At 55.8% G+C, this 113,464-nt stretch carries 104 protein-coding genes and 1 pseudogene (1 of these 105 running past the window's edge); 48 read left to right on the top strand and 57 right to left on the bottom strand.

Features of this window, described 5'->3' with window-relative positions:
• Window positions 1–220: 220 nt before the first annotated feature.
• From AAH446_RS11645 to glpE, 3 genes are all read right to left on the bottom strand, one after another.
• A complete protein-coding gene (locus AAH446_RS11645) occupies window positions 221–979 on the bottom strand; it encodes a DeoR/GlpR family transcriptional regulator (protein ID WP_342906856.1) in 759 nt (252 codons plus the stop codon).
• A gap of 37 nt (window positions 980–1,016) precedes the next feature.
• The gene (glpG, locus tag AAH446_RS11650; RefSeq protein ID WP_342907119.1) at window positions 1,017–1,838 is read right to left on the bottom strand and encodes a rhomboid family intramembrane serine protease GlpG; all 822 of its coding nucleotides are present in this window, start codon (window positions 1,836–1,838) and stop codon (window positions 1,017–1,019) included.
• A 72-nt stretch (window positions 1,839–1,910) separates the two neighbouring features.
• On the bottom strand, window positions 1,911–2,237 hold the full coding sequence (gene glpE / locus AAH446_RS11655; RefSeq protein ID WP_342906857.1) for a thiosulfate sulfurtransferase GlpE: 327 nt from the start codon (window positions 2,235–2,237) through the stop codon (window positions 1,911–1,913).
• A 220-nt stretch (window positions 2,238–2,457) separates the two neighbouring features.
• On the opposite strand from glpE, the gene glpD reads away from it, so the two are divergent.
• A complete protein-coding gene (gene glpD / locus AAH446_RS11660) occupies window positions 2,458–3,966 on the top strand; it encodes a glycerol-3-phosphate dehydrogenase (RefSeq protein WP_342906858.1) in 1,509 nt (502 codons plus the stop codon).
• Window positions 3,967–4,207: 241 nt separating this feature from the next.
• Here the strand turns inward: glpD and glgP are convergent, their stop codons facing one another.
• The 6 genes from glgP to asd form a co-directional block, all read right to left on the bottom strand.
• Complete coding sequence (gene glgP, locus AAH446_RS11665; RefSeq protein ID WP_342906859.1) at window positions 4,208–6,655, bottom strand: glycogen phosphorylase; 2,448 nt, start codon at window positions 6,653–6,655, stop codon at window positions 4,208–4,210.
• Between the two features lie 21 nt (window positions 6,656–6,676).
• The gene (gene glgA, locus AAH446_RS11670) at window positions 6,677–8,110 is read right to left on the bottom strand and encodes a glycogen synthase GlgA (RefSeq protein WP_342906860.1); all 1,434 of its coding nucleotides are present in this window, start codon (window positions 8,108–8,110) and stop codon (window positions 6,677–6,679) included.
• Between the two features lie 87 nt (window positions 8,111–8,197).
• Complete coding sequence (gene glgC / locus AAH446_RS11675; RefSeq protein WP_342906861.1) at window positions 8,198–9,487, bottom strand: glucose-1-phosphate adenylyltransferase; 1,290 nt, start codon at window positions 9,485–9,487, stop codon at window positions 8,198–8,200.
• 12 nt (window positions 9,488–9,499) lie between these two features.
• On the bottom strand, window positions 9,500–11,485 hold the full coding sequence (glgX, locus tag AAH446_RS11680; protein WP_342906862.1) for a glycogen debranching protein GlgX: 1,986 nt from the start codon (window positions 11,483–11,485) through the stop codon (window positions 9,500–9,502).
• Window positions 11,482–13,668, bottom strand: a complete 2,187-nt coding sequence (gene glgB / locus AAH446_RS11685) for a 1,4-alpha-glucan branching enzyme (protein WP_342906863.1) — start codon at window positions 13,666–13,668, stop codon at window positions 11,482–11,484. The genes glgX and glgB overlap by 4 nt, the downstream gene beginning before the upstream one ends.
• Before the next feature lie 495 nt (window positions 13,669–14,163).
• Entirely contained in the window at window positions 14,164–15,273 is a 1,110-nt protein-coding gene (gene asd / locus AAH446_RS11690; RefSeq protein WP_342906864.1) for an aspartate-semialdehyde dehydrogenase, read from the bottom strand.
• 280 nt (window positions 15,274–15,553) lie between these two features.
• On the opposite strand from asd, the gene AAH446_RS11695 reads away from it, so the two are divergent.
• Window positions 15,554–16,147, top strand: coding sequence for a YhgN family NAAT transporter (locus AAH446_RS11695; RefSeq protein WP_342906865.1), 594 nt, complete (start codon window positions 15,554–15,556; stop codon window positions 16,145–16,147).
• Window positions 16,148–16,223: 76 nt separating this feature from the next.
• On the opposite strand, the gene gntK is transcribed toward AAH446_RS11695, so the two are convergent.
• The 3 genes from gntK to AAH446_RS11710 all read right to left on the bottom strand — a co-directional run bounded on the left by gntK (window position 16,224) and on the right by AAH446_RS11710 (window position 18,727).
• Window positions 16,224–16,754, bottom strand: coding sequence for a gluconokinase (gene gntK / locus AAH446_RS11700; protein WP_342906866.1), 531 nt, complete (start codon window positions 16,752–16,754; stop codon window positions 16,224–16,226).
• 187 nt (window positions 16,755–16,941) lie between these two features.
• A complete protein-coding gene (gene gntR, locus AAH446_RS11705; RefSeq protein WP_342906867.1) occupies window positions 16,942–17,937 on the bottom strand; it encodes a gluconate operon transcriptional repressor GntR in 996 nt (331 codons plus the stop codon).
• Window positions 17,938–18,031: 94 nt separating this feature from the next.
• Window positions 18,032–18,727, bottom strand: a complete 696-nt coding sequence (locus tag AAH446_RS11710; RefSeq protein WP_342906868.1) for a pirin family protein — start codon at window positions 18,725–18,727, stop codon at window positions 18,032–18,034.
• A 339-nt stretch (window positions 18,728–19,066) separates the two neighbouring features.
• Here AAH446_RS11710 and AAH446_RS11715 point away from each other — a divergent pair, with 339 nt between their 5' ends.
• The gene (locus AAH446_RS11715; RefSeq protein ID WP_342906869.1) at window positions 19,067–19,582 is read left to right on the top strand and encodes a GNAT family N-acetyltransferase; all 516 of its coding nucleotides are present in this window, start codon (window positions 19,067–19,069) and stop codon (window positions 19,580–19,582) included.
• Between the two features lie 68 nt (window positions 19,583–19,650).
• Here the strand turns inward: AAH446_RS11715 and ggt are convergent, their stop codons facing one another.
• Entirely contained in the window at window positions 19,651–21,396 is a 1,746-nt protein-coding gene (gene ggt, locus AAH446_RS11720; RefSeq protein ID WP_342906870.1) for a gamma-glutamyltransferase, read from the bottom strand.
• A 156-nt stretch (window positions 21,397–21,552) separates the two neighbouring features.
• On the opposite strand from ggt, the gene AAH446_RS11725 reads away from it, so the two are divergent.
• Window positions 21,553–21,861, top strand: coding sequence for a DUF2756 domain-containing protein (locus tag AAH446_RS11725; RefSeq protein WP_342906871.1), 309 nt, complete (start codon window positions 21,553–21,555; stop codon window positions 21,859–21,861).
• 141 nt (window positions 21,862–22,002) lie between these two features.
• Here the strand turns inward: AAH446_RS11725 and ugpQ are convergent, their stop codons facing one another.
• From ugpQ to AAH446_RS11775, 10 genes are all read right to left on the bottom strand, one after another.
• On the bottom strand, window positions 22,003–22,746 hold the full coding sequence (gene ugpQ / locus AAH446_RS11730) for a glycerophosphodiester phosphodiesterase (protein ID WP_342906872.1): 744 nt from the start codon (window positions 22,744–22,746) through the stop codon (window positions 22,003–22,005).
• Complete coding sequence (locus tag AAH446_RS11735; protein WP_342906873.1) at window positions 22,743–23,816, bottom strand: sn-glycerol-3-phosphate import ATP-binding protein UgpC; 1,074 nt, start codon at window positions 23,814–23,816, stop codon at window positions 22,743–22,745. The genes ugpQ and AAH446_RS11735 overlap by 4 nt, the downstream gene beginning before the upstream one ends.
• A gap of 1 nt (window position 23,817) precedes the next feature.
• Window positions 23,818–24,663 carry a sn-glycerol-3-phosphate ABC transporter permease UgpE gene (ugpE, locus tag AAH446_RS11740; RefSeq protein WP_342906874.1) on the bottom strand — a complete coding sequence of 282 codons (846 nt, stop codon included), beginning with the start codon at window positions 24,661–24,663 and terminating at the stop codon, window positions 23,818–23,820.
• Window positions 24,660–25,547, bottom strand: coding sequence for a sn-glycerol-3-phosphate ABC transporter permease UgpA (ugpA, locus tag AAH446_RS11745; RefSeq protein WP_342906875.1), 888 nt, complete (start codon window positions 25,545–25,547; stop codon window positions 24,660–24,662). The genes ugpE and ugpA overlap by 4 nt, the downstream gene beginning before the upstream one ends.
• Window positions 25,548–25,728: 181 nt before the next feature.
• Window positions 25,729–27,051 carry a sn-glycerol-3-phosphate ABC transporter substrate-binding protein UgpB gene (gene ugpB / locus AAH446_RS11750; protein WP_342906876.1) on the bottom strand — a complete coding sequence of 441 codons (1,323 nt, stop codon included), beginning with the start codon at window positions 27,049–27,051 and terminating at the stop codon, window positions 25,729–25,731.
• Between the two features lie 263 nt (window positions 27,052–27,314).
• A complete protein-coding gene (gene livF / locus AAH446_RS11755; protein WP_342906877.1) occupies window positions 27,315–28,025 on the bottom strand; it encodes a high-affinity branched-chain amino acid ABC transporter ATP-binding protein LivF in 711 nt (236 codons plus the stop codon).
• 1 nt (window position 28,026) lies between these two features.
• Window positions 28,027–28,791 (bottom strand): high-affinity branched-chain amino acid ABC transporter ATP-binding protein LivG, encoded by a 765-nt coding sequence (gene livG, locus AAH446_RS11760; RefSeq protein WP_463322805.1) that lies wholly within the window; start codon window positions 28,789–28,791, stop codon window positions 28,027–28,029.
• Window positions 28,788–30,059 carry a high-affinity branched-chain amino acid ABC transporter permease LivM gene (locus tag AAH446_RS11765; RefSeq protein ID WP_342906878.1) on the bottom strand — a complete coding sequence of 424 codons (1,272 nt, stop codon included), beginning with the start codon at window positions 30,057–30,059 and terminating at the stop codon, window positions 28,788–28,790. The genes livG and AAH446_RS11765 overlap by 4 nt, the downstream gene beginning before the upstream one ends.
• Window positions 30,056–30,982 carry a high-affinity branched-chain amino acid ABC transporter permease LivH gene (livH, locus tag AAH446_RS11770; protein ID WP_024966481.1) on the bottom strand — a complete coding sequence of 309 codons (927 nt, stop codon included), beginning with the start codon at window positions 30,980–30,982 and terminating at the stop codon, window positions 30,056–30,058. Before livH ends, AAH446_RS11765 begins: the two co-directional genes overlap by 4 nt.
• 140 nt (window positions 30,983–31,122) lie before the next feature.
• Window positions 31,123–32,238: a branched-chain amino acid ABC transporter substrate-binding protein gene (locus AAH446_RS11775; protein WP_342906879.1), complete on the bottom strand. Its 1,116-nt coding sequence runs from the start codon at window positions 32,236–32,238 to the stop codon at window positions 31,123–31,125.
• A 386-nt stretch (window positions 32,239–32,624) separates the two neighbouring features.
• Between AAH446_RS11775 and panM the strand changes: the two genes are divergently transcribed.
• Complete coding sequence (panM, locus tag AAH446_RS11780; protein ID WP_342906880.1) at window positions 32,625–33,020, top strand: aspartate 1-decarboxylase autocleavage activator PanM; 396 nt, start codon at window positions 32,625–32,627, stop codon at window positions 33,018–33,020.
• Between the two features lie 75 nt (window positions 33,021–33,095).
• Here panM and rpoH read toward each other — a convergent pair whose 3' ends face one another.
• From rpoH to ftsY, 4 genes are all read right to left on the bottom strand, one after another.
• Window positions 33,096–33,950: an RNA polymerase sigma factor RpoH gene (rpoH, locus tag AAH446_RS11785; protein ID WP_342906881.1), complete on the bottom strand. Its 855-nt coding sequence runs from the start codon at window positions 33,948–33,950 to the stop codon at window positions 33,096–33,098.
• A gap of 264 nt (window positions 33,951–34,214) precedes the next feature.
• Window positions 34,215–35,204 carry a permease-like cell division protein FtsX gene (gene ftsX / locus AAH446_RS11790; RefSeq protein ID WP_342906882.1) on the bottom strand — a complete coding sequence of 330 codons (990 nt, stop codon included), beginning with the start codon at window positions 35,202–35,204 and terminating at the stop codon, window positions 34,215–34,217.
• A complete protein-coding gene (ftsE, locus tag AAH446_RS11795; protein WP_342906883.1) occupies window positions 35,194–35,862 on the bottom strand; it encodes a cell division ATP-binding protein FtsE in 669 nt (222 codons plus the stop codon). The genes ftsX and ftsE overlap by 11 nt, the downstream gene beginning before the upstream one ends.
• Before the next feature lie 5 nt (window positions 35,863–35,867).
• Complete coding sequence (gene ftsY, locus AAH446_RS11800; protein WP_342906884.1) at window positions 35,868–37,289, bottom strand: signal recognition particle-docking protein FtsY; 1,422 nt, start codon at window positions 37,287–37,289, stop codon at window positions 35,868–35,870.
• Window positions 37,290–37,454: 165 nt separating this feature from the next.
• Between ftsY and rsmD the strand changes: the two genes are divergently transcribed.
• Together rsmD and AAH446_RS11810 are read left to right on the top strand one after the other, a co-directional pair.
• Window positions 37,455–38,060, top strand: coding sequence for a 16S rRNA (guanine(966)-N(2))-methyltransferase (gene rsmD, locus AAH446_RS11805; RefSeq protein WP_342906885.1), 606 nt, complete (start codon window positions 37,455–37,457; stop codon window positions 38,058–38,060).
• Window positions 38,050–38,319, top strand: a complete 270-nt coding sequence (locus tag AAH446_RS11810) for a DUF1145 family protein (protein WP_342906886.1) — start codon at window positions 38,050–38,052, stop codon at window positions 38,317–38,319. Before rsmD ends, AAH446_RS11810 begins: the two co-directional genes overlap by 11 nt.
• Before the next feature lie 41 nt (window positions 38,320–38,360).
• Here AAH446_RS11810 and AAH446_RS11815 read toward each other — a convergent pair whose 3' ends face one another.
• Window positions 38,361–38,726: a DUF2500 domain-containing protein gene (locus AAH446_RS11815; protein WP_342906887.1), complete on the bottom strand. Its 366-nt coding sequence runs from the start codon at window positions 38,724–38,726 to the stop codon at window positions 38,361–38,363.
• Between the two features lie 152 nt (window positions 38,727–38,878).
• Here AAH446_RS11815 and AAH446_RS11820 point away from each other — a divergent pair, with 152 nt between their 5' ends.
• From AAH446_RS11820 to AAH446_RS11830, 3 genes are all read left to right on the top strand, one after another.
• Window positions 38,879–39,505, top strand: a complete 627-nt coding sequence (locus AAH446_RS11820; protein WP_342906888.1) for a lysoplasmalogenase — start codon at window positions 38,879–38,881, stop codon at window positions 39,503–39,505.
• Window positions 39,506–39,597: 92 nt separating this feature from the next.
• Window positions 39,598–41,868 (top strand): zinc/cadmium/mercury/lead-transporting ATPase, encoded by a 2,271-nt coding sequence (locus tag AAH446_RS11825; protein WP_342906889.1) that lies wholly within the window; start codon window positions 39,598–39,600, stop codon window positions 41,866–41,868.
• Window positions 41,869–41,876: 8 nt separating this feature from the next.
• A complete protein-coding gene (locus AAH446_RS11830) occupies window positions 41,877–42,014 on the top strand; it encodes a hypothetical protein (RefSeq protein ID WP_342906890.1) in 138 nt (45 codons plus the stop codon).
• Here the strand turns inward: AAH446_RS11830 and tusA are convergent.
• Window positions 42,011–42,256: a sulfurtransferase TusA gene (tusA, locus tag AAH446_RS11835; RefSeq protein ID WP_342906891.1), complete on the bottom strand. Its 246-nt coding sequence runs from the start codon at window positions 42,254–42,256 to the stop codon at window positions 42,011–42,013. The two genes, AAH446_RS11830 and tusA, sit on opposite strands and share 4 nt — an antisense overlap.
• 198 nt (window positions 42,257–42,454) lie before the next feature.
• On the opposite strand from tusA, the gene AAH446_RS11840 reads away from it, so the two are divergent.
• Window positions 42,455–43,120, top strand: coding sequence for a 7-cyano-7-deazaguanine/7-aminomethyl-7-deazaguanine transporter (locus AAH446_RS11840; protein WP_342907121.1), 666 nt, complete (start codon window positions 42,455–42,457; stop codon window positions 43,118–43,120).
• A 97-nt stretch (window positions 43,121–43,217) separates the two neighbouring features.
• On the top strand, window positions 43,218–43,775 hold the full coding sequence (locus AAH446_RS11845; RefSeq protein ID WP_342907122.1) for a DcrB family lipoprotein: 558 nt from the start codon (window positions 43,218–43,220) through the stop codon (window positions 43,773–43,775).
• A gap of 110 nt (window positions 43,776–43,885) precedes the next feature.
• Here AAH446_RS11845 and iolE read toward each other — a convergent pair whose 3' ends face one another.
• From iolE to iolD, 4 genes are all read right to left on the bottom strand, one after another.
• Complete coding sequence (gene iolE / locus AAH446_RS11850) at window positions 43,886–44,782, bottom strand: myo-inosose-2 dehydratase (RefSeq protein ID WP_342906892.1); 897 nt, start codon at window positions 44,780–44,782, stop codon at window positions 43,886–43,888.
• Between the two features lie 44 nt (window positions 44,783–44,826).
• Entirely contained in the window at window positions 44,827–45,711 is an 885-nt protein-coding gene (locus tag AAH446_RS11855) for a sugar phosphate isomerase/epimerase family protein (protein WP_342906893.1), read from the bottom strand.
• Between the two features lie 66 nt (window positions 45,712–45,777).
• Window positions 45,778–46,791: a bifunctional inositol 2-dehydrogenase/D-chiro-inositol 1-dehydrogenase gene (gene iolG, locus AAH446_RS11860; protein WP_342906894.1), complete on the bottom strand. Its 1,014-nt coding sequence runs from the start codon at window positions 46,789–46,791 to the stop codon at window positions 45,778–45,780.
• 82 nt (window positions 46,792–46,873) lie between these two features.
• Entirely contained in the window at window positions 46,874–48,814 is a 1,941-nt protein-coding gene (gene iolD, locus AAH446_RS11865; protein WP_342906895.1) for a 3D-(3,5/4)-trihydroxycyclohexane-1,2-dione acylhydrolase (decyclizing), read from the bottom strand.
• 548 nt (window positions 48,815–49,362) lie between these two features.
• Here iolD and AAH446_RS11870 point away from each other — a divergent pair.
• Window positions 49,363–51,282 carry a bifunctional 5-dehydro-2-deoxygluconokinase/5-dehydro-2-deoxyphosphogluconate aldolase gene (locus AAH446_RS11870; protein ID WP_342906896.1) on the top strand — a complete coding sequence of 640 codons (1,920 nt, stop codon included), beginning with the start codon at window positions 49,363–49,365 and terminating at the stop codon, window positions 51,280–51,282.
• Window positions 51,283–51,563: 281 nt separating this feature from the next.
• Window positions 51,564–52,403 carry a MurR/RpiR family transcriptional regulator gene (locus AAH446_RS11875; RefSeq protein ID WP_342906897.1) on the top strand — a complete coding sequence of 280 codons (840 nt, stop codon included), beginning with the start codon at window positions 51,564–51,566 and terminating at the stop codon, window positions 52,401–52,403.
• A 316-nt stretch (window positions 52,404–52,719) separates the two neighbouring features.
• On the opposite strand, the gene iolB is transcribed toward AAH446_RS11875, so the two are convergent.
• Window positions 52,720–53,538: a 5-deoxy-glucuronate isomerase gene (iolB, locus tag AAH446_RS11880; RefSeq protein WP_342906898.1), complete on the bottom strand. Its 819-nt coding sequence runs from the start codon at window positions 53,536–53,538 to the stop codon at window positions 52,720–52,722.
• Window positions 53,539–53,555: 17 nt separating this feature from the next.
• Window positions 53,556–55,061: a CoA-acylating methylmalonate-semialdehyde dehydrogenase gene (locus AAH446_RS11885; protein WP_342906899.1), complete on the bottom strand. Its 1,506-nt coding sequence runs from the start codon at window positions 55,059–55,061 to the stop codon at window positions 53,556–53,558.
• A gap of 489 nt (window positions 55,062–55,550) precedes the next feature.
• Here AAH446_RS11885 and AAH446_RS11890 point away from each other — a divergent pair, with 489 nt between their 5' ends.
• Window positions 55,551–56,366 carry a TIM barrel protein gene (locus AAH446_RS11890; RefSeq protein ID WP_342906900.1) on the top strand — a complete coding sequence of 272 codons (816 nt, stop codon included), beginning with the start codon at window positions 55,551–55,553 and terminating at the stop codon, window positions 56,364–56,366.
• A gap of 137 nt (window positions 56,367–56,503) precedes the next feature.
• Here AAH446_RS11890 and AAH446_RS11895 read toward each other — a convergent pair whose 3' ends face one another.
• A complete protein-coding gene (locus AAH446_RS11895; protein ID WP_342906901.1) occupies window positions 56,504–57,721 on the bottom strand; it encodes an MFS transporter in 1,218 nt (405 codons plus the stop codon).
• A gap of 247 nt (window positions 57,722–57,968) precedes the next feature.
• On the opposite strand from AAH446_RS11895, the gene AAH446_RS11900 reads away from it, so the two are divergent.
• The 4 genes from AAH446_RS11900 (at window position 57,969) to AAH446_RS11915 (ending at window position 62,479) form a co-directional block, all read left to right on the top strand.
• Entirely contained in the window at window positions 57,969–58,673 is a 705-nt protein-coding gene (locus AAH446_RS11900; protein WP_342906902.1) for an ABC transporter ATP-binding protein, read from the top strand.
• Window positions 58,670–59,644: an ABC transporter substrate-binding protein gene (locus AAH446_RS11905; protein ID WP_342906903.1), complete on the top strand. Its 975-nt coding sequence runs from the start codon at window positions 58,670–58,672 to the stop codon at window positions 59,642–59,644. The genes AAH446_RS11900 and AAH446_RS11905 overlap by 4 nt, the downstream gene beginning before the upstream one ends.
• 54 nt (window positions 59,645–59,698) lie before the next feature.
• Window positions 59,699–61,351 carry an ABC transporter permease gene (locus AAH446_RS11910; RefSeq protein ID WP_342907123.1) on the top strand — a complete coding sequence of 551 codons (1,653 nt, stop codon included), beginning with the start codon at window positions 59,699–59,701 and terminating at the stop codon, window positions 61,349–61,351.
• 63 nt (window positions 61,352–61,414) lie between these two features.
• Entirely contained in the window at window positions 61,415–62,479 is a 1,065-nt protein-coding gene (locus tag AAH446_RS11915; RefSeq protein WP_342906904.1) for an AI-2E family transporter, read from the top strand.
• Here AAH446_RS11915 and AAH446_RS11920 read toward each other — a convergent pair.
• A complete protein-coding gene (locus AAH446_RS11920; RefSeq protein WP_342907124.1) occupies window positions 62,469–63,155 on the bottom strand; it encodes a FadR/GntR family transcriptional regulator in 687 nt (228 codons plus the stop codon). The genes AAH446_RS11915 and AAH446_RS11920 overlap by 11 nt on opposite strands.
• Before the next feature lie 181 nt (window positions 63,156–63,336).
• Between AAH446_RS11920 and uxuA the strand changes: the two genes are divergently transcribed.
• The 6 genes from uxuA (at window position 63,337) to AAH446_RS11950 (ending at window position 71,713) form a co-directional block, all read left to right on the top strand.
• A complete protein-coding gene (gene uxuA / locus AAH446_RS11925; RefSeq protein WP_342906905.1) occupies window positions 63,337–64,521 on the top strand; it encodes a mannonate dehydratase in 1,185 nt (394 codons plus the stop codon).
• A gap of 223 nt (window positions 64,522–64,744) precedes the next feature.
• Window positions 64,745–66,319 (top strand): EAL domain-containing protein, encoded by a 1,575-nt coding sequence (locus tag AAH446_RS11930; RefSeq protein ID WP_342906906.1) that lies wholly within the window; start codon window positions 64,745–64,747, stop codon window positions 66,317–66,319.
• A gap of 719 nt (window positions 66,320–67,038) precedes the next feature.
• Window positions 67,039–68,544 (top strand): glycine betaine/L-proline transporter ProP, encoded by a 1,506-nt coding sequence (gene proP / locus AAH446_RS11935; protein ID WP_342906907.1) that lies wholly within the window; start codon window positions 67,039–67,041, stop codon window positions 68,542–68,544.
• A gap of 671 nt (window positions 68,545–69,215) precedes the next feature.
• Window positions 69,216–69,896 (top strand): type 1 glutamine amidotransferase domain-containing protein, encoded by a 681-nt coding sequence (locus tag AAH446_RS11940; protein WP_342906908.1) that lies wholly within the window; start codon window positions 69,216–69,218, stop codon window positions 69,894–69,896.
• Window positions 69,897–70,031: 135 nt separating this feature from the next.
• Window positions 70,032–70,787: an alpha/beta fold hydrolase gene (locus tag AAH446_RS11945; RefSeq protein WP_342906909.1), complete on the top strand. Its 756-nt coding sequence runs from the start codon at window positions 70,032–70,034 to the stop codon at window positions 70,785–70,787.
• Between the two features lie 320 nt (window positions 70,788–71,107).
• On the top strand, window positions 71,108–71,713 hold the full coding sequence (locus AAH446_RS11950) for a TetR/AcrR family transcriptional regulator (protein ID WP_342906910.1): 606 nt from the start codon (window positions 71,108–71,110) through the stop codon (window positions 71,711–71,713).
• An 88-nt stretch (window positions 71,714–71,801) separates the two neighbouring features.
• On the opposite strand, the gene AAH446_RS11955 is transcribed toward AAH446_RS11950, so the two are convergent.
• Window positions 71,802–72,767: an alpha/beta fold hydrolase gene (locus tag AAH446_RS11955; RefSeq protein ID WP_463322810.1), complete on the bottom strand. Its 966-nt coding sequence runs from the start codon at window positions 72,765–72,767 to the stop codon at window positions 71,802–71,804.
• A gap of 85 nt (window positions 72,768–72,852) precedes the next feature.
• Window positions 72,853–73,470 carry a TetR/AcrR family transcriptional regulator gene (locus AAH446_RS11960; RefSeq protein WP_342906911.1) on the bottom strand — a complete coding sequence of 206 codons (618 nt, stop codon included), beginning with the start codon at window positions 73,468–73,470 and terminating at the stop codon, window positions 72,853–72,855.
• 239 nt (window positions 73,471–73,709) lie between these two features.
• Here AAH446_RS11960 and AAH446_RS11965 point away from each other — a divergent pair, with 239 nt between their 5' ends.
• Window positions 73,710–74,915: a sugar transporter gene (locus AAH446_RS11965; RefSeq protein WP_342906912.1), complete on the top strand. Its 1,206-nt coding sequence runs from the start codon at window positions 73,710–73,712 to the stop codon at window positions 74,913–74,915.
• A gap of 169 nt (window positions 74,916–75,084) precedes the next feature.
• Here the strand turns inward: AAH446_RS11965 and AAH446_RS11970 are convergent, their stop codons facing one another.
• Window positions 75,085–76,272 (bottom strand): BaiN/RdsA family NAD(P)/FAD-dependent oxidoreductase, encoded by a 1,188-nt coding sequence (locus AAH446_RS11970; RefSeq protein WP_342906913.1) that lies wholly within the window; start codon window positions 76,270–76,272, stop codon window positions 75,085–75,087.
• A 239-nt stretch (window positions 76,273–76,511) separates the two neighbouring features.
• On the opposite strand from AAH446_RS11970, the gene pitA reads away from it, so the two are divergent.
• Window positions 76,512–78,014 (top strand): inorganic phosphate transporter PitA, encoded by a 1,503-nt coding sequence (pitA, locus tag AAH446_RS11975; protein WP_342906914.1) that lies wholly within the window; start codon window positions 76,512–76,514, stop codon window positions 78,012–78,014.
• 64 nt (window positions 78,015–78,078) lie between these two features.
• On the opposite strand, the gene uspB is transcribed toward pitA, so the two are convergent.
• Window positions 78,079–78,414, bottom strand: coding sequence for a universal stress protein UspB (gene uspB, locus AAH446_RS11980; RefSeq protein ID WP_024966454.1), 336 nt, complete (start codon window positions 78,412–78,414; stop codon window positions 78,079–78,081).
• A 450-nt stretch (window positions 78,415–78,864) separates the two neighbouring features.
• Between uspB and uspA the strand changes: the two genes are divergently transcribed.
• Together uspA and AAH446_RS11990 are read left to right on the top strand one after the other, a co-directional pair.
• Window positions 78,865–79,302, top strand: a complete 438-nt coding sequence (uspA, locus tag AAH446_RS11985) for a universal stress protein UspA (protein WP_024966453.1) — start codon at window positions 78,865–78,867, stop codon at window positions 79,300–79,302.
• A gap of 436 nt (window positions 79,303–79,738) precedes the next feature.
• The gene (locus tag AAH446_RS11990; protein WP_342906915.1) at window positions 79,739–79,981 is read left to right on the top strand and encodes a hypothetical protein; all 243 of its coding nucleotides are present in this window, start codon (window positions 79,739–79,741) and stop codon (window positions 79,979–79,981) included.
• Between the two features lie 323 nt (window positions 79,982–80,304).
• Here AAH446_RS11990 and rsmJ read toward each other — a convergent pair whose 3' ends face one another.
• Window positions 80,305–81,057: a 16S rRNA (guanine(1516)-N(2))-methyltransferase RsmJ gene (gene rsmJ / locus AAH446_RS11995; protein WP_342906916.1), complete on the bottom strand. Its 753-nt coding sequence runs from the start codon at window positions 81,055–81,057 to the stop codon at window positions 80,305–80,307.
• A gap of 3 nt (window positions 81,058–81,060) precedes the next feature.
• Entirely contained in the window at window positions 81,061–83,100 is a 2,040-nt protein-coding gene (gene prlC / locus AAH446_RS12000; RefSeq protein ID WP_342906917.1) for an oligopeptidase A, read from the bottom strand.
• A gap of 214 nt (window positions 83,101–83,314) precedes the next feature.
• Here prlC and AAH446_RS12005 point away from each other — a divergent pair, with 214 nt between their 5' ends.
• Entirely contained in the window at window positions 83,315–84,139 is an 825-nt protein-coding gene (locus AAH446_RS12005; RefSeq protein WP_342906918.1) for a CPBP family intramembrane glutamic endopeptidase, read from the top strand.
• Between the two features lie 306 nt (window positions 84,140–84,445).
• Window positions 84,446–85,288, top strand: coding sequence for a 23S rRNA (adenine(2030)-N(6))-methyltransferase RlmJ (locus AAH446_RS12010; RefSeq protein WP_342906919.1), 843 nt, complete (start codon window positions 84,446–84,448; stop codon window positions 85,286–85,288).
• Between the two features lie 50 nt (window positions 85,289–85,338).
• Here AAH446_RS12010 and rnz read toward each other — a convergent pair whose 3' ends face one another.
• Window positions 85,339–86,253 (bottom strand): ribonuclease Z, encoded by a 915-nt coding sequence (gene rnz, locus AAH446_RS12015; RefSeq protein WP_342906920.1) that lies wholly within the window; start codon window positions 86,251–86,253, stop codon window positions 85,339–85,341.
• Between the two features lie 177 nt (window positions 86,254–86,430).
• On the opposite strand from rnz, the gene gorA reads away from it, so the two are divergent.
• Window positions 86,431–87,783: a glutathione-disulfide reductase gene (gene gorA, locus AAH446_RS12020; protein WP_342906921.1), complete on the top strand. Its 1,353-nt coding sequence runs from the start codon at window positions 86,431–86,433 to the stop codon at window positions 87,781–87,783.
• 94 nt (window positions 87,784–87,877) lie between these two features.
• Here the strand turns inward: gorA and AAH446_RS12025 are convergent, their stop codons facing one another.
• The gene (locus AAH446_RS12025) at window positions 87,878–88,285 is read right to left on the bottom strand and encodes a winged helix-turn-helix transcriptional regulator (RefSeq protein ID WP_342906922.1); all 408 of its coding nucleotides are present in this window, start codon (window positions 88,283–88,285) and stop codon (window positions 87,878–87,880) included.
• 103 nt (window positions 88,286–88,388) lie between these two features.
• Between AAH446_RS12025 and gstA the strand changes: the two genes are divergently transcribed.
• Entirely contained in the window at window positions 88,389–88,988 is a 600-nt protein-coding gene (gene gstA / locus AAH446_RS12030) for a glutathione transferase GstA (protein ID WP_342906923.1), read from the top strand.
• On the opposite strand, the pseudogene AAH446_RS12035 reads toward gstA, so the two are convergent.
• Window positions 88,981–89,316, bottom strand: a pseudogene (locus AAH446_RS12035) (PIN domain-containing protein); the annotation flags it as partial. The gene gstA and the pseudogene AAH446_RS12035 sit on opposite strands and share 8 nt — an antisense overlap.
• A gap of 239 nt (window positions 89,317–89,555) precedes the next feature.
• On the opposite strand from AAH446_RS12035, the gene AAH446_RS12040 reads away from it, so the two are divergent.
• The 4 genes from AAH446_RS12040 (at window position 89,556) to AAH446_RS12055 (ending at window position 93,161) form a co-directional block, all read left to right on the top strand.
• A complete protein-coding gene (locus AAH446_RS12040; RefSeq protein WP_463322811.1) occupies window positions 89,556–90,443 on the top strand; it encodes a siderophore ABC transporter substrate-binding protein in 888 nt (295 codons plus the stop codon).
• 9 nt (window positions 90,444–90,452) lie between these two features.
• A complete protein-coding gene (locus tag AAH446_RS12045; RefSeq protein ID WP_342906925.1) occupies window positions 90,453–91,397 on the top strand; it encodes an ABC transporter permease in 945 nt (314 codons plus the stop codon).
• Between the two features lie 82 nt (window positions 91,398–91,479).
• A complete protein-coding gene (locus tag AAH446_RS12050; protein ID WP_342907126.1) occupies window positions 91,480–92,406 on the top strand; it encodes an iron chelate uptake ABC transporter family permease subunit in 927 nt (308 codons plus the stop codon).
• The gene (locus tag AAH446_RS12055; protein ID WP_342906926.1) at window positions 92,403–93,161 is read left to right on the top strand and encodes an iron ABC transporter ATP-binding protein; all 759 of its coding nucleotides are present in this window, start codon (window positions 92,403–92,405) and stop codon (window positions 93,159–93,161) included. Before AAH446_RS12050 ends, AAH446_RS12055 begins: the two co-directional genes overlap by 4 nt.
• A 242-nt stretch (window positions 93,162–93,403) precedes the next feature.
• On the opposite strand, the gene AAH446_RS12060 is transcribed toward AAH446_RS12055, so the two are convergent.
• Window positions 93,404–93,805, bottom strand: coding sequence for a RidA family protein (locus tag AAH446_RS12060; RefSeq protein WP_342906927.1), 402 nt, complete (start codon window positions 93,803–93,805; stop codon window positions 93,404–93,406).
• 145 nt (window positions 93,806–93,950) lie between these two features.
• Between AAH446_RS12060 and AAH446_RS12065 the strand changes: the two genes are divergently transcribed.
• Window positions 93,951–94,538 (top strand): TetR/AcrR family transcriptional regulator, encoded by a 588-nt coding sequence (locus AAH446_RS12065; protein ID WP_342906928.1) that lies wholly within the window; start codon window positions 93,951–93,953, stop codon window positions 94,536–94,538.
• A gap of 153 nt (window positions 94,539–94,691) precedes the next feature.
• On the opposite strand, the gene AAH446_RS12070 is transcribed toward AAH446_RS12065, so the two are convergent.
• The gene (locus AAH446_RS12070; RefSeq protein WP_342906929.1) at window positions 94,692–95,576 is read right to left on the bottom strand and encodes a DMT family transporter; all 885 of its coding nucleotides are present in this window, start codon (window positions 95,574–95,576) and stop codon (window positions 94,692–94,694) included.
• Window positions 95,577–96,406: 830 nt separating this feature from the next.
• Between AAH446_RS12070 and AAH446_RS12075 the strand changes: the two genes are divergently transcribed.
• Both AAH446_RS12075 and AAH446_RS12080 read left to right on the top strand, forming a co-directional pair.
• Complete coding sequence (locus tag AAH446_RS12075) at window positions 96,407–97,093, top strand: helix-turn-helix transcriptional regulator (RefSeq protein WP_342906930.1); 687 nt, start codon at window positions 96,407–96,409, stop codon at window positions 97,091–97,093.
• Window positions 97,094–97,099: 6 nt separating this feature from the next.
• Complete coding sequence (locus AAH446_RS12080; RefSeq protein WP_342906931.1) at window positions 97,100–97,744, top strand: helix-turn-helix transcriptional regulator; 645 nt, start codon at window positions 97,100–97,102, stop codon at window positions 97,742–97,744.
• Here the strand turns inward: AAH446_RS12080 and AAH446_RS12085 are convergent.
• The 3 genes from AAH446_RS12085 to AAH446_RS12095 form a co-directional block, all read right to left on the bottom strand.
• Complete coding sequence (locus tag AAH446_RS12085) at window positions 97,741–98,721, bottom strand: GlxA family transcriptional regulator (protein ID WP_342906932.1); 981 nt, start codon at window positions 98,719–98,721, stop codon at window positions 97,741–97,743. The two genes, AAH446_RS12080 and AAH446_RS12085, sit on opposite strands and share 4 nt — an antisense overlap.
• Before the next feature lie 28 nt (window positions 98,722–98,749).
• Complete coding sequence (locus AAH446_RS12090; protein WP_342906933.1) at window positions 98,750–99,526, bottom strand: MBL fold metallo-hydrolase; 777 nt, start codon at window positions 99,524–99,526, stop codon at window positions 98,750–98,752.
• A 114-nt stretch (window positions 99,527–99,640) separates the two neighbouring features.
• Window positions 99,641–99,979: a helix-turn-helix domain-containing protein gene (locus tag AAH446_RS12095; RefSeq protein ID WP_342906934.1), complete on the bottom strand. Its 339-nt coding sequence runs from the start codon at window positions 99,977–99,979 to the stop codon at window positions 99,641–99,643.
• 224 nt (window positions 99,980–100,203) lie between these two features.
• On the opposite strand from AAH446_RS12095, the gene AAH446_RS12100 reads away from it, so the two are divergent.
• Together AAH446_RS12100 and AAH446_RS12105 are read left to right on the top strand one after the other, a co-directional pair.
• Window positions 100,204–101,103, top strand: coding sequence for a LysR family transcriptional regulator (locus AAH446_RS12100; protein WP_342906935.1), 900 nt, complete (start codon window positions 100,204–100,206; stop codon window positions 101,101–101,103).
• 191 nt (window positions 101,104–101,294) lie between these two features.
• Window positions 101,295–102,428, top strand: coding sequence for a GNAT family N-acetyltransferase (locus AAH446_RS12105; protein WP_342906936.1), 1,134 nt, complete (start codon window positions 101,295–101,297; stop codon window positions 102,426–102,428).
• Between the two features lie 150 nt (window positions 102,429–102,578).
• Here the strand turns inward: AAH446_RS12105 and AAH446_RS12110 are convergent, their stop codons facing one another.
• From AAH446_RS12110 to adhP, 3 genes are all read right to left on the bottom strand, one after another.
• A complete protein-coding gene (locus AAH446_RS12110) occupies window positions 102,579–102,974 on the bottom strand; it encodes a polyketide cyclase (protein ID WP_342906937.1) in 396 nt (131 codons plus the stop codon).
• A gap of 465 nt (window positions 102,975–103,439) precedes the next feature.
• The gene (locus AAH446_RS12115) at window positions 103,440–104,423 is read right to left on the bottom strand and encodes an alpha/beta fold hydrolase (RefSeq protein ID WP_342907127.1); all 984 of its coding nucleotides are present in this window, start codon (window positions 104,421–104,423) and stop codon (window positions 103,440–103,442) included.
• A 434-nt stretch (window positions 104,424–104,857) separates the two neighbouring features.
• Window positions 104,858–105,871 carry an alcohol dehydrogenase AdhP gene (gene adhP / locus AAH446_RS12120; RefSeq protein WP_342906938.1) on the bottom strand — a complete coding sequence of 338 codons (1,014 nt, stop codon included), beginning with the start codon at window positions 105,869–105,871 and terminating at the stop codon, window positions 104,858–104,860.
• 304 nt (window positions 105,872–106,175) lie between these two features.
• Between adhP and AAH446_RS12125 the strand changes: the two genes are divergently transcribed.
• The 5 genes from AAH446_RS12125 to AAH446_RS12145 all read left to right on the top strand — a co-directional run bounded on the left by AAH446_RS12125 (window position 106,176) and on the right by AAH446_RS12145 (window position 111,013).
• Window positions 106,176–107,777 (top strand): MFS transporter, encoded by a 1,602-nt coding sequence (locus AAH446_RS12125; RefSeq protein WP_342906939.1) that lies wholly within the window; start codon window positions 106,176–106,178, stop codon window positions 107,775–107,777.
• A 23-nt stretch (window positions 107,778–107,800) separates the two neighbouring features.
• The gene (gene bglB / locus AAH446_RS12130; protein WP_342906940.1) at window positions 107,801–108,940 is read left to right on the top strand and encodes a beta-galactosidase BglB; all 1,140 of its coding nucleotides are present in this window, start codon (window positions 107,801–107,803) and stop codon (window positions 108,938–108,940) included.
• A 15-nt stretch (window positions 108,941–108,955) separates the two neighbouring features.
• Entirely contained in the window at window positions 108,956–109,717 is a 762-nt protein-coding gene (kduD, locus tag AAH446_RS12135; protein WP_342906941.1) for a 2-dehydro-3-deoxy-D-gluconate 5-dehydrogenase KduD, read from the top strand.
• A 38-nt stretch (window positions 109,718–109,755) separates the two neighbouring features.
• The gene (locus AAH446_RS12140) at window positions 109,756–110,397 is read left to right on the top strand and encodes an RpiB/LacA/LacB family sugar-phosphate isomerase (RefSeq protein ID WP_342906942.1); all 642 of its coding nucleotides are present in this window, start codon (window positions 109,756–109,758) and stop codon (window positions 110,395–110,397) included.
• A gap of 271 nt (window positions 110,398–110,668) precedes the next feature.
• Entirely contained in the window at window positions 110,669–111,013 is a 345-nt protein-coding gene (locus tag AAH446_RS12145; protein ID WP_342906943.1) for a hypothetical protein, read from the top strand.
• 258 nt (window positions 111,014–111,271) lie between these two features.
• Here the strand turns inward: AAH446_RS12145 and azuC are convergent, their stop codons facing one another.
• The gene (gene azuC / locus AAH446_RS19770; protein ID WP_428946396.1) at window positions 111,272–111,349 is read right to left on the bottom strand and encodes a stress response protein AzuC; all 78 of its coding nucleotides are present in this window, start codon (window positions 111,347–111,349) and stop codon (window positions 111,272–111,274) included.
• A gap of 168 nt (window positions 111,350–111,517) precedes the next feature.
• Window positions 111,518–112,090, bottom strand: coding sequence for a manganese efflux pump MntP (gene mntP, locus AAH446_RS12150; RefSeq protein WP_342906944.1), 573 nt, complete (start codon window positions 112,088–112,090; stop codon window positions 111,518–111,520).
• A 421-nt stretch (window positions 112,091–112,511) separates the two neighbouring features.
• On the opposite strand from mntP, the gene AAH446_RS12155 reads away from it, so the two are divergent.
• Window positions 112,512–112,754 carry a DUF1158 family protein gene (locus tag AAH446_RS12155; RefSeq protein ID WP_342906945.1) on the top strand — a complete coding sequence of 81 codons (243 nt, stop codon included), beginning with the start codon at window positions 112,512–112,514 and terminating at the stop codon, window positions 112,752–112,754.
• 203 nt (window positions 112,755–112,957) lie between these two features.
• On the opposite strand, the gene mgtA is transcribed toward AAH446_RS12155, so the two are convergent.
• Window positions 112,958–113,464, bottom strand: the 3' portion of a protein-coding gene (gene mgtA / locus AAH446_RS12160) for a magnesium-translocating P-type ATPase (RefSeq protein WP_342906946.1). Its footprint extends 2,178 nt past the window's final position; 507 of the gene's 2,685 nt are visible here — the last part of the coding sequence; its start codon lies beyond the right edge, outside the window — the gene reads right to left on this strand; it ends in the stop codon at window positions 112,958–112,960.

A 113,464-nucleotide genomic window follows, 5' to 3' on the forward strand; every position in this document is an offset into this window, starting at 1 on the left:
GCATGTAAGCGTCGCGCCGGAGCACGCCGGATGAAATATCTGTTGCGACATACCGCTTCCTTCTCAAATGATGGTCGAAAGACGAAAAGTAAAAACAGGACTGACGCTTACAGTTAAGACCGGAACAGAAAAAAATGCTCACCCGACAGGTGAGAAAATGTGAGGGCGTTAAGGAAGAGATTTGGCAGCGTCCCTGCTGCCGTCAGGCTGACGCCAGCGCTCAGCACAGTTCCAGATGAACTTCGTGCTGCTCAATCATTTGCAGTACGCTGGCGGGAGGATTCTCATCGGTAAACAGATAATCGATCAGGCTCATGCTGCCCAGGTTTACCATCGCGTTACGGCCAAATTTCGAGTGGTCCGCCACCAGCATAACGCAGCGGGAATTTTCAATAATCGCCCGCTTGGTACGCACTTCATGATAGTCAAAGTCGAGCAGTGAGCCATCCATATCAATGCCGCTGATGCCCAAAATGCCGTAATCAAGGCGAAACTGTGAGATATAATCCAGCGTCGCTTCGCCCATGATGCCGCCATCGCGGGTACGGACTTCACCGCCCGCCACAATCAGACTGAAGTCCGGTTTTGACATCATCAGCATGGCCACATTGAGGTTGTTGGTGACCACGCGCAGATTGCTGTGGTTCATCAGCGCGTGCGCGACCGCCTCGGGCGTGGTGCCGATATCAATAAATAAGGAGGCTCCGTCAGGGATCTGGCTGGCGACGCGCTGCGCAATGCGCGCCTTTTCCGCCGACCACATCATCTTACGATCCTGCCAGGCGGTGTTTTCCGAGCTGGAGGGCAGCGCCGCGCCGCCGTGATGACGCTGGATTTTGTTCTGCTCCGCCAGATCGTTCAGATCGCGCCGGATGGTTTGCGGACTGACGGTAAAATGTTCCACCAGCTCTTCCGTACTGACGTAGCCCTGGCGACGCACCAACTCGATAATGGCGTCATGACGTTGGGTCTGCTTCACAAAACTCTCCTGTTGACCGCATCCCTGCGACTGAATATTAGGATCTTTTCACCTGGTGACTATCGGCAAAGGCCATTACCAGGCCGACCAGCAAACCGGTAATGTGCGCGGCGTTAGCAATCGACGGACCAAACCAGTCCATGTACTCCATCACCAGCCAGACCACGGCAAAAGCCATCAAACCACGCCCGAGGAAGATCCCGCTTTCAGGGTCCCGCTCACCTCTTAGCCACACATAGCCCATCAGAGCATAAACCGCCCCCGACAGGCCGCCAAACATCACGCCGCTATATTTTGACTGCATCCAGCCGCTGAGCAGTGCGGAAATCAGCATAATGACAAACAGCTTACCGGAACCCAGCCGCTTTTCTACCGCGCCGCCGAGATACCACCACCAGAGCAGATTGAAAACGATATGCAGAAGGGAAAAATGCAAAAACGCATGCGTAAACCAGCGCCAGAGCTGATAGTGCTGATCTTCAGCCGGCCAGGCCAGCCAGCTCATAACTACGCCATCGCCCAGGATCTGCATCAGAATAAATATCGCAATACAGACAGCCATCACCGACAGCGTTAGCGGGCCTGCCCGCTGGCGAATGTTCGCCATCAGCGATGAACGCTGATAGCGAATACCGCTTTCAGTGTTGCCGGCCTGCCAGCTCGCTGCCAGATAGCGGGGATGGTTAGGATCGCGGATAAACTGGTTAAGTTCGTTTTCGACCAGATTAACTTTCGAATCATCATCCAGCCAGAGAATATAGCCCTCATCATGCTCGATTCTGAGCAGGATGCCGTGCGTGGCCATATAGTCTACAAAAGCCTGTGCCATGCGGGGATTGGAGAAATCAGTAATGCGCATCATCGCCGTCGGAACTCCCTGTTTACGCTATCAGAAGGGCTGCCTGTCTCACTGCCGGAATGAGGCTGCTGGCTACGCCAGTGATTCTACCTGCTGCGGGAAGGCCGACCGCCAGGCTTCAAACCCGCCGTCCACGCTACAGACCCGATCAAAACCCTGCGTCAGCAGGTACTGAGCCGCACTTTTACTGCTGATGCCGTGATAGCACATCACCAGAACCGGGGTATCCGGAGTGGATCGCCCGATAAAGTCTTTCAGTGAATCATTCGTCAGATGAAATGCGCCACTGGCATGGGCGGCCGCATAGCTCTGCGGATCGCGTATATCGACCAGCAGTGCGCCGTTTTGCGCCAGTTCGTCCTGGGCCTGCTGCACGCTGATGCACTCAAATTGTTCCATAACCGCTCTCCGGGTAAATAAAATCTATTGTAACGCGTTAGCGGGCCACAATAACCAGAGAATCAGCAGGGTTAACCCGCTTTTATCCCCATAATAATGTTACCTATATCACGCATAAATGTTTTTATTCCGTTAACGCTGGCATCAATGTTGGTTTACGATTATTATTATGCTCGAAAACGAACATTAAAGAACTATTCCGAACATCGGAGGAGAAAACGTGGAAACCAAAGACTTGATCGTGATCGGCGGCGGCATTAACGGCGCCGGGATTGCGGCAGATGCCGCGGGACGCGGGCTGTCTGTGCTGATGCTGGAAGCGCAAGATTTGGCCTGCGCGACCTCTTCTGCCAGTTCAAAACTGATTCATGGTGGCCTGCGCTACCTTGAGCATTACGAATTCCGCCTGGTGAGTGAAGCCCTGGCGGAGCGGGAAGTGCTGCTGAAAATGGCGCCCCATATCGCTTTCCCGATGCGCTTTCGCCTGCCGCATCGTCCCCACCTGCGTCCGGCATGGATGATTCGTATCGGTCTGTTTATGTACGATCACCTGGGCAAACGTACCAGCCTGCCGGGCAGTAAAGGGGTTAATTTTGGCGCGGATTCGGTGCTGAAGCCTGAAATTACGCGCGGTTTCGAATACTCCGACTGCTGGGTGGATGATGCCCGCCTGGTGGTGCTCAATGCCCAGGAAGTGGAAAAACGCGGCGGCGAAGTGCGTACCCGCACCCGCGTGACCCGCGCCTGGCGTGAAGATAACTTGTGGACGGTAGAAGCAGAAGACGTCGATACCGGGAAAACCTATACCTGGCGTGCGAAAGGTCTGGTCAACGCTGCCGGTCCATGGGTTAAACAGCTGTTTGATGAAGGCCTTGAGCTGAAATCGCCGTACGGCATCCGTTTGATCAAAGGCAGCCATATCGTGGTGCCTCGCGTTCATACGGAGAAGCAGGCTTATATCCTGCAAAACGAAGATAACCGCATCGTTTTCGTCATTCCGTGGATGGATGAGTTCTCTATTATCGGCACCACCGACGTGGAGTACAAAGGCGATCCTAAAAACGTCCAGATTGATGACAATGAGACGGAATACCTACTGAAAGTCTTCAACGCGCACTTCAGGAAAACGTTGAGTAAGGAAGATATCGTCTGGACTTACTCTGGCGTACGTCCGCTGTGTGACGACGAGTCAGATTCCCCGCAGGCGATTACCCGCGACTATACGCTGGATGTGCGGGATGATAATGGACAGGCTCCTCTGCTGTCGGTATTTGGCGGCAAGCTCACCACCTACCGCAAGCTGGCGGAACACGCGATGGAAAAAATGTCGACGTATTACAACAATATCGGCCCGGCATGGACCAAATCCTGTGTGCTGCCGGGCGGTGATATTGCCGGTACGCGTGAAGATTACGCTGCCAGCCTGCGTCGCCGCTATCCGTTTATTACCGAAGCGATGGCGCGTCACTATGCCCGCACCTACGGCAGCAACACGGAGCTGTTGCTGAACGAGGCTAACAGCCTTGACGATTTGGGCGAGCTGTTCGGCCACCATTTCTATGAGGCGGAGCTGCGCTATCTGGTCGCTCATGAGTGGGTGCGTCAGCAGGATGATGCGCTGTGGCGCCGGACGAAAATGGGCATGTTCCTGAACGACGAGCAGCGCGCGCGCGTTGGAGAGTGGCTGGCTCAGCATGCGAAAAAACCGGCGCTGTCGCTGGCCTCCTGAGCCGTTCACCGGACAGTAGAAAGGGCGGAATAATATCTGCCCTTTCAGAATGCTGATAGACGTAAAGCGAGGGGAACAGGGACTGGGAGTAAAGCGTCCCGCGCCATGGACGGCGCGGGCCGAGCTATCAGGGACGATGCTTTTTGCGTCTTTACGAGCAGGCCCTGTTCCCGGAGCCAGCACTTAGTCATCAGCCTGAAGGGCGGAATATTTTCCGCCCTTTTTTATGGCCGGACCACGATTACAGCCGGACGGGTTTGATTCCCCAGATCTCATCCGCGTACTCCTGAATGGTACGATCGGAGGAGAAATAGCCCATATTGGCAATATTCAACAGCGCCTTGCGCGTCCACTCCTCAGGACGGCGATAAAGCTCATCGACCCTATCCTGCGTATCCACATAGCTGCGATAGTCAGCCAGCAGCTGATAGTGATCGCCCAGATGCACCAGCGAATCGAAGATATTACGGTAGCGGCCCGGCTCCTCCGGACTGAACGTGCCGGTGGCGATCTGGGTCAGCGCCTGATGGAGATCGGTATCCTGCTGGTAAATAGTATGAGGACTGTAGCCACTGGTGCGCAACGCCTCAACTTCCGGAGTGGTATTGCCGAAGATAAAGATATTCTCCTTACCCACATGCTCCAGCATTTCCACATTGGCGCCGTCAAGCGTACCGATGGTCAGCGCGCCGTTAAGCGCAAATTTCATATTGCTGGTGCCCGACGCTTCCGTACCCGCCAGCGAAATCTGCTCGGACAGATCGGCTGCTGGAATGATGATCTGCGCCAGGCTGACGCCGTAGTTGGGGATAAACACCACTTTCAGCTTATTTTTCACCTGCGGATCGTTATTAATGATCTTCGCTACATCGTTGATAAGGTGAATAATATGCTTCGCCATGTAGTAGGCCGAGGCCGCCTTACCGGCAAAAATATTCACCCTTGGCACCCAGTCTGCGTCAGGATCGGCCTTGATGCGGTTATAACGGGTAATGATGTGCAGCACGTTCAGCAGCTGGCGTTTGTACTCATGAATACGTTTGATCTGCACGTCGAATAACGCGTTGGGATCGATAACAAGATCCATATTTTTTGCAATATAGTCGGCCAGACGCTTTTTATTATGCAGCTTGGCATCGCTGATTTTCGCCAGAAAGCTGGGGTAATCAATATGCTGCTTCAGCTCATCAAGCTGGCTCAGTTCAGTACGCCAGTTGCGGCCAATCGCCTCATCCAGCACGCCGGAGAGAGAAGGATTAGCCAGCGCCAGCCAGCGTCGCGGCGTGACGCCGTTGGTTTTATTACAGAAACGCCCAGGGAATAAGGCGGCGAAATCGGCAAACAGCGACTGCACCATCAGATTGGAGTGCAGTTCAGAAACGCCATTCACTTTGTGGCTCACCACCACGGCCAGCCAGGCCATACGGATCCGGCGGCCGTTAGCTTCATCAATAATCGAAATGCGCGACTGAAGATCCCAGTCATCCGGGTAGTAATCCTGGATGGTTTTCAGGAAGTAATCATTGATATCAAAAATGATCTGTAGATGACGGGGCAGGATTTTACCGATCATATCCACAGGCCAGGTTTCCAGCGCTTCCTGCATCAGCGTATGGTTGGTGTAGGAAAAGACCTGGCAGGTCACTTCAAAAGCGTCGTCCCAGGTGAACTTATGCTCGTCGATCAACAGACGCATCAGTTCCGGGATAGCCAGCACCGGGTGGGTATCGTTCAGGTGGATGGCAATTTTATCCGCCAGGTTGTCGTAGGTCTGGTGCATGGCCCAGTGACGATGAAGAATATCCTGCACGGTTGCCGAGACGAGGAAATACTCCTGACGCAGTCTCAGCTCACGTCCCGAGTGCGTGGAGTCATCGGGATAAAGCACGCGGGAGACGTTTTCAGAGTGGTTTTTATCTTCAACAGCCGCGAAATAGTCGCCCTGGTTAAATTTCCCCAGGTTAATCTCGTTACTGGCCTGTGCGCCCCACAGCCGCAGGGTATTGGTCGCATCCGTGTCATATCCCGGAATGATCTGGTCATAGGCCATCGCCAGGATTTCTTCCGTTTCCACCCAGCGGGCGTAGCTGCCCTCAAGCTGGATGCGGCCGCCGAAGCGGACTTTATAGCGCGTATTGTGGCGCTGAAATTCCCACGGGTTGCCGTACTCAAGCCAGTAATCGGGGGATTCCGCCTGGCGGCCATCCACGATGTTCTGCTTGAACATGCCGTAATCGTAGCGGATGCCGTACCCGCGCCCCGGCAGGCCCAGCGTCGCCAGCGAATCCAGGAAGCAGGCGGCCAGACGCCCCAGGCCGCCGTTCCCCAGCCCCGGATCGTTCTCTTCTCCAATCAGATCTTCCAGATCGAAACCCATCTCTTCCAGCGCCGCTTGCGCATCGTCGTAAATGCCCATTGCCAGCAGCGCGTTTGAGAGTGTACGCCCCACCAGAAACTCCATGGAGAGGTAGTAAACCTGACGGACGTCCTGGGAAAGCTGGGCGCGGCTGGAACGTAGCCAGCGTTCGACCATGCGATCGCGCACCGCCAGCAGCGTTGCGTTCAGCCACTCATGCTTATTGGCAATGGAGGGATCCTTACCAATCGTAAACATCAGCTTGTAGGCAATGGAATGCTTTAACGCCTCGACGCTCAGCTTCGGGGCGGTATAAGTAAAAGGCGCTTTCATAATGAGTTTCCCATTTCCTGATTACAACAGACGTTGATAGAGATCGCGGTAGGCGACAGCGGCCACCTTCCAGCTAAAATCCATCCCCATCGCCTGACGCTGTACGTAGCGCCACAGTGAAGGCCGGGACCAGAGCACAAATGTCCGCCGTATCGCACGAAGCAGCGACCAGGCGTTACTGTCTTCAAAAACAAAACCGCTGGCGATGCCGTCGGCGAGATTTTCCAGCGAGCTGTCGTTAACCGTATCAGCCAGCCCGCCCGTTCGCCGCACCAGCGGCAGGGTTCCATATTTCAGGCCGTAAAGCTGCGTCAGGCCGCAAGGCTCAAAGCGGCTTGGCACCATAATCACATCGGCGCCGCCCATGATGCGGTGGGAAAACGCTTCGTGATAACCGATCTGTACGCCCACCTGCCCTGGATATTCCGCCGCGGCGGCCAGAAAGCCCTGCTGCAACACGGCATCGCCCGCACCGAGCAGCACCAGCTGTCCTCCCTGCTCCAGCAGGCCCGGCAGCGCTTCCAGCACCAGATCCAGCCCTTTCTGCTTCGTCAGACGGCTGACAACGGCAAATACCGGGACCTTGTCATCAATTTTCAGCCCCATGGCAATCTGTAGCTGCCGCTTGTTTTCTAACTTGGCATCCAGCACGTCACGGTTGTAGCGCGCCGTCAGCAGCAGATCGTGGGCCGGGTCCCAGATAGCGGGATCGACCCCGTTGAGGATGCCGGTCAGCCGTCCCTCTAACTGGCGCTGCTTGAGCAAATCCTCCATGCCGTTGCCATATTCCGGCTGGGTGATCTCCCGTGCATACGTTGGGCTGACCGCCGTAATGTGGTCGGCAAAGAACAGCCCCGCCTTGAGATAGGAGATCTGGTTGTAAAACTCCAGACCGTGCATATCGAAGAACGACCAGGGAAGCTCAATCTCATCAAGATGATGCGCATAGAACAGCCCCTGATAGGCCAGATTGTGCACGGTGAAGACCGATTTTGCCGGTCGGCCCCGCGCGGCCAGGTAGGCGCAGGCCAGTCCGGCATGCCAGTCGTGCGCATGCACGATTTCCGCCCGCCACAGGGGATCGGCCCCGCAGGCCATTTCACATCCCATCCACCCAAGCAGCGCAAACCGCAGATAGTTATCCGTGTAAGCGTACTGCGATTCATCGTGATAAGGACTTCCCGGCCTGTCATAAAGCTCCGGTGCATCAATCAGATAAATCCCCACCCCGTCATACTCACCGTAGAGCAGCTCAACTGGACCAGCGAACGTTTGCAGCTTAGCCACAACCCGGGTATGGGGAATGCCTTTTTTCAGGTCAGGGAAACCCGGGAGCAGGACACGGGTATCAATGCCTTCTGCAATCTGCGCGGCCGGTAATGCTCCAACTACATCAGCAAGCCCACCCGTTTTTAGCAGTGGGAAAATTTCTGAACAGACATGTAAAACCTGCATTATCGGCTCCTTTTACTGTGTTCTGACGCGTTCCTCCGCATCAAATACCTTTGCCTTTTCTTGCCAGAATTTTTAAATAGATCGTGTTTAGCTACGCCAGCCCAGCTTTGCCAGCATGGATCGCGTCACCAGCACAATGCCTTCCTCAGAACGATGAAACCGGCGTGCGTCATCATCCGGATTCTCTCCGATGACCGTCCCCTCCGGCAGCTCGCAGGCTCGGTCAATCACGCAGCGGCGCAGGCGACAGGAGCGCCCCACCACCACATCCGGCGAGAGGACGGAGGATTCGATATTGCAGAAAGAGTTAATCCGCACGCGTGAAAAGAGCACTGAATTAACCACGACAGAACCGGAAATAATGCAGCCGCCCGACACCAGCGAGTTCATGGTCATACCGTGGCTGCCCGAACGGTCCTGGACAAACTTCGCGGGGGGAAGCGGCTCCATATGGGTGCGTATCGGCCATTCACGATCGTACATGTCCAGCTCAGGCGTCACTGAGGCGAGATCCAGGTTCGCTTTCCAGTAGGCTTCCAGCGTGCCGACATCGCGCCAGTAGGGCGGTGCCGTTTCATCACTCTGCACGCAGGAGTCGCTGAATGAGTGCGCGAGCGCTTCACGGGAGGCGACAATCTGGGGCAGAATATCTTTGCCGAAATCGTGGTTTGACTCGGGATTTTTCAAATCATCTTCCAGCAGCTGGTAGAGATACTCCGCATCGAAAGCGTAGATGCCCATGCTCGCCAGCGCCAGGGATTCATCGCCCGGCATATGAGGCGGTTCCGCCGGTTTTTCCAGAAAATCGACCACTTTATTTTCGTCGTTCACCGCCATTACGCCAAAGGCAGTGGCTTCGCCGACCGGAACAGGCAGACAGGCGATGGTACATTTCGCCCCGTTTTCCACATGGTCCAGCAGCATCCGGGAGTAATCCATTTTGTAGATATGATCCCCGGCGAGGATGACGACATACTTCGCCTGATACCGGCGGATGATATCGAGGTTCTGCGTCACGGCATCAGCGGTCCCCCGATACCAGTGCTCCGTGGAGAGCCGCTGCTGAGCGGGCAGAAGATCGACAAATTCGTTCATCTCCTCATTCAGGAAGGACCAGCCTCGCTGAATATGCTGCACCAGCGTGTGGGACTGATACTGCGTGATCACCGCGATCCGGCGGATCCCGGAATTGAGACAGTTCGACAGGGCAAAATCGATAATGCGAAATTTTCCGCCGAAGTGAACCGCAGGCTTGGCGCGTTTGGCCGTCAGATCTTTTAACCGCGTACCGCGCCCCCCTGCCAGGATCAGGGCTACCGTTTGTGAAGGCAATTGTCTTGCCAGCATCAGGGGGTCGTTCTTATCTAATTTGACCATGACTGACTCCTGTTATGATTGTTCCTGGAACACGCACACACCGTGGGCGGGTCCATGCCAGACAGCTAACAGAATCGGGTTGTTATCCCCGGCGAAGGGCGGGATGGCATGCCATTCCCCCTGAGGCAACACAAAATCGCGCACTTCTTCGGTGGCGTTAAGGGTAAGGAGCCAGTGGCGGGACAACCGGATTTGCAGACAGTGCGCACCCTGTCGCCACGCTTCCTCATCCAGCGGCTCGCCGTTCTGACCGAGCCACTCTACGTTCCCATCGCCCTCCTGCCACCAGCGGTCCGACTGTAGCGCCGGGATACACTTTCGCAGGTGGATAAGCGCGGATGTAAAAGCGAAAAGCCCGCTGTCGCCGTGCGCCCAGTCAAGCCAGGTCAGCGCATTATCCTGACAGTAAGCGTTATTATTGCCGTGCTGGCTGTGCCCGTGCTCATCGCCAGCCAGCAGCATCGGCGTGCCCTGCGCCAGTAGCAGCGTGGTCAGCAGGGCATGCATGCTGCGACGGCGCAGTTCCGTGACCAACAGCGGCGCGTTCAGCCCCTCCACGCCGTGGTTATGGCTGAAGTTGCTGTTGCTGCCGTCCCGGTTATCTTCGCCGTTCGCTTCGTTATGCTTATGGCTGAAGCTGACCACGTCGCGCAGGGTGAAACCATCATGGGCAGTGATCAGATTGATGGTGCTGGAAGGCAGCCGGCCCGAGGCCTGGAACAGATCGCTGGAGGCGGCGAAGCGACGGGCGAACTCCCCGTTGGAGAGATCACCGTAGAGCCAGTAGCGTCGGGAAATATCGCGGAAATGATCGTTCCATTCCGCGAACGGCGCCGGAAAATTGCCGACCTGATAGCCGCCGGGACCGATATCCCAGGGTTCTGCGATCATTTTGCACTGCGACAAAACGGGATCGGCGCTAATGGCCTGAAACAGCGCGGCGTCACGCCGGTAGTCAGGTGTGCGGCCCAGCACCGTTGCCAGATCGAAGCGAAAACCGTCAACGTGGCATACCTCAACCCAGTAGCGCAGACACTCCAGCGTCCAGTTCATTACCCAGGGATCGCTGATGTTCAGCGTGTTACCGCAGCCGGTCCAGTTGTGATAATCGCCCTGCTCCGTCAGCCAGTAATAGCTTTTGTTATCCACGCCCCGCTGACAAAAAACAGGCCCGCTCTCTTCCAGTTCCGCCGTATGGTTAAACACCACATCCAGAATCACTTCAATGCCCGCGGCATGCAGCGCTTTGACCGCCTGTTGAAATTCATCGCGAGGACGGCTGCCGTCAGCGCCAGACGCATAGCGGGCATTAAGCGCGTAAGGTGCCAGCGGGTTATAGCCCCAGTAGTTCACCAGGCCCAACCGTTGCAGGCGGGGTTCGTGAGCAGAATAAGCCACCGGCAGCAGCTCAAGGCTGGTAATGCCGAGTTGTTTAAAATAGGCGATCATCACCGGATGACCCAGCGCGGCGTAAGTGCCTCTTATCGCCTCAGGGATCTCCGGATGGCACAAAGTCAGCCCTCGTACGTGCGCCTCATAAATCACCGTCGATGCCCAGGGCACGCGCGGCGGCTCATCCTCTTCCCAGTCGAAATCATCAGCCAGCACAACGCTTTTAGGGGCTACGGGCGCGCTGTCTTCGGTATTCATTTCCGTTTCACCGCACTGGAAGCGGGGATCGTCGGCTACCTCGCCTTCAACAGCCTGCGCGCAGGGATCGAGCAGCAGCTTATGGGGATTAAAGCGATGCCCCTTTTCCGGCTGCCATGGGCCGTGTACACGGTAGCCATAGCGCTGTCCGGGCTTCGCTGCCCGCAGGTAGCCGTGCCAGACGTCACCGCTGCGCGCCGGAAGATCGACCCGGGTTTCGTACCCGTGCCGATCGAACAGGCAGAGCTCTACCCGTTCCGCATGTCGGGAAAACAGAGAAAAATTGATGCCTTTTCCGTCATAGGACGCACCGAAGGGTGTCGGTTTTCCCGGCTGTATGGGACTCATGATGCTTCCCTGAGCAACCAGACCGTCGCAAGCGGCGGCAGAGTCATACTGAGTGAGTGTTCGCGGTTATGGCTGGGTATGGCTTCGCTGTAAAGCACGCCCTGATTGCCGGCATTGCTGCCGTGGTAATGACAGGAATCCGTGTTAAGTACCTCGCGCCAGCGCCCGCCTTGCGGCACGCCGAAGCGATAACTTTGATGCGTCACCGGCGTAAAGTTGCTGGCGACGATCAGCTCATTCCCTTCCCGATCCCGGCGCACGAAGACGAAGATGGAGTTATCGAAATCGTCCACTACCAGCCACTCAAAGCCCATAGGATCAAAGTCGAGCTGGTAGAGAGGCGGCGTTGCCTGATAGGTGTGGTTAAGATCTTTCACCAGACGCTGCACGCCGTTGTGCCAGTTGTCTTCGCCTTCCAGCAGGTGCCAGTCCAGGCTGGAGTCGTGATCCCACTCCCTGCCCTGGGCAAACTCATTGCCCATAAACAGCAGTTTTTTGCCGGGGAAACCAAACATCCAGCCGTAGTAGGCGCGCAGATTGGCAAATTTTTGCCAGGCGTCACCGGGCATTCTGTCGAGGATCGATCGTTTGCCGTGTACCACCTCATCATGCGACAGCGGCAGGACAAAATTCTCGGTGTTGTTGTAGATCATCCCGAAAGTCATATTGCTGTGATGATGCTTACGGTAGATCGGGTCCTGCTTCATATAATCCAGCGTGTCGTGCATCCAGCCCAGGTTCCATTTGTACCAGAACCCTAACCCTCCCATTTCCGGTGGCCGGGATACGCCAGGGAAATCGGTCGATTCTTCTGCAATGGTGACGGAGCCCGGCGCGGCGACGCCGAGCGTGCGGTTGGTATAGCGCAGGAAAGCGATCGCCTCGAGGTTTTCACGGCCGCCAAGGTGGTTTGGCACCCATTCGCCCTCTGCCCGGCTGTAGTCACGGTAGATCATCGACGCCACTGCATCCACGCGCAGGCCGTCAATACCGAAGCGCTCCAGCCAGTAGAGCGCGTTGCCCGCCAGAAAATTACTGACTTCGCGACGGCCAAAGTTATAAATCAGCGTGTTCCAGTCCTGATGGTAGCCTTCCCGGGGATCGCCATGCTCATAAAGCTCGGTGCCGTCAAAATTTGCCAGCGCAAAGTCATCGGAAGGGAAATGGCCGGGTACCCAGTCGAGCAGCACGTTAAGCCCGGCTTCGTGCGCCACCGCGACAAAATTGCGGAATTCGTCGCGCGTACCGAAACGCCGGGTTGGCGCATACATGCCGGTGGGCTGGTAGCCCCAGCTGCCATCGAAAGGATGCTCATGAATTGGCATCAGCTCAAGGTGGGTGAATCCCATCTCTTTCGCATAGGGCACCAGCTGTTCCGCCAGCTCTTTGTAGCTGAGCCAGTAATTATTGTCCGTATGCCGCCGCCAGGAGCCAAGATGCACCTCATAAATGGAGATAGGCGCATCGAAATCGTTAGCGCGCTGGCGCGCTTCGGTCATCTGCGTTTTGGGAGGAATGCCGCAGATCACAGAGGCGTTGGCTGGTCGCATTTGCCCTTCATAAGCGTAAGGGTCCGCTTTCAGCCGCAGCTGACCGTGCGCATCGATAATTTCAAACTTATAAAGGTGCCCCTGGACCGCGCCGGGGATAAACAGCTCCCATACGCCAATTTCCTGACGGAAACGCATCGGGTGGCGCCTGCCGTCCCAGAAGTTGAAATCACCGACGACCGAAACGCGACGGGCGTTTGGTGCCCAGACCGAGAAGCGGGTGCCGATCACCCCATCGATCACATCCGCATGCGCGCCCATCGTCTCGTAAGGGCGCAGATGGGTTCCTTCAGCGAGCAGCCAGCTATCCATCTCCGCCAGCAAAGGGCCGAACCGGTAAGCATCGTCAATCAGGTTCTGTTCCCCGTGCCAGGTAACGGCCAGCTGGTAACGAAAAAGGTTTTTACGACGCGGGATAACGCCATTGAAAAAGCCGCGTGAATCAAGGCATTCCAGCCGGGCAACTTTTCGTCCGGTGTTAGTTTCAATGACCCATACTTCAGTGGCATCCGGCAGGAGCGCACTGACTTCCAGACCTTTTGCCGTCTGGTGCATACCGAGTAGCGAAAAAGGGTCAGCATAGTGACCTGAAAGTAAATCGTTAATAAGCCGACGATCCGTAAGCTCGGACATGACTGTCTTCCCGTGATGTATGGCAGACGATCCCCGGTCAGGATGGAGGATGTACTGCTCTTCATTGAGCCAAAAGCACGCTGATAGGGAGAAAGCCTTCCGTTGCAAAAAACCGCCGCAGCGTGCGACAACTTCAGTTGGAGACAAAACGCTTCTGGCCAGGGCAGCGGGTGATCCCGCCCGTGCTGGACTCAGCGATATTGGTAAGCATAGCTAAGCCACCACTAAAGCCAGCACCAAACGCGAAAAAATTTGGCTTTCAGATCAAACTTTCAGAGATTAATGAAGTAAAAGAGGGAGAGGAGAAAATAGCGTCAGCATGAAATCGCCTTTATGGCGAAGTAACAGGCAGATCGGTTCGGGGGCAATAGTATTCTTTTGCCCCCGACAGTTTATTGATGGCTTATTACCAGCCACCCGCAGGCTAAACGCAGCGGCTTAGCCTGTGGTCAGATCGCCCGCCGCCCCTGTTCAGCGCGGCAGGCGGAATGGAGGTTAACCGACCAGCAGACGCAGCATACGCCGCAGCGGCTCAGCGGCGCCCCAGAGCAGCTGATCGCCTACGGTAAAGGCGGAGAGGTACTCTGGTCCCATATTCAGCTTACGCAGTCGCCCAACCGGCGTTTTCAGCGTTCCGGTAACCGCCGCCGGCGTCAGCTCACGCATCGTCAGCTCACGATCGTTCGGCACCACGTTTACCCAGTCGTTGTGGGAAGCCAGCAGCTGCTCCACTTCACTCAGCGGCACGTCTTTTTTCAGCTTCAGCGTAAAGGCCTGGCTGTGGCAGCGCAGCGCGCCAACCCGCACGCAAAGTCCGTCGACGGGGATGAGGCTGTCCGGTTGCAGAATCTTGTTGGTTTCCGCCTGTCCTTTCCACTCCTCCCGGCTCTGTCCGTTTTCCAGCTGCTTATCGATCCAGGGGATCAGGCTGCCCGCCAGCGGGACGCCAAAATTATCCGTTGGCAGGGTGCCGCTGCGGCTCATCTCCGTCACTTTACGCTCGATATCAAGAATGGCGGAGGCCGGGTTATGCAACTCTTTCGCCACATGGTCATGCAGCATCCCCATCTGGGTCAGCAATTCGCGCATATGCCTTGCACCACCGCCTGACGCCGCCTGATAGGTGGCCACAGAGGCCCACTCCACCAGATTATTCGCGAACAGCCCGCCCAGCGACATCAGCATCAGGCTGACGGTACAGTTACCGCCGGCAAAGGTTTTAATGCCTTTATCCAGCCCCTGACGGATAACGTTGTGGTTAACGGGATCGAGAATAATCAGCGCGTCGTCTTTCATGCGCAGCGTGGAGGCCGCATCGATCCAGTAGCCCTGCCAGCCGGCGGCCCGCAGCTTTGGATAGATTTCCGTCGTATAATCGCCGCCCTGGCAGGTGATAATAATATCCAGCGCCTTTAGCGCTTCGATGTCAAAAGCGTCCTGCAACACGCCGCTGGACTGACCGCCCACCTCAGGGGCTGGCTGCCCGTATTGTGACGTGGAGAAAAACACCGGACGAATGACGTCAAAGTCACGCTCTTCGCGCATACGCTGCATCAGCACGGAGCCCACCATGCCGCGCCAACCTACCAAACCAACTGTTTTCATGTTGCACCTGCTGAGGCGACCCGATCTGCTCATTTGTTTTCCGGCAGCGTCCGGCCCGACTACGCAGTGAAGCTACGCGGCGGTCCGGCATGCGGGAGAAAAGCAAACTGACTACGAGAGTAACGCCTGACCTGTTAGAGTAAATGAAGAAGAAAACGATCTACCGTTTACCTTACAAAATGTTGAAAAAGTGGCAAGTGAATTAAATCGATTGCAGGCAATTTTTTAGCAGTGCTGCTTATAATCCGCAGCAAAATGCGCTGATAAGAGAACAATAACGATGACAGAGATGATCTCCGCAACAATATTATTGTTGCTCATTATGGATCCGCTGGGCAATTTGCCCATTTTCATGTCGGTTTTGAAGCATCTGGAGCCAAAACGACGCCGGATAGTGCTTATCCGTGAAATGCTGATCGCGCTGGCCATCATGCTGCTGTTTTTATTTGCGGGGGAAAAAATTCTCGCGTTCCTTAACCTGCGGACTGAGACCGTTTCCATTTCCGGCGGCATTATCCTGTTTCTTATCGCCATCAAGATGATTTTCCCTTCACAGGAGAGCAGCGGCAGCGGACTTTCCGCCGGTGAAGAACCTTTTCTGGTGCCGCTGGCGATCCCGCTGGTGGCTGGCCCGTCGCTGCTGGCTACCCTGATGCTGCTTTCACATCAGTATCCCCATCAGATGACGCATCTGGCCGGCGCGCTGCTGATTGCCTGGGGCGCGACGGTGGTGATCCTGCTGCTGTCGGGACTGTTCCTGAAACTGCTCGGGGAGAAAGGCGTTAATGCTTTAGAAAGGCTGATGGGGCTGATTCTGATTATGCTGGCGACGCAGATGTTCCTGGACGGCATCCGGGCCTATCTGAAGATCTGAAAAAGGGTAGCCCCTTTTCCGGTTTGCTGAACAGGCCTGACTGACGCACACCACGGCCTGTCCCGCATTTACGCCGTTATTTTATCGCCGCTTCGATAGTGGCAACCGTGTCTGCAACAACGTTATCCAGCGCCTGGCTGATATCGACAACCAGCACATCGCGCTCATCGCTGTTGGGTTCTTCCAGCGTTTCAAACTGGGTAACGAGCATCTGCGGCTTGAAAAAGTGCGCTTTACGCGCGCGCAGGCGTGCTTCAATGGTGGCAAAGTCACCCCGGAGGTAAATAAACGAAAGGTTATCGTTACCTTCGCGCAGGATTTCCCGGTAACGCTTTTTCAGCGCCGAGCAGACGATCAGCGAGACAGGATTGGTGCGCTGCATGGCGAATGCCGCATCGTTAATGGCTTTAAGCCAGGGCTGGCGATCCTCATCGTTCAGCGGATGGCCCTCGGCCATTTTCTCAATATTTGCACGGGGATGCAGAAAATCCCCATCCAGAAATGCCGTCTTCAGGTGATAGGCAACCGCGTTGGCAACGACGGATTTGCCGCTTCCCGATACGCCCATCAGGACAAATACATGGTTAGACGAGGCAGGTGTGTTCATTTGATTCGCTCCGGCAGAGTAGTCCGGCGCATGGCCGTGACGGTGATAGCCCCAAAAATGTTATCGGTAACATTGTCTGGATGGCAGCGCCCTTAGGCAACAGCTACGACGAAAAAAGCTGGTAAGTGTGAAGCAGCTCAAAGAAATGGCCGCTTCCGCGCCGTGAAGCGTCGAAGATCCTGCCGTTTCAGATGCTGCCGCCTTCCGAGATGGTAAAGCCCACGTCGATCTGTTCCACGCCGGTCTGCTCGCCGCGAATGCGGGCCAGCAGCAGCGCGGCGGACTCACGCCCCATCTGCTCGCGTGGCGTCATCACCGTCGCCAGTACGGGGGTGACCACCTGAGTAATATCATGACCGTGGAAGCCGGCAATCGCCATATCCTGCGGCACCCGCAGCCCCTGACGCTGGCATTCAAACATGGCGCCTACCGCCAGATCGTCATTGGTACAGAACAGGCTGTCGGTGTCGGGATAGCGTTTTTTCGCCTCAATCAGCAGCATGCCGCCCATCGAAAACGACGACGCCTCCTCCATCATCACGCTGCGCGGCGTCAGTCCCGCTTCCCGCATCGCCTGTTCATAGCCCTGCTGCTTCAACAGCGTTCGCTCATCCAGCCGCGCGCCGAGATAAACAGTATGCCGGTAGCCTTTATTCAGGATCGCCTGGGTCATCTCACGGGCTGCCGCCACGTTATCGAACCCCACCGCCATATCCAGACAGGGCGAGACGCAGTCCATCATTTCAAGGACCGGAATGCCTGCCGTTTCGATCATCCTCAGGCTGGCGGGCGTATGGTGGCGCTCGGTGAGAATCAACCCGTCAATGTTCCATCCCAGCAGCGACCGCATCTGAAACTCTTCTTTCTCCGCGCTGTAGCCAAAATGGCCCAGCATGGTCTGATAACCTGCCGCATCGGTTACCGCTTCAATCCCCCGCAGCACGTCGGCAAAAACCTGATTAGTCAGCGATGGCAACAGTACGCCGATCGCGCGGCTGGTGGCGTTGGAAAGAATATCGGGCGCCCGGTTGGGGATATAGCCCAGTTCATCCAGCGCTTCGGCGATACGACTTTGCAGGGCCACGGAAACCCGATCCGGATTGCGCAAATAGCGGCTAACGGTCATTTTAGTGATGCCCACGCGATCGGCAACATCCTGTAGAACCGGTCTTTTTTTCTTCATTGTCGTTAAAGCCAGGAGGGGAGATAGTTCGAGTGTAACAAAAAGGAAGGGAGACGGTGAAGGGTGCGATTTAACGCACCCCGTGCAGAAAGGATCAAACGGCTGGCAGGTCGAACAGCAAGATTTCAGCATCGCCTGACGCGGTAACGGTCAGCGCTGCTTCATCCCAGATGGCGAAGCCATCGCTGGTTGAGGCTGCGGTGCCGTTGACGGCAACCTCGCCCTTCACTACCTGGATCCAGACTTTGCGCCCTGCTGCCACTTCTACCACGCCCTCTTCATCCTGTTTCAGCGCCCAGCGGGAAAGGGTCATATCCTGGAACACTTTCAGCGAGCCGTCACGGGCATCCGGCGACAGTACAAGCTGTGGGCCTTTTACATCATCAAAGCGACGCTGGGCATAGCGCGGCTCGATACCGTTTTTATCCGGGATGATCCAGATCTGGTAGAGGTGCAGCGGCTCATCCTGGCTGGCGTTATATTCAGAATGGCGCACGCCGGTACCCGCGCTCATAATCTGGAAATCCCCTGTCGGGATCTGCTCTTTATTGCCCATGCTGTCTTCATGCTCCACCGTGCCGGAGAGCACATAGGTCAGAATTTCCATATCTTTATGGGGATGCTTACCAAATCCCTGGCCGCCATCGATCACGTCTTCGTTAATCACCCGCAGGGCGGAAAAGCCCATAAAGTTGGCGTCGTAGTAGTTGGCGAAAGAGAAAGTGTGCCAGCTGTCCAGCCAGCCGTGATTAGCATGACCGCGTTCTTGTGCTTTGCGTAAGTAAATCATATTCAATTCTCCTCAATGTTTAGACATAGTCTGGACAAGTTACGTTGAGGAAGAAAGCGGAGAAAACTGTCTTCTCTGTTCAAAATATTCGATGGAGGGAAGCGGGATCGTTCAGCGTGTCAGAGGAAGGGGCAAAAAAAAGCCAGCACCCGGCTGGCTAAGTCATTCTGGAAGCAATGTGAGCAATGTCGTGCTTTCCAGGCCGGTCCGTGAAGCCCTCCCTGAAAACGCATGACAATAATAATCATTATCATTCGCACCTGTAAAGCATTTTTTTACTTGTATTGTTGATTAAAACCCCTGATGTTTAAGGGGAAAACAGCTAATCAGGAGGATGAAATGAGCAGGATCGTTATTCGACATGCGGAAATCAGCGATGCGGCCGCCCTGCACCGCATTTTGAGTCAGCCGGAAACCTACGCCGATATCCTGCAACTTCCTCATCCTTTTCTTCAGCATGTGCAGGATCGCCTGGCGGAGTGCCCGCCGGGAACGCAGCGCCTCGTTGCCTGTCTCGACGACGAGGTGGCTGGCAGCCTGATGCTGGAAGTGAACGGCCGCGCCCGCAGAAGGCATACAGCCTCATTTGGGCTTTCGGTCGATGCCAGCCACCGTGGGAAAGGCGTAGCCAGCATGCTGATGCATGAAATGATCAACCTGTGCGATAACTGGCTGGGCGTGGAACGTATTGAGCTGACCGTATTTGTGGATAACCAGGCCGCTATAGCGCTTTACCAGAAGTACGGGTTTGTCACCGAAGGCGTGGCAAGGCGATTTGCGGTGCGCAATGGGCAGCAGGTTGATGCGCTGCATATGGCGCGGCTCAGGCCATATCCTGACGGGCAAAGGGCGTAACGACAATCAGCAGGCATAATCCCGTATCAGGGGAGTATGCCTGCGTAGCGACCGGTCAGTTTAAAATGTTAATAACCTGCCGTTAAGTCATCCACCGTACGCGGATCGGAAGCGCCATAAAGCGCGCCATCCGGCCCCAGCATAATGCTCTGGGTGCTGCCCATCGCGGGCTGGACCTTAACGTGCTGTCCTTTCGCTGCCAGCAGCTTGAGGGTGTCCGGGCTGAAGCCTTTTTCCACGCGCAGCTCATCGGGCAGCCACTGATGGTGAAAGCGCGGCGCACTGGTGGCTTCTGCCACATTCATCCCGAAATCAATGCTGTTCACCACCATTTGCAGCACGGTGGTGATAATACGGCTTCCGCCCGGGCTGCCCGTCACCAGCCAGGTTTTACCCTCTTTCGCCACGATAGTGGGTGACATAGAAGAGAGGGGGCGCTTGTAAGGTGCCACAGCATTCGCTTCTCCGCCGATCAGACCATAGACGTTGGGCGTGCCGGGTTTAGCGGAGAAGTCATCCATCTCGTTATTCATCAGAATACCGCTGTTGCCCGCTACAATACCGCTGCCGAAATTGGTATTCAGCGTATAGGTTACTGCCACCGCGTTACCCTGCTTATCAACGACCGAATAGTGGGTTGTCTGATTGCTTTCATAGGGCGCAAGCTCACCTGGCTTAATCTCCGTAGAAGGGCGGGCTTTATTGAGGTCGATATTCTGCGCCAGCGTTTTCGCATAGGCTTTGCTGGTCAGCGCCTGCCACGGCACTCTGACAAAATCAGGATCGCCCAGATATTCCGACCGGTCGGCGTAGGCATACTTTTCCGCTTCCGCCATGGTCTGGATGGCATCCGCGCTGCCAAAGCCCATTTTCGCCAGGTCGAAGTTCTCCAGAATATTCAGGATCTGCACAATATGAATGCCGCCTGAAGAAGGAGGCGGCATTGAGAAGACTTCATACCCGCGATAGGTGCCGGAAACAGGTTTGCGCTCTACCGCCTTGTAGTTTGCCAGATCCGCTTTACGGATCAGCCCGCCATGCGCGGCCATCTCTTTATCAATTTCGTCAGCAATTTCCCCTTTATAAAACGCATCCGGCCCCTGGCTTGCGATCAGCGTCAGGCTGTGGGCGAGATTTCGCTGCACCAGCTTTTCACCCTTCTGATAGGGGGTGCCATCCTGCTTAAAGAAAATCGTTTTACTGTTCGGGTGCGTTAACAGCACCTCTTTACCGTAAACATTGAGGTCGTCCGCCAGCGCCTGATTAACCTCTATGCCGTCTGAGGCGAGCTTAATGGCAGGCTCGATCAAACGGCTGAGCGGCAGCGTGCCGTATTGTCTGTTGGCCATTGCCAGCCCCGCAACGGTGCCCGGCACGCCGGTAGCCAGATGTGAAGTAAGCGATTTTTTGCTGTCCGCATTCCCCTGCGCATCGAGGAACATATCGCGGCTGGCTTTCATCGGGGCCATCTCACGAAAGTCGATCGCCGTTGTCCGGCCAGAAGCGGTGCGGATCATCATAAAGCCGCCGCCGCCCAGGTTTCCCGCCTGAGGATGAGTGACCGCCAGCGCATAGCCGACGGCGACCGCCGCATCGACCGCATTGCCGCCCTGTTTGAGAATATCCACGCCCACGCGCGTCGCCAGCGCATCCACTGAGGCGACCATGCCGTGCTGCTCTTTAACCGGATGAAACGTATCCGCCTCGACGCCGTAGGAGACCGGCGGCGCAGCGCTGACCATCCCGACGCCCTGCCAGAGAAACAGCCCAATGAGTAACGAGCCCGCCAACCGCCCTCTTATCTGTCCGCCCATGCTTACCTCTTGTTAGTATTATTTACGTTTATTTACCGCTTCTAAGTGTGTACGAAATAAGAAAAAAGGCGAAGTTTTCTGCATAGTTGTCAGATGCGGCGCACGGCCCTGGCCGCGCTGGCGTACACTTTAAGAAGGTAACGAGGAGACGAATTTATGAAATGGTTACTCATTTGCGCCGCATTGCTGCCGTTCAGCGGCATGGCGAACACGCTGAATAACACCAACCAGCCGGGGCAGCAGGGCTATAATCCCAGCACGCAACGGATGCAGACACAGATGCAGAATCAGCAGTCACGGCAGAAATATAAGCTCCAGCAGGATCAGCAGCGTCAGAGTCAGGATTTGCAGCAAAAAATGCAGGAACAGCGCAACAGCGCTACCCAGCGTTTGCAGCAGTCCCAGCCAGGTACGCAGCCGCAACAGCCGCAGATCCAGCAGAACAATAATTCAACCACCCCCTGACCGTAGACACAGCAGCCAGGCCGATCGCTATTCTTCATTGACGATCGGCCCCGCCCGGACAGCCCAACTCCTTTCACCCTCGCAGCGAACGGGAAGCCTTACGGGAACTCACTGGCAATCAGGCTGACAGCGGGTACGTAGTCAGCCGAATTCTGGCCCCAGAAGGTCAATGCGGTCAGTACAGATTGCATCAACCCCCCAGCTTAGCAGCGTCCGGGCGCGCTCCGGGCGATTCACCGTATAGGCCAGCAGGCGAAAGCCCGCCGCTTTAAGCTGGGCAACCCGCGCTTCGGTCAGGAGTTGATGATTCAGATGGAGGGAGACGCACTCCAGCGCCTCCGCCATCTGCCGCCAGTCATCATGCCACTCATGCAGTAAAAGCCCCCGCGGCAGTTCAGGCACCGCCTGCTTAGCCGCCTCCAGCGCCTCAAAAGAGAAGGAAGAGAGCAGTGGCGCCGTCTGGGTATGCCAGAGATCCCTCGCCGCCAGCGCGACCGCACGGCCGGTTTCTTTTTCCAGGCCGGTGGTCGGTTTTATTTCGATATTCGCCATCATCTGCCAGTGCGCACAGCGCGCCGCCACTTCAGAGAGTAGCGGCAGCCTTTCACCGGCGAAATCTTTGCCGTACCAGCCTCCCGCATCAAGCTGCACCAGCTTTTCCCACGGCAGCTGCCCCGCCACGCCCCAGCCATTGCTTGTCCTGTCCAGCGTGTCATCGTGGAGCAGAAAGATTTCGCCATCCTGCGAGAGCTTGGCATCAAACTCGATCATCTTGTGACCCAGCTTCCCGCCAACGTCAATGGCGGCTAAGGTATTTTCGGGGGCCAGCTTGCCGCCGCCGCGATGGGCGACGATCGCTGGATAGGGCCAGGGTTTCGTTGTCATTCAAGCCGTTGTCCGTTTTGGGTATCAAAGAAATGGAGCGATTCCGGCGGCAGATGCAGCCAGAGCGTGCTGCCGGTGGCCGGGCGCTCAACGTGCAGCAGCCGCACCACCATACCGCATCCCCCCAGCCGTCCGTGCGCCAGGTTATCAGCACCGAGCATTTCCAGCGTTTCAACCACCAGCGGCACGCCGCCCGCCTGCTGTGAGGAGAGCTTAATATGTTCCGGACGAATACCCAAGGTCAGCGCGTGCCCTGCTAATTCCGGTCTGGCGACGGGCAAAGGAAGCGTGAATCCTTCCGCCAGTTTCAGCCTGGCGCCGTCTTCGCTCACTTCGCCATCCAGAAGATTCATGGAAGGCGCGCCGATAAAGCTGGCGACGAAGCGCGTCGCCGGACGTTCGTACACCTCCACGGGCGTGCCTAACTGCTCCAGGATGCCTTTGTTCATCACCATCACCCGCTGCGCCAGCGTCATCGCTTCCACCTGATCGTGGGTGACGTAGAGGCTGGTCGTTTTCAGACGACGGTGAAGCTGCTGAAGCTCAAGCCGCATCTGCACGCGCAGGCGGGCATCCAGGTTGGATAACGGCTCATCGAACAGGAAAACCGAGGGTTCACGTACAATAGCTCTCCCCATCGCCACGCGCTGCCGCTGGCCGCCGGAGAGCTCGCGAGGGCGGCGATGCAGCAGGGCCTCCAGCTCCAGGCTGCGGGCCGCTTCCAGTACGCGCTGGCGTATATGCTCCTTACCCATACCGCGAATTTTCAGGCCGTAGGCCATATTCTGCTCAACGCTCATATGGGGATAGAGCGCGTAGTTCTGAAATACCATCGCAATACCGCGATCTTTCGGCTCCAGCTGCGTCACCCGCCGGCGGTCGATATAGATATCGCCGCTGGTGACCTGCTCCAGTCCGGCCACCATTCTCAGCAGCGTCGATTTCCCACAGCCTGAAGGGCCGACCATCACCATAAACTCGCCGTCGTGAATATCGACATCCATTGGCGCGATAATCTGATTTTTGCCGTCATACGATTTGCTGACGGCCTGAAATTTAACGCCTGCCATATTATTTCTCGCTCTCAACCAGCCCGCGAACGAAAGCGCGCTGCATCACTAAAACGACGGCTACCGGAGGAAGCATGGTCAGCAACATTGCCGCCATCACCAGGTTCCACTGCGTGGAGCCATCCCCGCTGGAAATCATGCTGCGAATCCCCGCCACGGCGGTGCCAAGCTGAACATCAGTGATAATCAGCAGCGGCCACAGGTACTGGTTCCAGCCGTAGATAAAAATAATTACAAACAGCGCCGCCAGATTGGTTTTAGACAGCGGCAGGACGATATCCCAGAAAAAGCGCATCGGGCCGGCACCGTCAATTCTGGCCGCCTCAACCAGCTCGTCGGGAAGGGTCATAAAAAACTGGCGGAACAGGAAGGTGGCCGTCGCCGAGGCCATCAGCGGCAGCGTCAACCCGCTGTAGCTGTCGATCATGTTCAGATGCGATATCACTTCAACCGTCGGGAAGATACGCACTTCCACCGGCAGCATGAGCGTAATGAAGATCATCCAGAAGCAGAGGCCGCGTAGCGGGAAGCGGAACCAGACCAGCGCGAAGGCGGAAATGACCGAGACGGTGATTTTCCCCACGGTAATACTCAGCGCCATGATGGCGCTATTCATCAGCATCACGCCGAAGGGCGCGCTGTTCTGCGCCACGCCGTTGTGCCAAATCTCCGCAATATTATCCAGAAGGTGCGTGCCTGGAATGAGGGTCATTGGCACCTGGAAAACCTCCTCATTGCTCAGCGTGGCGGCAACAAAGGCGACATAGAGCGGAAACAGTACCGTCAGAATGCCCAGGCCCAGCATGATATGGCTGAAAATATCCAGCCCGCGTCGGTTTTCAATCATTGGTAGCGCACCTTCTTCTCGACGTAGCGGAACTGAATTACCGTCAGAATAATCACCAGCACCATCAGCACCACCGACTGGGCGGAAGAAGATGAGAGATCCAGACCCGCGAAGCCTTCGCGGTAGATTTTATAGATCAGCGTGGTGGTGGACTGTACTGGCCCGCCGCCCGTCGCGGCATCGATCACCGGGAAGGTATCGAAGAAGGCGTAGACCAGATTGACCACCATCAGGAAGAAGCCCACCGGGGTAATCAGCGGCAGGGAAAGCTGGAAAAAACGGCGTACCGGGCCTGCGCCGTCAATCGCGGCGGCCTCGGTCAGCGATTTTGGAATGGACTGTAACGCCGCGAAGAAGAACAAAAAGTTATAGCTCATCTGCTGCCAGACGGAAGCCAGCACCACCAGGAACATGGCCTGACCGCTGTGCTGCGCATGATTCCAGCTGTAGCCGATCTGCCCCAGAAAATGGGTAATTAACCCCAGCCCCGGACTGAACAGAAACATCCACAGCACCGCCGCGACGGCGGGCGCTACGGCATAGGGCAGCAGAAAAAGCGTCTGGTAAAAGCGCTTCATGCGCATGACATGATCGACCAGTGCGGCGAAAAACAGGGAAACCGTCAGCCCGATGACCGTCACCAGCCCGCTGAAAATTAGCGTGGTCCAGAAGGAGGCCAGATAGTATCGATCGTCCAGCAGGCGGCTGAAGTTCTCAAGGCCGACAAAAGTGCTGGAAAAGCCGAAAGGATCGACGTTCTGTACTGAATACCAGAGCGCTTCGCCCGCGGGCCAGATAAAGAAGATCACGGTGATCGCCAGCTGCGGCATCAGCAGCACATAGGGCAGCCATCGTGAGCGGAAAACGGGACGGGAAGATGACATACGGTTGCTCTGAAAGAAGGAAATTAGCGGTTAACAGCGAAGTGTGTGACCTGAAAGGAGGAAGACGCCCCTTCCCGGCCGCGTTTGCCGCTTCCGTGCGGCAGGTCTCCTCCCTGACTTTGTCACTGCTATCTTTGCTTAATTTATGCCAGCCAGTGTGGCGATGCTGGCGTAAAAGGGATTACTTGCTGGTTGACTGTTCAAATCGACGCAGAAGCTGATTACCGCGTTTTACTGCGCTATCCAGCGCGGCCTGCGGGGTGGCTGAACCGGTCCAGACGCCTTCCAGCTCTTCGTCAATGATGGTGCGGATTTGCGGCATATTGCCCAGGCGCATCCCTTTGGTGAACGGCAACGGTGGCTTGTTCAGCATCTGGCGCGTGGCGATATCAGCACCGGGGTTCTTCTCATAGAAGCCCTGCTTGCGCGTCAGCTCGTAGGCCGCCGTGGTGATCGGCAGGTAGCCCGTTTTCTGGTGCCACTCGGCGGCGATTTCCGGCTGCGCCAGGAATTTCATAAACTCAGCAACGCCTTTGTAGGTGTCAGCGTCTTTACCCTTCATCACCCACAGGCTCGCGCCGCCGATCATGGCGTTCTGTGGCGCATCCGGTACGGTTTCGTCGTAAGGCATCATGCCAACGCCATAGTTAAATTTGGCATAGTGACGGATATCAGCCAGCGAGCCTGAAGAGGCTGTGGTGATGCCGCAGTCGCCGTTATAGAACTTGGCTGTAGACTCATCCTTGCGGCCAAAGTAGGTGAAGTCACCTTTTTTGTTCATATCCTGAAGCATCTGAATATGGCGCACCTGAACCGGTTTATTGAAAACGAATTCCGCATCGGTGCCATCGAAGCCGTTATTTTTGGTGGCCACCGGCAGGCCGTGCCAGGCGCTGAAATTCTCAATCTGGATCCAGCCCTGCCAGCCGCTGGCGTAGCCGCATTTCATGCCCGCTTTACGCAGTGCGGCGGCGTCCTGCTCCAGCTCCTGCCAGGTTTTCGGCGGCTTCTCCGGGTCAAGACCCGCTTTTTTGAAGGCGTCTTTATTGTAATAGAGGACCGGCGTGGAGCTGTTAAACGGCTGAGAGATCAGATGGCCGGTTTTGGCATCGCTGTAGTAACCCGAAACGGTTGGCACGAACTGCTTTTCGTCAATGCTGACGCCCGCGTCCTGGAAGACCTGATAGACCGGGACGATCGCCTTTGAGGCCATCATCGTGGCCGTTCCCACTTCGTATACCTGGAGGATGGCGGGTGCTTTTCCTGAACGCACGGCGGCGATGCCGGCGGCCAGGTTCTGTTCGTAGTTACCTTTGTAAGTCGGCACGACTTTATAATCGGGATGCGCTTCATTGAAGCGTTTAGCCAGCGAGTCAACTTCGACGCCCAGCTCGCCTTCCATAGAGTGCCAGAACGGGATCTCGGTGGCGGCCAGCGCATGTCCGCTGAAGGTCAGCCCCAGTACGATGCTAAGTGCAGTATGACGAAATGAGAACAATGACATATCAGTTTCCTGTACCCGGTATAATACGCGCGAATTCGCGCCTTTCTCTGTCCGGGAAGTAACATGACATGCCAAAATGACGGTAAGATAACGCTTCTGTGATGTAAAAATGACAGCCTGTTGACGCTAAACCGTCTGAAATATGACAGGTTTTAGGGATGCCGCAGGAAAAGTAACGCGGTAATGAAGCGGGGTAAGCGGCGGCAGGAAAGCGGGCTATTAACACTAAAGGGACGGCTTTTGCCGTCCCTGTAAAGGTGTCTCTAACCGCCAAGATAGGCGCTGCGCACCGCCTCATTCGCCAGCAGCGCTTCGCCCGTATCCTCCAGCACCACGTGGCCATTTTCCAGCACGTAGCCGCGATCGGCGAGCTTCAGCGCCTGATTAGCATTCTGTTCCACCAGGAATATCGTCATCCCCTCCTGGCGCAGCTGCTCGATGGTGTCGAAGATCTGCTGAATGATAATCGGCGCCAGCCCCAGCGAGGGTTCATCCAGCAGCAGCAGGCGCGGCTGGCTCATCAACGCACGGCCAATCGCCAGCATCTGCTGCTCGCCGCCGGACATGGTGCCTGCACGCTGTACGCGGCGCTCATACAGGCGCGGAAACAGCTCGTATACGCGCGCAATCAGCGTCTGATACTGCTGGCGGGCAGCAAAGAAGCCGCCCATCGCCAGGTTCTCCTCAACCGTCATGCGCGAGAAGACGCGGCGGCCCTCCGGCACGATAGCAATGGCTTCCCGCATAATCCGCGCGGTCTGCCATTCGGTGATCGCCTTACCATCGAAGATAATATTTCCCTCAGTGGCGCGCGGCTCACCGCAGAGCGTGCCGAGAATGGTGGTTTTGCCTGCGCCATTCGCCCCAATCAGCGTCACAATTTCGCCCTGATTGATATAAAGGCTGACGTTATGTAACGCCTGGATTTTACCGTAGTGGGCGCTGACGTTTTCCAGAGAAAGCATCGGATTCATATTATGCCTCTCCTAAATAGGCGCGGATTACATCCGGATTATTGCGGATCTCTTCCGGCGTGCCGTTGGCCAGCGGCGTTCCCTGATTGACCACATAGATGCGGTCTGAAATCCCCATGACCAGTTTCATATCATGCTCAATAAGCAGTACCGAGACGTTATGCTCCCTTCTCAGCTCAGCAATCAGCTCATCCAGTTCAATCGTCTCTCTCGGATTCAGGCCGGCCGCCGGTTCATCCAGCATCAGAATATCCGGACGGGTTACCATACAGCGGGCAATCTCCAGACGCCGTTGCTGGCCGTAGGCCAGATTGCCGGCCTGACGGTTTGCCATCTCCAGCAGGCCAACGCGCTCCAGCCAGGTTGCGGCCCGATCCAGCGCCTCGCTCTCCGCCTTGCGAAAGGCCGGCGTTTTCAGCAGACCGGCAAAGACGCCGCTTTTCAGATGCTGATGCTGCGCGACCAGCAGGTTTTCGATCACCGTCATCTCCCGGAACAGGCGAACGTGCTGAAAGGTACGTACCACGCCCATCCGGGCGATTTTCTGGCCCGGAAGGCCGGCAAGTTCACGATCGCGCAGCTGAATACTGCCGCCGGTCGGGCGATAAAATCCGGTCAGGCAGTTGAACACCGTGGTTTTACCGGCTCCGTTAGGGCCGATCAGGGAAACGATCTCCTGAGCGCGCAGCTCAAGACTGACATTATTGACGGCAAGCAGGCCGCCGAAGCGCATCATCAGGCCATTAACCGCTAATACCGGCTTCATGATGACTCTCCTTTTTTCACGTTCAGCTTCAGGTGAGGACGCTTCATCGGCAGCAGTCCCTGAGGACGCCAGATCATCATCAGCACCATCAGGCCGCCAAGCACCAGCATGCTGTACTCATTTAAATCCCGCATCAGCTCACGCGAAACTACCAGCAGTACCGCCGCCAGGATCACCGCAAACTGCGATCCCATGCCGCCCAGCACCACAATGGCCAGCACAAAGGCGGACTCGGCAAAGGTGAAAGATTCAGGACTGACGAAGCCCTGACGGGCGGCAAAGAGGCTGCCCGCAAAGCCCGCAAAAGCGGCGCTGATGGTAAAGGCCGTCAACTTGATACGCCTCGGGCTGAGGCCCAGTGAACGGCAGGCGATCTCATCTTCACGCAGCGCTTCCCAGGCGCGACCTAGCGGCATCCTCAGCAGGCGGTTGATCACAAACAGCGTGATAACGACCAGCAGCAGGGCGACCAGATAGAGGAAAATAACGCGGTCGCTGGGATCGTATTTCAGGCCAAAGAAGTTATGGAAGGTGTCCCAGCCGCCATCACGCACGCTGCGCCCGAACTCCAGTCCAAACAGCGAAGGTTTGGGGATCTGGCTAATCCCGTTCGGCCCGCCGGTGATTTCCGTATTGTTAAGCAGCAGAATACGGACGATCTCCCCAAAGCCGAGCGTCACAATCGCCAGATAGTCTCCGCGCAGGCGCAGGACCGGGAACCCCAGCAGCAGGCCAAACATCGCCGCCATCAGGCCGGCCAGCGGCAGGCTCTGCCAGAATCCCAGGCCGTAGTAGTGATTGAGCAGCGCGAACGTATAGGCACCGATGGCGTAAAAGCCCCCATAACCCAGCACCAGCAGGCCGGAGAGTCCCACTACCACGTTCAGCCCCAGTCCCAGCATCACATAAATCAGCGTCAGCGTGGCGATATCAACGGTGCCGCGCGATACCAGAAAAGGCCAGGTCGCGGCGGCAATAATCAGCAGCAGTAAAAACAGCTTCTGCTTCGGCGTGGAGCCATCAATGCCCGGCAGGACCAGCGACGGTCCCGAAAGCTTTTTCAGGCCTCGCTGCATCAGGGGACGCAGCAGCTGAAAGAAAAACACCACGGCCGCGCCGATAGCAATCCAGTTCCAGCGAACGCTGCCGGCGCTATGAACCACCAGATGCGTCCCATCCAGCCCCAGCCGCATGCCCATAAAGAACGCGGCCAGCACCACCAGCATCAGGCTTGAGGCGATGGCGTTGAGCAAATTAAGGTGCTTCATACTTTCTCAACCTCCGGACGGCCCAGGATACCGGTAGGCATGACCAGCAGCACCACGATCAGCAGCGCGAAGGAAACCACATCTTTATATTCGGTACTCAGATAAGCGGACGTCAGCGCCTCGGCAATGCCCAGGATCAGGCCGCCCAGCATCGCGCCCGGAATACTGCCTATTCCTCCCAGCACCGCGGCGGTAAAGGCTTTCATACCGGCCATAAACCCGATGTAGGGATTGATCACGCCGTAAAACTGCCCCAGCAGCACGCCCGCCACCGCCGCCATCGCGGCACCGATAACAAACGTCAGGGAGATCACCCGGTCAGTGTTGATGCCCAGCAGGCTGGCCATCTTCAGGTCTTCCGCACAGGCGCGACAGGCGCGTCCCATACGGGAATAGCGAATAAAGAGCGTCAGCGCCAGCATCGACAGGAAGGTCACCGACCAGATAAGGATCTGCATGGTTGAGATGGTGGCTTCAAAGCCGTTGCTCTCGCCCAGCGTCCAGCGCCCGGTCACCAGGCTTGGCAGCGCGAGGTCGCGGGAACCCTGCGTCAGGCTGACGTAGTTTTGCAGGAAAATCGACATACCGATGGCGGAGATCAGCGCAATCAGGCGCTTGGATGAGCGCACCGGCCGGTAGGCCACACGCTCGATGCTCCAGCCGTAAGCGCTGGCAATCACGATCGCCACAATAAACCCGGCGCCAATCAGCATCCAGCTAACGTCGATACCGACCATCATCAGCGCGGCAATGACGATAAAGGAGACATAGCTGCCGATCATATAAACCTCGCCATGGGCGAAGTTGATCATGCCGATGATGCCATACACCATGGTGTAGCCGATGGCGATAAGCGCATAGGTGCTGCCCAACGTCACGCCGTTGAACATCTGCTGTAAAAAATAGAGGAACTGCTCGGACATACCTTAAACCCTTACTTCTGACCACCGGGGCGGAGAGGCCGTGCACAGAATCATCACGGGCCGGACGCGTCCGGCCCGTGGAAAACGGCACTGTATAGCTAAATTACGCTACAGGCGGCGCTTATCCGCCACGTAGTCTCTTATTTCACCGGCGTGGAGGAACCATCGGCATGCCATTCGAAGATGCCGAATTCAAACCCTTTCAGGTCGCCCTTCTGATCCCAGCTCAGGTCGCCCATAACCGTCGGCACCGGAGCACCCTCTTTCAGGTTCTTCACAATATCTTCCGGCTCTTCGCTCTCGCTGCGCTCCATGCCTTTAACCAGCGATTGCAGCGCGGCATAGGTCGTCCAGACGAACGGACCGGTAGGATCCTGCTTCTTCGCCTTCAGCGCATCAACGACAGACTGGTTAGCAGGAACCTGATCGTAGCGCTTCGGCAGCGTGACCAGCATCCCTTCCGACGCCTCACCGGCGATATTTGAAAGCGAAGCGTTGCCCACACCTTCAGGTCCCATAAAGGCAGTTTTCAGGCCGGCTGCGCGTGACTGACGCAGCAGCTGTCCCATCTCCGGGTAGTAACCACCAAAATAGACAAAATCGACGTTCTCTTTCTTCAGTCGGGCGACCAGCGTGGAAAAGTTTTTATCCCCGGCGGTGATCCCTTCAAACATCACTACGTTACCGCCGGATTGCTTAAGGCTATCCTGCACCGAACGTGCCAGGCCTTCGCCATATTGCTGCTTGTCGTGGATCACAGCGATACGCTGCGGTTTGACGGCGCTGAGAATATATTTCGCTGCGGTGGGACCCTGATCGGAATCGAGCCCGGTGGTACGCATAATCATTTTGTAGCCGCGCGTGGTCAGATCGGCGTTAGTCGCTGCCGGGGTGATCATCAGCACGCCTTCGTCTTCATAAATATCTGAAGCAGGCTGCGTGGATGAAGAGCAGAGATGGCCAATAACATAGCGAATGCCGTCGTTAATCACTTTGTTCGCCACGGCGACTGCCTGCTTAGGATCGCAGGCATCGTCATATTCCACGCCAACCAGTTTGTCGCCGTTCACGCCACCGCTGGCATTGATGTCAGCAATGGCCTGTTTAGCGCCGGTAAATTCCATATCGCCATACTGGGCAACCGGGCCGGACATCGCGCCAACAATAGCGACCTTAATGTCTTTCGCCATCGCCGCGTGGCTCATTGCCAGGGCCACGCACCCGGCCAGGAAAGCATTTCCTTTACTGATTTTCATCCGATCTACCCCATCTGTTGTGATTGCTGTTTTTTGCCGGCGAAAAGTTGCTAATCTCCTTGAGAAAGAAGAAGTTAAGCGCCTCAACACCGTCTTTTAATAATAAGGCCTTTAATTTCAGGTTATTAAACAGGAATTTTCTTCTTCAAATCAACAGAAGCGTTGAGAAAACTCCGACCTTACCAGCATAAATCACTGGCATTTACAGGAACTATTTCGCGCTATCACCAGTCTTATCTGCTGCCATCAAGAGCACAATTCAGTATTTACCCTGGCATGGCGGCACGCAACAAACAGATTGCTTTGTTTTCGTACAGAAAAAGTTACGCGCAGGGAAGCGTACATTTTCGCTACAATATGCCTTTCGTCCTCCTCCGGAAATGCATATGAAACTGACCATCATCAGGCTGCAACAATTCTCACCTCAGGATCGCAGCGATCTTGCCAAAATCTGGCCCGGGAGCGATCTGGATGCCCTCGAAAAAAAGCTGGATGAGCAGCACCAGCTTTTTGCTGCAAAGTTTAACGACCGTCTGCTGGCGGCAGTCAAGGTGACGCTGAAAGGCACGCACGGCGAGCTGGATGATTTTATGGTGCGGGAAGTTACCCGCCGGCGCGGCGTGGGAAGCTACCTGCTGGAGGAGACGCTGGCGCAGAATAGCGCCATTACCCAGTGGTGGATTGCCGATATGGGCAACGTGGATCGTGAGGCGATCGCAGTATTTATGCAAAAAGCGGGGTTTATCGCGCAGCCCGGAGGATGGGTCTCCCTGCGGCGCTGAAGGCTGGCTGGGTGAGGATCGCAGAAAACAAAAAGGGCGGCACAAGTGCCACCCTTTTTCGTTTACCGCCGTCCGTTATGCTTCGATAGCGACGCGCAGTTTCTTCATGGCGTTCTTCTCAAGCTGACGAACTCGCTCTGCGGAGACACCGTATTTATCGGCCAGCTCCTGCAGCGTGGTTTTGCTGTCATCATCGAGCCAGCGGGCACGGATGATGTCCTGGCTACGCTCGTCGAGCCCCTGCATCGCATCGCTGAGTTTATCAGCGGCATGAGATTCCCAGTTATCTTCCTCAATGCCATCGGCAAAGTCGGAGGACTTATCCTGCAGATAGAGCATCGGCGCCATCGAACGGCCTTCGCTCTCCTCATCCGGCGTAGGATCGAACGTCATATCCTGCGCGGCCATCCGCGATTCCATCTCCAGCACGTCTTTGCTGGTCACGCCGAGTTCGCGCGCCACCATTTCCACTTCGTCCTGGTTGAACCAGCCCAGACGCTGTTTCGCCTTACGCAGGTTAAAGAAGAGCTTCCGCTGGGCTTTGGTGGTGGCCACTTTGACGATGCGCCAGTTACGCAGCACGTACTCATGAATTTCCGCTTTAATCCAGTGCACGGCAAAGGAGACCAGGCGAACGCCCACCTCAGGGTTAAAGCGGCGCACCGCCTTCATCAGCCCGATATTCCCTTCCTGGATCAGGTCAGCCTGAGGCAGCCCATAGCCGGAGTAATTACGGGCGACATGAACGACAAAGCGCAGGTGAGACAGGATCAGCGTCTTGGCCGCATCCAGATCGCCCTGGTAATGCAGCCGTTCAGCCAGCGCTTTTTCCTCTTCTGCCGTTAGCACAGGCCAGGCATTGGCGGCCCGGATATAGGAATCCAGGTTGCCTAAAGGAGCAATAGCTAAAGTTTGCATTTCTTTGGTCATTCATACCCTCTCTGTAGTAAGCAATAATGCTGTGTCGTTCCCTGAGCGATTCACAAGCCTACGTGAATGCCAGCAAGAATTGAAAGCATTCTGTGCTACTTCGACCGCAAAGTTATCCACAAGTTCAGCATCATCGGTGTATAAATTATACCACACATTGCGGGCAGAGGAAGTATAGCCAAAGGCCGTCACAACACAACATCTTCCCCGGCCATCCTGAACCCGACAGCAGAGGAAGATTATATCAAAAAACGTGTAAAGGGGTTACTGAGGCGTAAAACGACGTAAATGTTGCACCGTCGCCAGCCAGGCGGCAATCCAGCCAATCATAGCGGCAACCAGCAGCAGCAGCAGGCTCTCATCCCATGAGAGGCCGTGCAGCACAAACGTGGTGCCGAATACCGAGGCAACCTGAGCGACCACGCTTTCGAGGCGTAATACCAGCACCTCGGAAAGCAGCAGCGACAGCAGCGCGCCCGAAAAGCCGAGCAGCGCCCCGCCATACAGAAACGGCCGCAGGATAAAGCCATCGGTCGCGCCGATCAGTTTCTGCACGTTGATGGTGTCGCGCCGGGCAAAGATACTGAGCCTGACGCTATTACCAATAACCAGGAACACCGCCACGATCATCAGGAGGCCGATCATCGCAGCGACCTGCCCCACCAGCCCGGTCAGGGCCGCCAGGCGGGCGAACCAGCTGTCGTCCATCTTCACATCGTCCACGCCCTGAACCTTCGCGACGCGCTCGCGCAGGTTGCTCATCGTGTCTGAGTTCTGGAAGTTAAGCTGCGGGGTAATAATCGCAACGGCGGGCAGCGGGTTTTGTTCCAGCATGTCCATCGCGCCACCAAACCCAGACCAGTTACGGAACTCGCCCATCGCTTCTTCGCGGGAGAGATAATTGACCTTATCTACACCCTCTTCCTGCTTTAGCTGCGCGACCACGCTTTCCGCCGCATCGTCGTCCAGCGTTTTGCTCAGGTAGACGGTCAGCTGCGGGGCCGGATACCACTGCTCGGCGGCCTGGCTGACGTTTTTCCAGACCATGTAGCACACGCCAGGCAGGGTCAGTGAAATGGCAATCACCATCACCGTCAGTATGGTCGCCAGCGGCTGCCGCCACATATCAGAGAGCGTGCCGCGCAGCGCGTAACGCCACTGCTCCGGCAAACCGCCCTTCAGCGCTTTACTTTTCGAAGGCGGCTTCGGCTTTGCCGCTTTGGGCGCCGCGCGCACGTTACGTTTATTCGCCATCCTGACCTCCGTGCAAACGTCCCTGGTTCAGCGTCATCAGACGGTAGTTACGCCGGGCAATCAGCGCCTTGTCGTGCGTGGCCATCAGCACGGTCACCCCAACGCGGTTAAATTCCTCAAACAGCCGCAAAATATCTTCAGAGAGCGCGTCATCAAGGTTACCGGTCGGCTCATCCGCCAGCAGCACGGCGGGTTTGTTCACCACGGCACGGGCGATGCCCACGCGCTGCTGCTCGCCGCCGGAGAGCTGGATAGGATAGCTTTTCGCTTTGTCCAGCAGGCCGACCTTGTCCAGCGCCGCCGAGACGCGGCGACGAATATCTTCACCGCTCGCGCCAGCAATAATCAGCGGGATAGCCACATTGTCATAGACCGAGCGATCCATCAGCAGGTGGTGATCCTGAAAAATCATGCCAATCTGACGACGCAGAAACGGCACTTCGCGGCTTTTCAGCCGGCTGATATCGTGTCCGCTGAACCAGATATGGCCCGCGCTGGGGCGCTCGATGCCGCAGATAAGCTTCAGCAACGTGCTTTTCCCCGCCCCTGAATGTCCGGTCAGAAACGCCATTTCTCCCGGACGCAGACGAAAATCTACCCCCTGAAGCGCTTGCCGACCGCCGAGATAAGCCTTACTGACTTCCTCAAAGCGAATCATCCTAATTACTCCTCTCGGGCAAAAAGTGCCTCTATAAAGTCGTCTGCTTTAAACGATCGTAAATCTTCAATGCCTTCGCCTACGCCGATATAGCGGATGGGAATGCCAAACTGATCCGCGACCGAGAAGATCACGCCGCCTTTTGCCGTACCATCAAGCTTGGTCAGCGTGATACCGGTCAGGCCCACCGCTTCATGGAACAGCTTAGTCTGACTGATGGCGTTCTGTCCGGTGCTGGCGTCAATCGTCAGCATCACCTCATGCGGAGCCTGCTCATCGAGCTTTTTCATTACGCGGGTGATTTTCTTCAGCTCTTCCATCAGGTGCGCTTTGTTTTGCAGACGTCCTGCCGTATCGGCAATCAGCACGTCCACGCCGCGCGCTTTAGCAGCCTGAATCGCATCAAAAATGACCGAGGCCGAGTCCGCGCCGGTATGCTGCGCCACGACCGGAATATTGTTGCGCTGCCCCCAGACCTGAAGCTGTTCAACGGCCGCTGCGCGGAAGGTATCCCCCGCCGCCAGCATCACTGATTTCCCCTCAGCCTGATACTGGCGAGCCAGTTTGCCGATGGTGGTGGTTTTGCCTACGCCGTTAACACCCACCATCAGGATAACAAATGGCGTTTTGCCGCCAACATCCAGCGGCGCCTCTACCTTCGCCAGAATTTCTGACATCTCCTGCTTCAGCAGGCCATAGAGCGCTTCAGCATCACGCAGCTGTTTGCGGTTCGCCTGAGTCGTCAGGTTGTTAATGATGCGGCGCGTGGTTTCCACGCCAACGTCAGCGATCAGCAGCTGCTCTTCCAACTCCTCAAAGAGATCGTCATCGATCTTTTTGCCCCGGAACAAACCGATAAAACCCGATCCCAGATTCTGACGGGTTTTTACCAGGCTGCGCTTCAGGCGGGCAAAAAAGCCTTCTTTGGTCGGGCGCTCCTGCTCAGCCTGCTCCGCTTTATCGCTTTGCTCAACCTTCGCCAGGGCGGCCGCAACCGACTCCTCTTCATCAATTTCAGAATCGGAGGTAGCCGACGCCAGCACGGTAACTTCCGGCTCGGGCTTAACTTCTGCTATCTCTTCCCGCAGCAGCGCTTCTTCCGGCTCGGGCTTAACTTCTGCTATCTCTTCCGGCAGCAGCGCTTCTTCCGGCTCCGGCTTAACGCCTGCTACATCCTGCAGTTTAGCGACGGCGGGCGCGACATTTTCAGGGTGCGCCGCCTGCTCTTTTGCCACGGTTTCCGTGACGTCCACCAGCTCGTCGGCACGCTGCTCCGTCCCGGGATGAGCAGGTGTGGCAGCATCCGAAACATCCTCAGCCGCGGGCTGCTGCTGTTCAGACGTTTCTTCTGTTTTTTCCTCAGGCGCTTTCTCTTCCCGCCCTAATCCCAGCCAGGAAAAAAAGCCACGTTTTTTATTTTTTGCCATGGTGCAACCACACTCCTCGCGGGGAAAAATCTGTCAGGTCTCTGAAAATCATCTTAATCCCTTAGTCTAACACTTTCCTGCTAACGCAACACAGCACCCTTTTTACGTTTCCTCTGCCCGGATCGCGCGTTAAACTGTGCAACAAATTATGAAGAGTTCAGCAGCATGCAAAAAAAATCCCGCAGCGGCGGCGCCGGACAAATCCGCATTATCGGCGGCTTATGGCGCGGCAGAAAACTTCCGGTGCCCGACAGCGCCGGGCTTCGTCCGACCACAGATCGCGTACGTGAAACCCTGTTCAACTGGCTGGCACCGGATATCCAGGGCGCGCGCTGTCTTGACTGCTTCGCCGGCAGCGGCGCCCTCGGTCTTGAGGCGCTGTCGCGCCACGCCGCGTCCGTCACGCTGATTGAGCTGGAGCGCCCCGTCGCGCAACTGCTGGAAAAGAACCTGGCGACGCTGGGCGCAACAGCGGGACGCGTACTCAATACCAATACGCTCCAGTGGCTGGCTCAGCAAGGCGAGCCTCACGATCTGGTTTTTATCGATCCGCCGTTCCGCAAAGGCCTGCTTGAGCAGACGCTGACGCTGCTGGAAAATAACGGCTGGCTGGCAGCAGATGCGCTGATCTATGTGGAAAGTGAAGTGGAAAATGGTTTACCGACCGTTCCGGTTAGCTGGCATCTGCACCGGGAAAAGATTGCCGGGCAGGTCGCTTCCCGTCTCTATATCCGACACGCCGCCGCAAAGGAGCAAAATCATGCTGATTAATTTAGGAAGGTTGCTGATGGTCTGCGTCTGGGCATTCCTTCTGCTTAACCTGGTGCACCCTTTTCCCAGGCCGCTGAAGTACTTTATTGATGTTGCACTTTTTTTTATGGTGGTGATGCATGGACTTCAGCTGGTTCTGATGCGCACAACGCAGCCAAAAGAGGGGCCGAAGCTCAGCGCGCTGACCCAGATAAAGATCTTTTTCTTCGGCGTATTTGAACTGCTGGCGTGGCAAAAGAAACATCTGCCAAAGCAGTGAGCCCCTTCGTGCCTGTCCCCTGAAGTCGCCCCGCCCGCCGCTTACGGCGCGGCAGGCTTGTCGGGTACAAAAGAGATAAATTGCGTTCCCTTCACCGCCAGCTGACCGCGAGCCCCTTTATCTATTTGATGGTAATCACGGGCTTGCAGCGTCAGTTTAAAATCCCCTGCACCGTTAAGCGGATGAAACCACGCTTCGTAACGCATCTCCTCAACGGGGATCACTTCACGCTGGCGCGAACGGCGGTTCGGGGCGGGAAATTCGCGTTTTGTTTTGACCTCAACCGGCACCGTCCGCACGGGCGAAGCGTCGTTAACCGCCTCTTCCCGACGCTGCTTGATAAACTGACGCGTTGCCAGCAGGGCAATAACGGCCAGGATGATGAAAAATATCAGGGGTAGCTTCATTGCCGTTTGTTCCTCTTCTCAGCCGGTGCGGCCAGATGCCCGGGCAGGCAAGGATACAACCAGAGCCCTCTCATTGTCACATCGTCCCTGGCTGGCCTAAACTGAAACCAAGAATTCTTGGTTTTTGAACCTGTTAAATAAAGGGACACATTATGATTTGGTCGTTTCTGGCGGTTCTGTTCTCCGGCTGGCTGTACGTTGATGCTTCCTATCGTGGCCCCCAGTGGCAGCGCTGGGTTTTTAAACCCGTTACGCTGCTGCTGCTGCTGGCGCTGGCCTGGCAGGCACCCGTACTGGACACCACCGATTACCTGATCCTCTTCGGTCTGCTGGCGACGCTGGTGGGTGATGCCCTGACGCTGCTGCCTCAGCGGCGGATGCTCTATGCAACAGGCGCGTTTTTCCTTTCACATCTGCTTTATACCATCTGTTTTGCCAGCCAGATGACGCTGACCTTCTTCTGGCCAATCCCACTTATTGTGCTGATTATAGGCGCGGCGCTGATCGCCACTATCTGGACGAAACTGGATGAGCTGCGCTGGCCGGTCTGTACCTTTATCGGGATGACGTTGCTGATGGTCTGGCTGACAACGGAGCAGTATTTCTTCCGCCCCAATGACTACAGCTTTTCAATTATGACCGGTGCCTCACTGCTGCTGCTGGCGAACATTCTCTGGCTGGTCAGTCATTATCGCCGCCGTTTTTCTGCCGACAGCGCGCTGATTGCCGCCTGTTACTTCGCCGGTCACTTTATGATTGTGCGTTCACTCTACCTGTAAGCAGGAATACGCCTTGACTCTGGAGTCCACTCCAGAGTGTATGATGTGATTAAGGGCGGGACATCCCCCCCTTTTCGCAACAGGAGGCGTTTATGCACCAGCACTCTTCTGACTGTCGCTGCGGGCACTGTACCGCAGCAAAATCGCTGAAAAAGCCCTTTGCTCTTCGTCAAGCGCCAGGCCAGATAAACACCATCAGTGCCAGCCCGCCTCAGGCAGGCTGCTGTAGCGGCGGGAGCTGTAGCGCCGTTACTCCCCCTGTGCCAGAAGAGACCGCTGAAACGCCCCAGCGCTACAGCTGGTTTATCAGCGGTATGGACTGTCCAGGCTGCGCACGCACGATAGAAACGGCAGTCGGTCAGCTGCCAACCGTCGGTCAGGTCCGGGTACTGTTTGCTACTGAAAAACTGGTGGTGACCGCTCCGGCCGATATCCGGCCTGAGGTAGAAGCCGCGGTGAGCGCAGCGGGATTCAGCCTGAAGCGTAGCGATGCGCCGAAAGAAGCAGCCGCCACGCCGGGATTCTGGCGGGAGAACCGTACCATTATTCTGCTGGCCGTGATGATGCTGGCCAGCTGGCTGCTGATGCAGGTTGATCCACGCGCCGGCCAGATCGCCTTTACCCTGACCACGCTGGCTGGCGTCTGGCCCATCGCCCGCAGCGCCCTTCGCCTGATGCGCGGCGGCACCCCCTTTGCCATTGAAATGCTGATGAGCGTTGCCGCCATCGGCGCGCTGTTTATTGGCGCGACGACCGAGGCCGCCATGGTGCTGTTGCTGTTTCTGCTGGGCGAACGGCTTGAGGCCTTTGCCGCCAGCCGGGCCCGCCGCGGCGTGACGGCGCTGATGGCGCTCCAGCCCGAAGAGGCGGTGCGAATAAGCGGCGAGGCGCGTGAGACCGTGCCGCTCAGCGCCCTGCGTCCCGGTGATCTCATCGAAGTTGCACCGGGTGCCAGGCTGCCCGCCGATGCAAAACTGATGACGGCATCCGCCAGTTTCGATGAAAGCGCGCTGACGGGCGAGTCCATTCCCGTCGATCGCCAGCAGGGTGAAACGCTCGCGGCAGGAAGCCTGAGCGTAGATCGTCAGGTCAGGCTTGAAGTGATATCGGAACCGGGAGAAAGCGCCATAGACCGCATTCTGCATCTTATTGAGGAAGCAGAGTCACGCCGTGCGCCCGTCGAGCGGTTTCTCGATCGCTTCAGCCGGATCTATACCCCAGTGATTATGGCTGTCGCGCTGCTGGTCGCGGTAGTGCCGCCGCTGCTCCTTTCAGCAGCGTGGCAGCCCTGGATCTACAAAGGCCTGACGCTGCTGCTGATTGGCTGTCCCTGTGCGCTGGTCATCTCCACGCCAGCGGCCATTACCTCTGCGCTAGCAGCGGCCACCCGTCGCGGCGCCCTGATTAAAGGCGGCGCCGCGCTTGAAAGCCTCAGCGCCATCAGCACCATCGCCTTTGATAAAACAGGCACGCTGACCGAGGGCAAACCTCAGGTTACCTCGGTTATCCCTCTGGCAAAAGATGACGAAAGGATGCTGCTGGCTAAAGCTGCCGCGACGGAGAGCGGCTCCTCCCATCCTCTCGCCCGTGCCATTGTGGCCCGCGCGGCGGCGTTGCAGATTGAGGTCCCTGCGGCGAGCGACCAGCGCGCCCTTTCCGGCAGCGGCGTGGAAGGGATAGTTGGTGGTCACAAACTGTTAATCTGCGCGCCCGCCAGAGTGGAGAAGCATCGGCTCAGTGAGGATCAGCTGGCTCAGATTTCGCAGCTTGAGTCTGGCGGCAATACCGTGGTGGTCATGCTGGAAGATGAGCAACCCACAGGGCTGATTGCGCTGCGCGATACCCTGCGACCGGATGCGCTGGCGGCGCTGAACGAACTCAAGGCGATGAATATTCAGAGCGTTATGTTAACTGGGGATAATCCGCGTGCCGCTGCGGCTATCGCCGGTGAGCTGAAGATCGATTATCGCGCCGGCCTGCTTCCTGCGGAAAAAGTGGCGGCCGTGGCGGAAATGCGCCAGCGTCACGCGGTGGCGATGGTGGGCGACGGCATCAACGATGCCCCGGCAATGAAGGAGGCTACCGTCGGTATCGCCATGGGGAGCGGCAGCGATGTGGCGCTGGAAACGGCCGACGCCGCCCTGACGCATAATCGCCTTGACGGCGTGGCGTCAATGATCCGCCTGTCGAGGGCAACACATGCCAATATCCGGCAGAACATCACCATCGCGCTGGGGCTGAAGGGGATTTTTCTGGTGACCACGCTGGCAGGCATGACCGGACTCTGGCTGGCAGTACTGGCGGATTCGGGCGCAACGGCGCTGGTGACCGCTAACGCCCTGAGGCTGCTGAGGAAAAAATAAGGCGCATAGTGTCTTCGCTAAACGGCGCCAGCGGGGAAAACGCCCATAAAGAGGCGAAATCATCGCTGACCGCCCTGCGCCTTTTCTGGCGCGGGCATTTCGGCCTCTATCTCCCTGCGCTGACGCTCGCCGCCAAAGGCGTTTAAAGCCCTTTTTTCAGCAGATACCGGTAGGGCAACTCGTCGGTATCCTGAGCAATCAGCGTATGTTCCATAAAGCGGCAAAAACCGGGAATATCACGCGTGGTCGCCGGGTCGTCAGCAATGATCAGCAGGGTTTCGCCCTCCTGCATATGGCGCACGGCCTTGCGCACCATCATGACCGGCTCAGGACAGCGCAGGCCCAGCGCATCCAGGGTTTGATCGGGGTTCGCAAACGGTTCGCTCATAAATGTCTTCCGGGCTGAATAATTAACGGGGCTCATTTTACCCGCAGGTGTGGCATGTGCAAGCGTGCGCGCAGCGAAATCGTTTGCGCTAAAATTAACCATTGCATTGGTATGCTGATTCGGTAAGATGCCGCGCAATCGCCCCGGCGAGATATTTTTTTTGGGTTCCCTCACCCCAATATATAAAAAGGTCATATGATGATTTCTTTCTCTTCGCGTCAGCGTATGCATGCGCTGATCTGGCTTTCCCTGTTCCATGTGCTGGTGATCACCTCCAGTAACTACCTGGTCCAGTTACCCATCTCCATTTTTGGTTTCCACACGACCTGGGGCGCCTTCAGCTTCCCGTTTATCTTTCTGGCAACCGATCTGACCGTGCGCATTTTTGGCGCTCCGCTGGCAAGACGCATTATCCTGGCGGTCATGATCCCGGCACTCTTTATTTCTTACGGCGTTTCCGCTCTCTTTTATCAGGGTGAGTGGCAGAGCTTTGCTGCCCTGCGGGAAGTTAACCTGTTTGTTGCCCGCATCGCCTGCGCCAGTTTTATGGCCTATGCGCTGGGTCAGATTCTGGATGTGCACGTATTTAACCGCCTGCGGAAACTGCCTCAGTGGTGGGTTGCGCCCGCGTCGGCCATGTTCCTTGGCAACATCAGCGATACCCTGGCGTTTTTCTTTATCGCCTTTTATAAAAGCGCGGATCCGTTTATGGCGCAGCACTGGGTGGAGATAGCCCTGGTGGACTACAGCTTTAAAGTGCTTATCTGTATGATTTTCTTCCTGCCTGCTTACGGCCTGTTACTGAACGCCATGCTGAAGCGCTTAGCAGAAAAATCTGTTAGCGCACAGGTCAACTTCGGCTAAGCTGCACTCTGTGACAGAGCGTCGGTTGCGTTTGCCAGCTGATGATAATTGTATGCGTTGCTGAAACAGGCACACGACTAACGTAAAAGGGATCATGATGCGTAACTTACTGAAATATGCCGGTATCGGCTTACTGGTGGTCGGACTGGCCGCCTGCGACGGCAATGATGAGAAAGCCGCAGCCGATGACAATGGCGTCAGCAGCAGCCAGAGCAGCCAGCAGGTCACCCTGATGGACGGAAAAATGCGCTTTACGCTGCCGGCAGGCATGTCCGATCAGAGCGGGAAGCTGGGCACGCAGGCCAATAACATGCACGTTTACGCTGACTCTACCGGCCAGAAAGCGATCATCGTTATTGAAGGTGACAGTACAGACGAAGCGCTGGACGTATTGTCCAAACGTCTTGAGCAGCAGCAGCGCAACCGCGATCCGCAGCTACAGGTGGTGACTAACCGCTCTCTGGAGCTGAAAGGCCAGAAGGTTCAGCAGCTCGACACGGTGATTTCCGCCAAAAACCAGTCCTCCTGGTCTTCCGTGGTGCTGGCGAAGGTGGATGGCAAACTGTTAACCCTGCAAATTACGCTGCCTGCCGAGAATCAACAGCAGTCCCAGACCGAAGCTGAGAACATTATCAATACGCTGGTGCTGCAATAACCTTCAGCCCCTGACGCGTTGTCAGGGGCTGACTTTTACTCCGCATCCCTTGCTGTCCGCGCGATAGCGCTCTCCTGCTCAGTTGCGCCAGCGTTTAGCGATCTCCGGCTTCACAATCCCGCATGTTCGCGAATATATTTCCTCGCTTTTACGGCATATTCGAAAGGATTGGCGATGGCAGGATCCTGCTCAGCTTCCACCACCATCCAGCCCCGATAGCCAGCCTTTTCCAGCATCCTGAAAACCGGGTCAAAATCGATCGCGCCATCGCCAGGCACGGTAAAGGTGCCTTTTTTTACGCCATCAAGAAAAGAAAGCTTCTGGTTACGCACCTGCGCCACCACCTCATCCCGCACGTCTTTCAGGTGAACGTGATTGATGCGGGGGAGATGTTTCTCCAGGATCGCCAGCATTTTTGCCTGGCTGCCTTCAGAGTAGTAAGCGTGTCCTGTGTCGTAGAGAAGAAACACGTTGTCGTCAGTCAGCGCCATAAAACGGTCGATCTCTTCCGCCGTCTGGATCGCCGTGCCCATATGGTGATGGAGACAAACCTGCATGCCTTTTTCCGCCGCCAGCACCGCCAGTTCGTTGTAGCCCTCCGCCGTCAGACGCCACTCTTCCTCGGTAAAGAAAGGTTTTTCCTCCAGCACCGCCAGCGCGGTTCCCTGAATGCTTTTACTCTGTTCCGAGCAGCCAATCACTTTAGCCCCCATCGCAAAGAGGAAATCGCGATGGTTAATGAATTCATCAATGGTTTTTGCTCTGTCGCCGCTGGCAAAAAAGGTGCTGAACCAGGCGTTACAGATTTGCAGGCCGCGGATATCAAGCATCGGCTTGAGCACCGCAGGATCGCGCGGATATTTACTGCCCACTTCACTGCCGCTAAAGCCGGCCAGCGCCATTTCACTCACGGTTTGCTGGAAGGTATTTTCAGCGCCCAGCGCCGGCATATCATCATTGGTCCAGCCAATAGGGGCGATCGCCAGCTTCACGTCATTTTTATTCATCGTCTTGCCTCAGCATACGGAAAGGCGGCTCAGGCCGCCGGATATCAGCGGTTAAGCAGCTCGCGTTCGATAAGCTCACGCGTTTCCACTGCCTGATATTTCATTTTTTCGGGATAGCCAAACAGCGATGAGGCGATGATCGACTCGCCGCCGACCTTCCAGCTGCGGTTGGCAAAATCCATCTCGCGCAGCGTCTGAAACAGCGTGGTGAAATCCACTTCGCCTTCGCCGACGCCGACGTGCTGGTGAATAGTGGCATCCACGCCCGGCGGATTGACGATGTAGCGGCAATGCTTGGTATGGTTCATGGTATCCGCCACCAGCACGTGCGACAGATCGCTGCCCACATATTCCAGCATGCTTTTAACGTCGCCTTTTCCTTTGTCATAGAAAAAGGTATGCGGCACGCTGTAGAGATACTTCACGTTCTCGCTGCGAAACGATTTCACCAGGTCGGCGGTTTCATTGTTTTCTTCGCAGAAATCCCACGGGTGAGACTGGATTTCAATGCGGATACCTTCACGTTCGACAATTGGCAGCAGCTCTTCCATTGAGCGATAGAACATCTCTTCACAGATTTCCGGTTCGTTCGGCGTGCCCGACAGTTCGGTATTAATGACCTGAACGCCCGTTTCAACGGCGATCTCGATCATCCGCTTCCAGTTGCGCACCGCCGCCTGACGACGCGCCTCATCGGGGCCAGACCAGCGGTAAACGACGATATAAGATGAGATTTCCAGCCCGGTTTCCCTCAGGGCGTTCTTGTACTCCGCGATCGTTTCCCGGCTGGCTTTTGGGTGCTTATAGAACGGGTTAATCTGCGGGTGAGGCGACTGCTCGATATATTTGTAGCCCCAGTCCGCCACCTGGTGAACCATTTTGGTGATGCCCATATCTCTGATGACATCCACATCAAAAGCAATTTTCATGAAAACTCCCGGAAGAACACATTCAGCGTGTGGCTCCCCGCTGACGCAGGGAGCAGAGGCGATAAATTACCGGCTGTAGAAAGCGGGACGGGAAGGCAGCTCGACGGCTTCAACCTGCCCGCTTTCCTGCGCTTTCAGACAGGCGTCGGCGGCAACGGCGGCCGCGTAGCCGTCCCAGGCTGACGGCCCCTGAAGCTGGCCTGCTGCGGTATCGTTAATAAAGGCCTGAAGCTCCACGTCATAGGCATCAATAAAGCGATCTTTCCAGTCGGTCAGGATGGTGGTGGAGAGCTTAGCCTCTTTGCGCAACTGCACCGACGCGGGTTCCGGCAGCTTCGCAATGCCCGTTTCGCCCACCACTTCACACTGAATGTCGTAGCCATAAGCGCAGTTCACAAAAATCTCCACGTCGATGCGGGTCCCTTTGTGCGTTTCAAACAGCACGATCTGCGGGTCGCGCAGCTTCGCGTGCGTGTTTTTGGTGGCGCGCGGGAAGAGAACCTGCACGGATTTGAAATCATCCTCCGTCAGCCAGCGCAGCACATCCAGCTCATGGATAAGCGTACTGGTGATCGCCATATCCGTGGTGTAGCTTTCCGGAACGGCGGGGTTACGGTGCGCGCAGTGAAGCATCAGCGGCTCGCCGATCTCGCCGCTGTCGATAACCGATTTCAGCGCGCGGTAGCCCGTGTCATAGGGGCGCATAAAGCCCACCTGCACCAGCCGCTTACCCTGGGCGATTTCGGCATCCACAATCCGGCGACAGCCTTCTGCGCTCAGCGCCAGCGGCTTTTCGCAAAAGACCGGCTTACCGGCGGCAATGGCGGCCAGGGTGAACTCTTCGTGCGTCGGGTCCCAGGAAGTGACAATCAGCGCTTCCACCTCGGGGGCGTTGATAACGTCATGCCCGTTAGCATAAACCTCCGCCTCCAGGCCAAGGCGGTCAACGACGCCCTTCGCGCCTTCAATATTGATATCCGACACGGCAACAACTTTCGCCCCTTGCAGCACTTTGCTACAGCGGCGGATATGTTCCTGACCGATGGCGCCGGTTCCGATTACGCCAAGTTTGAGAGTCATACGATCTCCTTAATGTGTAGGGTTCAGAGCGTGGCGGTATAGCGCCCGCGCCGTTCAGGCATTATTTTCAGGTAAGACAGAATCAGTAACGACGCGCCTGGTCGATATGTTCATTAAGCATCCGGGATACGTCGTTCACGCGCGTGGATTGAGAAACCTGCGCGCCGCCCACGCGCCACCAGCTGAGGTATTTGTGCACCATAGTCTTGGGCAGGACTTTGATGTCGATAAGCGTGGAAACGGTCGCGTGCCGGGATTCTTCCAGCGCCTGCTTCAGTTCAGCCAGCGTTGTCACCCGCCAGGTTTTACAGCCATAGGCCGCCGCAATCGCCGCAAAATCTACCGGAATAAACCCGCCATCCAGCTTGCTGCTTTCGGCATTACGAAAGCGAAACTCAGTGGTAAAGCTCTCCATGCCGTGCTCAATTTGCAGATTATTAATGCAGCCATTGGTCATGTTATCGAACAGCAGCACGTTGATTTTGGCCCCTTCCTGAACAGAGGTAACCAGCTCAGAGTGCAGCATCATAAAAGAGCCATCCCCGACCAGGGTGTAGACATCACGGTGCGGCTCGGCCAGCTTAACGCCCAGCGAGGCGCTAACCTCATAGCCCATACAGGAGTAGCCATATTCAACGTGATAGCTGTTGGCATCGCGGGTACGCCAGACGCGCTGAAGATCGCCCGGCAGGCTGCCCGCCGCGGCGACAATCACCGCATCCTGGGGCAGCTGCTCATTTAAGGTTCCCAGTACGCTGCTTTGCGTCAGAAAAGAGTTGGTCAGGCGGGTAAACTCGGCGAATACCGCTTCACGATCCAGGCTATCGTCAATCTCCGGCACAAAATCGTCTTCGCTGTAGGCCGCCTGATAAACGCGCTGGGTCTCTTTCAGGAGCTTGCTCTGGGCTTGGGCGACTTGCTCGCCCCAGCCGCTTTCAAATCCCTGCGCGGCCAGCCTGCCATCAAGGGCCGTCAGCGCTTCTCGGGCATCCGCGACAATCTGTACGCCATCCAGCTTCCACGCGTCGAAGTTGCTGACGTTGATGTTGAGGAAACTGACGTTGGGATCCTGGAAGATCCACTTCGACGCGGTCGTAAAGTCCGTATAGCGGGTGCCGACGCCAATCACCAAATCGGCCTCTTTGGCCAGCAGGTTTGCCGCCAGACAGCCCGTTTCGCCCACGCCACCGACGTTAAGAGGATGATCGGAAAGCAGGGTGCCTTTTCCCGCCTGCGTTTCCGCAAAGGGAATATGGTGACGTTCGGCGAAGTCGCGCAGCGCCTCTCCCGCCCCGGAATACTTCACGCCGCCGCCGCAGACGATCAGCGGCTTACGCTTGCCCGCAATAAGCTTCAGCGCCGCCGCCAGCTGCGCCTGCGTCGGCAGCCGGCGATCGAGAATATGCACCCGCTTCTGGAAAAAATAGTCGGGATAATCCCAGGCTTCTCCCTGTACGTCCTGCGGCAGGGAGAGCGTGACCGCGCCGGTTTCCGCCGGATCGGTCAGCACCCGCATCGCATTGATACAGGCGGTCATAAGCTGCTCGGGACGGCTTATCCGGTCCCAGTATTTGCTGACGGCGCGGAAAGCATCGTTTGTACTGATGCTGAGATCGTGGCTCTGCTCAATCTGTTGCAGCACCGGATCGGGCTGGCGGGTGGCAAATACATCGCCCGGCAGCAGCAATAGCGGGATCCTGTTAGCTGTCGCCGTGGCGGCTGCGGTGATCATATTCGCCGCGCCTGGCCCCACGGAAGAGGTGCAGGCGATGATTTCACGCCGCAGTTTCTGCTTGGCATAGCCCGTCGCCGCGTGCGCCATGCCCTGTTCGTTGCGCCCCTGATAGACCACCAAATCGCCGCTGTTCTCCTCAAGCGCTTGCCCGATGCCCAGCACGTTACCGTGACCAAAGATGGCGAAAATCCCTTTGACGAATTTTGTTTCAACGCCATCTACCGACAGATATTGATTGTCCAGAAACCGGACCAGAGCCTGTGCCGTGGTTAACCTGATCTTACCCATTTGCTCTTCCTTAACGGTACGGAAGCCGGTCGGCCTGCCGTGAGTCGCCTTTATAGTCGCCACGATCTGCACAGTACAGGCAGCGGCCGCAAGTGAAACGTGAGCCGATTATAAACAAATATTTTTTCCATAAAACGGCATTACAGAAGAAACATTTCATTTTGCGAGGGAGATCAAATTCTGTAGCGGATCGGCCTGCCGCAATGCGATCTCGCTGGCAAAGTGGTGGCCGAATAAGCAAATAAGCCTGCCGGTAGTAAATGGATTTGGCTGAACAATATCGTTCCTGCGCGTTGTCAGCCGCCTCCTGGCGGCAAAAAGCGAACTAAAACGGCCCCTGACGATCGGCACGCACGCTTGCATGGGCGGCAGAGAGAATTTTAGCCACCTCACATTTTTGGGCTATTAGTTTCATTTTATATTGAGATTGAAATTTTTATTCTCCATACTCTTTTTTCATGCAGCCCCGGACTTTCCCCTGGAGAGGTTCCCGTCACCCACTGGAGTAACGCAGCCGTATGGACTTATCACATAAGGAAAAAAAAGGTATGAGTAGAGAACAGAAGCAGCTTGATGTGATTTGTATCGGGCGCATTGCCGTTGACCTCTACGGTCAGCAAATCGGCGCTCGCCTGGAGGATATGAGTACTTTTGCAAAATATCTGGGCGGCTCCTCCGGTAATGTCGCCTACGGCACGGCGATTCAGGGGCTGAAGTCCGCCATGCTGGCCCGCGTTGGCGATGAACATATGGGCCGGTTTTTGCGCGAGGAACTCCAGCGGGTGGGCGTGAATACCGAATGTCTTATCACCGATAAAACGCGGCTGACCGGCCTGGTGATACTGGGTATCAAGGATGAAGATACTTTCCCGCTGGTGTTTTATCGTGATAACTGTGCGGACATGGGGCTGAAGCCAGAGGATATTGACGAGGCTTATATTACCTCTTCCCGGGCCGTTGCCGTCACCGGCACCCATCTTTCACATCCTGATACGCGGGCCGCCGTTCTTAAGGCGCTTGAGATTGCCCGCCGTCACGATCTTCGTACCGCCCTGGATATCGATTACCGCCCGGTACTGTGGGGACTGACCTCATTAGGCGACGGCGAAACGCGCTTCGTGGAATCACAGCACGTTACGCAACAGCTACAGGAAGTCCTGCACTACTTCGATCTGGTGGTAGGCACGGAAGAAGAATTTCATATCGCAGGCGGCAGTACGGATACCCTTACCGCCCTTAAAAATGTGCGGCAGGCGACGAAAGCGACGCTGGTGTGCAAACGGGGTCCGCTGGGCTGCGTCGTGCTGGAAGGCGATATTCCGGACAGCTGGCAGCAGACGACGCTGCAAAGCGGCGTACAGGTGGAGGTGCTTAACGTGCTGGGCGCCGGTGATGCGTTTATGTCCGGCCTGCTGCGCGGCTGGCTGAATGATGAAAGCTGGGAACAGGCCTGCCGCTATGCTAACGCCTGCGGCGCGCTGGTTGTCTCACGTCACGGCTGCGCGCCGGCGATGCCAACGAAGGCTGAACTGGATGACTTTCTCAGCCGCGATAAAGACGTGCTACGTCCCGATCTGGATACCCGTCTCAACCATCTCCACCGCGTGACGACGCGCAAGCAGGTGTGGGAGGAACTGTGCGTTTTTGCTTTCGATCACCGCAAGCAGCTGGTTGATATGGCCGTGGAGGCTGGCGTGGATACGTCACGGCTGCCCACCCTGAAAACGCTGCTGCTGCGGGCGGCAGAAGAGGCCTCCGCAGAAGCGGGCCTGACGCACCGCAGCGGCATTCTGGCCGACACCACCTACGGACAGCCCTCCCTGAATGCGATCACGGGTAAAGGCTGGTGGATTGGCCGCCCGGTAGAGATGCCCGGCTCACGGCCGCTTCGCCTTGAACATGGCAATATCGGCTCGCAGCTGGTCGACTGGCCGCAGGAGCACGTGGTCAAATGTCTGGTTTTCTACCATCCTCACGATCCCATTGCGCTGCGAAACGAGCAGGACGAGCTTATTCTGGATGTCTGGAAAGGCTGTAATAAAACCGGTCATGAGCTGCTGCTTGAAGTGATCCTTCCGGAAAACAGCGAGGATAAAAAGGAAGCTTACTATCTTGAGATGCTGACGCATTTTTATTCGCTGGGCATCCAGCCCGACTGGTGGAAGCTGCCGCCTCTGTCGCGGGAGAGCTGGGAAGCGATTGGCGGGCTGATTGAACAGCAGGATCCCTACTGCCGCGGCATTCTGATCCTGGGCCTGGATGCGCCGGAGGAGAAGCTTAAGGCGGGATTCGCCGCTGCGGCGCAGGCGCCATGGGTCAAAGGCTTTGCCGTCGGCAGAACCATTTTTGGGCAGCCCTCCCGCCAGTGGCTGCTCGGTGAGCTGAATGATGAAGCCCTGATTGCCCAGGTCAAAGATAATTACCTGACGCTGGTGAACTACTGGCGAGAGGTTCGGCCGGCGAAATAATCCGATCGGGGACGACAACCGTTGTCCCTTTTTTTTAACAAGCAGCGGCTATTGAGTCGCTATAAATCGCCTGCAAACGTCAGATCGCTTTTTTCATCACGCTTAATTTTCATCGCGAACGTAATTTATTCCGGAAGATAACGGCCCGCCTGCGTATTTGTGACTGATTTCATATCCCGATGAAATAAATTCCCTGCTTCCGGTTAGCAAGTGAAATTTTTTGTTCATCTGGTAGAATATCGTACAGAAAAACATGACTCTTTTTTAAGTGAGCGGAAGTAATGAATACGAATCCCACACAGCTTTCCCTGTTACAGGACGACATCCGCCGTCGCTATGACACATTAAGTAAGCGCCTCAAGCAGGTCGCCCGCTATATTCTCGACAACAGCAACAGCATCGCCTTTGATACCGTGGCCTCCATTGCCCAGCAGGCCGATGTGCCGCCCTCCACGCTGATCCGTTTTTCCAACGCTTTTGGCTTCAGCGGCTTTAACGAAATGAAACAGGTATTCCGTCAGCACCTGATGGAAGAGACCGTGAACTATACTGAGCGGGCCAGGCTGTTCCGGCAGACCGCGACGGACGAGACGGCCACGCCGCCTGAAACCCCGGCTGAAATCCTCAACGTGTTTACGATGGTAAACTCTCAGGCGCTCCAGCAGCTGGCCATGCAGACCAATCCTGAACAGCTCAACAAAGCGGTAGAGATGCTGAACCAGGCGGAAAATATTTACGTGATTGGCCTGCGCCGCTCCTTCAGCGTCGCCTCTTATCTGACCTATGCGCTGCGTCATCTTGAGCGACGTGCCTTTTTGATCGACGGCCTGGGCGGCATGTTTACCGAGCAGCTCAGCATGGTGAATCCGAAAGACGTGGTCATCGCCATCAGCTATTCCCCCTATGCGCGGGAAGCCGTGGAGCTGGTTGAGCTGGGAGCCCGGCGCGGCGCGCAGCTGATTGCCATTACCGACAGCCAGGTCAGCCCGCTGGCCGCCTTCAGCGATGTCTGTTTTGTCGTGCGGGAAGCGCAGGTCGACGGATTCCGCTCACAGGTAGCCTCCCTTTGCCTGGCGCAGACGCTGGCCGTTTCACTGGCGCTGAATAACGCAAAAGCCTGACCCTTCCCAGCGTGGCGTACACCCCGCTCATTTCTTAACACGTCGCCGGGGCGGGTTGATCCGCCCCGCCACAGCCGGCAGGTCGTCAGACGGAAGTCAGCGGCGCCGTCTGTTCAGCCAGACTGTCATTGAATCACTGAATATGCCCCAGGACGTGCTGGCTATGCTGGCACAGTAGCAGGCGCAGCCCAGCGGAGCGTTCTGCGGAACGCATGGGGCCGTTTGGCCTGCGTGCTTGCAGAAAAGCAGTGCAGAAAAAACCGGCTGGACGTACTTGTCCAGCCGGTCAGCGTTACTGATAACAACACCACTGCGATTAATCCTCGCGCGGATAAGCCTCGCTGTTCACCCAGGCATGATCCTCTTCCCAGCTGAACTTCCACAGGCGCACCGGCCCCGCCATTACGTTAAGGTAATAGTTATCGTAACCGGCAATCGTGGCCACAGGATGATAGCCACGCGGCACGGTCACCACGTCCCTGTTGTAGGCCGCCATGCACTCGTCCAGCGATCGATCGTCGGTATAGACGCGCTGCATGGCAAACCCCTGGGGCGGATTAAAACGGTGGTAGTAGGTCTCTTCGAGATAGGTTTCGTTCTCTGAGTTTTCACTGTCATGTTTATGGCTGGGATAGGAGCTGGTATTGCCCTCGTCGGTATAGACCTCCACCACCAGCAGACTGTCGGCCGGTTCATTATCCGGCAGGATATTGTGCACCAGCCGCTGATTATGCCCCTTTCCGCGCTGCTCAACGCCCACATCCTCAGGTGCGATCAGCCTTGCCGGCAGCGAGCCATTGCCAGGCGCGCTGCAAACCGCCAGCTCCAGATCCGATTCGGCGTAAATCTCAACCTCATCGTGATGGGGAACGTAGACGGAGTAAGGGGGAATGCGCTCAAACGGCGACATACGTTTACCGATACCCGAAAATTCGGCATGGCGGGTTTTGACCGACGCCAGCCCGGCGACCAGCACCAGGCAGAGCTCTTTTTCGCCGCTGGTAAGCTTAAGGGTCTGCCCCTGCTTCAGCTGATAAGCCTCAAACCCGACGTAGCGCCAGCCTGCGCTTTCCGGCGTGACCTGCTGAATACGCCCCTGCGCATCCGGTTTCTGTACTCTGGATAGCAATGTCATGCTGCTCCTCCTTGTGATTAACCCAGCGTTGGCATACTGAACTCAGAAACGGTTTTCTGCCCGGAAGGCCAGCGCACGGTGGCGGTTTTCATCCGCGTATAAAAGCGCACGCCGTCGGGACCGTGCACGTTCAGCGCGCCAAATACGGAGCGCTTCCAGCCGCCAAAGCTGTGGAACGCCATAGGCACCGGCACCGGGACATTGACGCCCACCATGCCTGCCTGCACTTCGCGCACAAAATCGCGTCCGGTATGACCGTTGCTGGTAAAGATGGCGCTGCCGTTGCCAAACTCATGGCTGTTGACCAGCTTCAGAGCCGTGGCATAGTCCGGCGCGCGCATAATGCTCAGCACCGGCCCGAAGATCTCTTCGCGCCAGATGACCATCTCTGAGGTCACGTTATCAAACAGCGTGCCGCCAACGTAGTAGCCTTCCGCATAGCCAGGCACCTGAAGATGACGGCCATCCACGACCAGCGTCGCGCCTTCCTCCACCCCTTTATCGATGTAGCCAAGGACTTTTTTCTGGTGCGCGGCAGAGACCACCGGCCCCATCTCATTCTCCTCGCTGCCTTTCTGCATACCGGGGCCAACGCGTAACGCGTTGACCAGCGGCGTCAGGGCCGCGATCAGGTTATCGGCTGTCTCGTCCCCCACCGCCACCACCACCGGCAGCGCCATGCAGCGCTCGCCTGCCGAGCCGAAGGCGCCGCCCATAATGGCGTTTACCGTCGCGTCCAGATCGGCATCCGGCATGACGATGGCGTGGTTCTTCGCCGCGCCAAAAGCCTGAACGCGTTTACCATATGCGCTGGCGGTTTTATAAATGTGTTCGGCCACGCCGGAAGAGCCCACGAAACTGACGGCCTGTACGCGGGGATCTTTGTAGAGCTGCTCAGCATCTTCATTCGAGCAGTGGACGACGTTGAATACCCCATCGGGCAGGCCTGCTTCAGTCAGCAGCTCCGCCATGCGCACCGCAGCAGAGGGATCCAGCGCCGGTGGCTTAAGTACGAAGGTATTGCCACAGGCCAGCGCAATCGGGAACATCCAGAGGGGGACCATCGCCGGGAAGTTAAACGGCGTAATGCCGGCCACGACGCCCAGCGGCTGCATCAGCGAATAGCTGTCCACGCCGGTAGCCACGTCCGCAGAGTTCTCCCCCTTAATCAGATGCGGAATACCGCAGGCAAACTCCACCACCTCCAGGCCGCGGGTGATCTCGCCCTGCGCATCGGACCAGACTTTGCCATGCTCGCTGACGATCAGCGCGGCCAGTTCGTCGCGATGCTGCTCCATCAGGGCTTTGAAATTGAACAGCACGCGGGCGCGGCGCAGTGGCGAGGTGCGGGACCAGTCTTCGAAAGCGTTATGGGCGACCTCGATCGCTTTTTCGACCTCATCCGCCGTACTTTGTGTCAACTCGCGTACCGTTTTACCGGTGGCCGGATCGTACACCGGAATGGTTTCATTGCTGGCGCTCAAAGACGTTTTCCCGCCAATAAAGTTTCCTACGATAGTCATATTCTGGCCTCTTTGATGTGAGTGATCGCTGGAGCCGCTGCTGCAATCGCACCCGCTCTCTGCACGGATCAATGCCGTTTGCGTGAAATGACACTATTATAATGGAATGAATTTTTCAAACAGATAAGTTTAGAAAATTCATTTTTAGCGGACTGGATCGCATTTCACTGAGCGCGCCTGCAACATCCGGCGCTCTCTGAAAAAAATGTCCCGGCGCCTGTCAAAGGCGGCTATATCTCACTGTCTGCGCCTTCATTCTTTCTTTTTATCCTCTTGACTGGTCCCTCAATGGGATAGCTAAGTCGTCATATCACACTCCCCCCTTACCGGAATGACAAAAAATTTTGCGGCAAGGATCTAAAAATTTTAATTCCATTATATAAATATTATGAAATAAATGTTTTCTTATGACTGTCCCGTAAACCGGCCGATCACCCAGCCATTCCGGAAGGCCGTGTGCGCATTCTCTTATTTTAAAGGAGCAACAAGATGGCAATCGATCCGACCCGCTTTTGCATCAATCGTAAAATCGCCCCCAATCTGACCATTGAGGCTTTCTTTAAGATGGTCCACGGCCTGGGCCTGAATAAAGTGGAACTGCGCAATGACATGCGCAGCGGCCAGGTTACGGATGACCTCAGCCATGCGGAGGTGCGCGAACTGGCGCAACGCTATGGGCTGGAAATTGTCACTATCAATGCGGTGTATCCTTTCAATCAGCCAGATGATGCGCTGCTGAAGAAAACAGAAGGGTTACTGAAAGATGCGCAAGGCGTTGGGGCAAAAGCGCTGGTACTCTGCCCGTTAAACGACGGAACGCAGATCGGTGCCGATCGGACGGTCAGCGCGCTGAAAACGCTCGCCCCACTGTTTGAGAAATACGGTATTGAAGGCCTGGTTGAGCCGCTCGGTTTTCCCGTCAGTTCGCTACGTTCCCTGTCTCAGGCCGGCGCCCTGATCCGCGATGCCCGCGTGCCTTTCCGTCTGGTACTGGATACCTTCCATCACCATCTTTATGAAAAAGCGGAGGAGGAGTTTGCGCAGGGTATTGACGTCAAGGCGATCGGCCTGGTTCATCTCTCAGGCGTGGAAGATGACCGTCCCACCCGTGACCTGACGGATGAGGAGCGGATTATGCTGAGCGAAAGTGACCGGCTGAACAGCGCCACCCAGGTGCAGCGGCTGGAAGAAGCAGGCTATAAAGGCATCTACGCGTTTGAACCTTTCTCATCAGTCATGGAAGGCTGGAACGAGGAAGATATCATCCGGGAAATCCGCCAGAGCATTCAGCTGTTGCAGCGCTGAACGACCTTCTGTCAGTAACGACGACAGATCTGAACGCCATTTTGCCGCTTCGCGGGCTCACCGCGAGGGGGCAAAATGAGAGGATCGGCATCATCCTGACGGCTCAGGCGATCGGCATCGTTTTTATCACGCCGTCGTTAAGGCGCGCCGGCCTGTGCCGCTTTTTCGCTAAGTCTTCGCTTCAGCCTCAGCGTCATCACCAGCGCCAGACAGACCAGCAGCCCGCTTAACAGGTAGATAACCGGAACGCCGAAATAGCTCATGATTATGCCCGCCAGCGGCCCGGTGATCCCGAGCGACAGGTCCATAAAGGCGGTATAGGTTGCCAGCGCGCTGCCCTGGTTTTGCGGCGGAACGGCTTTGACGGCCACCACGCCTATCGCAGGAAAAACCAGGGAGAAGCCCGCGCCGGTCAGAAATGCACCCAGCTTCGCCACCCACGGATCGGCGGCGCCCCAGACCAGAAACAGGCCCACGGCCTCGACCAGAAAACAGACCAGCGCCACGGAAAGTCCGCCGTGTCGGTTAATGGCACCCGGAAACAGCAGTCGCGTGCCGACAAAAGCGCCGCTGAACAGCGTTAGCGCCCATGCGGCACCCTCCCAGCCTTTTGCCTGATAGAACAGGGTAATAAAGGTCGCGATAACGCCAAATCCGGCCGACCCCATCGCCAGAATAATGCCAAACCCCCAGATTTTCCCCAGCACCGCGCGAAAAGGCAGCGGCTTCCCTTTACTGCTTTTGACCGTTGGGCGTGGGAGCGCCAGGAGAATGCCCGCCAGCGCGATGGCAATGATGATCCCTGCCAGCAGCAGCAGGCCGCCCCAGTGATAGATAGCCACGCCAAGCGGTGCGCCGACCGCCATCGCGCCATAGGTAAAGACGCCATTCCAGGAGATGACCCGGCCGATATGCAGCGATCCCACGACGCCGACGCCCCACAATGTCGACCCTGTTCCGGCAAAGCTTTGCCCAATCCCTAAAATGATCCTGCCCACGCAAAGCAGTACCAGACTCAGGATCGGTATTCCCGCGCCAGCGACCGCCAGCGCGTAAAAGACGCCGCTCAGGAAACAGCCGCAAAGCCCCAGAATAACCACTTTCTTCGGCCCCCACCGATCGGCAAAGCGCCCCGAATAAGGACGGCTGAGGAGCGTGGCGAAGTACTGAAGGCTGATCACAAACCCGGCCCAGAAGGCGCCGTAGCCCATAACATCATGTACATAGCCCGGTAAAACGGCCAGCGGTAATCCGATGGTCAGATAGCTGGCAAAATTGAACATCACGACGGAGATAATACGCAGGTTTAAGCGTAAACCGCCTGGAACAGACTCCGGTCCAGGTTGCTCAGGCATGGAGATACTACCCTGTGGGAAAATCGAAGTTTTACTATAACCATTTTTGCGCGAAAAGATCGCCTCTGACGGCGATTACCGTTTTATACCGCCATCAATCCGTCATATAGCCTCTCTATACTGCCGCGTTAATGAAATCCCAAAGAGGATAAAATATGCTGGCTCTCCTGTTTTTGCATCAGGAGCGCACGTCCCGTCGGCCAGAACTGGTAGCAGGCCCCTGCCTGCCTGACAGAGAGGCCTGCCGATGACGCGCACTCCAACCCCTGTCACAGTGCACGGTATTGGCTATGCGTTTGGCGCGCAGGCCGTCCTGCATCATCTCGACCTCAAGGTGGAAGGCGGCACGACCACTGCCCTGCTGGGTCCCTCCGGCTGCGGGAAAAGCACGCTTCTTAAGCTGCTGGCGGGGCTGCTACAGCCGCAAAGCGGTGAAATTCACTTTGGCGACCGGAAAGTCGCCAGCGCGGGTTTTTCGCTTGCCCCGGAGCAGCGCGATATCGGTATGGTTTTCCAGGATTATGCCCTCTGGCCCCATATGAGCGTGGCGCAGAATGTCGGCTTCCCTCTGCTGATGCGCCGCGTCCCTAACGCGGAGAGGCTGAGAAGGACCATGATCGCCCTCGACCGGGTTGGCCTCGCCGACTTCGCCCTGCGCCGTCCGTCCGGTTTATCGGGAGGGCAGCAGCAGCGCGTGGCCCTGGCCCGCGCCATTATCGCTGAGCCGGCCATCCTGCTGTTTGATGAGCCGCTCTCCAACCTCGATCGCGATCTGCGTGAGTCCTTGTGCTTTGAGATGGCCGCTCTGCTGAAGCAGCTTGGCACGACGGCCGTTTACGTTACGCACGATCGCAGCGAGGCGGAGGTGCTCGCCGACCACATTGTTCATTTGTCACAAGGGTCGATTACGGCCATCCAGGCCGTGGGGCCGCTATCAGGGGAAACAGCATGAAGTCCATACTGACCAGAAAAACAGGAGCCATCTTCGCGATGTTATTTACCTCCGCCATGCTCATTAACGATGCCAGCGCGCTGACCGTCTACACCGCCGGACCCGGCTCGCTGGCGAAAAAACTGGCGGCTGGCTATGAGAAGCAGACCGGGGTGAAGGTAAATATGTTCCAGGCCACCACCGGGAAAGTGATGGCCAGGCTGGAAGCAGAGCAGGCCAGTCCGCAGGCGGATGTGCTGATTTCCGCCTCCTGGGATACGGCGGAAGAGCTTCAGCAGCGCGGCTGGCTGCTGCCCTATCAGAGCGCCAATGCAGCGGAAGTGCCGGATACGTTAAAAACGGCCAGTTACGTTGCGCAGGGAGTCTCCGCGCTGGGGATTGTCTGGAACACCAAAAGCGGCACGCCAGAACCTGCCGAGTGGCGCGACCTGACGCTTGAACCTTTTAAAGATAAGATCACCACGCCCGATCCTTCGCTTTCCGGCGCATCGCTGGATCTGCTGATTGGTCTGCAAAACGGCATGGGCGACGAGGCCTGGAGGCTGTTTGAGCAGCTGAAGCAGAACGGCATGGTGATCAACGGGCCAAATGCGCAGGCGCTGACGGCCGTTCTGCAAGGCGCAAAGGCGGCGGTCTTTGGCGCAGTGGACTATGTATCCTATGGCCGGATTGAGAATGGCGAAGCGATCAAGGTGATTTTTCCTGCCAGCGGCACCGTCATCGCGCCACGTCCGATGATGATCCTGAAATCAACGCAGCATGCCGCCGATGCAAAAGCCTTTGTCGACTACGTGCTCTCGGTGGAAGGCCAGCAGCGGGTGGCAGAGGCCTGGCTGATGCCCGCCCGTGCTGATATTGAGGCCAAACGGCCACGCCTTGGCGATCTGAAGCTGTTACCAACCACCAGTGATGGCAGCAGCGAGCGTTCTGAGGTGCTGCATCGTTACGGCAAGCTGTTCTCACAGCATTAAACCATCCGGTGGCCAGCCACCCTTTCAGGAACTCTGCCTGTGAAACTGCGATTTATGCCGCTGATAACAATCGCTTTGCTGATTGTGCTGGTGGCGATGCCGCTCGTGTTTATTCTGCTTCAGGCTATTTTCCCCGCCCTGAGCGAAGGATCGCTCCGCGGCGCGTTTACGCCAGTGGCAAAACTTTATCAGGATCCGGCCCTCAGCGCGCTGCTGGCGGGCACGCTGAAAACCGGCCTCGGCGTGGCGCTGTGCAGTTCGCTTATCGGTGTTCCGCTCGGTGCGCTGCGCGGCCTGTTCAACGTGCCGCAGGCGCGGTTCTGGGACCTGATGTTCCTTATTCCCTTTCTGACGCCGCCCTACATTGCTGCGCTGAGCTGGATGCTCGCGCTACAGCAAAATGGCTACCTCCAGCAGCTTACCGGCTGGAACCTGAACGATCTGCTTTTCAGCCAGACCGGCATCATCCTGGTGATGACGCTGAATATTTTCCCGGTGATCTATTTTGCCGTGTCGCGCAGTATGCTCGCCAGCGGCGATTTGCTGCCTACGGTGGCGCGGGTACACGGCGCTTCGCCCTGGCGGGCGTTCTGGCACATTTCCCTGCCGATGGCGCTGCCCGCGCTGGCAGCGGGCGTGCTGCTCGCTTTTACCCTGGCAATTGAGGAGTATGGCGTTCCGGCGGCCCTGGGCTCGCGGGCCGGGGTCGTCATGCTGACGGTGGGCATTGAGGAGCGGCTGGCCGACTGGCCGATCGATCTGCCCGGATCCTCACTGCTGTCGATGATCCTGGTGCTGATCGCGCTCAGCGCGTTTTTCCTACAGCGTAGGATCACGGGTAACAGAGAGGTAACCAGCATTACCGGTAAGCCAGCGCGACGGGCGCTGCTCTCCCCCGGCCGCTGGCGTATCCCCATCGTTCTGCTGTTCAGCCTGACGGCTTTTCTGGTGGTGGCGCTGCCGATGGCCTCACTGTTTCTCACGGCCTTTCTTTCAACGCTTTCAGGTGGTTTGCAGCTGGCGAACCTGTCGTTCGGCCATTTTGCTGCACTTTTTGCGCAGCAGGGCGAGGCGCTGTCTGCGCTTTCTACCAGTGTTGGGCTCGCAGTGGGCACCGCATTGATCACCGGCATACTCGGTTTTCTGTCGGCCTGGCTGGTGGTCGAAGGGAAAATCCGGGGTGCCAGAGCGATCGATGCCCTGACGCTGCTGCCCGTCGCGCTGCCCGGCGTGGTGGTAGGCGTGGGGCTGATCCTGTTGTGGAACCGGCCGTTCTGGCCCGTATCGCCCTATAACAGCTGGATGATCCTGCTGCTTTCCTATTGCTGTCTGCTACTGCCCTGGCCGGTGCGCTACGTAAGCAGCGCCCTGAAGCAGATTGGCGGCAATCTTGAAGCGGCAGCGCGGGTGCATGGCGCGGGCTCGCTACAGGCGCTGCGTCATATCATTTTACCGCTGGTTTCACCAAGCCTGCTGGCGGCCATGCTGATGGTGTTTGCCATCGCCTCGCGGGAGCTGGTGACCTCACTGCTGCTGGCGCCGGCGGGAACGCAAACCGTGGCGGTCTTTATCTGGCGTCAGTTCGAACAGGGCTCGGTCGGTCAGGGGATGGCGATGGCCAGTATCGCGCTGCTGCTCAGCCTGACGCTGATGCTGACTGCGATGGCGTTGCTGCATAAACAGGCAAAAGGGTCCGACCTTTCTTAAATAACGCAATTACCTCTCCAGAAGCGCTAAACTTGCAGGGCAAACAGTCAAACTGGAGATGGAATGAGCGAACCTCAGCAGGAAAAGATTGGTCAAAATATGCTGTTAAAAATGGCCATGCTGGTGGTGATTCTGGCAGGGATTAAGGCGGCATCAGATATTCTGGTGCCGTTTTTACTGGCCATTTTTCTGGCAATTATCCTGAACCCGCTGGTCACTATTTTGATGCGCCGTAAAATTAAGCGCGGCGTGGCGATCACATTGGTCATGCTTGCTGTACTGGTATTGATCGCGCTTCTGGTCGCCATGATCGCGGGCTCGGTCAATGAATTTACCACCCTTTATCCGCAAATACGCGACCAGATGGAGCAAAAGCTGGCGATAGTGCAGCACTTCGCCGCAACGTTTAACCTGAATCTGTCCACGGAAAGCATGGCGGAGCATTTTGATCCTAACGCGATCATGAACATGGCGGGCATCGTGCTCAGCCAGTTTTCCGGCGCCATGGCCAATACTATTCTGCTGCTGATGACGGTCGTGTTTATGCTGTTTGAGGTTCACCATCTGCCCTATAAGATGCGCTTCGCGCTGGTGAACCCCAAAATCCGCATCGCCGGTCTGCATAAGGCGTTAAAAGGCGTGACGCACTACCTGGCGCTGAAAACGCTGATCAGCCTGATCACCGGCGTTTCCGTCTGGCTGGCTCTGCTGCTGCTGGACGTCAAATTTGCGCTGCTGTGGGGCGTGGTCGCCTTTGTGATGAATTTTATTCCCAATATCGGCCCGGTGATCGCGGGTATTCCGCCGCTGATTCAGGCTCTGCTGCTGAACAGCGTCTATGATGCCGCGCTGGTTGGCGGCCTCTTTGCCGCCATCCATATGGTTTTTGGCAATATGCTGGAGCCGAGAGTGATGGGCCGGGGGCTGGGCCTTTCCACGCTGGTGGTGTTCCTTTCGCTGATTTTCTGGGGATGGCTGTTAGGCCCGGTGGGCATGCTGCTGTCGGTGCCGCTGACCAGCGTCTGCAAAATCCTGATGGAAACCACGCCGGGCGGCAGCAAGCTGGCCATCCTGCTCGGCACCGGCAGACCGCGCATCAAGCGGATCGAGAAAGAGGTTATTCGGTAAACAGCCGGTCATAAACATGCTGGATATGGTTTTCCATATGCAGCCGCGCCTGAACAGGATCGCGTCCGATAATCGCCTGAGCGATAGCGGCGTGATCCTGGTTCATTTTCTGCGGAAAATTCTCTTCCGCAAAATGCCGCTCCAGGCGTAAAAAACGCGGATTTTTACGCTTGTTCCACAGATATTCCATCATTTCAGCAAGCACTTCATTGCCGGTCATCTCCGCAATCAGCAGATGGAACCGCTTATCCTCCCGCAGAAACTTCTCGTCATTAACGTGCAGTTTGATCAGGTCATCCGCGATCTCCTGAAGTTCGGCGCGCTGATCGTCCGTGCCGTTACGCGCGGCCAGCTCGGCGGTCATCCCCTCATAGTGCTGCCGGGCGGCGATTAACGCCTTGAGGCTGAACGCATCCTCTGTCGCCGGCTCACCGGATTCGGGCAGCGGATTCATAACGATCACGCCGTTACCGGTACGGATTTCCACCCAGCCGGTAATTTCGAGCGCGATCAGCGCCTCGCGCACGGAGGAGCGGCTGACGCCCAGCTGCTTCGCCAGCTCACGCTCTGGCGGCAGCATCGCGCCCGGCAGAAACTGCTTTTTACGGATGCAGTCGATCAGCAGCGAGGAAATCTGCCGGTAAAGCCGTTCGGGTTTAAGCGTAGGTAAGTCCATCATCGCTGCTCCTGCCATCAGTTCTGCCCGGCAGCTTAGCACAGGGCGGAAGGAATTTTGACGACGCTTCCGCGCCTGTCCTGCGATCCCAGTCACGTTAAGTCACTACCCCGATCGGCTATTCTTGGTCCAGCGGCCTGACCACTGGGCCGGGAATATTTCCCCCATGAAGGAGTTGAAGATGGAACATACGTGGCGCTGGTATGGCCCAAACGATCCCGTTTCGCTGGATGATGCCCGCCAGGCGGGCGCCACTGGTATTGTGACGGCGCTGCACCATATTCCTAACGGCGACGTCTGGCCGGTTGAAGAAATCAAAGCCCGGCAGGCGCTGCTGGCGGAAAAAGGGCTGGTATGGTCAGTGGTGGAAAGCATACCCGTCCATGAGTCGATCAAAACACAGCGCGGCGACTATCGCGCATATATCGCCAGCTATCAGCAGTCAATCCGTAACCTTGGGGCCTGCGGTGTGGATACCGTCTGCTATAACTTTATGCCCGTGCTGGACTGGACGCGCACCGATCTGGCCTGGCCACTGCCGGACGGCGGGAAAGCGCTGCGCTTTGACCATATCGCGTTTGCCGCCTTTGAACTGCACATTCTTAAGCGCCCCGGTGCAGAAGAGGCATATGACGAGAAAGAGCAGCAGGCGGCCGCCCGCTACTTTGCCAGTATGTCTGCGCAGGCCATTGAAACCCTGACGCGCAATATTATCGCCGGTCTGCCGGGTGCAGAAGAAGGCTATACGCTGGAACAGTTTCAGGCACAGCTCTCTCAGTATGAAGGAATTGATAAAGCCCGGCTGCGCGCGCACATGGCTGAGTTCCTGCAGGCCATTGTGCCGGTTGCCGAAGCGTCGGGCGTTATGCTGGCCGTGCATCCGGACGATCCGCCGCGTCCTATTCTTGGCCTGCCGCGTATTGTGTCCACGCTGGAGGATATGCAGTGGCTGAAGGAAACGGTAGAGAGCCGCCACAACGGTTTCACCTTCTGTACCGGTTCTTATGGCGTACGTCCGGAGAACGACCTGGTCAAAATGGCGACCACCTTTGCGGACCGTATTCACTTTGCCCACCTTCGCTCAACGCGTCGGGAAGAAGATCCCAACAGCTTCCACGAAGCGGCGCATCTGGATGGCGATGTCGATATGGTTGACGTGATAAAAACGATACTGGCGGAAGAGCAGCGACGCCGCAGAGCGGGCGGCCACCGGGCTATTCCTATGCGGCCCGATCATGGTCATCAGATCCTGGACGATTTGCATAAAAAGACTAATCCAGGTTATTCCGCTATCGGACGTCTTAAAGGCCTGGCGGAATTGCGCGGCGTTGAGCGGGCGCTGAAGCAAATTTACTTTAACGACTGACGTCACTTTTCTGACTTAATTCACTTTTACCAGGAGATACCGCGCTGAATTACGCTGCGGTATCTTCCTGATTTTCTCTCCCCGCATTTCTCGTTTTGTCCTGCTGAAGGCCCGTAAACATAACACTTCATATCATCAGAACAATTATTGTTAAACCGCCGCTAAGCTCATGCTATTTTAACAAAACACCTCGTTTCAAAGCACAGGTAATCCGGGATCACGCATGGATACTTATTTTAAAAAAGAGCAGAAACGGCAAATTTTACTGCTGGTGCTGGCGGGCCTGCTGCCCTTGCTGCTTTGTCTGGTGTTTACGTTTATCGAGGCCAGAAAAGAGATCAGACGCCAGCAGTCGGCGGCGGTCATCATGCTGCTGAAGCAGGCGGAAACCATCAGCGATCAGGCCTGGCGGATGGCCGATCATTTGCAGCAATATGCCACCCGTCCCTGTGCAGATATCAGCCACGAGCTTCAGGAGTACGCTTCTCTTTTCCCCTACTTTCGTTCTGTCGGCCTGATGCATAACAACAGCGTGACCTGCTCCTCTGCTTACGGCGGTAAAGCCGGCGATCTGGCGACCATGATCCAGCGTCCCGTTCCCCGACACGAGAAACCGTCGTGGGCTATCTCTCTCGCGGCCACTTATGGCGTAAGGGACAGACCGGCGGTGTTATTTGTGCGTAACACGCCTCCGGCGTTCAGCAGTTACGCCATCGTGGATGGCCAGTACCTGCTTGATTTCATGGATGCCCTGAGCGAAAGCCACGGATACAGCATTGGGCTGAAATATGGCAGCGGCTATGAGATCGTACATGGCCCGCTGGTGCAGACTAACCAGACGCTTCCTGACGCCACCGCCACGCAGAAGATTACGTCGGCACGCTACCCTATCAGCATCCGCATAACGACCCCCTCTCGCGAAGCGATGACGGTCTGGCGCCAGGTGCTGTTCACCTTTATCCCTATGGCGCTCATCCTCTCACTGCTGCTGATGGCCCTGACGCACAGCTGGCTGAAGCGAAAACTCTCTGCGGGCGACCGGCTTGTCCGCGCCATCCGTAAGGAAGAGTTCTCCGTGCACTATCAGCCTGTCTATAACCTGGTGACCGGCGTCTGTAGCGGGGTTGAAGCGCTGATGCGCTGGCAGCTGCCGGATGGCACCTGGATAAGACCTGATGTCTTTATTGCCGCCGCAGAGACGGAAGGTAAGATCGTGCCGCTTACCCGCCATCTTCTGCAATTAATCGTTGAAGACACCAAAAGCTGGAAGGTGCCGCCGGGCTTTCATCTGGCGGTGAACCTCGCCGCAGAGCATTTGCAGCATCCTGGCTTCGTTGACGATATGCGCGGCTTTGCCGCCCAGATTACGCTGCCGCAGCCCAGAATTACGCTGGAGCTGACCGAGCGTAGCCTGATCAAAGACGGTGAAGCCGTAAGCCAGAAGCTGAAATTACTGCAAAGTGAAGGGATGTTTGTGGCGATAGATGATTTCGGCACCGGTCACTGCGCCCTTTCCTTACTCCAGACCTTTCCGCTGGATTACCTGAAGATCGATCGTGGATTTGTGAACGCGATTGAATCCTGCGAGCGGGAAGCGCCGGTGCTCGACGCCATTATTCATCTGAGCCACAAGCTCAAGCTTTCTGTTGTGGCGGAGGGGGTCGAAACTCCTGAACAGATGGCCTACCTCCAGGCCCGCGACGTCGTTTTTATCCAGGGCTATCTGTATGCCCGGCCGATGAACAGCGCAGCGCTGCAAATCTGGCTGAAGGAGAACGGCAGAACCCGTCTGAGGTAGGTGTCCTGACGCTGGCGGATACTGTTTAAACACGCCCCGTGATGCCTGCGGACACTTCAGCGTCCTGCTGAGCGCACTTTTTACAGGCGATTTCATCAATAAGCGCAATGACAAAAAAGTAAAGTGGGGTCATTCAAGACTCCATTTCTGACGGGAACGTCCTGATCCGTGGGATCGGTATTTGCCGTGGTGAAAATCCGTGTTTATTTATTGTAAGGGAGGCGAAAAAAACGGGTGTCAGGCTTTATTTTTCAGTGCCACCCCGGAAATAAAGCGTTAAAAAAATCAGACTACTTTTCCATTTTTTCAGGCTAAAAGAAGCAGTATAAACTTTTCAGCCGGAAGCTATTTTTCAGAGTGAGAATTCTCTTCACAAAATAGCCACAGGCGACCCCCAGCTTCACCCGCATTTAAAATTTTCCCTTCTTTTTACAAGGCTTTTTATCGCCTGAAAATGGCTTACGTTATCGGGATGGCTATTGCCCGGAAAACTTATCGTCCGGGTCAAATTACGGTAGAAATTATGTTACATGCGAAAGAAACGATATACTAAGATCCGACAGATGTGGATTGACGGGAGCGAATACCCGCCACAACTCACTGTCAGATAGACGACAGACCATACACAATTTGCCCCAATCGCCGATGCACAGAATTTTGTGCAACCGAGTCCGGGGTAAAATTTTTATTTGGTAAGTATATGATTACAGGGTGTTTATATGAAGCTGCGTAGGAAGCGTGTTAAGCCGATTGGCTTAAAAGACGTAACGATCATTGATGATGCCCGGTTACGCAAAGCCATTACCGCTGCGTCGCTAGGCAACGCCATGGAATGGTTCGACTTCGGCGTCTACGGTTTTGTGGCCTATGCATTGGGTCAGGTGTTTTTCCCCGGCGCCGATCCCGGTTTACAGATGATTGCCGCACTGGGTACCTTCTCGGTTCCATTCCTGATCCGCCCATTAGGGGGCTTATTCTTTGGCCGCCTGGGCGATAAGTATGGCCGTCAGAAAATCCTCTCTATTACGATTGTTATCATGTCGGTCAGTACGTTCTGTATTGGCCTGATTCCGTCCTACGCCTCTATTGGTATCTGGGCACCTGTACTGCTGCTGCTGTGTAAAATGGCACAGGGCTTCTCCGTCGGAGGAGAATATACGGGCGCGTCGATTTTCGTGGCCGAATATTCGCCCGACCGCAAGCGCGGTTTTATGGGCAGCTGGCTCGATTTCGGTTCAATTATTGGTTTTGTGACGGGGGCGGGCCTTGTCGTTCTGATCTCAGCCGTGATTGGCGAAGCGAAATTCCTCGAATGGGGCTGGCGTATTCCGTTCTTCGTCGCGCTGCCGCTGGGCCTGATCGGCATCTATCTGCGTAACGCGCTGGAAGAAACGCCTGCGTTTCAGCAGCACGTCGATAAGCTGGAACAGGGCGACCGGGAGAGTCTGGCAGATGGGCCTAAGGTTTCCTTTAAGGAAATCGCCACTAAACACTGGAGAAGCCTGCTGGCTTGTATCGGCCTGGTGCTGTCGACTAACGTCACCTATTACATGCTGCTGACCTATATGCCGAGCTACCTGTCGCATAACCTGGGCTATGCAGAAGATCACGGCGTGCTGATCATCATCGCCATCATGATCGGGATGCTGTTCGTTCAGCCGATTATGGGCCTGATGAGCGACAAATTTGGTCGGCGTCCGTTTGTGATTATCGGTAGTGTTGCACTGCTGTTGCTGGCAATCCCCTGCTTTATGCTGATCAACAGTGGCGTGACGGGGCTGATTTTTGGCGGCCTGCTGCTGCTGGCGGTCATACTTAACTGCTTCACCGGGGTCATGGCTTCATCCCTGCCGGCAATGTTTCCCACCCATATCCGTTACAGCGCACTCGCCAGCGCCTTTAACATCTCGATTCTGGTTGCGGGTCTGACGCCGACGCTTGCCGCATGGCTGGTTGAAACCACGTCAGACCTCTATATGCCAGCTTACTACCTGATGATTGTTGCAGTAGTCGGTCTGATAACCGGTATCATGATGAAAGAAACGGCAAATATGCCGCTGCGTGGCGCCACGCCAGCCGCTTCGGACATGGCGGAAGCGAAAGAGCTGTTGCAGGAGCATCACGATAATATCGAACACAAAATCGAGGATATTAATGAGCAGATCGCCGAGCTGGAAGAGAAGCGTAAGCATCTGATTAATCAGCATCCGAGCATTAACGAATAGCGACGGCCCGCTGAATAAAGCCCGCGACGTGTCGCGGGCTTTTTTATTATCTCAAAAGGCTGAAACCCTCTGTTCCCCTCTCTGCCATGGCGAAGTTGCCTTCCGCTTTCGCGTCTCTTCAGAAAGCTCTCTTCCTGCCAGCGCCTGCAAACAACGCTAATAATGGCAAAACGCACCCGGCTGTAGAAAAAAGCTGGCTCAGAAGGTGTTGGCGCTTCAGAAGAGAAAAAGTGTTGAAACGTTATAAGCGTTTCGCGCCGTAAATGGGTTTGTTAAAACTTGCGCATGATCCTTCTAATCCTTTGATAATAAATATTTTTTATACTGCTCTGTTTTTAGTGACTCTTCAGAACACCTTTTAACATTGCAAAAACTAAGAAGGTAACGAATAAAAAAAGAAAAAAACCTATAGACGACTGGTCTATTCACTGTTAGTTTAGCCTTATCACGCCGGGAATTGAGCATAAAGCGATAGTCCTGGCTGATAAATAGCGGGCACGCACGGGAGTCCGGCTGGTGTGTAGGTTAGTCGTTACCATCACTGCCAGCGGGGTACACCTACCGATAAAGTTTTGTACTGAAGATTGTATACGACGAGTCTGTTTTTTTACGCACTCTATATACGACCGGTCTAATCATCCGCTTATTTCTACTTCAACAGGAAACAATAAATGAAAATTCTTATGGTTCTCACCTCACATGATCGTCTGGGCAACACCGGACGCAAAACGGGTTTCTGGCTGGAAGAGCTGGCTGCGCCTTACTACGCCTTTCAGGACGCCGGGGTCGACATTACCCTGGCCTCTCCGAAAGGCGGCAATCCACCGCTGGATCCTAAAAGCAATGAACCCGATTTCCAGACCGCGCAGACCCACCGCTTCGAAGCGGACGCCGACGCGCTTGCCCGTCTCGCCACCACCGTCCGTCTGGACAGCGTTTCGCAGGCTGACTATGACGCTGTTTTCTATCCGGGCGGCCACGGCCCGCTGTGGGATTTGGCTGAGGATAAGCACTCCGCGGCGCTGATCGAGGCCTTCCTGGCGGCAAACAAGCCCGTCGCGCTGGTCTGTCACGCTCCTGGCGTGCTGCGCCATGTAAAAACGCCTGAAGGTAAACCACTGGTTGAAGGCAGGAAGGTCACCGGCTTTACCAATACCGAAGAGGAAGCGGTGGGCCTGACCCAGGTTGTGCCTTTTCTGGTTGAAGATGAGCTGATTGCCAAAGGCGGCATCTATTCCAAAGGGGCGGACTGGAGTTCTTACGTCGTCAGCGACGGTCTGCTGATCACCGGACAAAACCCAACCTCCTCAGCGGCGACGGCAGAGCGGCTCCTGAAGCAGCTGGCTGAATAACGGTCAAGGCGGCGGGGTTGCATGACCCCGCCACATCTTTTCGTTTTGAAGCTTATACGTCTGAATGCACTCCTGTCGCGCTACGAGGCAGTATTTTCAGCCCATTATTTTTTTACCTGATTGAGAGAAAAAATTATGTTGAAAAAATCAGTTACCACTCTGGCATTAAGTCTGGCCCTGTCTGTTTCTGCTCAGGCGGTGATGGCTGAGCCGGTGAAAAACATTATTCTGGTGCACGGCGCTTTTGTTGATGGCTCAGGCTGGAACCCGGTGGCCCGGATCCTGGATAAAGCAGGCTACCATGTGTCGATTGTTCAGGAACCTCAGACCTCTCTGGCGGATGATGTGGCCGCAACACGACGCGTTCTGGCGTTACAAAGCGGAAAGTCACTGCTGGTCGGTCACAGCTACGGCGGCATGATTATCAGTGACGCAGGTAACGATCCCTCCGTCGCGGGTCTGGTTTACATCGCTGCGATGCAGCCAGATAAAGGCGACTCGCTGCTGAGCCTGGCGAAAAAATATCCTCCGGCCGCCCAGTCAATCACGGAAACGGCGGACCATTTCCTCTACCTCAGGCCGGAGAACTTCCACGCGGACTTTGCGGCAGATTTGCCTGTAAAAGAGGCAGACTTGTTGGCACGTTCTCAGGTTATGCCATCAGCGGCCGCCTTTTCCGCCCCTGCCGGCACGCCAGCATGGAAAACCAAACCGAGCTGGGCCGTGGTGGCCACAGAGGATCGGGCCATTAACCCACAGCTTGAACGCTTCATGGCTGAACGTGCGCACAGCACCGTCACGGAGCTGAAAGGTAATCATGCCATTTATGCTTCTCAGCCTGAAAAAATTGCGGCGGTAATCAAGAACGCGGCAGAGAGTATCTCTCATTAACTCTCCGTTAATTATGTCCGGCGGTTTGCCTTATCAGCTAAACCGTACTGGCCCGACATTCAGACAAGTTTAAAGGCCTGGGCCGGAATAGCGCTGATTGCCCTTTCCCGGAGCAGGCCTTAATTCAATGAAGGCGCCCATTCTCAGGGTTGTCACTGCTGCTTCTGACGTTAACGGCTTCGCTGTATCTCTGCTTCAGTGACAGAAATCACCAATCCTCCGCTTGCAGAAAATGACCAGACGACCGCCAGCGAAAAAAGGCTGCATTTGTAAGACCCGTCAATATAGACGACTGGTCTAGTCTGTGGTAGTGTGACGTAATGACAACTTCAACCCAACTCCATAGCAACGACGTGCGTGAACACATCCTGTCGACTGGCCAGCGTATTATGGCCGGCAAGGGATTTTCCGCCGTCGGACTGAATGAGATCCTGACCGACGCCGGTGTGCCGAAGGGATCTTTTTATCACTATTTCCCGTCAAAAGAGGCGTTTGGCGTGGCGATGCTGCAGCGCTATTTTGATGATTATCTGGCGGAACTTGACCATACGCTGAGCCAGCCGGGTAACACTATGGCGCAACGGCTGATGAACTACTGGCAGCAGTGGCAGGACTCGCAGTCGTTTTCCGACTGTCAGGGCAAATGCCTGGCGGTGAAGCTGGGTGCGGAAGTGGCCGATCTCTCTGACAGTATGCGTCTGACGCTGAAAGCTGGCACCTCAGGGATTATTTCTCGCCTGGCGCAGGCGTTAGCGGCGGGCGTGGCTGAAGGTTCACTGCGCATTGAGGACCAACCGGGCAAAGTGGCAGAAAGTCTCTACCAGCTCTGGCTTGGCGCCAGCGTCATGGTCAAGATAGTCCGCAATACCGCGCCCTTTGAGTCCGCCATGGCGGTGACCCGGCAGATTATCCGTATCTCCCCTTAACGGGGAGATACGATCTCTTTAAACAGACGCGGACGTGAAAGTGGCAGGATGCAGACTTTTGCTGACCCGCGGCACTGTATTGGCGACATCAGCCCGTCCGGCTATCTGCGGTCGGCACAAAGAACTGGCTTAAGACTTCAGCGACAGCCTGGGGCTGCTCTTCGGGAATGAAATGTCCGCAGTGAGGAATAAGCACGCCGGAGACATCTTCAGCAAAAGGACGCAGAGGGGCAGCCATATCGGCTATCGATCCATATTCAGCACTGACGGCCAGCAACGGCATGTTGAGCTTCCCTTTCGCTTTTAACTCGCTGTTTTGCGCAGCGGAAAGCGCAACCGATCGGTAATAAGCCAGCCCTGCCCGTAATCCACCGCTGGCGCATAACACGCGCAGGTACTCATTAATATCTTCATCTGTGAACACATCCGGGCATGCCGTTTTCCTTTTCAGGAACCATTCAAGATAGAGGCGTTCACGACCGGTAATCAACGCTTCGGGAAGATCGGCAATCATGTGAAAGGCGAAATGCCAGGTTTTCCAGGCCTTATCAGCCGTCACCGGCAGGGCGTCCGGCAGGGTGACGCCAGGAATACCGGCGTCCAGTAAGGCGAGACGTTTGACCTCACTACCGTAGCGCGCGGCGTAGGGCCAGGCGACCCAGGCTCCCACGTCGTGAGCCGCCAGATAATAAGCGTCTACCTTAAGCTGACCCAGCAACCCGTGAACCTTCCCGGCCAGCGAGCAGGTATCATAACCCTCCTGCGGACGGTCAGAATCGCCCTGACCGGGCAGATCAAGCGCAATGATCTGGTAAGACTCGCCCATCTGCTGCATGACTTTACGCCAGGCATACCAGCTTTGCGGAAAGCCAGCCAGCAAAACCAGCGTCTCCCCCTGGGGATTGCCGCCCATAACGTAATGCATTCTGACGCCATCTACCGTTGCGTAGGCATGCTCAAAGCCGCTCAGGCTACTGTCGTTCCAGGCGACAGGTTTTGCATCGGCCCGGCGCAGCGGTGACATTTCATTGGTCTCTGACTCGCGATTTTGCATCGTCATTCCTTCTCATTTTGATTTTCTGCCTGTGCAGACAACGCCGACATTAAGAAAGCAATCATTTCCTAAATGGGTAAATTTTTTAATCGAGCAGCTTCATCGCCAGCCGTATCGTTTCCTCTTTCTCCGTTACGTCTTCAACTTTACCCACAACGCGCATGCCGAATACCAGACAGAGCAGCAGCCCTGCCGCCGATTCAACATTCAGGCTGGCGGATACCGATCCGTCATTCTGACCCAGGCGCAGTAGGGAGATAAGATTTTGCTTGTTGCGCATGACGGCCTGAAACACCAGTTCTGACACTTCCGGGTCCAGGATCCGCAGTTCATTCATACTGCCGACGACCAGGCAGCCGCGCCTTCCTTCCAGCGTAGATGCGGAATCAATGTAAAAACGCAGCAATTCAGCCAGCTGCTCACGGCCCGTCGGAAATGGTTCCAGCCGCTGCTTCAGCTCCGCATGGCGCAAAGCGGTGTACCGCTCGAATACGCGCAGAAACAGGGTTCGCTTATCCTGGAAGGCTTTATAAATACTGCCGGCGGTAAGTCCCATAGCTTCGCCTAAATCGGCGATGGAGGAAGCGTGAAACCCCTTCTGACGGAAAACGATCATCGCCATATCCAGCGCAAGATCCATATCAAATTCCCGTGGTCGCCCGCGTTCCCGGCTTTTATTCTGAGGATAACCTGTCTTGTTCATTGCAGCTCACTTAAGGAAACAATCACTTCCAAAATAGCAGCGCTTTTCACTTCAGGGAAGCGAAAATTACTTTGTTCAGATGCACGGGCTCACTGTTTTTAACAAACTTAATCGCCGCCATAAAAAAAATTAATGCGCTGTGTTTATTTATGCTAAAAATGCGACGAAGGTCACAATTTCCTTGAATGCCGTCGGCGGGGAGCCTTAACATTGCCGGCTGAATTTTCGGGGGGATGATTATGGCAGAACTACAGACAGTATCCAGAAAGGTAGCCTGGCTACGCGTGTTAACCCTCGCAGTGGCAGCGTTCATTTTTAACACGACGGAATATATTCCTGTTGGTCTGCTGACGGACATTGGGCACAGTTTCGGCATGGAAAGCGCTCAGTCAGGCATCATGCTGACCATCTATGCCTGGATTGTGGCTCTCATGTCACTGCCTTTGATGCTGATGACCAGCAAAATTGACCGGCGCGTATTACTGATCGCCCTGTTTGGCCTGTTCGCCTGTAGCCATATTTTATCTTTTGTGGCGTGGAATTTTAATGTCCTGCTGGTCAGCCGGGCAGGAGTGGCGCTGTCGCATGCGCTGTTCTGGTCCATTACCGCCTCGCTGGCTATCCGACTGGCGCCTGCAGGCAAACGCGCTCAGGCGCTTGGCCTTCTGGCTACGGCAACGGCGCTGGCGTCCGTTTTAGGCTTGCCTTTAGGCCGCATTATTGGCCAGAGTTTTGGATGGCGCATCACCTTTCTGGTGATTGGCGTCGCCTCAATGGTCTTGCTGGCTATGATTATTAAAATCATGCCTCAGGTAAACTCTGAGCAGAGCGGTTCGGTCAAAAGTTTACCCGGCTTACTCCGCAACCCGGCGCTGATTAGCGTCTATCTCCTGACGGTACTGGTGGTCACAGCACATTTTTGTGCCTTTACTTATATCGAGCCTTTCGTCCAGCAGATATCGGGTAAGAGCCATAATTTTGCGACGGTTTTACTGCTGATATTTGGCATTGCAGGCATCTCAGGCAGCATCATTTTTAGCAAGTTAGGCGAGAAACACCTGTCTGCTTTGTTAACTGGCGCTATCGCACTTCTGACTGTGTGCCTTGCCCTGATGGTCACCGTGGCACACAGCACCGGCGGACTGGTGGCGTTATGCGCCTTATGGGGCATCGCCTTCATGATTATCGGCATGGGCATGCAGATGAAAGTATTGACGCTGGCCCCCGAAGCCACTGACATCGGCATGGCCATGTTTTCGGGGATCTTCAATATTGGGATTGGCGCCGGCGCGCTGCTGGGGAAAACGGTCAGTCTTGAACTGTCACTCTCCTCGGTCGGTTACATTGGGGCGATTTCCGGCGCATTAGGTCTGATGCTGGCTGTTGTCTCTTTCCGCAAATGGGCCGCACCGTTACGCACCGGGGATCATGATCTCGTCGTGTAAAGTCCAACTAAGGCAGTCTTTACAGGCTGCCTCCGAATATCTTTTTGTTGTAAGAGAGACGTAGCAATCTTTATTTCCCAGGCGCTGTCCGGCTCATGAACGACGCTTATTCTGAGGCGTTGCCTGAGGGAGAACGTGGATCTTAAGGGACAAAGCCTGCCGCCTAGAGTCACAGCGCCTGTGCACAAGCCCAGGCGGAAGACCAGGCCCACTGGAAATTATAGCCGCCGAGCCAGCCGGTCACGTCCACCACTTCCCCGATGAAATAGAGACCGGGCACCGCTTTGGCCTCCATCGTTTTAGAAGAGAGCACGCTGGTATCTACCCCACCCAGCGTGACCTCGGCGGTACGGTAACCTTCCGTGCCGTTCGGCTGCACCCGCCACTGGTGCAGCGACGTCACCACCTCGCTCTGCTGGCGGGCGTTCAGCTGTTTCAGCGTACACTCCGGCACGTTGCCAAGCTGCTGAAGGCATTCCACAAGACGGCGGGGCAGCACTTTCGCCAGGCTGTTTTTCAGACTCTGGTTCGGATGCGCGTCCCGCTCTTCATTAAGGAAAGCTTGTAGATCACGCTCGGGCGAAAGATCGATGGTGACAAACTCGCCGGGCTGCCAGTAGCTGGAGAGCTGAAGCACCGCCGGACCGGAAAGGCCGCGATGGGTAAACAGCAGCGCTTCTTTAAACGTGGTCCCCTCTTCGGCGGTCAATACCGAAGGCACCGCCACGCCGGACAGCGCATTGAGCTGTTCAAGCAGCGGTTTATGCAGGGTGAAGGGCACCAGACCGGCGCGGGTCGGGAAAACCTTCAGGCCAAACTGTTCCGCCAGTTTATAGCCGAAGGGAGAGGCGCCCAGCCCCGGCATCGACAGGCCGCCAGAGGCAATAACCAGCTTTTCCGCCCGCACAGTGCTGCCGTTCAGCGTCAGGGTATAACCGCTTTCGTCGTCGTGCGCCACGCCCAGCACTTCACTGCGCAGCCGCAAATTGACGCTGCCCGCCTCGCACTCTTTCAGCAACATATCGACAATCTGCTGGGCCGAATCGTCGCAAAAAAGCTGCCCTAAGGTCTTCTCATGCCAGGCGATGCCGTGACGGTTGACCAGATCGATAAAATCCCACTGGGTATAGCGCGCCAGTGCGGATTTACAGAAATGCGGGTTATGGGAGAGGTAAGCAGCAGGTTCAGTATAGAGGTTGGTAAAGTTACAGCGCCCGCCGCCGGACATCAGAATTTTACGTCCGGCCTTTTTACCATTATCCAGCAGCAGAACGCGCCTGCCGCGCTGCCCCGCCTGAGCGGCACAGAACAGGCCAGCCGCACCGGCACCGATGATAATAACGTCAAACTGTTCCACTGAGCCTGCCCCGCCGCGAAAAAACGCTGATTGTAGAGAGTTGAGCGGGCTGAAGCCAGCGTAACACAAGCTTCATCGCCGAAACATTTTGTAACTTTATGATATTCATAAAGAATGCTCCCGTAAACACGCTCTTTTGACACATTACTGTCAAAAAAAGTCTATATTTCACTTTCCCCGGGTGCGGTTTGTCGCTGATAATGCGCCGCGTTCATGTCCTCCAAAATGGCGTAACGCTTATGCTACATCTGTTTGCTGGTCTCGATTATCATACCGGCCTGTTACTGGTACTCGCTCTGCTCTTTGTTCTGTTTTACGAAGCCATCAACGGCTTCCACGACACGGCAAACGCGGTGGCAACTGTGATTTATACCCGCGCAATGCGATCGCAACTGGCGGTGGTAATGGCAGGGGTCTTTAACTTCTTTGGGGTACTGTTGGGCGGGCTGAGCGTTGCTTATGCTATCGTTCATTTGCTTCCCACCGATCTGCTGTTGAATGTGGGATCGGCTCACGGGTTAGCCATGGTCTTTTCCATGCTGCTGGCTGCGATTATCTGGAACCTCGGCACCTGGTATTTTGGTCTGCCGGCGTCCAGCTCCCATACCCTCATCGGGGCCATTATCGGCATTGGCCTGACCAACGCCTTTATGACCGGCAATTCTATCGTCGAAGCCCTTAACATCCCGAAAATGATCGGCATATTTATGTCGCTGGTGATCTCTCCGATTGTCGGTCTGGTCATTGCGGGTGGGCTGTGCTTTATCCTTCGTCGCTACTGGAGCGGCACCAAGAAACGTCGCCGGATCCATATGACGCCTGCGGAGCGTGAGAAGATTGACGGCAAGAAAAAGCCGCCGTTCTGGACCCGTATCGCGCTGATCGTTTCTGCCATTGGCGTGAGCTATTCGCACGGCGCTAATGATGGTCAGAAAGGCATCGGTTTGATCATGCTGGTGCTGATTGGCGTGGCGCCTGCAGGGTTCGTGGTCAACATGAACGCTTCAGGCTACGACATTACCCGCACCCGCGATGCAGTACACAATCTGGAGCAGTATTACCAGCAGCACGGTGATGCGCTGACGCGTATCGTGCAGATGGCGCCGCCTGCGGTGCCAACGCCGCAGGAAAATCCGGGTGGCACAACGGAGTTCCACTGTGATGCTTCCCGCGCGCTTCCCGCCATCGCCCGCGTCAAAGGTATGCTGGACAATCTGCAGAGCTACGATGCGCTAAGCGTTGATCAGCGTGCGCAGCTGCGTCGCCTGCTGATGTGCGTCTCCGATACCGCGGAGAAGGCGGCTAAGCTGCCAGATACCAGCGCAGAGGATCAGCGCTTCCTGAGCAAGCTGAAAGACGATCTGTTGAACACCGTCGAGTATGCACCGGTCTGGATTATCGTGGCCGTGGCGCTTGCGCTGTCGCTGGGTACGCTGGTTGGATGGCGCCGCGTTGCCACCACCATCGGTGAAAAAATAGGTAAAAAAGGGATGACCTATGCCCAGGGAATGTCGGCCCAGATGACGGCGGCGGTCTCTATCGGCGTTGCCAGTTATACCGGTATGCCCGTCTCAACGACCCACGTACTCTCCTCTTCCGTCGCCGGTACCATGCTGGTTGATGGCGGCGGCGTGCAGGGGCGCACCATCAAAAACATCCTGCTGGCCTGGGTCTTTACCCTGCCTGTCTCGGTGTTGTTATCCGGTGGCCTCTACTGGATTGCGCTGCACTTTATCATTTAACGTGTGACGTATAAAAAAGGGTGAAGCCTGCAGGCTTCACCCTTTTTTTTGCCCCCGGCGCGGTTCAGTGCCAGATAAGCAATCCCATAAAGCCGATAAGCACCAGGCCGCAAAGCGCGCTGGTCAGTAAAAACTGGCCGCGAACCCGTTCGCAGCGCCGGATAAATTCATCATCGTGATGATCGAGATAACGCTGCGCCCAGATGTAGCGTACCAGCCTGACCTGCTTACTGGGCTGCCCGTGTGAAGTAAAAAATCCTGCGCCATCAACATATTGATACAGCAGAGGGTCGCATCCGCGAAGTACCACCAGCAGCGCGCGGAGTGAAGAAAAATAGCGCGCCATATTGATCAAACAAATGACACAAAGAGCCCAGAAAAGCGCGATGGTGCTAATCATGATCCCCTCCCGACAACACGAACCTGGCAGATACACCGGGCAAAGCCAGCACGGCCCTGGTGATATTTGCCATCCACAAAACTGAACCTGACTGAGAGTTGTTATCACTGCGGTACGACCGCTACCCACAAGAGATGGCGTGTCGTTATTATCATTGTAGGAGATATGCTTAAAAAAATTCCAGCATGGTTAGGCGCATCATTGCAAAAAGCCTTAATTACAGTTTGATCCTGCTCCCAAAGAGGCGCGTTTGGAAAGCGTCTGTTAACAATTCGGCCTATACTTCAAAGCGAGAGAATAATAAGGTGGCGAGGCTGAAGTACGCTTAACGCCCCCCTCGCGAAATCCCGCATCGCAATTTCTATTCGTTAAGGATTTCAGAAACTTACTATTCTTCCCGGCCAGTCTTGTCTGGGAAGGCGCAGCCGCAACACATGGAAGGAGTTCGATATGTCTTATAAACACATTTTGATTGCAGTGGATCTTTCACCGGAAAGTAAACTGCTGGTTGCTAAAGCGGTTTCCATGGCGCGTCCCTATGATGCCAAAATTTCCCTGATCCATGTGGACGTGAACTATTCCGATCTCTATACCGGGCTGATTGACGTTAATCTTGGCGATATGCAGAAACGCATCTCCGAAGAGACGCATACGGCACTCTCCGATCTTTCAAACGGCGCGGGTTATCCTGTGACTGAAACCCTCAGCGGCAGCGGCGATCTGGGCCAGGTGCTGGTTGATGCGATCAAGCGCTATGACGTGGATCTGGTCGTTTGCGGCCATCATCAGGACTTCTGGAGCAAGCTGATGTCTTCAGCCCGTCAGCTGATCAACACCGTCCATATCGATATGCTGATCGTGCCGCTGCGCGACGCAGACGAAGAATAGCCGCCGTTCAAAAAGCCGGCCTGTGCCGGCTTTTTTTCACCTATTCTGTGCAAATTAAGTTCCGGCCAGTTCTGTTTTCTCCCGGCACGCTAATCACCCACTTCAACTTTATAGTTGCTCACCGTTGCCAGCGTAATCGACAGGAGTAATCTTGTTCAGGCAGTTGTATTGACTGGCGATGCCTGTACTGATGGATATAAGTCATAACCCTGAAACTTGACAGCTTATTTTAATTCTGTACAAGAATATTCCATTATTAAAGCACCGCACTTTAACAGTCTGACACCCAATGAATTATTTGTGTCAGAACGGCACTTATAAATATTTTACTATAGGAAAACTTCTTTTTTCTCATTATATTTCATTTGCTTTCTCTGCTGCATCGCAGCGAAAAAGCATTCAAAAAAAGCACAACCACTTAATAAGGATATTATTTATGAGAGAAATCAACCAGACTGAAATTGCGGCCGTTAGCGGCGCTGGACTGACCGAATTCCGGGGCAACGTCAATACCGCATTAGCTCAGGTTTCTGCCAAATTTGATACTACGTTAGATGCGCTTGCTGAGACCAGCGTCATCGGCGAGAAAATCGGTCTGTCTTACAAAGCTTTTGGCCTGAGCATCGTTCAAGGGTATTTGAGTTCCTTTTCAAACTTCCTGACTAAATTAGCTGCCTGATTAACGCTGCCTTACAGCATCAATACTGTAAATCAGATTTCAGTTAATTCCGGAAGCTTAAAAGCGTGCTAAACAAGCACGCTTTTTTAGTATTACCGCTTACTTCGCTTATACAGCACACTCATTCGCTTTTGCGGCGTATATTTTTACTGTCGCCGGCGCGTATTTATTACCGGTTACAGCCTGCCGCCAGACGCACTTTTCACTCAACCTGCGAGGACACAGGCCAAATATGTAGCCTGATAATGCTGACGACAGCGGGACAGGGCCGCTATAACCATTCAGAATAATTTGCGCGCCGGAAGCGGCCCGGTGGACATTTTCTACTGGCCGAGCGGCGGATAGATATCAAAACGATGGCTTTTGGTCAGCACGGCTGATTGCGTCGCGATGCCGGCCAGCGGCGGCGCATAGTCAGGGCGCTTCACCACAATGCGTTTTTTCGCCAGACGACGCGCCGGCTCCAGCAGGCCATCCGCATCCGCATCCGCACCCACCAGCGTCTGAAATACCCGCATCTCTTTTTTAACCAGCGCGCTTTTCTGGCGATGAGGGTACATCGGATCGAGATAGACCACGTCCGGTTTTTCCGCGATGCCGGCAAGCGCATCCAGGCTTGACGCATGGATCAGCGTCAGCCGCTCGCGCAGCCAGCCGCCGATCTCCGTACTCTGATAGCCGCGTTGCAGACCATCCTCCAGCAGAGCCGCCACCACCGGATGACGCTCAAACATCTGCACCCGGCAGCCCAGCGAGGCCAGCACAAACGCATCTCTGCCCAGGCCTGCCGTTGCGTCAACAACCGCAGGCAGGTAGCCGCCTTTAATGCCAACGGCCTTAGCCACGGCTTCGCCGCGCCCGCCGCCGAAGCGGCGGCGGTGCGCCATGGCACCCTCGACGAAATCGACAAAAATCCCGCCAAGCTTTGGCTCATCACGTTTGCGCAGCTCCAGCCTTTCACCGGTCATCACCAGCGCCATTGGCGCTTCGTCGTCGTGCTCAAGCTGCCAGCGTGCCGCCAGATCGGATAAGGCGCCGTCTCCGGCGCCCGTTTCATCTACCAGACAAATCTTCACTGACTATTCCTGGATACCGTAATGTTCCAGCATCGCATCCAGCTGCGGCTCGCGGCCCCGGAAGCGTTTGAACAGCTCCATCGGCTCCTCTGAACCGCCGCGCGACAGGATGTTATCCAGGAAGGACTGCCCCGTTTCGCGGTTAAAAATGCCTTCCTCTTTAAAGCGCGACCAGGCATCCGCCGCCAGCACATCCGCCCACAGGTAGCTGTAGTAACCCGCCGCATAGCCGCCGGCGAAGATGTGGCTGAACGCATGCGGGAAGCGGCCCCATGCGGGTCCGGGCATCACCGCCACCTGCTTTTTGATCTCTTGCAGGGTTGCCAGAATCTGCGCGCCTTTTGCCGGATCGTATTCCGCATGCAGCCGGAAATCGAACAGACCGAACTCCAGCTGACGCAGAATAAAGAGCGCCGCCTGATAGTTTTTCGCGGCCAGCATTTTTTCCAGCAGCGCCTGCGGCAGCGGCTCGCCGGTCTCAAAATGACCGGAAATAAAGGCCAGCGCCTCCGGCTCCCAGCACCAGTTTTCCATAAACTGGCTTGGCAGCTCGACGGCATCCCACGGCACGCCGCTGATCCCGGAAACGCCTGGCGTTTCAATGCGGGTCAGCATATGGTGCAGCCCATGACCGAATTCATGGAACAGCGTGGTCACTTCATCATGGGTAAAGAGAGCCGGTTTGCCGTTCAGCGGACGGTTAAAGTTACAGGTCAGGTAGGCCACCGGTTTTTGCAGCGAGCCATCCGCCAGGCGCATCTGGCCCACGCAGTCATCCATCCATGCACCGCCGCGCTTATGCTCGCGCGCGTAGAGATCCAGGTAGAAACTGCCGCGCAGTTCGCCGTTTTCATCAAACAGATCGAAAAAGCGCACGTCAGGATGATAGACATCCACATCTTTACGCTCTTTGGCGGTGATGCCGTAAATGCGCTTCACCACCTCAAACAGGCCGTTCACCGCGCGATCTTCCGGGAAGTAAGGGCGAAGCTGCTCATCGCTGATGGCGTACAGATGCTGCTTCTGCTTCTCGCCATAATAGGTGAGATCCCACGGGTTCAGCTCATCAACGCCATACTCTTTACGGGCAAAGGCGCGTAGCTGCTCCAGTTCTTTTTCCCCCTGCGGACGGGCGCGTTTCGCCAGATCGCTGAGGAAGTCGATCACCTGGGCCGGATTTTCCGCCATTTTGGTGGCCAGGGATTTATCGGCGTAGGAGGAGAAGCCTAACAGCTGGGCCAGCTCATGGCGCAGCGCCAGCTCTTCAGCCATCACTTCACTGTTATCCCACTTCCCGGCGTGAGGCCCCTGATCGGAGGCGCGGGTAGAATAGGCGCGGTACATCTCTTCACGGAGCGCGGCGTTGTCGCAGTAGGTCATGACCGGCAGATAGCTGGGAATATCCAGCGTCAGCAGCCAGCCTTCCTGCTCTTTCGCTTCCGCCTGGGCTCTGGCCGCGTCAAGCGCGCTTTCCGGCATCCCGGAAAGGTCGTTCACGTCAGTCACCAGCTTGCTCCAGCCCATGGTCGCGTCCAGCACGTTGTTGCTGTAGGTAGAACCCAGCTCCGAAAGGCGCGAGGCGATCTCACCGTAGCGCTTCTGCTTCTCTTTCGACAGGCCAATGCCGGAGAGTTCGAAATCGCGCAGCGCATTGTCCACGGCTTTCTGCTGCGGCGCGCTCAGCGTCTCGTAGCTGTTCGCTTTCAGATCCCGGTAAGCCTGATAGAGGCCTTCATGCTGGCCTACCCAGGTGCTGTACTCGGAGAGCAGCGGCAGCGTCTGCTCATAGGCTTCACGCAGCTCGGGGCTGTTTTTTACCGAATTCAGGTGGCTGACCGGAGAAAACAGGCGGCCCAGGCGATCGTCAACTTCCGCCAGCGGCTGTACCAGGTTGTCCCAGGTGTAGGGCGCGCCCTGCGCCACCACGCTCTCTACCGCCGCGCGACACGCTTCCAGCGCCTGAGTAACGGCGGGCACAACGTGTTCGGGTTTGATGGCGGAAAAAGGAGGAAGCGTAAAAGAGGAAAGTAGCGGATTGGTCATAGCGCAGTCCTTGAAGTCATGATCGTGTATGTGCGTGGTTAAGCACGCGATTCAGTTAACATGAGGCTAACGGGGGCGAAAATCAATGGTCAGGCCGACCGGTAACGCATCCCGTCACGCAATTTGCCTGCCGGTAGCGCAAATTGCATACTTGCTGCGCCGCCCTTAACCTTTAAACTTTGTGGCGGTTAAAAACTTAACAGGGAGTGTCTTTATGTGGTACGTCCTCGCCGCATCGTTGTTTTTCCTTCCTTTTCATCGCGCAGCCTCGCTGACTTTGCTGGCTATCACGCTCGGGATGGCTATCTGGAACCAGACGCTGGCCCTGCCGGGTATCGGGGCGGTCGCCGTCCTGGGCGGGCTGGCGGTTTACCGCGTGGTGAAAGGTGATAACGCGCGCCTGCGGCAGGCCAGTGAGATGGTGCTGGTCGCCGGTTCGCTGGCGCTGATGCTGCATCTGCTGCCCGGCTTTGATAATCAGGCGATCGTGAAGGCGGTCAAAGCCGGCCCGGAAAGCGCGCCTTTCAGCTTCTACTTCAACCTCGACAAAGCGCTGGTCCCTTTCCTGCTGCTGGGCTGCCTGCCCACCCTGCTGAAGCGTCCGGCCTCACCGCCCAAAAATGCGCTATGGTGGCTGGTGCTGGTGCTGGCGATGCCACTGCTGCTGCTGCTGGCGACGCTAGCCGGCGGGCTGACGGTGGAACTGCATCAGCCCGCGTGGCTGGGCGCCTTTATGCTGGCTAATCTGTTCTTTGTGTCGCTGGCGGAAGAAGCGCTGTTTCGCGGTTATTTTCAGCAGCGGCTCACGCAGCGGTTGGGCAATCTCTGGGGCCTGCTGGGTGCCGCCATACTCTTTGGCCTGGCCCATTACCCAGGCGGCCCGCTACTGATCTTCTTTGCCACGCTGGCTGGCGTGATTTACGGACTGGCCTGGCTCTGGAGCGGCCGCGTCTGGGTTTCCACGCTGGTGCACTTCAGCTTTAATATGCTGCACCTGCTGTTTTTCACCTATCCGGTCTGGCAGCACCCGCCAGCCTGACAGCGCCTTTGGCCTGCTGCTGGCTGTCACGCTTTCACCTCGTGCCGCAGGGGCGGCACGTGCGTTTCCCCCTCTGACAGCGCCTTCCGCATGGCGCGTTATGTGCGGGTGAAAAGCGCCGATTTGTTCTCAAGCTTTCAGCCCATCCGCCGGCCATCCCTGATATAATCGCCCCTTCACGAGTTCTCATGCTTTTTCCTGCATCCACTGCTGTGCGCCGTTCTGTAGGTAATTCGTGAGGTAATAATTGTAATAAATTGACTCACCCTCAATTAAAGCCTTATAAATTCAACAGGATAGATAAAAATGCTCAGCTATCGCCACAGTTTTCATGCTGGCAATCACGCCGACGTGCTCAAACATACCGTTCAGAGCCTGATTATCGACGCGCTTATCGAGAAGGATAAACCTCTTCTTTACCTCGATACCCATGCGGGCGCGGGCCGCTATCTGCTGAGCGGCGAGCACGCCGAGCGCACGGGTGAATATATGGAAGGCATCGCCCGTATCTGGCAGCAGGATAACCTGCCGGCCGAGCTGGAAAGCTACATCTCCTGCATCAAAGCGCTGAACCCGAATGACAAACTGCGTTTCTATCCCGGTTCGCCGCTGATCGCCCGTCACCTGCTGCGTCCTTACGATCAGATGAGCCTGACCGAGCTGCATCCCAGCGACTACCCGATGCTGCGCACCGAGTTTTCAAAAGACGATCGCGCCCGCACCGAGCGCAGCGACGGCTACCAGCAGCTGAAGTCAAAACTGCCGCCGCCGTCGCGCCGTGGGCTGATCCTGATCGATCCGCCTTATGAAATTAAGTCTGACTATCAGGCCGTGGTGAAAGGCATTAAGGAAGGCTACAAGCGGTTTGGCACCGGCGTTTACGCCCTGTGGTATCCGGTGGTGCTGCGCCAGCAGATTAAGCGCATGTTCGCCGAGCTGGAGGCATCCGGTATTCGCCGTATCCTGCAAATTGAGCTGGCGGTCCGCCCGGACAGCGACCGCTTCGGCATGACCGCTTCCGGCATGGTGGTGATCAACCCGCCGTGGAAGCTGGAACAGCAGATGAATAACGTGCTGCCGTGGCTGCACAAGCATCTGGTGCCGTCAGGCAACGGTCACACCAAAGTCAGCTGGATTGTGCCTGAGTAACTTTTCCGCAGGAGGGGATAGTCTCCCCTCCTGAAAGCCGGCGCCGTTCGCTAAAGCCTGAACAGTGAAAAGTCGTGCGCCATCTCCGTTTCAGGAAAAATGGCGCGGCACTCCGCCAGCAGTCGCGCTGAATCCTCCCGCAGATAGCGCGAGCTGAGATGCGTCACAATCAGTTTTTTCGCCCCCGCTTCTCTGGCCGCCATCGCCGCCTGCACCGTTGAGGAATGGCCCCGTCCGTTAGCTTTTTCCTCCATTGCCGCCTCCAGCGTGGCTTCATGCACCATTACGTCCGCATCCGCCGCCAGTTCACGGGAGGCCGGGGTTGGACTGGTGTCGCCAAATATCGCCAGCGTCAGGCCCTTCACCGGCGGGCCGAGATAATCCCGGCCGTTAACGATGCGGCCATCCTCCATCGTCACCGTTTCGCCCCGCTTGAGCTGCTGAAACAACGCCCCCGGTTTAATGCCGTCGGCGAGCAGGCGCTTTGCGTCCAGCGCACCAGGTTTATCGTGTTCCTCAATGCGAAAGCCGTAGCACTCTACGGGATGCGTCAGCGGAAAGGCGGTCACGCGAAAATGCGCGTCGTTGAGGATTTCGCCCGCTTCTATCTCCACGATTGAAAGTGGAAAAGTCAGCCAGGAACCGCTCAGGCTCAGGCTGGTTTCGATAAACGTCCGTATGCCCTTTGGCCCATAGAGGGTGATGCCGTCGGTCACGCCGTTCATTGAGCGGCTGGTCAGCAGCCCCGGCAGGCCGAAAATATGATCGCCGTGCAGGTGAGTGATAAAAATCTTCTCAATTTTCCCCGGTTTGACTTCCGAACGGAGAATCTGATGCTGAGTCCCTTCGCCACAGTCAAACAGCCAGCATCCGCTACGGGTGCCCTGCAGATTCAGCGCAATGCTGGTCACGTTCCGGCGACGGCTCGGCGTACCTGCGCCGGTGCCTAAAAATAGCAGTTCCATTCGTTCCCTCAGTGACGGTGAATAAGCGGAAAACAGAAGCCCCGTGTGGTAAAACGGATTATCACCGAGTTTATCACGCCTGCCCTATCACAATCATAGACGCAAACTTTGCGGCAATTGACCGACTGGCGTTACACTCTACCGCAATTGCATTTACTCACTTACGGAACTCTTCCAATGACCAAACATTATGACTATCTTGCCATTGGCGGCGGCAGCGGCGGTATCGCCTCCATCAACCGTGCAGCCATGTACGGACAGAAATGCGCCCTGATCGAAGCGAAAGAGCTGGGCGGCACCTGCGTTAACGTCGGCTGCGTTCCTAAAAAAGTGATGTGGCACGCCGCGCAGATCGCCGAAGCGATTCATATGTATGGCCCGGACTACGGTTTTGATACCACGGTAAATAATTTTGACTGGTCCACGCTGGTCAAAAACCGCAGCGCCTATATCGATCGTATTCACACCTCCTACGACAACGTGCTGGGTAAAAATAACGTTGATGTGATCAGGGGTTATGCCCGCTTTGTTGATGCACATACCGTCGAAGTGAACGGTGAGAAGATCACCGCCGATCATATCCTGATCGCCACCGGCGGTCGTCCCGGACAGCCGACGATCCCCGGCGCCGAGCACGGCATCAACTCTGACGGCTTCTTCGAGCTGGATGCGCTGCCGAAGCGTACCGCCGTGGTCGGCGCGGGCTACATCGCGGTAGAAATTGCGGGCGTCCTTAACGCGCTGGGTTCAGAAACCCACCTCTTTGTCCGTCAGCATGCGCCGCTGCGCACCTTCGATCCGCTGATCGTGGAGACGCTGATGGAGGTGATCAACGCCGAAGGCCCAACGCTGCATACGCAATCTGTGCCGAAAGCCGTGGTAAAAAATGCCGACGGCACCCTGACGCTGCTGCTGGAGAACGGCAAAGAGCAGATCGTGGATTGCCTGGTCTGGGCGATTGGCCGCCAGCCGGAAACGGACAATCTGAACCTGGGCGTCACCGGCGTGCAGCTGAACGAAAAGGGCTATATCAACGTTGATAAGTTCCAGAACACCAACGTTCCCGGCATCTACGCCGTGGGCGACAACACCGGCGCGATCGAGCTGACCCCGGTTGCGGTTGCCGCAGGCCGCCGTCTGTCAGAACGTCTGTTTAACAACAAGCCGGATGAGCATCTGGACTACAGCAATGTGCCAACCGTGGTCTTCAGCCATCCACCTATTGGCACCGTGGGCCTGAGCGAGCCGGAAGCGCGGGAAAAATATGGCGATGAGGAAGTGAAGGTTTATAAATCCGCCTTTACCGCCATGTATACCGCCGTTACCCAGCACCGTCAGCCCTGCCGCATGAAGCTGGTCTGCGTCGGTAAAGATGAGAAGATCGTCGGCATTCACGGCATCGGTTACGGCATGGATGAAATGCTGCAAGGCTTCGCCGTGGCGCTGAAGATGGGCGCTACCAAGAAGGACTTTGATAACACCGTCGCCATCCACCCGACCGGGGCGGAAGAGTTTGTGACCATGCGTTAACAGCGTCGCCTTTTCAGAAAGGCATAACGCTTGTCAATCACGCGCCCGGGGCTAGCTGCTCCGGGCGCGTTTTCTTTTCTGCCGCAACAAAGTGCTACCGCGCTGGCGTTGAGGCAGAGGGATGTTCAGTCACGTCACCCTCGTATGCCTGGGAAAGCGCCGCCGCGTTCTCCTCCACCCAGCGATCCAGCGCCTGGATATGGGTGCTCAGCGAAACGCCCGTTTCCGTCAGCCGGTAAACCACTTTGGGCGGCACTTCTGGATAAGCCTGCCGGTGTACCAGCCCATACTGCGCCAGGCGCCGCAACGTCTGGATCAGCATCTTTTCTGAAATGCCCTGCACCCGACGGCGTAGCTCCGCCGTTCTTGCCGGTCCCTGCGTGGCCAGAGAGTGCAGCAGCAGCAGCGCCCATTTATCGGCCAGAACGCCCAGTATTTTCCTTGCCGGACAGGTTGCACTGAAGACGTTTGCCGTCGGTAATTCTTTCTGTTGTGGATTCATGCTGTTCCGGAAGCCTAAAACTTACCAAAAGGTAAGTACTTGCGTAAAAGTTCGAAGGGAATATGCTACGCCAGGTGACAATAATAATGAAAGGAGAAAAACCATGAAGCTTTACTACGTACCTGGTGCCTGTTCCCTGACTCAGCACATCATTCTGCACGAAGCGGGCATTGAGCATGAGCTGGTCAAAGTGGATCTGAAAACCCGACAGACGGAGAAGGGTGAGAATTACCTGGAGATCAACAGCAAGGGTTATGTTCCCGCGCTCCGGCTCGACAACGGCAAAGTGATGACCGAAGGCGTGGTACTTTCCCAGTATCTTGCGGACAGCAAACCGGAAGCCGGACTGCTAGCCGCTGAGGGGGAAGCGCGTTACGACACCCTGACATGGATGAGCTTTATCTCTACCGAGCTGCACAAAAATATGGGCGCACTCTTTAATCCGGCGGTGAAAGGAGAGTGGAAAGAGAACGTGCTGGCTACCCTTAACAAACGTCTGGCGTGGCTGGCCGCCTCATTAGGCCAAAAAGAGACGCTGACCGGCACTTTCAGCATCGCCGACGCTTACCTGTTTACCGTTCTGGGATGGGCGCGCATTGTCGGCGTCAGCCTTGACGCCTGGCCCGACATTCAGCGCTATCAGGCCGCTATTGCCAGCCGTCCTTCCGTTCAGGCTGCAATGAAGGCTGAAGGGCTTATCTGATCCTTTTGCCTGCCTGCGCGCCCGTCGTGGTATAGCCACGGGCGCGCTTTTCTGAACAAAGGATCACCTGCCGGCTCCAGTCTTCCAGCATCAGTCCCGCTATCCGCTCAAACTCCCTGACATTATTCGTTATCAGAACGGCACCGGTGGCAACGGCATGTCCGGCAATAGCCGTGCCGTTTGGGCCGATCGGCGTGCCGGCGGCAGCCAGAGCGGCTTTAATCCCGGTGGTGGCGTCTACCGCAGCGCGATCCCAGGGCAGCACGGCGTCGAGGTGAGCGCAGAAGGCATCAGCCAGTTGCCCGTGACACGACGAGGCCTTTTCACCCGCTCATGTATGTTGTGCAACAGCCCTGAAAAGCTTATCCGGAAGGAGAATGCAGAAGGAAAACGAAAAGCACTGTTTTTTTTCTGCTTCATTCGCGTATGATTGCAACAATTGGTAATACGAATGATTTGCATTTAATTACTTCGCGACTACGCATTCACTTTTCAGGAGAGAAAATGAAATTACGTCAGGCGTTCGCCTCCACGCTGGTTACCGCTGCCCTGCTTCTCAGCGGCTGTATGACGGCATTTGCGGCACAGGAACCGGCCACCCTTACTATTGAACACGCGCAGGGCACCACCCAGGTGCCACTGAATCCACAGAAGGTCATTATTCTCAGCCCCGCCACGCTGGATATTGCTGATGCGCTGGGCATCCCGGTGGCTGGCGTGCCGCAAAACAGCACGCACCTTCCCGCGTTTTTAGCAAAGTATAAGGGCAGCGAGTATCTGAATGCGGGTACGCTCTTTGAACCTGACTATGAGGCGCTGGCCACGGCACAACCGGAACTGATTATCGCGGGCGGCCGCGCACGCGACGCCTATGACAAGCTTAGCGACATCGCGCCAACCATTTCTCTGGACCTTGATCCGCAACATTTTGTCGCCAGCCTGACCGAGCGTACCGACCAGCTGGCCGCTATTTTTGGCAAACAGGCTGAGGCAAAAGCGCTGCTGGCTGCCTTCAACGCAAAAATCGCGGCGATTAAGGCGAAGTCTGCCGACGCCGGTTCAGCGATGGTGATCATGATCAACGGTGGAAAAATGTCAGCCTATACGCCGGGCTCGCGTTTTGGCTTCGTCTTTGATGCGCTGGGCTTTGAGCCAGCAACGTCTTTTAAGCAGACGGGCCGTCACGGTAACGTGGTCTCATCAGAATTTATTCTGCAAACCAATCCTGAATGGCTTTTTGTGCTAGATCGCGATAACGCTATTGGCCGCAACGAGGGGCAGTCCGCTCAGCAGGTGCTGGATAACCCGCTCATCCGCAAAACGAACGCCTGGCAGCATAAGCACATTGTCTACCTCGATTCCAGCTCGCTTTATATCGCCGGTGGTCTGCAAAGCTACACCCAGCTGATGGATAAAATCAGCGCGACGCTGGATCAGGCAAAACAGGAACAGTAAGCGCGCGCCATGAAAAGTCTCGGTTTCGTAACGGGCCTGGCAGCGCTGCTCGGCCTGATGACCTGGAGCCTCTTTGTGGGCGCGGGACAGATGACCCTACAGGGCGTCTGGAGCGATGCGGATATGCGCGACATTTTCCTGATCAGCCGCGTTCCGCGCACGCTGGCGCTGCTGCTGGCCGGTAGCGCCATGAGCGTGGCCGGACTGATCATGCAGATGCTGACGCAAAACCGCTTCGTCGAACCTTCTATTGCGGGCACCACGCAGTCGGCCAGCCTTGGCCTGCTGCTGGTGATGATCTTTAATCCTGCCGCCCCGGTCCTGCTCAAAATGGGCGTTGCCACAGTGTTCGCCATGGGCGGCACCGCGCTGTTTATGCTGCTGCTACAGCGTATGCGCATAAAGTCCCCGCTTATGGTGCCGCTCACCGGCATTATGCTGGGGGCGATCATCAGTGCGGTTACCACCTTTCTGGCAATGGAATTTGATCTGCTGCAGTCGCTGGGCGGCTGGGAGTCGGGGGATTTTTCCGGCGTGTTGCAGGGACGCTATGAGCTCTTGTGGATTGTCGGTGCGCTGACGCTGCTGGCGATGCTGATTGCCGATCGCTTCACCGTGGCGGGAATGGGTAAAGATTTCTCCGTTAATATCGGCCTGAACTATCAGTACATCTTGCTGGCGGGAATGGCGATTGTCTCGGTGATCGGCGGCGTGGTGGTCGTGGTGGTTGGCGCCCTGCCTTTCCTGGGCCTGATCGTGCCGAACATTATCAGCCTGGCGATGGGCGATAATCTGCGACGCACCATTCCCTGGGTTGCGCTCTGCGGCGGCGGGCTGGTGGTATTCTGCGATATTATCGGTCGCCTGATCGTCTATCCCTTTGAAATCCCGGCCAGCGTCATTTTAGGCGTCATCGGCGCGGTGGTTTTCCTGTACTTACTGCTGAGGACTTAACGCTATGCAGGCTGACTCTTCCTCACCGGCCCTGCCCGTAACCCCTCTGCAACCGCGCTTCAGCACGCCGGCCAGGCGTCTGATGCTGCTGGCTGCGCTGGCTTTACTCTCCGTCGTGCTGTTTATGACGATCGGCCTGAAGGGCAATGTGCACTATATCCTGGTTCATCGTGGGCTCATTCTCGCCACCATGCTGCTGGTCGCATTTGCCTCGGGCGTGGCCACGCTGCTCTTCCAGACCGTCACCAATAACCGCATTCTGACGCCCTCAATTATGGGGCTGGAAGCGCTTTTTATCCTGATCCAGACCGCCCTGATCTTTTTTGTCGATGCCGACGGCTTCCGGGTGCTGGGTATTGTCGGGAAGTTTCTGTGCGAAGCCCTGCTGCTGCTGCTGTTTTCCGTCGCGCTCTACCGCTGGCTGCTGGGCGGGCTGGGCGTTAATCTGCACCGCGTGCTGCTGACGGGCCTGATTTTCGGTACGCTGTTCCGCAGCCTCTCCACCCTGCTGCAACGTCTGCTTTCACCGGGAGAATTTGCGATTTTACAGGGGCGCATGTTTGCCACCTTTACCCGTGCGGCTCCCGAGATCGTCGCCGTTGCCGTGCTGATTGTGGCCGCCGTGGCGATACTGGTCTGGCGTATGCGGCATGAACTGGATGTGCTGGCGCTGGGGCGGCACGCCGCGATCAATCTGGGCGTGGCTTATCAGCAAAAAGTGATTGCCATTCTGCTGCTGGTTTCGCTGCTGGTCGCCGTCTCAACGGCGCTTGTCGGGCCGCTAACGTTCCTGGGGCTGCTGGTCGCTAACCTTGCCTGGCAGATCCTCGGCTCGCACCGCCATCAGTACCTGCTGCCCGGCGTATTTCTGACGGCGGTCATTACGCTGGTGGGTGGTCAGCTCGTTCTGGAACGTATGCTGGATATGGCAGGAACGCTCTCCGTGGTGATTGAGTTCACCGGGGGCGCGCTGTTTCTCTATCTGTTGATCAAAAAGGCCGCGTTGTGATTGAAATTAATGGAGTGGTAAAGAAGTATCAGGAAACCACCGTTCTGAATCAGGTGAGCGAAATCATCCCGCAGGGCGGCATTACCTCAATTATCGGGGCTAACGGTGCCGGCAAATCCACCCTGCTCTCCATTATGAGCCGGCTTCTTAAGCCGGATGGCGGCAGCGTCAGCGTCAACGGGCTGGATGTGGAAAAGACGCCGGGGAAAACGCTGGCCACGGTGCTTTCTATCCTGCGGCAGGAGAACCATTTCACCAGCCGTCTGACGGTGTACGATTTGGTCAGTTTTGGACGCTATCCCTATAACCAGGGGCGTTTCACCACAGAGGATCGCCACTATATTGAGAGCGCGATGGCCTTTCTCGACCTCCTTCCGCTACGGGAACGCTACCTCGACGAACTTTCAGGCGGCCAGCGCCAGCGCGCCTTTGTGGCAATGGTCCTCTGCCAGGATACGCAGTACGTGCTGCTTGATGAACCGCTGAATAACCTGGATATTAAGCACAGCGTGGCGATGATGAAGCAGCTGCGCAGGGCGGCGGATGAGCTGAATAAAACCATCGTACTGGTTATTCACGACATCAATTTCGCCTCCGCCTATTCCGACCATATCATCGCGATGAAGGGAGGAGAGATCCTCTACCGGGGCGCACCAGCGGAAATCATGACGGCGGAGAAGATCGAGCATATTTTTGACACCCAGGTCGCCATTGAACAAGTGAACGGCTGCTATATCGCCGTTTATTACCGGTAATCAGCGCCCGTTTCACCCTCAGGTGAGCATGTACCGCCGCCTTCTTTGATGGATGCCGCTGCGTTACACCAGTTTCAGACGATGCAAAACCTGGCTGATGCTGTTACCGGCGTGGCAGCTGACGGGAAAGGCGATGGATGCGCCGGATAGCACGGCAACGCCCCGCTTTCTGCAATACTTCCGGGGCGTCACCGAAATTTAAGTCAGAGACTGACTGAAAGCTTCAGCAAACTATCTCTTATTCACTGCGTACCTTCAGGAATGCGGGCAATCACTTTGATCTCAAAATCGAAGCCGGCGAGCCAGTTTACCCCCACCGCCGTCCAGTTTGGATAAGGGGCCTGCGGAAAGAGCTCCTGCTTGACCGCCATAACCGTGGCGAACTGATTTTCCGGGTCGATATGAAACGTGGTGACGTCAATGAGATCGTTTAACCCACATCCCGCCGCCTCCAGGGTAGCCTGCAAGTTGTCAAAAGCGAGCCTGACCTGTGCGGCAAAATCGGGTTCCGGGGAACCGTCTTCCCGGCTGCCAACCTGCCCGGAAACAAACAGCAAATCGCCCGAGCGAATCGCCGCAGAGTAACCATATTGTTTATACAGATCGTGGCGGCCGGCAGGATAAATCGTTTCTCTTTTAAGCATGAGTGACCTCTTCTTTGTGAGATAGCAGCAAGGATGGTAAAGTGCGTCTTTCATCTGATATACAGTTCGTATGTAGAATTAATAGCACATACGTTCCGTATGTCAAAAAATAAATACGTCGCGTATATGAAAGTGGAGTGTTTGCATGGCAGTCAGACGTCGCGCTGAAATGATGGAAGAGAACCGGCTTAAGCTGATCGCTGCGGCACGCAAAACCTTTGCGGAAAAGGGCTTCGCCGCATCATCGATGGATGAGCTGACGGCAAGCGCCGGCCTGACGCGTGGCGCGCTGTATCATAATTTCGGCGATAAACGGGGCCTGCTGGCCGCCGTAGTAGCTCAGCTTGACGGCGAAATGGCGCAGCGGGCAAAAGAGGTAGCCAGTACGGCTACCGAAGGCTGGGAACGGCTGGTAGCCGAAGGATCGGCCTATATCAGAATGGCGCTCGATCCCGAGGTACAACGTATCGTGCTACTGGACGGGCCCGCTTTTCTTGGCGATCCCTCAAGCTGGCCAAGCCAGAACGCCTGTCTTGAAGCCACCCGCCACGCTGTGGCTGAGATGGTCAGTAAGGGCATTCTGAAGCCGGTCGATGTGGAAGCGGCGGCCCGGTTGCTTAACGGTGCGGCGCTGAATGCTGCATTATGGGTAGCGGCCGCTGAAGAACCCGATCTGAGACTGCCAAAAGCGACGGAGGCATTTGTGCTGATGGCTGAGGGGCTGCGTCTTTAAGGCATTCGCTTCTGTCGGTTCAGTCTGCCTGCCCCTCAGCGCATAGTTCAGCAACAGGTGCCGGCAGACCCTGATAAAATGGCCTGGTTTTATCAGAAGTGCCGACCTGACTCTCCCGACAGGAGCATCATCTCCATGCGGAATAACACCTTCTTACTTTTTCGTGGAGCAGCAGACAATCCCGAAGATAATCAGCAGCAGCGTAATGATGTGATAACCCTCAAAGCTATTACCAAGAAAAACGATCCCCATCAGTCCCCCCGATAAGGGGATTAAATGAGTGTAAATTTCACTTCGGGTAGTACCAATCAGCGACACGCCTTTGCTCCAGAAAACATATGAGAGCCATGACGGAAAGATAATCAGATAGAGAATACCAGCGATAACCAACGGCGATAGCCTGTAGATCACGCCGTGAAAATCCGTCGCCAGCGCGGCATGGAATAAAAATATTGGAATCAATATGATTGTACCCAGCAATGAGCTGAAAGCGACAAACGAAGTATTGCTGACCTGTTTGTTTTTTAGCCGCAACAGCGCGCAGTAAAACGCCCAGCTTAATGCGGAAATAATGGTCAGCACATCGCCCCAGCCAAAGGCGTGCATACCGCCAGCACCGCCGGCACTGGAAAAGGCAAGATAAATGACGCCCGCCGTACTGGCGATAACGCCAATAATATTTCTGGCCGAGATGCGCTCATGGAAAATACAGTAATTAATGAATAAAACCAGACAGGGTGTACTGGAAATATAAATAGCTGCGTTGAGGGATGACGTATATTGCAATCCAATATAGAGGCTGAGCGGGAAGCTGACCTGGCCCAGGAAAGCGAACGCCAGGTTAATGCCCAGGTTGTGCCATAAAAGAGGTATATCGCGGCAAAATGCCTGCCAGTAAAGCGCAACCATAAGCAACGTTGTTCCTCCCCAGCGGATAAGGCTTAAGCCATAGGGGTCAATATACTGCACTAATATATGCCCAATAACGTAGTTTCCTCCCCAGAATAGTGCCGCCAGCGCCAGTAATAAATAAGCCATATGCCACCTCCCTGATAAATAACTGCCAGTAATCCTTTCCGACCAGACAGGCTAACAAAATGCATATAATTTTTTCATTAACTGGCTATAGTAACATTCTGCGAATGGCAGAATGAATAAAATGCTTTTCATGTTGCGGATTTTTTACAACTTTATTAAAAAATATCATAAGTTCACTCAGCCCCATATTAAGTATTGATGGTGACATGTTCATTATTATGTTTAGCTTTATGTACGCTTACCGCGCCTAAATGCTCTGCTTGTTAATCGTAAAGCCATATAAAGTTTGAAATTGTGATTAACCTCAAAAAAACAATTCTCTTTTCATGGGATAAAAACAGGCACAGGCGCTTCCTGAGTGCTTAATGCCTTCACCTTTATGATATGCTGCCCTGTCGGGTATCGTTTCAAGGAAAGTTTACCCGCTAAAGTCCCCTGTCCGGGGTTGCGGAGAAGTTCAGTGGTGCAATATAAACGCGCCGGTGGGAAAATCACATCAGGACCGTTATCCCGTTATTTTTTTCAGCCTTAATAGAGTGCTGACGCCATTTTTTGCAATAGCTATCGCTTTATTCCCAGCAGTTCTTCGCTAAAGAGTCTCTGTATGAGCATTGGGGCAGGTGAAGATTGGGTTGTAGTCGGTATTACGTCATCGCTGATAAAGCAGCCCCATAACCTGAGACTATGGGGCTGTAATGATTGTAATTTTATTTTTAAAGTAATACCTGGTGTTGACGTACACCACCTTTTTAGTCTTTTCCGGCTGAAGTTAAAAGGGTATTTTAATGTAAGGTTCACTTTGTGTAGGGTTCAATTAATGTAGGAGTGGTATGATGAAAGGATATTCAGCCCCTGAAAAATTAATTAGTCTGTTTGAAAATGATAACGTCGTTGGCTGGGCCATAAAAGATACCCATTCAAACTTCGTTTATGCGAATAAAGCATTAAAACAGTGGCAAATGCTCTCACCAAAATATAACTATGAAGGAAAAAATATCAAAGATATGCCCGTTCCTGTTGCCGAATTTTCCGATCTGTTCGCAAAACAGGAAAGATATATAGAGCTTACGGGCAATGCGGTCAGGGCGATAACCACCCATATCCAGGGCAAAGAGAAGATAATGCAGCCGGCTTACAGCATCCAGGAACCCTTATTTGATGAAAACCATATTTGCACAGGTACGGTTATCAGCGTAAGGCATGTTAATATCATCACCCCGACCTCGTTATTTAATGGGAAAATAAATCAGCATGCGACGTTCCAGGCACCCTCAGATTTTTTCACCGAGAAAGAGTGGGAAGTGGTTTACCTGCTCCAGTGCAACCTGAGCCTGAAAGAGATCGCTGGCGTGCTCGGCATTTCTGTGGATGCCGTTAATGGCAGGCTGAGAAGCTGCTATAAAAAAGCCGCCGTCAGCGCCGCCTCTTCGCTGATTGAGTATTGCCGAAGCCAAAACTTTGATAATTACATCCCTCTGTTTTTCCTGAAAAAAGGTCATATCATCATTACCGGGTAAACACGAATGGAATTTTACTTCGACAAATCGCTGTTCGGCTGGGCAATCAAAGATACCCGGTCCAGGTATGTTTACGCTAATGATTTAGCCTGCCGCTATTTCAGGGTAAGAAAAAGCGCGTTAACAGGCTGCACGGATGCGGACCTGATCCCGGCCTTACACCATGCCTGTAAATATATTTTGCAGGATGACAGGAAAATTCTCTCCACGCATAAAATGAGTATCGCCCTGAAGGTTTTCGATTACGGCGGCAAAGGAAAAATTAGCGCCTATCGGGTTGAGAAACGTCCCTGGACGTTGCCGGACAAATCGCCTGCCATTATTTGCACCTATATTGAACTGACCAACGTCTATCTTTCAACTTTTCTCCATCAGCATGACAGAAGACCTCTGGTTTTTACCCCGCCCTCGGCGTTATTTACGGACCGGGAGTGGGAAGTGATTCTCTTACTGTTATGCGGGGTGAAACGAAAGGTTATGGCCACCACGCTGGGCATCAGCGGCCTGACGCTAAGGAACAGGATCTCCCGCTGTTGTGAAAAGGCGGGCGTCGTTAATCAATCCGTACTGACAGAGCATTGTTTCGCTAACGGCTGGGATAATTATGTCCCCCCCTTCTTTCTGAAGCAGGGTTACATCAGCCTGAGTTAGCGGGCCGCGCCTGGCTCCGCGGACGCGTATTGCCCGCGAAAGGTCTTTCGCCATTCGGCAGGGCTGACGCCAAGCTTCTGCCGGAACAGCTGGCGAAAGGTGATGGCTGACTGAAAACCCGCTAATCCGGCAATCTGCTCGATGGGTAAGGCCGTCGTTTCAAGCAGCTCCTGGCTACGATGAAGGCGCTCTGCGGTGATCCACTCGCCGATGGACAGGCCTGTCGCCTTCATAAAGTGCCGGGTCAGCGTTCTGCGGCTCATGGAAAGCTTGCTGGCCAGCGAATCGATATCGTGGCTCTGTTGCAGATTACCTCGCAGATAATCCAGCAGCCTGTTAATCCGGCTGTCGGTGGTGCTATGGGGTACCGGATGCTCAATATACTGGGCCTGCCCGCCCTCACGGTGCGGCGGTGTGACCATCCTTCTGGCCACCTGGTTTGCCACCCTGCCGCCAAACCGCTGGCGGATGACATAGAGGCAGCAGTCGAGCGCGGCGGCGGTTCCCGCCGAGGTAATGATGCCGTTATCCTCCACATAGAGCACGTTGACATCCAGCTGAACCTCCGGGAACCGTTGTTGAAAATCCTTTTCAAACTCCCAGTGCGTGGCAGCCCGATGTCCGTCCAGCAGGCCGGCGTAGGCCAGCACAAAGGTGCCGAGGCAGAGTCCGACGAGGCTGGCACCGTTTTCCCTGGCGGTGACCAGCGCATTCAGTAATGAAGAGGCGGGTTTCTCGTGAATTTTGTCCCAGAATGGGACGATCACAATGTCGGCCGTTGCCAGGGCTTCAAAGCCGTAATCCGCCCGTACCGCCGTGCCTTCTTTTGACCAGACTAACCCCGGCTTCTCTGCACAGATCAGCCGCGTGAAAAGAGGTTTGTCAGTGACGGTGTCGCCGAAAAGGATCAGCGGTATTGAGAAGTGAAACGTACTGAACCCTTCGGTAGCGACTATCGCAACGCTGCTTATGGACATACTCTCCTCCCCCACCACACCCGTAAATTCAGAAAGCGATCGTTTCACCATCGGCCGGCGCGCTGACCAGCGCATCGATCTGATTGATCTGCGCATATGCCAGCACCGCTTTTCGGGTAACCAGGCAGTGGTTTACCGCTTCCATATGCGTCGCGACAATCTTAGCTTCTGGCAGAATCATATGGGTTTTCAGAATATCTTCTTTACCGAAAATAATTGGGCCATAACCCAGTTTATGCGCCCAGCCCGTGTTCAGAATCACCACGCCAGGGGTATATTTCCGCATGTTATCCGCGACGGCATTGATCCAGATGGAATCACCGACCAGATAGAGCGTTTTTTCGGAGGGATGGCGGAAGAGCACGCCGCTGGAATCGCCCAGAATGGCAGCCAGCTGCGGGTTAGCGTAGGCTTCATCGGAACCGTGCTGGCACGCCGTTTTGATCAGATCAATATCCCCAAACGTTGTGCTGGCCGTAAGCACCTGAAGATGAGTAAAGCCCTGAGAATGGAGGAGTTCCCTGTCATTCTCATTCTGAACATAGATGGGCTTATCTTTGGAGATCTGTGCGACAGCCGCCTCGTCCCAGTGATCCTGATGGGTATGCGTGACGATAATGGCATCCACATCGAGCAGAGTAGCGACATCCACCGGCAGATCGACCATGGGATTACGGATCAAGGAATTGACCGTGCCTTCAAAGCCGGGCCAGGCGTCTTTATCAGACAGCATAGGATCAATCAGAAATTTTTTACCCGCAAAAGTAATTACCTGGGTCGCGTTACGAACCTGCATAATTTTCATCGCCCTGCTCCTGTTATTCATACGGTGCCGGCATGGCCCGTTCTCATAATTATCCGCTCTTCAGGCGACGAAACCATTGTCCCGCAGGTCAGTTAACGATGGAATTGGGTCAATTTAACCACACCCCGCCTCGCGATGCTGGTTGCGGTAATCTTTCGGGGTAACGTTGAAATGCTTCTTGAAAACCCGCTGAAAACACTGCTGCGATGAGAAGCCCAAATCGGTTGAGATGGTCATGATGGTTTTATGAGAACTGACCAGACATTTGGCTGCTTCATCCAGCCTGCGGCTGCGAATGAAGGTGCCAAGCGTAATACCTTTTTGCTCTTTGAATGCACGTTGCAGGTGCCATTTTGAGTAACCTGACCGGGCCGCCACGTCCTCGATATTTAACCCATCATCAAGATGGGCTTCAATCCAGTCGGTAATAACGTCGACAATTTCACCTTTCACTTACTTCTCTCCTCCGACAGGCATGCTGCATATCACGCCCGCCGTCCCCGCCAGGGAATGCGATTATATATCTAATTAACTGATTTTTAATTATAAAATAAAATAAGGCTGTCGATTATACGGGCAGCCTTATTCTCATGGCGTGGATGGTATAAAGAAGCGTAAAATAGTTCAAATAGATAATATAAATCTCGGTATATAGATTACATCTATAAAGGCGCATTATGTTAGATCTCAATTTAGTCCGCGTATTTACCGCTATCTACGAAACGCGCAGCGTCAGCGGCGCGGCCGATCGTCTGTTTATTACCCAACCCTCGGCCAGTTATGCCTTAGCCCGCCTGCGGGCCGAAACCAACGATGAGTTGTTTAAGCGCAGCCGCAAGGGCATGGAGCCAACGCCAACGGCAGTCCATCTCTATAAGGTGTTTAAAAAGTCCCTGACCGGCATTGAGAAAGCAGTCGCGGAAACGCGCACTTTTTCGCCCGGCACGTCACAGCACAAGTTCCGTCTGGCCCTGTCCGATCTGGGTGAACTGCTGCTGCTGCCAAAGCTGATTATGCATATGCGGCAGGTGGCGCCCGGTATCCGGCTGGAAGTGCTGCCGGTGGATATGACCCGGCTGGACGAATGGCTGCTGACCGGCCGCATCGACGCCGCCATCTGTAGCCGCAATGAGTCCGTCTCCTCCGCCCAGCGCGAACTGATGATTTACGAGCGCTATGTCTGCCTGCTCAACGTTAACCATCCCCGCATCGGCGACACGCTGTCGCTGGATGACTATTTGCAGGAGCAGCACGTTGTCGTCTCCGCCACCAGCGGCCACCACATTGTTGAGGACCGCCTGAAGGAGTTCGGGCTTGAACGGGAAATTGCCGTGGAAGTGCCGCACTTCGCCGCGCTGGGTGAGCTGATCGCCTCCAGCGAGCTGCTGGTCACGCTTCCCTCAAGCGCGGCCAGAATCTATGCCCAACGCGGTAATGGCCGCGTACTGGAGCTGCCTTTTCAGGTGCCAAACCAGGAGGTGTTTCTCTACGGGCATACTGAGATCGGGGATATCACAGCGAAAAGCTGGTTTTATAAGGTGCTGAAAGTGGCAGGCCCGCAGATGTTTGCCCCCTGATCCGCACAGCACGCCGATCCGTCGATAAGCCTTTCCCGGCGCACCCGGCCAGGAAGAGGCGGCGCAGGCTTAACCAGAAGTGCGGCAAACTGAGAAGGCGTTGATCTTCGCTGCAAAAACCTTCAACGTAGCCTTTTGTTATCCATCTGCCACGGCCACCGTCCGCGGCGGGCTTAATATGGAGTTTACCCGTGTCGCTGACCCTTCTGACGCAGCTGGCTGATATCCCCGCCAGTCAGTGGGATGCTCTTCTCCCTGACGGCGGCCCTTTTACCCGGCACGCTTTTCTCAGCACGCTGGAAGAGAGTGGCTGTCTTGGCCAGGGGACGGGCTGGCAGCCTGAGCATCTTCTCTGGTGTGAACAGGACGAAGTGCTGGCCGCCATGCCCGGCTACCGTAAAAGCCATTCGCGGGGTGAGTACGTATTCGATTTTGCCTGGGCAGAAGCCTGCCAGCGCGCGGGCGTGCCCTACTATCCCAAATGGCTGGCGGCCGTTCCCTTCAGCCCGGTCACCGGCGCCCGCCTTCTGGGCAGTGCCGAAGCGGGGCGGAAGCTGGTCGCGGCGCTCCCCGGTTTTCTTCAGCAGCGCGGATTGCTCAGCGCCCATATCAATTTCAGCGATCGCCATGCCCATACGCTGCTTAGCGAAGAGGCGCACTGGCTTGCCCGCCTGGGCTGCCAGTATCACTGGCACAATCCGGGCTACCGGGACTTCCAGGATTTTCTCGACACGCTGATGTCGCGCAAGCGCAAGCAGATCCGCAAAGAGCGAGAGCTGGTCGCCAGCCAGGGCTTTGCATTTGAATGGCTGACCGGAGGGCAGTTAAGCGAAGCCCACTGGGATTTCGTCTATGCCTGCTACGCCAATACCTATGCCGTGCGCGGGCAGCGGCCTTATCTGACCCGGTCATTTTTCAGCCTGCTGGCGGAAAAGATGCCGGAGGCGATCCGGGTGGTTTTGGCCACCCAGAATGGCCTGGCGGCCGCGATGGCGTTCAGTCTGGTTGACGGCACCACGATTTATGGCCGCTACTGGGGCTGCCTGGAGGAGTTCAACCGGCTGCACTTTGAAACCTGTTTTTATCAGGGGATGGATTACGCCATTGCCAACGGCCTGACGCGCTTCGACGCCGGAGCCCAGGGCGAGCACAAGCTGGTGCGCGGCTTTGAGCCGGTGATTACCGAATCCTGGCATTATCTTCGTCATGAGGGGCTACATGAGGCGGTTGCGGGCTTTTTGCAGCAGGAGCGTGAAGGCGTACTTGCCTGGGCGGAAGAAGCCCGCGACTCTCTGCCCTACCGGCGTGACGGCGAAACCGGTTGAGCAGGCGTGGCGTCGCAGCGGTTAGAGGATCACGCCACGCGCTGAAGATGATGCATCCCTCTGCATCAGCAGGCAGATCGACGGATAAAATACCGGGGCGCTTCCGGGCAGCCGCGACGTCAATCTGGCTGAATTGGCGGACAGCCGACCTCAGGTGGTCAGTAGAGTATGCAGCGCCTGGAGATCGCGCTGCACCCATTCGCTATCCTGCTTAAACTTTTCGTCGGACATGAATGGCTGGCGAAACAGGGTGATCAGTACTTCGGCACCCTCCTGATTGCCCACCACGCGCATCGGCACATAAATCTCCTTGCCGGAGCCAGTATCGATGTAGTGATCCATCACGCCGAAAGAGTTGTGGTCGGTGAAGCGAATTTTCACCGTGCCTTCCGGTCCGACAGTCTTCCAGTAGTGACCTTCCTGCACCAGAGGAGAATGGCTGAGCCCCGACGCCCAGTGGGGAAAATAGTCCGGTTTCCAGATCGTTTCATACAGGTCAACCCAGTTACGCGGAATGGTCAGACTGAGTGTCTGCGATGGCAGCATGGAACCTCCTGAACAGTTTAGGTTACTGGATTTAACCATTCAGGCAGCAAGATGGAAAGCGTCGCGGTCTGCAATCGGCTGGGTTTCAGGCCGGTACTTGCCGTTTTCCCCTCATCATTTATCAGCAACAACGGGAAATAACCGCCACCATGGCGGCGAATTACTATACTGAAGCGGCAGCCAAACGCTCAGCAATCCGGAGTTAATGATGAAACTGAACCGCGCCCTTGCCGCATTGAGCCTCATTTTTTCCAGCGTCGCGTTTTCACAAAGCGTGCAGCCGCTGATCTTTCAGCCTAAACCGGACAACGTAGTCCTTACCCCTGCAGCTGACCGCTGCAACATCTCAATCTGCCAGCAGGATTGTTATGTTGCGAACAGCCGCTGTGACCGCAACGATAACAGTGGCTGCGGCGCAAAAATGCAGGCCTGTTTGCAGGCCTGCACATCACAGTGTCGTTAACCTCAGGATTTATTTAAATCCTGAATCAGCGTCTGGTTGAATTTTTCCGGCTCTTCCATCTGCGGGGCGTGCCCCATGCCGTCAAATTCTATCAGCGTGGACTGCGGGATCAGGGCAGCGACCTCTTTACCCAGCACGTTATAGTGGCCGATTTTCGCCTTGATCTCCGGCGACGCAATATCGCTGCCGATAGCGGTCGTATCTGAGGTACCGATAATAAGCGTGGTCGGCATCTTCAGGTCTTTAAATTCATAGTAGACCGGCTGCGTAAAGATCATGTCGTACTGCAAGGCGGAGTTCCAGGCGACGATCTCTTTGCCGGGCCCCGCATTCAGACCAGCCAGCATGTCGACCCAGCGATCGTATTCCGGCTTCCAGCGTCCATCGTAGTAGGTTTTCTTCTCGTAGGCTTTGATGCCGGCCGCGGTGGTTTTCAGCTCGCGCTGATACCATTCATCCACGCTACGCCAGGGGACACCTTTGGCTTTCCAGTCTTCCAGACCAATCGGGTTAACCATCACCAGTTTCTGCACTCCCTGCGGATACATCAGGGCGTAGCGCGTCGCCAGCATGCCGCCGGTTGAGTGCGCCACCAGCGACACCTTGTCGATATTCAGGCTGTCGAGCAGCTGGTGGGTATTCTCCGCCAGCTGATGGAAGCTGTACTGATAATGCTGCGGTTTGGTTGAGGTACAGAATCCAATCTGATCGGGCGCGATGACCCGGTAGCCCGCCTCGCTCAGCGCATCAATCGTATCCTGCCAGGTGACGCCGCAAAAATTTTTGCCGTGCATCAGTACGGCAGTACGGCCATTTGCGGTGCCTTTGGGCTTAACGTCGATGTAGCCCATTGTCACAGGCTGCTTTTGCGAGGTGAAAGCGAATTTCTGAACAGTATACGGAATATCAAAGCCCTGTAGTTCCGGGCCGTACTGCGGCGTGGTTTCAGCGGCAGAGGCCCCAAAGGCGATGAGGGCGCTCAGCATAGCCAGGCGGCGAAGGGGTTTTGACACGATCGGCTCCTTTTAAAATTTACAAAATGTTGAAATATTGCAAGGTGATGTGACGCAGGCTTAACCATAGCGGAAAAAAAGAGGGAAAAAAGAGGAAATGGGCATGGACGGGGCGAGTAAGCGCTATTCTGACAAAACTTTTCACAAACAGACTGTCACGTTCTTTAACAAAAAAAGCGCTACGCGCTGGCGCATCAGCGTTTTCAGGATAAAGTTAACGTTTACGCCTGCGGGTAATAGGGGATATACATGCTGAATAACACAGGTTGGATGGTTTCGCTGCTCTGGCTGCGCTTATGCACCATTCTGGAACCCAGAGCCTCAGCACGATCCAGTTTTTATATGCAGGCCTGATTGCGGAGAGCCAAGGTGCCAGAGGCACCTTAGCGTCGACGCGCTTTATTATGCTATCGGTGCTTGAAGTCGATCACCATCCTGCCTTTGATTTTTCCTTCCAGCATTTCGCTAAAAATCGCATTAATCTCTTCAAGCGGCCTTTTGGTCACTTTTGGCACCACTTTGCCTTCGGCGGCAAACTGAAAGGCTTCGGCCAAATCCTCTCTTGTCCCGACCAGCGATCCCACCACCTCAATGCCATCCAGCACCAGCCGGGGAATATTCAGGCTCATTGATTCCGGCGGCAGACCGACGGCCACGATACGCCCCCCTGCGCGCATCGCATCCACGGCGGAGTTGAACGCCGCTTTGGCTACGGCGGTCACAACAGCCGCGTGCGCGCCGCCCGTTTTCTCCTGGATCACTTTAGCGGCATCTTCTTTCAATGAGTTCACCACCAGATCGGCCCCCATTTCGGTCGCAAACTGTAGCTGGGCATCATTGATATCCACCGCGATGACCTTCGCGTTGAAGACATTTTTAGCATATTGCAAGGCAAGGTTGCCCAAACCGCCCAGGCCGTAAATAGCGATCCATTTTCCGGGCTGAATACCGGAAACCTTCACCGCTTTATAGGTTGTCACGCCTGCGCAGGTCACGCTGCTGGCGGCAGCCGGATCCAGCCCTTCCGGCACTTTTACGGCATAATCGGCCACCACAATACACTCTTCGGCCATACCGCCATCAACGCTATAGCCGGCGTTCTGGACGCTACGGCACAGCGTTTCGTTACCGGTGGTGCAGTATTCACAGTGGCCGCAGCCTTTATAAAACCATGCCACGCTGGCGCGATCGCCCACTTTCAACGCGCTGACGCCCGGGCCAATCTCCTTCACGATGCCGATGCCTTCATGGCCCAGTATCACCCCGGTTTTGTCACCGAAATCCCCATTCTTGACGTGAAGATCGGTATGGCAGACGCCACAACATTCCATTTTCAGCAGCGCTTCACCGTATTCCAGCGCCCGCAGCGTTTTATCAACCACGTCGACGGTATGATCTTTATTTACCACAGCAGCTTTCATCGTCCTGTCCTCTCTGAAGGTTGAACTCCCCCTTCACTATAGAGCGCTTTAAGAACTTCACTTTGATTCTTCGCAGGGAAAGCGGCGTAGCGATCGGGAGCCAATTAAATTTCAGAGTTGAGATATGCATTCAGGAAAATTGAAACGGCTTTTTATAAAATCAGTGAAGTGAGGACGCATTCTCTTTATGCTGATGTCATCCGCCGCTGAGGCCTGGCAACGATGCAAAGGTTTTCCGTTCGCCATCGCTCTACGTTAGCTCCATCCCCCGACGCAAGCCGGGCGTACAGGTTGGCTTAACAGGATGGTTATTATGACAACACGTAAACCAGGGACGCTGAATTACCTTGCTTATGGCTCAGGCGATTTTCTCGGTGCGGGCACGATGGCACTTACCTCGGCCTGGCTTTTGTATTTTTACACGACTTTCTGCGGCCTCAGCCCTATAGAGGCGACCTCCATTTTCGCGCTGGCGCGCGTGGTGGACGGGGTGGTCAGTCCGCTGATGGGCTATCTGACCGACCATTTCGGCTCCACCCGGCCTGGCAAACGCTTTGGTCGCCGCAAGTTCTTTATTCTGACCGGTATTCCGCTGGTATTCAGCTACAGCCTGATGTGGGTTGGCGACATGACCTATGTCTATTACCTGCTGACTTACCTCTTCTTCGAGATAGTCTATACCTCCATTCTGGTGCCGTATGAAACGCTGGTGCCGGAGATGACCGATGACTTTAAGCAGAAAACAAAATTTTCCGGCGCCCGCATCGCGCTGGCGCAGCTCTCCGCCATCCTGGCCGCTTTCCTGCCGGGCGTGCTGCTGAGCTATTTCGGCAAAGACAATGCCATCTCGTTTTTTTACTCAAGCCTGGTGTTTTCGGTGATCTGCGCCGGCGTACTGACGCTGGTCTATCTCTATACCTGGGAGCGACCCGCGCAGAAGAAATCGACGGCCGCGCTGGAGGCGGAGCAACAGAAACTGACGCTGAAACAGAGCCTGTCACGCCTGAAGGTCGAGCTGACCTCCACCTTGCGCGTGCGTATTTTCCGCCAGCATCTGGGTATGTATCTTGGCGGCTATATCGCCCAGGACGTCTTTAACGCGGTGTTCACCTATTACGTGGTTTTTGTGCTGATGCAGAGTGCGACGGTGGCGTCAAACCTGATGGGTACTATGGCGATTATGCAGTTCGTGGCGGTTATCGGCCTGATCCCGCTCTGCATCCGCTTTGGCCCGGCGCCCTCCTACCGTTTTGTCGTGGTGCTGTTCGGCCTGAGCGCAGCCTCATACGGCCTGCTTTACGCTGCCGGACTGAGCGATGTCTTCTCGCTGCTGCTGCTGATTTCCGCCGTGGCGGGACTGGGTCGCGGCGGCATCAACTACGTGCCCTGGAATATCTACACCTACATTTCCGACGTGGATGAAGTGATTACCGGGCAGCGCCGCGAGGGTATTTTCGCCGGCATTATGACGCTGACGCGCAAAGCCTCTCAGGCGGGCGCCGTGATGCTGGTCGGTATCGTGATGCAGATTTCCGGCTTCGTGGCGGGCAAAAGTGAACAGACCACTACGGTGAGCCATACGATCCTCGCCATTCTCTGCGTCGGTACGCTGATCGTCCTTTGCATGGGCTTCATGGTTTCGCTGCGCTTTAAGCTCAACCTCGCCACGCATCAAATCCTGCGTGAGGAAACGGAAAAAATGCGCGCAGCGGGCGATGTCGTGCCGAATAACATTACCCCTCAGGCGCGGGCCACCGTCGAAATGCTGGCCGGGCTGCCCTATGAGTCGCTCTGGGGCAATAACAATATTGGGTATCTGAACCGTAATAAGCCCGCTGCGAAGCCGCTGTCCGATCGTCCGGCAGCCCCGCTGGCAGAACGACCATCGGATACTTTGACCCATTGATTTCATCTCGTAAGGAAAACGCTATGCTGATCTACCCCGTAAAACACAGCCCGCTGCTGCGCCAGCCGGATCGTTTTATCTCCGCGCAGGAGCTGCATCAGCTGATCAATAAGCTGGTGGATAACCTGGTGAATATCACCGACGACACCGGCGAGTTTTTGCTGCGGCTGGATGATGGCCGGGTTATCGATACCAAAGGCTGGGCGGGCTGGGAGTGGACGCACGGCATCGGCTTGTACGGCATCCATCAGTATTACCGGCAGACCGGCGATGACCGGCTGCGCGCCATTATTGACGACTGGTTCGCTGACCGTTTCGCCGAGGGTTCAACCACCCGCAACGTCAATACCGTCTGCCCGTTTCTGACGCTGGCTTACCGCTATGAGGAGACGCAGGATCCGCGCTGGTTACCTTATCTTGAAAGCTGGGCCGAGTGGATTATGCATGATATGCCGCGGACCGAACGCGGTGGCATGCAGCACGTCACGCTGGCGGAGGAGAATCATCAACAGATGTGGGATGACACGCTGATGATGACCGTCCTGCCGCTGGCTAAAATTGGCAAACTACTGAACCGCAGCGACTATATTGAAGAGGCTAAATATCAGTTTCTGGTGCACACGCAGCATCTGATGGATAAGCAAACCGGACTGTGGTTCCACGGCTGGACTTTTGAAGGCAGCCATAATTTTGCTAACGCCCGCTGGGCGCGGGGCAACAGCTGGCTGACCATCGTCATCCCGGAGTTTCTGGATCTGCTCGACCTGCCGGAAAGCGACGCCACCCGCCGCTACCTGCAACAGGTGCTGAACAGCCAGCTGGCGGCGCTGGAGCAGTGCCAGCACGAAAGCGGCCTCTGGCACACGCTGCTGGACGATCGTGACTCGTATCTGGAAGCGTCCGCCACCGCCGGCTTTGCCTTTGGCATGCTGAAGGCCGCCCGCAAGCGCTATGCCGACCAGCGCTATGTGGCGGTCGCGGAAAAAGCGCTGAAGGGACTGATTGCAAATATTAACAGCGATGGCGAACTGACCCAGGTCTCGTTCGGCACCGCAATGGGCAAAAACCTCGACTACTACCGGCAGATCCCCCTGACCTCAATGCCGTACGGTCAGGCCATGGCGATTCTGTGCCTGGTAGAATACCTGCATATTTATCTCTGATAAGAAGGAAAAAGCATGATCCTGAATAATTTTTCTCTGCACGGAAAGGTGGCGATCGTCACCGGATGCAATACCGGACTAGGGAAAAGTATGGCGGTAGGGCTGGCGCAGGCCGGGTGCGACATTGTGGGCATTAACCGCAGTGAACCGGCTGAGACCGCGGCTGAAGTTACCGCGCTGGGTCGACGCTTTCTCAATCTGCAAGCCGATCTGGGCCAGCAGGCGGCGCTGCCATCGCTGGTGGAGCAGGCGGTCACGGAGTTTGGCCACATTGATATTCTGGTTAACAACGCCGGGATTATCCGTCGCCAGGATGCGATCGACTTTTCCGAAAAGGACTGGGACGAGGTGATGAACGTCAATACCCGGACGCTCTTTTTCCTCTCCCAGCAGGTGGCACGCCAGTTCATTAAACAGGGCCGCGGCGGCAAAATTATCAATATTGCTTCTATGCTTTCTTATCAGGGCGGCATCCGCGTCCCTTCCTACACCGCATCGAAAAGTGCGGTGCTGGGCCTGACGCGCCAGCTGGCGAACGAATGGGCGAAGCACGGCATTAATGTTAACGCCATCGCACCCGGCTATTTTGCGACCAATAATACGCAGCAGCTGCGTGATGATGAAAACCGCAGTGAGGAGATCCTTGCACGTATCCCGGCAGGACGCTGGGGAGAACCTCAGGATATGATGGGGCCGGTGGTCTTTCTGGCTTCCGATGCTTCTGATTATGTTAACGGCTTTACCCTGGCCGTGGACGGCGGCTGGCTGGCACGCTAATCCCTGTCCTTTACTCATAAGTTAACGCTGGAGAAAGTATGAATATCGCATTAATGATGGAAAACAGCCAGGCGGCCAAAAACGCCGCCGTACTGGCCCAGCTTCAGGCCGTGGCGGAGCAGAATAACGACGCCGTTTTTAACGTTGGCATGAGCGATGAGCAGGATCACCACCTGACCTACATTCACCTGGGCATCATGGCGAGCCTGCTGATTAACTCAAAAGCGGTCGATTTTGTGGTGACCGGCTGCGGTACCGGCCAGGGCGCGCTGCTGTCGCTGAACATTCACCCCGGTGTGACCTGCGGCTACTGCATCGACCCGGCTGACGCCTTCCTGTTTGCCCAGATTAATAACGGCAACGCGCTGGCGCTGCCGTTCGCCAAGGGCTTCGGCTGGGGCGCGGAGCTGAACGTACGCTACATCTTCGAGAAAGCCTTTACCGGCCGTAAAGGTGAAGGCTATCCGCCGGAGCGTAAAGAGCCGCAGGTGCGCAATGCGGGCCTGCTTAACCAGGTCAAAAAAGCGGTGATGAAGGAGAACTATCTGGATACCCTGCTTGCCATCGATCCGGAACTGGTGAAAACCGCCGTCAGCGGTGAGCGCTTCCAGAAATGCCTGTTCGAACAGGGCAAAGATCAGGAAATTATCGCCTGGGTGAAGCAGCTAACTGCCCGTTAATGCCCGATTTGCCGCGATCGTCAGGTCGCGGCGTTATTGCACGGAAGATTACCGCCCTGCACGCGCCCGGTTGCTCACCGGGCCATTTTCCCTCTGTCGCCCGGGTTCACGCCCCATTCCCTCTGCACATCACATTTATCAATCCGCCTCCGCTTTAGCCACCGTCTGTCCAGAAAGAGGCAAACCTTCCTCTTACCGTGCTAAGCCAGCTAAACTGATAGTCAGGTCGTTTACGATCGTTAACCCATTTTCCATTGATTCAGGAGCAGCAATGAAAAAAGTAGTGATACTGCTGGCCGCGCTCTCTGCCGCCGGCATGGCGCAGGCAGAAGAGGTGAATGACGATCCGGCGCAGGCCTATATAGCGAGCCTTTGCACCCTCGTTACACAGGAGAAGGCGCCTTCATCGACCGATGACTACGTCGCCCAGCTGAGAAACCTGGAAGCAAGAGGCACTTCGTCTTCTTCCGTTGAAAAAACGGCGTTTGATGAAGATGAGGCGAGAACGGTGGTCGCGGCATGGATGAACCTCAGCGACGAGGAAAAACAGCAGGCAGGTAAGGACGCCAACGCGTGCCGTACGGCCACGCTGAATGAATATCAGAGCCAGGACTAGCAACTGCAGGCGGGGGCTTACCCCGCTTTATCCCGGCCATACCCTTTGCGTTTTTATCCGGTCTTTTCTATCGGGCGAGGTTTTATTAACGGAATGCTTACGGCTTAGCGGACAGCAGAGGCGCTGAAGCAAAAGGAGGTGCTGCGTGGCGTTAAGGGAGCAAGGTTAGCAGTGATGGGCGAGCGTTTACGACCAAAGAGGTGATAACCATCGGTCTTTCCCTGACCGCGGCTATCGAGGGTTACTGGTCACTGCTGTTCAGGACATGGCGCCTGGCGGTACGTGTTTGAAAACGTTCACATAGCTGCGAAACACGTATTTAAAAAAGTTTTTCATCGGTCTGCCTGATTCAAATTTTGTTGGTAAATAACAAAAAAAGTATACAAGACGACCGTTTCTCAGGCAAATAAATTTGAGCCAGATCACAAAACGGAGCTAAAAACCGCTTAGCTATCGCGAATTCTGTCAGACCGTAAGGCGGGCTTTCCTGAAGCGCCGTGGCAATCAGGCCAGCAGGCCGAGATGCTCGACCAGAATGCTCGTGCCGATGCCAATTAACACCACGCCGCCGAAGATTTCGGCCCATTTCCCCATCATCGGCCCCAGAAATCTCCCCAGCAGGATCCCCAGCGTCGCCATAACCATGGTGGAAGCGCCGATAGCCAGCGCGGTGAACACAATATTGACCTGTAGAAAGGCCAGCCCGACGCCCACCGCCATGGCATCCAGGCTGGTCGCTACGGCGGTACAGGCCAGCAGCCAGAAACCGTGGCTTTTGAGTGCGGCTTCCGGTGCAGTATCCTTTTTACGCAGCCCTTCCATAATCATTCGCGCGCCCAGCAGGCCGAGAAGCGTAAAAGCGACCCAGTGATCCCAGGCCATGACATAGCGGCTGGCAGCGATACCCACAGCCCAGCCAATCAGCGGGGTTAAGGCTTCGATGACCCCAAAAATTAAGCCGGTGCGCAGTGCTTCCTTCAGGCCGGGCCGGTGCAGGCTGGCCCCTTTGCCGATAGCCGCAGCGAAAGCGTCCATGGACATACCGAAAGCTAAAATCAGGGTGGCGTACAGGTTCATGGGGGTTATACCGGCCCTGAGGCACTACGGCACCTCAAAGCGTTAAAAAAGACCATCTCGCGGTAAAAACAAGCGCGAAGCGTTCAACGTGGAGGGCATGCTACCACGGGTTCCCTGCAAAAAAAAGACAGTAAAATCAGGGATTTGATTATAGCCTCGGCTATACTTTTTAACGAATGCTAAAACAGCGCGCTAAAAATGGTCAAAAAGGCTAAAAGAATTACTGCGTTACTCTCTACCTCCCTGAGGCTTCTGGGGGATTATCGGGCTTCTGGGCGGGAGGAAACTGGGTGCCGTTCTCACCTGAAAAACAGGGGCGTCAGCCTCTGGGGGCGCGGCAAAATGCGCGGTAAACGTCTGAGGATTGAACATGCGGCCAGATTACCGGAAAATAGCCGCCACTGCATAAGATGGAACACCGATGAAAAACCCTTTTCTGACCTTTTTAATGCCAATGAGCACGCTGATGCTGGGCTTTCTTTCCGCCCTGCTGCTGCCTGCGCCCTGGTTCGGCCTGAGCCTCACCCACCGGCTGGTGGCGATCTTTCACCTGAGTGATATCGGGCAGCTCTATACGCTGGTATTTTGCCTCTGGTTTCTGCTGCTGGGCGCGGTGGAATACTTTGTAATCCGCTTTATTTACCTGCGTTTTATTAAGGTGTGAACATAAGGGCAGATCGACGATCCGCCCTCAACGCTTTTGTGCCTGACAAGGCCGCACTGAAACCTGTTATTGACTGAATAAACCCGGCACCAAAGTCGGTTTATACGCTCAACACCATCAGCAGCCCGCAGGAGAAGATCAGCAGCCCCACAAAGAAGAGCACAATCGCCGTAACCGCATTTTTGTGTTTCATCTGTCTCTCCTCAGAACCACTGGCCGAAGCGGCGTATATAGATACGTTTCATTCCCTGAGCCACTACGCAGTAGCCAAACAGCGTGGCGACCAGCCATGGGAAATAGGACCAGGGTAGCGGTACCAGGCCGACGATATGCCCCAGCGGCGAGAACGGAATATAAATGCCTGCCGCCATCACCAGACCGGTCATCAGCATCACCGGCAGCGCGGCGCGGCTCTGAATAAACGGAATTTTTTGCGTACGCAGCATATGCACCACCAGCGTCTGTGACAGCAGGCCTTCAACAAACCAGCCGGACTGGAAGAGCGCCTGATGCTCTACGCTGTTGGCGGCAAACACGTGCCACATGATTAAGAAGGTCGTGATATCAAACAGCGAGGACGTCGGGCCAATCCACAGCATAAAGCGGCCGATATTTTTCGCGTCCCAGCGGCGCGGCTTGCGCAGAAACGCCTTGTCCATTTTGTCCCACGGCAGCGCCAGCTGGGAAAGGTCATACATCAGGTTCTGCAA

The sequence above is a fragment of the Erwinia psychrophila genome (genome assembly GCF_039023475.1).
Taxonomy (GTDB): Bacteria; Pseudomonadota; Gammaproteobacteria; order Enterobacterales; family Enterobacteriaceae; genus Erwinia.

What these genes read in the sequence shown, in the direction of transcription:
- glpG (WP_342907119.1), bottom strand. Translation starts at nt 1,838, where the DNA reads ATGCGCATTACTGATTTCTCCAATCCCCGCATGGCACAGGCTTTTGTA.
- glpE (WP_342906857.1), bottom strand. Translation starts at nt 2,237, where the DNA reads ATGGAACAATTTGAGTGCATCAGCGTGCAGCAGGCCCAGGACGAACTG.
- glgP (WP_342906859.1), bottom strand. Translation starts at nt 6,655, where the DNA reads ATGAAAGCGCCTTTTACTTATACCGCCCCGAAGCTGAGCGTCGAGGCG.
- glgA (WP_342906860.1), bottom strand. Translation starts at nt 8,110, where the DNA reads ATGCAGGTTTTACATGTCTGTTCAGAAATTTTCCCACTGCTAAAAACG.
- glgC (WP_342906861.1), bottom strand. Translation starts at nt 9,487, where the DNA reads ATGGTCAAATTAGATAAGAACGACCCCCTGATGCTGGCAAGACAATTG.
- glgX (WP_342906862.1), bottom strand. Translation starts at nt 11,485, where the DNA reads ATGAGTCCCATACAGCCGGGAAAACCGACACCCTTCGGTGCGTCCTAT.
- glgB (WP_342906863.1), bottom strand. Translation starts at nt 13,668, where the DNA reads ATGTCCGAGCTTACGGATCGTCGGCTTATTAACGATTTACTTTCAGGT.
- asd (WP_342906864.1), bottom strand. Translation starts at nt 15,273, where the DNA reads ATGAAAACAGTTGGTTTGGTAGGTTGGCGCGGCATGGTGGGCTCCGTG.
- AAH446_RS11695 (WP_342906865.1), top strand. Translation starts at nt 15,554, where the DNA reads ATGACAGAGATGATCTCCGCAACAATATTATTGTTGCTCATTATGGAT.
- gntK (WP_342906866.1), bottom strand. Translation starts at nt 16,754, where the DNA reads ATGAACACACCTGCCTCGTCTAACCATGTATTTGTCCTGATGGGCGTA.
- gntR (WP_342906867.1), bottom strand. Translation starts at nt 17,937, where the DNA reads ATGAAGAAAAAAAGACCGGTTCTACAGGATGTTGCCGATCGCGTGGGC.
- AAH446_RS11710 (WP_342906868.1), bottom strand. Translation starts at nt 18,727, where the DNA reads ATGATTTACTTACGCAAAGCACAAGAACGCGGTCATGCTAATCACGGC.
- AAH446_RS11715 (WP_342906869.1), top strand. Translation starts at nt 19,067, where the DNA reads ATGAGCAGGATCGTTATTCGACATGCGGAAATCAGCGATGCGGCCGCC.
- ggt (WP_342906870.1), bottom strand. Translation starts at nt 21,396, where the DNA reads ATGGGCGGACAGATAAGAGGGCGGTTGGCGGGCTCGTTACTCATTGGG.
- AAH446_RS11725 (WP_342906871.1), top strand. Translation starts at nt 21,553, where the DNA reads ATGAAATGGTTACTCATTTGCGCCGCATTGCTGCCGTTCAGCGGCATG.
- ugpQ (WP_342906872.1), bottom strand. Translation starts at nt 22,746, where the DNA reads ATGACAACGAAACCCTGGCCCTATCCAGCGATCGTCGCCCATCGCGGC.
- AAH446_RS11735 (WP_342906873.1), bottom strand. Translation starts at nt 23,816, where the DNA reads ATGGCAGGCGTTAAATTTCAGGCCGTCAGCAAATCGTATGACGGCAAA.
- ugpE (WP_342906874.1), bottom strand. Translation starts at nt 24,663, where the DNA reads ATGATTGAAAACCGACGCGGGCTGGATATTTTCAGCCATATCATGCTG.
- ugpA (WP_342906875.1), bottom strand. Translation starts at nt 25,547, where the DNA reads ATGTCATCTTCCCGTCCCGTTTTCCGCTCACGATGGCTGCCCTATGTG.
- ugpB (WP_342906876.1), bottom strand. Translation starts at nt 27,051, where the DNA reads ATGTCATTGTTCTCATTTCGTCATACTGCACTTAGCATCGTACTGGGG.
- livF (WP_342906877.1), bottom strand. Translation starts at nt 28,025, where the DNA reads ATGAATCCGATGCTTTCTCTGGAAAACGTCAGCGCCCACTACGGTAAA.
- livG (WP_463322805.1), bottom strand. Translation starts at nt 28,791, where the DNA reads ATGAAGCCGGTATTAGCGGTTAATGGCCTGATGATGCGCTTCGGCGGC.
- AAH446_RS11765 (WP_342906878.1), bottom strand. Translation starts at nt 30,059, where the DNA reads ATGAAGCACCTTAATTTGCTCAACGCCATCGCCTCAAGCCTGATGCTG.
- livH (WP_024966481.1), bottom strand. Translation starts at nt 30,982, where the DNA reads ATGTCCGAGCAGTTCCTCTATTTTTTACAGCAGATGTTCAACGGCGTG.
- AAH446_RS11775 (WP_342906879.1), bottom strand. Translation starts at nt 32,238, where the DNA reads ATGAAAATCAGTAAAGGAAATGCTTTCCTGGCCGGGTGCGTGGCCCTG.
- panM (WP_342906880.1), top strand. Translation starts at nt 32,625, where the DNA reads ATGAAACTGACCATCATCAGGCTGCAACAATTCTCACCTCAGGATCGC.
- rpoH (WP_342906881.1), bottom strand. Translation starts at nt 33,950, where the DNA reads ATGACCAAAGAAATGCAAACTTTAGCTATTGCTCCTTTAGGCAACCTG.
- ftsX (WP_342906882.1), bottom strand. Translation starts at nt 35,204, where the DNA reads ATGGCGAATAAACGTAACGTGCGCGCGGCGCCCAAAGCGGCAAAGCCG.
- ftsE (WP_342906883.1), bottom strand. Translation starts at nt 35,862, where the DNA reads ATGATTCGCTTTGAGGAAGTCAGTAAGGCTTATCTCGGCGGTCGGCAA.
- ftsY (WP_342906884.1), bottom strand. Translation starts at nt 37,289, where the DNA reads ATGGCAAAAAATAAAAAACGTGGCTTTTTTTCCTGGCTGGGATTAGGG.
- rsmD (WP_342906885.1), top strand. Translation starts at nt 37,455, where the DNA reads ATGCAAAAAAAATCCCGCAGCGGCGGCGCCGGACAAATCCGCATTATC.
- AAH446_RS11810 (WP_342906886.1), top strand. Translation starts at nt 38,050, where the DNA reads ATGCTGATTAATTTAGGAAGGTTGCTGATGGTCTGCGTCTGGGCATTC.
- AAH446_RS11815 (WP_342906887.1), bottom strand. Translation starts at nt 38,726, where the DNA reads ATGAAGCTACCCCTGATATTTTTCATCATCCTGGCCGTTATTGCCCTG.
- AAH446_RS11820 (WP_342906888.1), top strand. Translation starts at nt 38,879, where the DNA reads ATGATTTGGTCGTTTCTGGCGGTTCTGTTCTCCGGCTGGCTGTACGTT.
- AAH446_RS11825 (WP_342906889.1), top strand. Translation starts at nt 39,598, where the DNA reads ATGCACCAGCACTCTTCTGACTGTCGCTGCGGGCACTGTACCGCAGCA.
- tusA (WP_342906891.1), bottom strand. Translation starts at nt 42,256, where the DNA reads ATGAGCGAACCGTTTGCGAACCCCGATCAAACCCTGGATGCGCTGGGC.
- AAH446_RS11840 (WP_342907121.1), top strand. Translation starts at nt 42,455, where the DNA reads ATGATTTCTTTCTCTTCGCGTCAGCGTATGCATGCGCTGATCTGGCTT.
- AAH446_RS11845 (WP_342907122.1), top strand. Translation starts at nt 43,218, where the DNA reads ATGCGTAACTTACTGAAATATGCCGGTATCGGCTTACTGGTGGTCGGA.
- iolE (WP_342906892.1), bottom strand. Translation starts at nt 44,782, where the DNA reads ATGAATAAAAATGACGTGAAGCTGGCGATCGCCCCTATTGGCTGGACC.
- AAH446_RS11855 (WP_342906893.1), bottom strand. Translation starts at nt 45,711, where the DNA reads ATGAAAATTGCTTTTGATGTGGATGTCATCAGAGATATGGGCATCACC.
- iolG (WP_342906894.1), bottom strand. Translation starts at nt 46,791, where the DNA reads ATGACTCTCAAACTTGGCGTAATCGGAACCGGCGCCATCGGTCAGGAA.
- iolD (WP_342906895.1), bottom strand. Translation starts at nt 48,814, where the DNA reads ATGGGTAAGATCAGGTTAACCACGGCACAGGCTCTGGTCCGGTTTCTG.
- AAH446_RS11870 (WP_342906896.1), top strand. Translation starts at nt 49,363, where the DNA reads ATGAGTAGAGAACAGAAGCAGCTTGATGTGATTTGTATCGGGCGCATT.
- AAH446_RS11875 (WP_342906897.1), top strand. Translation starts at nt 51,564, where the DNA reads ATGAATACGAATCCCACACAGCTTTCCCTGTTACAGGACGACATCCGC.
- iolB (WP_342906898.1), bottom strand. Translation starts at nt 53,538, where the DNA reads ATGACATTGCTATCCAGAGTACAGAAACCGGATGCGCAGGGGCGTATT.
- AAH446_RS11885 (WP_342906899.1), bottom strand. Translation starts at nt 55,061, where the DNA reads ATGACTATCGTAGGAAACTTTATTGGCGGGAAAACGTCTTTGAGCGCC.
- AAH446_RS11890 (WP_342906900.1), top strand. Translation starts at nt 55,551, where the DNA reads ATGGCAATCGATCCGACCCGCTTTTGCATCAATCGTAAAATCGCCCCC.
- AAH446_RS11895 (WP_342906901.1), bottom strand. Translation starts at nt 57,721, where the DNA reads ATGCCTGAGCAACCTGGACCGGAGTCTGTTCCAGGCGGTTTACGCTTA.
- AAH446_RS11900 (WP_342906902.1), top strand. Translation starts at nt 57,969, where the DNA reads ATGACGCGCACTCCAACCCCTGTCACAGTGCACGGTATTGGCTATGCG.
- AAH446_RS11905 (WP_342906903.1), top strand. Translation starts at nt 58,670, where the DNA reads ATGAAGTCCATACTGACCAGAAAAACAGGAGCCATCTTCGCGATGTTA.
- AAH446_RS11910 (WP_342907123.1), top strand. Translation starts at nt 59,699, where the DNA reads ATGCCGCTGATAACAATCGCTTTGCTGATTGTGCTGGTGGCGATGCCG.
- AAH446_RS11915 (WP_342906904.1), top strand. Translation starts at nt 61,415, where the DNA reads ATGAGCGAACCTCAGCAGGAAAAGATTGGTCAAAATATGCTGTTAAAA.
- AAH446_RS11920 (WP_342907124.1), bottom strand. Translation starts at nt 63,155, where the DNA reads ATGGACTTACCTACGCTTAAACCCGAACGGCTTTACCGGCAGATTTCC.
- uxuA (WP_342906905.1), top strand. Translation starts at nt 63,337, where the DNA reads ATGGAACATACGTGGCGCTGGTATGGCCCAAACGATCCCGTTTCGCTG.
- AAH446_RS11930 (WP_342906906.1), top strand. Translation starts at nt 64,745, where the DNA reads ATGGATACTTATTTTAAAAAAGAGCAGAAACGGCAAATTTTACTGCTG.
- proP (WP_342906907.1), top strand. Translation starts at nt 67,039, where the DNA reads ATGAAGCTGCGTAGGAAGCGTGTTAAGCCGATTGGCTTAAAAGACGTA.
- AAH446_RS11940 (WP_342906908.1), top strand. Translation starts at nt 69,216, where the DNA reads ATGAAAATTCTTATGGTTCTCACCTCACATGATCGTCTGGGCAACACC.
- AAH446_RS11945 (WP_342906909.1), top strand. Translation starts at nt 70,032, where the DNA reads ATGTTGAAAAAATCAGTTACCACTCTGGCATTAAGTCTGGCCCTGTCT.
- AAH446_RS11950 (WP_342906910.1), top strand. Translation starts at nt 71,108, where the DNA reads ATGACAACTTCAACCCAACTCCATAGCAACGACGTGCGTGAACACATC.
- AAH446_RS11955 (WP_463322810.1), bottom strand. Translation starts at nt 72,767, where the DNA reads ATGCAAAATCGCGAGTCAGAGACCAATGAAATGTCACCGCTGCGCCGG.
- AAH446_RS11960 (WP_342906911.1), bottom strand. Translation starts at nt 73,470, where the DNA reads ATGAACAAGACAGGTTATCCTCAGAATAAAAGCCGGGAACGCGGGCGA.
- AAH446_RS11965 (WP_342906912.1), top strand. Translation starts at nt 73,710, where the DNA reads ATGGCAGAACTACAGACAGTATCCAGAAAGGTAGCCTGGCTACGCGTG.
- pitA (WP_342906914.1), top strand. Translation starts at nt 76,512, where the DNA reads ATGCTACATCTGTTTGCTGGTCTCGATTATCATACCGGCCTGTTACTG.
- uspB (WP_024966454.1), bottom strand. Translation starts at nt 78,414, where the DNA reads ATGATTAGCACCATCGCGCTTTTCTGGGCTCTTTGTGTCATTTGTTTG.
- uspA (WP_024966453.1), top strand. Translation starts at nt 78,865, where the DNA reads ATGTCTTATAAACACATTTTGATTGCAGTGGATCTTTCACCGGAAAGT.
- AAH446_RS11990 (WP_342906915.1), top strand. Translation starts at nt 79,739, where the DNA reads ATGAGAGAAATCAACCAGACTGAAATTGCGGCCGTTAGCGGCGCTGGA.
- prlC (WP_342906917.1), bottom strand. Translation starts at nt 83,100, where the DNA reads ATGACCAATCCGCTACTTTCCTCTTTTACGCTTCCTCCTTTTTCCGCC.
- AAH446_RS12005 (WP_342906918.1), top strand. Translation starts at nt 83,315, where the DNA reads ATGTGGTACGTCCTCGCCGCATCGTTGTTTTTCCTTCCTTTTCATCGC.
- AAH446_RS12010 (WP_342906919.1), top strand. Translation starts at nt 84,446, where the DNA reads ATGCTCAGCTATCGCCACAGTTTTCATGCTGGCAATCACGCCGACGTG.
- rnz (WP_342906920.1), bottom strand. Translation starts at nt 86,253, where the DNA reads ATGGAACTGCTATTTTTAGGCACCGGCGCAGGTACGCCGAGCCGTCGC.
- gorA (WP_342906921.1), top strand. Translation starts at nt 86,431, where the DNA reads ATGACCAAACATTATGACTATCTTGCCATTGGCGGCGGCAGCGGCGGT.
- AAH446_RS12025 (WP_342906922.1), bottom strand. Translation starts at nt 88,285, where the DNA reads ATGAATCCACAACAGAAAGAATTACCGACGGCAAACGTCTTCAGTGCA.
- gstA (WP_342906923.1), top strand. Translation starts at nt 88,389, where the DNA reads ATGAAGCTTTACTACGTACCTGGTGCCTGTTCCCTGACTCAGCACATC.
- AAH446_RS12040 (WP_463322811.1), top strand. Translation starts at nt 89,556, where the DNA reads ATGACGGCATTTGCGGCACAGGAACCGGCCACCCTTACTATTGAACAC.
- AAH446_RS12045 (WP_342906925.1), top strand. Translation starts at nt 90,453, where the DNA reads ATGAAAAGTCTCGGTTTCGTAACGGGCCTGGCAGCGCTGCTCGGCCTG.
- AAH446_RS12050 (WP_342907126.1), top strand. Translation starts at nt 91,480, where the DNA reads ATGCTGCTGGCTGCGCTGGCTTTACTCTCCGTCGTGCTGTTTATGACG.
- AAH446_RS12060 (WP_342906927.1), bottom strand. Translation starts at nt 93,805, where the DNA reads ATGCTTAAAAGAGAAACGATTTATCCTGCCGGCCGCCACGATCTGTAT.
- AAH446_RS12065 (WP_342906928.1), top strand. Translation starts at nt 93,951, where the DNA reads ATGGCAGTCAGACGTCGCGCTGAAATGATGGAAGAGAACCGGCTTAAG.
- AAH446_RS12070 (WP_342906929.1), bottom strand. Translation starts at nt 95,576, where the DNA reads ATGGCTTATTTATTACTGGCGCTGGCGGCACTATTCTGGGGAGGAAAC.
- AAH446_RS12075 (WP_342906930.1), top strand. Translation starts at nt 96,407, where the DNA reads ATGATGAAAGGATATTCAGCCCCTGAAAAATTAATTAGTCTGTTTGAA.
- AAH446_RS12080 (WP_342906931.1), top strand. Translation starts at nt 97,100, where the DNA reads ATGGAATTTTACTTCGACAAATCGCTGTTCGGCTGGGCAATCAAAGAT.
- AAH446_RS12085 (WP_342906932.1), bottom strand. Translation starts at nt 98,721, where the DNA reads ATGTCCATAAGCAGCGTTGCGATAGTCGCTACCGAAGGGTTCAGTACG.
- AAH446_RS12090 (WP_342906933.1), bottom strand. Translation starts at nt 99,526, where the DNA reads ATGAAAATTATGCAGGTTCGTAACGCGACCCAGGTAATTACTTTTGCG.
- AAH446_RS12100 (WP_342906935.1), top strand. Translation starts at nt 100,204, where the DNA reads ATGTTAGATCTCAATTTAGTCCGCGTATTTACCGCTATCTACGAAACG.
- AAH446_RS12110 (WP_342906937.1), bottom strand. Translation starts at nt 102,974, where the DNA reads ATGCTGCCATCGCAGACACTCAGTCTGACCATTCCGCGTAACTGGGTT.
- AAH446_RS12115 (WP_342907127.1), bottom strand. Translation starts at nt 104,423, where the DNA reads ATGCTGAGCGCCCTCATCGCCTTTGGGGCCTCTGCCGCTGAAACCACG.
- adhP (WP_342906938.1), bottom strand. Translation starts at nt 105,871, where the DNA reads ATGAAAGCTGCTGTGGTAAATAAAGATCATACCGTCGACGTGGTTGAT.
- AAH446_RS12125 (WP_342906939.1), top strand. Translation starts at nt 106,176, where the DNA reads ATGGTTATTATGACAACACGTAAACCAGGGACGCTGAATTACCTTGCT.
- bglB (WP_342906940.1), top strand. Translation starts at nt 107,801, where the DNA reads ATGCTGATCTACCCCGTAAAACACAGCCCGCTGCTGCGCCAGCCGGAT.
- kduD (WP_342906941.1), top strand. Translation starts at nt 108,956, where the DNA reads ATGATCCTGAATAATTTTTCTCTGCACGGAAAGGTGGCGATCGTCACC.
- AAH446_RS12140 (WP_342906942.1), top strand. Translation starts at nt 109,756, where the DNA reads ATGAATATCGCATTAATGATGGAAAACAGCCAGGCGGCCAAAAACGCC.
- AAH446_RS12145 (WP_342906943.1), top strand. Translation starts at nt 110,669, where the DNA reads ATGAAAAAAGTAGTGATACTGCTGGCCGCGCTCTCTGCCGCCGGCATG.
- azuC (WP_428946396.1), bottom strand. Translation starts at nt 111,349, where the DNA reads ATGAAAAACTTTTTTAAATACGTGTTTCGCAGCTATGTGAACGTTTTC.
- mntP (WP_342906944.1), bottom strand. Translation starts at nt 112,090, where the DNA reads ATGAACCTGTACGCCACCCTGATTTTAGCTTTCGGTATGTCCATGGAC.
- AAH446_RS12155 (WP_342906945.1), top strand. Translation starts at nt 112,512, where the DNA reads ATGAAAAACCCTTTTCTGACCTTTTTAATGCCAATGAGCACGCTGATG.